This is a genomic window from Pseudomonas sp. UYIF39 (assembly GCF_029963765.1).
Taxonomy (GTDB): Bacteria; Pseudomonadota; Gammaproteobacteria; order Pseudomonadales; family Pseudomonadaceae; genus Aquipseudomonas.
Genome location: NZ_JALBYU010000006.1, coordinates 173,015 through 285,576, shown reverse-complemented (window position 1 = coordinate 285,576; position 112,562 = coordinate 173,015). Strand labels below are relative to the sequence as shown.

The following is a 112,562-nucleotide window of genomic DNA, read 5'->3' as shown; positions in this document are numbered from 1 at the left end:
AAAATGTTGTCGTTTTCAGTAAAGACTCGCTGGACGTGCAGATCGAGCCACACATAAATGCCTTCGTCTTTCAGGCACTTGATCCACCAGTCGATTTTTTTCAGCGATTCCGGGCTCAATTGCTGGGTGGTGCTGCGCGTGACCCTGCCGTCGCCAAAGATGTTCGGGAAGACCCATGGCGAGTCATGGTGGTGCAGTCGTACAAGATTGAAGCCCAGTGCCGACAGGCGTTTGGCCTGCAGCTTGATTGCATCGTCTGATGTGAGGAACAGCGTGTAGGCCGAAAGGTTGGTGCCCCAGAAACGCGCCGCTGTGTTGTCGGCAAATAGCAATTGCTCGCCGGAGGCTTTGATGAAGCCACGCTTGCCTGCAGGTTTTTCCTGAGCGTTGAGAAAGGACAGGTCGACCGGCGAGGTTTTCCAGTCGAGCTTGTCAGTCGGCCAGCTCTTTGGGTCCGACAGCCCGAAGCGCTCGGTTGTGGTCGGGCCGACCGCCACATCGCCAGAAACGCTCAAGGTGGCTGTGAAGTCCTGGCGGCCAGGTTTGATCGTGTTCTTGTAGAAAAAAGCACGCACCTCGGATTTACTGCCCGGTTCAAAGTACACACCCGCCAGTGCGGGCTCGAAGCGCATTTCGATGCGTCGCCCTTGTGCATTGCCCCAGGTCCAGCCGCGGTTGTCGGGTAGCAAAGTGGGCTCGCCCATTTCTCCAGCGAAAAGAGCGGGGTCGAATTCGAAGACGATGCCACCACCTGAAACGCCAGACTTCCCGCTGTGTGCATCCAGGACAAAGTTCCAGGTCAGCTTTTGCTCGTCTTGCTTCTGAATCTGCGCAGTCAAGTCGAAATCCAGCGCTTTGTTTTTACCTGCAAGGGAGTATCGATAAGGGGTATTTACCTTGAATTCGGTCTGCAAATACGTCCAGTCCCAATTGCGCCCAAAGAACGAGAATGTCGTAGCAATTACCGGACTGCCACCACGCGCCAGCATTGGCAGGCCATTGCGCTCATCCACACTGACGACCCAGTCCGACGCCCAGGTACGAAACGGCCAAATAGCAAAAAACAGCAGTGGCAGGAGCAGTATCCGGGGGCGACGAAACAACTGGATCATGGGTTCTACCTGAGTTGGAGGTGGGCGCTCGCCGTGACGGCCGTCGAGGTGTGCTTGAGCCTGCGTGCCATCTGAGCGTAGGCGACGCCCAGTCCAGCCACCGACCAATACACCACGGGGATTACCGTGATACTGCTAACGGTAACGATGGTGATCAGGATCCCGGCCAGTGTCGCCAGAAGTGCACGTCCGAGTCGGCGTGCCTCATCGTCTTCGTTGGGGAACGAACGCATCCCCTTGCGGATGCCCTGCAGAACACTGACGAAAAAAACCACGAAAAGCGTCAAACCAATCAAACCGAACGACAGCGCTATGCCGATATAGGTGTTCACGATATCGATGATCCCCTGGCCCTGAATCATGGACTGCATTTCCGGTGTGCTGCGGAAATTGAAAGAACCCAGCCAAGGGTTGCGCTGGATAACGATCACGGCGTTATCAATCAAGCGCTGCCGGTAGGTGATATTTTCCACTTCCACCGTGCCGATAAACGGTAGCAGATCAAGCACTTTTTGCCCGCCCGGTACGACGGCCAGCAAGGGAAGGGCGAGCCCCCCGGCGGCGACCAGCAGCATCAGGCGTTTGATCGCTTTACGGCCGGTGCCGATGAACACGACGATGATGACGGCTGCACCGATCCAGGGGCCACGCGACAGCGGTGCGAACAGACCACCGGCGAGCAACAGTGCGCCGAGGCTGCGCTGCAATTTGCTACGTACCTCCTCCTGCATGTACAGGTAAAAGCCGATGGCCACGCTGATGACGAAGCCCAGCGCAATGGCCTGGCCGGTAGTGGCGCTGGCGCGTAATGAGCCACCACGGCTCAAGTAGCCGGGATCCCATTGCATGCCCATGGCGTTGACAACCGCGCTGTACAGCTGCCAGCGCTTGGAATATTCGAAGAGACCTATAAGCGACAGCACCATGGCGGCGAGTACAAAACCGAACAGAGCGTCCTTGAAGTCGCTGAGGTTCTTCAGCGCCCGGCTGGCAACGTAGTAAGGCAAAAAAACTTCGAGAAACAGGTAGAGCATTTGGCGCAAGGTGTCGGTGACGGTGGTTTCGCGCAGCAAAAGCAGACTCGTCAGCAGGAGGTAGGCGGCTAACAGTTTGTCAGGCCCGGTGCGCCCGAAAGGGACCGTGTCGGCGCGCTTGCGCAGAGCCAAAAAAGCCGGAAGCAACACACACAGTGCCAGCAGACGAATATGGTTAAGGACAACAAAATAGTTGATCAGGCCGAAGCCGGGAATCTCCGCCGGGGACGGCGGGATGAGAAACAGCAGCAGGAAAAACAACGCCACGGGATTGCGTTCGTTTTTTCGTGCGAAGGTCAGAATGATCGTGGCAATGCCCGCGTACACCCAGAAACTGTGCGAAACAAATGCCAGTAGCGTCAATACGAACCACAGATTGCGCCGCCGAGTGAAATTACGGTCGGGAATCAGGTCTGCTGCTGGTCGACGTGCCATGGCAAAAACGATGCCAGCAAGGACCAGAATGACGATTAACGCGCGGAAGTGCTCAGGCATGGATGATTGGACTTATTGATTGATGAGCGACGACTAGTGGAATGGCCAGACGCGACTATAGTTCCTTTTGAGCCATTGAGTCCGGGGATGATGTTATGTCGTTAGTTGATTTGTCGCCAACGTTGGGCCTTCGTAAGCGAGCGATTTCTGCCGGGGCATGGAATCTGGGGGCGCTGGTTACGTCTCAAGCCTTTCGCTTGGGCGGCAACCTGATAATGGCCCGTCTGCTGATGCCGGAGATGTTCGGCATCATGATGATCGCCATCACCGTTTCTCTGGTTCTGCACATGCTTTCCGATGTCGGCTTGCGCCAGAACATCATCCAGTCCCCGCGTGGCGACGATCCGGTGTTTCTCAATACCATCTGGACCGTGCAGATCGTGCGCGGCTTTATCCTTTGTGCTTCGACACTTCTCCTTGCGGCCCTCGCCTGGTATGCACAGACCATTAATCTGTGGTCGCCCAATTCCACCTACGCCGCACCCGAGTTGCCACTGGTGTTAGCCGTGACCGGTTTCTCGGCAATCATCGTTGGCTTTCAGTCGACGAAAATCGACCTGGCAGTGCGCGCTTTCCAGCAAAAGAAAGTGGTGCTCACCGAGTTTGGGTCTCAGGTCGTGGGGCTGGTGGTCATGCTGGGCATCGGTTACTTCACCAGGTCCATCTGGTCGCTGGTGATTGCAGGTCTGATCCAATCGATGGTCAACACGCTGTTGGGGCATTTCTGGTTTGAGGGCCCTTCCAACCGTCTACAGTGGGAGCGTTCTGCGCTCGATGAATTAGTCGGCTTCGGCCGTTGGATACTGTTGTCGTCGGCAGTGGGCGTATTGGCCATGTACGGTGATCGTGTCTGGTTCGGCGGCAGCATGACGGCCAGCGAATTGGGCGTTTACTCCATTGCCGTGCTGATTTTGGGAGCTGTTCAGCTTGCGTTGCAAAAGGTAGTCGGGGCCGTGGCCTTGCCGGCCTTCAGTGAGGCCTCAAGAACTAATGACACCGTACGGCTCCACGCTTTGTACTACCGCTTGAAATTGATGCTCGATCTTGCCTGCCTGTTTCTCTGTGGACTGTTCCTGACCGGCAGTCCACTGCTCATCAGCATCTTGTACGATGAGCGTTACGCTCAGGCCGGCAACATGATGGCCATTCTTTCGCTCTCTTTTTTCACAATGCGCTACCTGCTGGCGAATCAGGTCTGGATTGCCTTGGGACTCACCAAGTACCAGGCCATTGATAACATTATTCGCGTGGTCTCGTTGTGGGTGCTGCTGCCTCTGCTGCTGGCGATTGGCGGGGTCAAATATGCGATTTGGGGCGCTGCCCTGTACACGTTTCCTACGCTTATCCTGGTTTTTTATGTCAATTGTCGTCTGGGGATGTTCAGTCTCAAGCGTGAGCTGGTAGTGCTGCCAATGCTGGCGGTGGGGGCTTTGTGTGGGGAGTTATTGACGGATCTTGCTAAATGGCTTTGATTTGATCTGTTTCTCTTGATGTTTCCAAAACTAAGGCACAGCGTCGCCATTGAGGTGTTGATGGCGGTTGCCAAAAAAATGTGGCCTTGATGTGTAGTTGAAATTTCCAACGTAATCTCGATGTCGTGGAGTTTTGAATCATGAGAGAAACTGATTTGAGTACCTCTGTGATGGGGCGCAGAGGCTTCCTCCAGGCTTCTGCTCTATTGAGTCTTGGGGGGCTCATGTTCGGATTTTCCAAAGCCGTTGCCCGGCCTTCTGCTGCTAAATCCGAGTTTGTTGTCATCAACGGATGGGTGCTGCCTGCCCGGCATTTTCGGCAAACACAAGCATGATCAAAGACTACCAATCGCAGAAAGAACTCCGCGACCACTATGACATCTGCATCATAGGCGGTGGGCCGGCCGGCATTACGCTGGCCTTGCGTTTAGCCGGTAATGGTCGGCGTGTGGTGCTTGTCGAGGGCGGCGGGCACGAGTATTCGCCGGCTTCGCAGAACCTCTACACGGTCTCATCGTCAGGCCTCGAGATGTACCCTCATGAAACACGCCTGCGTTATCTTGGCGGGACCTCCAATCACTGGGCCGGGCGATGCCGTCCATTCGAACGGTCGGACTTTACCGTAGGCCCTCCGGTGCCCGTGCCCGGTTGGCCCATCGCGTTTTCCGAGATCGAGCGCAATCTGTCGGCGGCCATGGATATTGTCGATCTTCCGCCGCACTCTGGATTCAAGGCTATCAATGCGAGTTTGGACGGCACCGACTTTGATGCCGATCGTTTCCTGCTAAGCCCGCCGACGCGATTTGCACAAAAATATGCCAGGGAACTTAATGAGACCGAGGGGCTGGATGTCTTCATCCATTGCAATTGCGTCGATCTTGAGTTCGACAGCAAGACCGGCCGCATAGCAACGATAGTCGTCTCGGACTACGAGTTGCATCGAGAGCGAATCACGGCAAAACAATTCATTCTGGCGACAGGCGCGATCGAGAATGCCAGGCACCTGCTTAATAGCGAGTCCCTGGCAGCTGGCGGTATCGTAAGCAAGGATGGTTTCGTCGGTAGATGCTTCATGGAGCACCTGAACGTCGAAATGGGAAACTTCATCCTGAAAGACGGGCAGGGTACAGATGCTCGGCAGGAGTACTTCACGACCGATGCATTCGTGATGGAGCACAAGTCAGGTAAAGGGAATGTGACGGCCACGCTTGTAGCTGAAGTGAAATCATATGGGCGAATGGCTTCCATCAAGAGCTTTTTCGAGAACCTCATTTGCGAAGCGGGTGCGGAGCGCAAGGTTGAATTTATTGCCAAGTTCGATTGCCCTGGAGATGGGGTGCTCGGCACGCTGATCGAGCAGTTTCCCAACCCTAATAGCCGCATCTCATTGCTCGACGAGCGAGATGCGTTGGGGATGAGGAAGGCAAATGTTCATTGGGAACTGACCCCGGCAGACAGAAATACCGTCAAGTCCATAGGGCTCGAAGTGGCAAAGTGTTTTGCCGAGACAGGGTTGGGCTTTGTCAAGCTGGAAGAATACGTTTATGACGTCGATTTGCCACTGAGGCTCAATCCCCATGCTCATCATATGGGGACCACACGCATGGCGACGTCGCCTGAGTTTGGCGTTGTCGACGAGAACTGCAAAGTGTTCGGTGTCGAGAATCTATACGTTGCGGGCAGCAGTGTTTTCGCTACAGGCGGTGCCTGTAACCCCACGATGCCTCTTTTGCAAATTGTTCTTAGGCTGGCGGAACATCTTAACTATCAGATGGGGACCGGGGTGGGCAGATATTCATGAAGGGGGGAGCATGTGTGGATTATTTGAGTGTTGGATTTTAGGGAAGCGTCTACGCTTAGGGTAGTGGTAATGAAGAATCAGGGTGTATCTAACCTTGGCACAGGTGTCTATCGCTGAATTATTGAGGCTGACAGGATGATTGGTCTACTAAAGCGTACTATTGCTTATATTGCAAAAACAACGGGGCATGGGACCTCGCTCTATAAAAAATTCTGTAAACCGGACGGGTATGAATGGGCTAAACATATGGTTCGGTGGGGGGGGCTGCACTCCATCGGTAAAGGCGTATGGATCAATCCTGCTGCCAATATAACTGACCCTTCGCTAGTGCGACTCGGAAATAATGTGGGTTTATCTTGTTGCACGCTATTCGGCCACGATGGAATAGTTGGCTTGCTCGAGGTGCGCTATGGTAAAAAACTTGACTCTGTCGGCGCTATCGATATACGTGATAATTGTTTTATCGGCTATGGTTCTATTATCATGCCGCGTGTGACTATTGGTCCTGATTCGATTGTTGCAGCCGGTGCTGTAGTCGTAAAAGATGTTCCGCCTGGAGTAGTGGTTGCGGGTAATCCAGCCAAGGTCATTTGTACAATGGAAGAGGTGTTGGCGAAAGTCGAAGAGCGTAGCGCCACTTATCCGTGGATTGACCTTATCAGGCAGCGCAGTGGTGTATACGACCCGGCACTTGAACCGAAGCTTATAAAAATGAGAGCGCAACACTTTTTTGGCGAGCAACCCAATGGTTAGCGCTCCCCTTGACGTGTTGGTGGTTAATTACAATACAGCGGAGTTGTTGCAACCGATGTTTAATGCGTTACGCCAGTCAAGTAGCGTGGATCGCACGCGCTATTTGGTGGTGGATAATGCCTCTGTCGATAATTCGCTGGAATGTCTGGCAACTATTTGTCCAGAGGCATTGCAACTTGCCAATGAAAATAATGTTGGCTTTGGGCGTGCCAATAATCAATTGGTTGAACACCTGCAGGGCAAGTATGCGTTGCTCCTCAATACCGATGCCTTTGTTGCTGCGGATACCCTGAGCAAGACCCTCGACTATATGGAGACTCATCCTGATTGCGGTGTCCTCGGCGTTCGGTTGGTTGGACGAGAGGGTGATTTACAGCCCTCCTGTCGCTATTTTCCAACGCCGTTAAATGTCTTCCTTTCGCATACGGGGCTTGAACGTTTTTTCCCTGTGGTGAAAAAAGTCGACGACATGGCCTGGGATCATGCTTCGGTGCGTGAGTGCGACTGGGTGCCCGGGTGCTATTACCTGATCCGCCGTGAAGTCATCGATCAGGTTGGCTTGTTCGATCCGCGCTACTTCCTTTATTTCGAGGAGATAGATCACTGCAAACGCGTTAAACAGGCAGGCTGGAAGGTGGTTTATTACCCGCATACCACGGTGGTGCATATCGGCGGTGAAAGTGCCAAGTCTGTTGACAAACTCAATACGGTTAGTCGTCAACTACCCACGTTACAAATCGAAAGCGAGCTTTTGTACTTCCGCAAGCACCACGGTCTGCCTGGTTTGGCCTCACATATGCTACTGGTGAGTCTGGGTGATTTGATTGTGGCGCTCAAGGCGCTATTGAAAGGCCGCGGCCGCGCCGCTTTAGGGATGTGTTGGCAGCATACTCGTGTGACCTGGGCGTTGCTGCGTGATACCAAATTCGCTAGCCAACCAACACGGTAGAGCCATTTATGTTCGAAAACATACGTGCGGACTTGCGTGCATACGCCGGAGATTGGGGGGCTCAGGGGTTTTGGGTGATGGTGGTTTATCGCTTTGGGCGCTGGCGTTACGGTGTGAGACCGGCACTGTTACGTAAGTTGTTCTCCTTCATATACAAAGTGCTCTTCAAACTGGTGCAGATCGTCACGGGTATCGAGCTGCCGTGTGAGGTGGTGGTCGGGCGCAACTTCGTCATCGATCATTTCGGCGGAATCGTGATCAGCGGCTATGCGCAGTTCGGCGATGATTGTCGTATTCGCAATGGTGTCGTCGTGGGCCTCAAGAATGTGAGTGAGCCGATCGCTCCGGTGATGGGTAACAATGTTGATATCGGTGCAGGGGCCAAGGTGCTGGGCAATATCCGCATTGGTAACAATGTCGTGATTGGTGCCAATGCCGTGGTGCTGATCGATGTACCGGACGACTCGATGGCAGTGGGCGTGCCTGCGACTATCAAGAAAAGGAAGTACGCAGAATCGAGGGAATTCTCATGAATCATTCGATGGATTACTTCAATTGCGTCGCTGAGTGAGCGCCATGGCTATGGGTATTGGTGTCGTTGTTATCGGTCGCAACGAAGGCCTACGGCTTGAGCGTTGTCTGATTTCTCTCGTCGGTTCGGCGGAGAAGGTTGTTTATGTCGACTCTGGATCAACGGACGGTTCAGTGCAGATGGCACTGAGGCTTGGGGTCGAGGTGGTCGAGTTGGATATGACGATTCCCTTTACGGCTGCGCGTGCGCGCAACGAAGGGTTTGCCTGCATGCAACGCTTATTGCCGGCGATGCGTTATGTGCAGTTCGTCGACGGTGATTGTGAGGTTATTGGCGGTTGGCTGCCCCATGCGCAGGCTTTTCTTGATACACATCCTGACTTCGCGGTGGTCTGTGGACGGCGCCGTGAACGTTTTCCGCAGCACTCTGTTTACAACTTACTGTGTGATTTCGAATGGGATACGCCGGTAGGTGAGGCCAAGGCGTGTGGTGGCGATGCGCTGATGCGGGCTGACGCTTTCGCCGAAGCGTCCGGGTTTCGACCGGACCTAATTGCCGGGGAAGAGCCTGAATTGTGCGTGCGTCTGCGCGGGAATGGTTGGAAGGTCTGGCGTCTGGGCGAGGAAATGACCTTGCACGATGCAACCATGACCCGGTTCGGCCAATGGTGGCAGCGTACCCTGCGCGGTGGTTATGCCTTTGCCGAGGGCGCATTTTTACATGGGGCTGCACCGGAGCAACATTGGTTGCGTGAGTCGCGCCGTGTCTGGTTCTGGGGATTAGGTGTCCCGCTGGCGACTGTTATCGCGAGTTTGGTGTTGGGATGGTTTGGGCTGCTTGTGCTGCTGGTCTATCCATTGCAGGTCGTGCGCCTCGCCCGTGGGGGCGACAGATCCACGCGCGAAAACTGGCTGCGGGCTTTCTTTCTCGTGCTGGGGAAGTTTCCCGAGATGCTGGGGCAAGTCAAGTTTCTACTGAACAGATTCGGTGCCGGCAAGACGGCGTTGATCGAATACAAGTGAGACTTATATGAATAATTGGGTGATATTAAAAAGCGTGTTTTTTTTGCATGCAGGATATTCCTTAAGGGCATTGAATAATAAGTTTAAAATGCTGGTTTTAGTTGCAAAAAACTGGTCCGAGCTAAAGTTGTTTTGCGGGCGTATGTCGAACGCCCTGGGTAAGTCCGGTGTTGAGAAATTAGGCGGGGATTGTGTGGGCGTTGTTCATTGGCCATACATCAGTAGAAGCTGGAGCCCCAAGAATAAACTTAGTGTTTTAGCCTCGCATTACGAAGTGGTTACCAAAAGCTGCCCGCAGCTATTGCTGTTGGGGCGAAGTGACAGTTTGATGCTGAGTGATTTGTCGGAGTTTGCTGCTGGCTGTTCCCTGGTGCTGGATCGTCCCTTCTGGTTTATGCGTGAAGGGGAATTGGTGCTGAACTTGTTTCAGGGGGATCTGCGGATTGCATCAATAGCCTTCACCTTGTGTCGCACGGACACTGAGTTATGTATTTTTATCGGCGCCGTTCAAGGGATACATAAAGGCGTCGAGAGTGAACTGTCGTTGAGTATCTACAGGGACCTGACAAAAGACTTTGAAGGCCTTCGGCCGAGAAGCTTTCTGATCGAAGTTACTAAATACATTGCCATCAATATCGGTGTTGAAAAAATTTATGCGGTAGGGGATGGGTATCGCCACCATCGTCATCCGTATTTTGGCGCTCACAAAGCTCTAGAACTGGCGGCAAATTACGATGTGATCTGGTTAGAGCATGGAGCGACTCCATCAGAGCGCGAAGATTTTTTCGAGATTCCCATGATTCTGTCCAGGAAGCCGCTCGACAGTATTGCTTCAAAAAAACGTGCCATGTACCGCAGGCGCTATGAGCTGCTGGACGACACCTTTAAAAAGATAGATGGCGTGTTGATAGGCAGTTATAGCAGCAGCCGTGTGGCTAGTTGACGTTCCTGATACCTGTACTACTGTGGGATTACTTGCAGTAATAATCCACCGCAACGACAACTAAGTCTGGTTCCTATGCGTATCGCTTATTTCATCAATCAATACCCCAAAGTCAGCCATAGCTTCATTCGTCGCGAGATTTTGGCGTTGGAGCGTCAGGGGTTTGTGGTGCAGCGCATTGCTCTGCGTGGCTGGGATGCCGAATTGGTGGATGCCGAGGACGTGTCCGAACGCGATAAAACCCGGTATGTGCTGCAGGGCGGAGTCAAAGAGCTGTTAGTGCCTGTGCTTCAGGTGTTGCGCGCCCAGCCGCGACGTTTTTTTTCGGCGCTTTGGCTGGCGCTACGCATGGGCCAGCGTGCCGATCGCCCCTGGCCATACCATTTGGTTTATTTGTCGGAGGCGTGTCGCGTGCTGACCTGGTTACAGGCGTTTGGGGCCGAGCATGTGCATGCGCATTTCGGCACCAACTCAACCGAGGTGGTGATGCTGGCCAATGTACTCGGTGGGCCGGCGTACAGTTTTACTGTGCACGGGCCGGAAGAGTTCGACAAACCGCAGTTTATTCATTTGGGCGAGAAAGTCCGGCGCGCAGCTTTTGTCGCGGCGATAAGTTCTTATGGGCGTAGCCAGCTGTTTCGCTGGGTGGCTCATGTGCACTGGCCAAGGGTAAAAGTGGTGCACTGTGGGCTGGAGCGGGCGTTTCACGACGTGCCGGCCGTTGCCGTGCCATCCGCGCCGCGGTTGGTTTGTGTAGGTCGTTTGTGTGAGCAGAAGGGACAACTGTTGTTGCTTGAGGCTGCCCGCATCCTGGCAGCGCAAAACGTGGAGTTCGAGATTGTACTGGCTGGCGATGGAGAAATGCGCGCGGAAATCGAAGCCCTTATTGCACGGCATGGCTTGCAGGCGCGGGTGCGAATTACCGGCTGGATCAGCAGCGAACAGGTGCGGGCGGAGATTCTTGCGGCGCGGGCCTTGGTGTTGCCGAGCTTCGCCGAGGGGTTGCCGGTGGTCATCATGGAAGCCATGGCGTTGCGCCGACCCGTACTGACGAGCTATGTGGCGGGCATTCCCGAGTTAGTGCAACAGGGTGTGAACGGTTGGTTGTTTCCCGCTGGAGCTGTGGATGAGTTGGCAGCGGCGCTGGCGGATTGCCTCGCGCAACCTGTCGAGGTGTTGCAGCGGATGGGCGAGGCGGCTTATCAGAGAGTGCTGGAGCGACACGACATCGATACCGAAGCGGCCAAGTTGGCTAATTTGTTTAGGGCGCAAGCATGATCACATTACTTAGTTGGCTGTTCAGCTCACTGCTGATACTCATCCTCCTGCCGGTGTTGGTGCTGTTTGTGCAGGTGCTGATGGCCTGCCTGCCTGCACGATCGCGCTCGTCGGCGCATGGATCGCGACCGCGGTTGGCGGTGCTGATACCGGCAAACAATGAATCCTCGATCATCGTCGCGACGTTAAATAGCATTCGGCCGCAGTTGCTTTCGGGTGATCGCCTATTGGTGGTGGCGGATAACTGTTCTGACGACACGGCCGCGCTGGCCCGCACGGCCGGCGCCGAGGTGGTGGAGCGCAGCAATGTTCAGCAGCGTGGCAAGGGTTTTGCGCTGGACTGGGGGGTGCGTCATTTGGCGAGCGATGCGCCGGACGTCATGATTGTTATCGATGCGGATTGCCAGGTGGCTGAGGGTTCTATTGAGCGCTTGGCAATCTGTTGCATCAACTCAGGGCGACCAGCGCAAGCACTTAATTTAATGCGTGCTCCAGCAGGTTCCGGGCTAAAAGTGCGGCTTGCCGAGTTTGCCTGGTGTGTGAAGAATCGGGTACGGCCGCAGGGTTGGACCCGGCTTGGTTTGCCATGTCAGTTAATGGGCACGGGAATGGCTTTTGTCTGGCGGGATCTGGCATTGACCAATTTGGCCAGTGGCCACATTGTTGAAGATTTGAAGATGGGCCTGGATTTATGCCGAAGCGGCAAGCCGCCTTTGTTCTGCCCCGATGCTCTTGTGACCAGTTATTTTCCGCGCAGCGATGAAGGTTTAACTACCCAGCGTACGCGCTGGGAACATGGTCATCTAGGGGTGATCCTTGGGGATACGCCAAAGTTGCTTGTGGAGTCGATTGGCCAGGGTAACTGGCGTCTGCTGGCTATGACGCTGGATTTGCTGGTCCCTCCTTTGGCCCTATTGACGTTGGTCTTGGCGGCGGCATTTGGTCTGTCATGGTTGGTATTTATGCTGTCGGGCGCTTTGGCGCCAGCATTGATAGCTTCCTCCGGGGTGGCAATATTGGGTGTGACTATCTTGCTGGCATGGAGCCAATTTGGCCGCGGTATTATTTCTTTTTCAGCCTTGTTGTATGCGCCGTTCTACGCGCTGAAGAAAATCCCTTTGTATCTCGGATTTTTGATTAAGCGCCAGGTTGAATGGGTGCGTTCGAAGCGAGATGACAGCTAATGCGTGCTTTATCCTGGCAGCACAGCTGGCAAACGATTACCCGGAAACTCAGGGTGGTCAGCGATGTTGATGACGAGCAAGCATTGATTGATGCGTTATCCAGACCTGACGTGACGACAGTGCTCGGGTTCGCGAATGCCCATGCCATGAATCTGGTGGTGGCCAATACCGAGTACTTTAACGCGCTGTTGGCTGCGGACGTGTTATTACGGGATGGCTCCGGCATGGCCATCCTGTTTCGTCGCCTCGGCCTGGAGCCGGGGCTGAATATGAATGGCACCGATTTCATTCCCAAATTGCTGGCCGCGTTCAAGGGCCGGCGCGTGGCTTTCTGGGGTACTGAAGAGCCCTTTCTAGCCCACGCGGTGCAGCGTAGCGAAGCGCTCTTTGCGGTCAATGTAGTCTCTGCTCACCATGGTTTTGCGCCGGTGGATACCTACATCAACCTTGCCCGGCAGTTTCAGCCGGAATTGGTTGTGCTGGGTATGGGCATGCCGAAGCAAGAAGCCGTCGCTGCCAGGTTAGCCGTCAGCGGTGCGCCATGTCTGGTCGTGTGCGGAGGGGCGATCCTGGATTTTCTCGGCGGCAAGGTGACTCGTGCTCCGCAATGGGTGCGTCGACTCGGTTGTGAGTGGGTGTTCAGGCTGATAGGTGAACCAAAGCGATTATTCAGACGTTATGTGGTGGGTAATCCGATGTTCTTGTTGCGCACGTTGATCTACAGGGATTCCTGACGTTACAAGAATTTGACGCCTGGCCGGCGCCATAAAAAACACGGCTGAAATATCTTGCAAAACCCCGACGTAGCACCTTTACTCAGGTTGGAATTATCGACTTGACGGGTATGTTCGGGGTCGTTTTCATCATTAAGATTGGCGTCAACAAAATGTTGTCAGACGCCGCAAATTTTGAAAAAAAGTGCTCGACTGTCGAGGCGCTCATTTCTAGTAGTTAGCTTATTGATTTGTAAGTTCAAATGGGCATTCCTTGAAGTGTGCTAATAACCAAATGAAAAAATACATAGCCGAATTAATACGTAAGTTAATTTCTCCTTCAATGCGATTTGAGCTGCGGAAAGCGCTCGCCTGGCTGCAAGATATATGGGGGAGGGCATGTTTTTGGCGCTGGGAAATTGCCAGGTTCAAACTGCGCGAAGACAGCACCTATGACATTCTCTATGTGGGCAGGAAAACACAGCGGGAATTTGTAAAGGTTCTACTGGGCGCTGAATCTCAAACAGTTAATAGCCAATTGAAGTTGGATAATTCAGAGCGGACAGTGTGGGTCAGTGAAATGCCGACCTTGGGGGCATTATATGTGCCTCAATATTTAAGTGCTGTCGTTCCACTGAGCAGGTCAATTGAGGATATTACGGCCAGGTACAATACCGAGTTGCGTCGAAATCTGCGCAAGAACCGGTTGCGCTATCGTATGAAACAGGCCTTGAACGATGACGAAATTGAAATCGCAGATCGGGAAATGCTGAAGCCCTATGCCAGCGCAAGGCATGGAGCAGCCGCCTCTCAAATTGAATCCCGTGAAGTTCAACGGGTGGCAAAAAGCGCCGGGCGGCTCGATCTAGTACTGCTGGAGGATGAAATTGTTGCATGCCATCTTGGGTGCGTGATTACCCGGGCAGGAAAGCGCTACTGGAGCACCGTCCGTTTCGGCTACCCCGATGGTGTATTTTCAGATGCTAAGAAATTACGTGAAATTAACTCGATTACCACGTTCATGGCGCTTGAATGGGCGATAGAAAATGGTTTTGACTATTATGATATCGGAACTTGCCTGGCACGCCCGGACGATGGACTTCTCGAATGGAAAAGACGGCGTGGTGGTGATGTCGATACGCTGGGTAACTACGGCTATTTATTTGTTCGACTGCCTAAGGTGGGCGCGGCGCAATTTCTTTGGGAGACGCCTCTATTTGCTGTCGAAGGCAAAAAGCTGACACTTCATCTTGGGTTGCCAGACGGACCAAGTGATGAGGAAGTCGCGGGTCGATATCGTGAAATGGGTTTTGGTGGACTGTTCAAAATATATCTTCATTGTTCTAGAAAGCCGGAAGAGGCGCTTCTCGACACCTTGCGCGGCCGCTACGCTCATCTGGCATTACCCCCTATACTGGAAACTATTGTATCCACCTGAATAGGTTGCTTTAAAGAAGTAGGGTTTACGTGTTTGGCCATAAACGCTGTTTCGGTTTAACCACATTGCGATGGGGGGCATATGTCGAAGTTTAACGCATTGACGAGTGGCGGCCAATCAAAGTGGAGCCTTGCTGCGTATAAACACATTTTTGAAACGCGACTTATACGGAAGCCGTCGTTAACGCTGCAAAGCCTAGCGGTGAAAACGTGGGAAATTGCTCCAGGCGAAATCTCAATTGCTCCGCCCGCTTTTTTCCTTCCCAATCAACTCGAACGTGTGACGGGATGGGCAGGGGAGCTTTTTTATCCTTACGAGCATCCCCGTCGCACAATGGAAGGAGTGGGCAGTGTTGAACATGGGTCAACACGAGGCTACCTGCTTAAAGATGTCTGGTTAATTGATGGCACTCTTTACAAAGGTAATGCCAAGTCTTCGTTGTCGCCTAGATCTGGATGGTTGCCAAAGATTCGCGTAAAAAACGAAATTGATCGCGGTGCGATGTTTTGTACGGCTGGAGGGAATAAATGGTTTGGCTCGTGGTTAATGGATGATTGTATAACCTATCCAATAGCATGCGAGGAAGGCGTTCCGGTGACCACGGCAGTGTCTGCCAACCTTGTGTCCACCGTTACGACCTGCATACTTCACGCCCCCGGCTATGAGGACTGGCTTGGTATGACGCCGGTTCGTTTACGCGATGCATTTTTTCGTGAGCTCGTTATCTTTGACGACCTAAGTCAAAATCGACATAAGCACCTGCGTTTTCGGGCGATGGGTGAAAAGTTACTCTCGCACGTAAAAGTTTGCGATCACCCAGGCGTGTTCGTTCTGCGAGGTGGCACGGGAGAATTGCGATTGTTACGCAATGAATTGGAACTTGCCGAGCGTCTGCGTGACCGCAGGGGGTTTCGGATTATCGATCCTGCAAAATCCGATGTTCCGACTATCGTGGCGGCCTGTGCCGGTGCAAGAACAGTGGTAGGGATTGAAGGGAGTCATCTAATACACGGCGTTAATGTGCTCCAGCCGGGTGGTTCGCTGCTGGTTTTGCAGCCCCCTAATCGCTTCCTCTGTTTTTTCAAATATCTAACGGATCGTGATCACCAAAACTTTGGCTTTGTGGTCGGTACGCAAGAGGGCAATGGCTTTAGGATCGATCCCGATGAGGTTGAGCGTACGCTGGATCTATTTCCGGCATAACAGCTTCTTCAGGTTTCCGGATATCTGAATTCATGCCGGGGCAGGAAGCCACCCCGGTATTCTGGGTAATGTCAGCTTAGTAGGCATGCTTGCCGGAGAAGGCAAACACGGTTCGTACAAGGATGACGAAATCGAGCCAAAGCGACCAGTTGTTGATGTACTCGATGTCCGAGTCAACGCGTCGGATCATCTGATCTATATCCTTCGTTTCACCACGATAGCCACGTACCTGAGCCAGGCCTGTGATGCCCGGCTTAATGTTGTGACGCGCAAAGTAGCCCGAGACGTCGGGCGAGTACTGCACATCGTGTTGAATCGCGTGCGGGCGAGGCCCCACCAGAGACATTTCCCCCATCAAAACGTTGAACAGCTGCGGTAGCTCATCCAGGCTGGTCCGCCGAATAAAGGCGCCAACCCTGGTCATGCGCGGGTCATTCTTTTGCGCCTGCTTGACGATGCCGTCTTCAGGCTGATGGACGACCATGCTTCTGAACTTCCAGATCCGAAAAGCTTCTCCACTCCACCCCATACGCTGCTGACGAAAGAATATGGGGCCGGGGTTATCGAGCTTGATGGCAATGGCGACGGCTACCAGGACTGGCGCTGCAAGAACCAAAATGAGAAAGGCCAGGACTTTGTCTTCAAGATTCTTCAGAAACAGACGCATCCCCATCAGCGGAGTTTCAGACAAGGTCAGCACGGGAATGCCGGCAATTTCGCGAACGCTGTGGTTGATCAAGCGCAACGAGAAAATATCAGGCACCCAGTTAACAGAGATGTGTTTATCGAACAGCCTTAAATAAACATCCTGGATGACCTCTGAACCACCCAGAGGGGTCACGAAATAGACGGTACGAATGGCATGTTTAACAACTAACTCATCAAGGTCGGAGATATCGCCCAGTATCGACAGACGTTGCGCTCCTTCCAGACTTTCCCTTCCTCGATCATCGTCCGCGCCAATCAACACACAGCCGACTATGCGTTCACCGAGCCAGGGATTATTGCTGATTTTCTTGTGAAGATAGCTGGCCAGTTCGCCCGAGCCAATGATGAGCGAGTTTTCCAATTGAGTCGGGTGGGTCAAAAATTTCTTTTGCATCTCGCGTGTCGCGAGGTGCAAAAGCAACTGAGCAAAATATCCAACAACAAATAACTGCCCGACCAATAAGCGCGAATACTGTTCGCTTTGCTTGGTAAGAAAGGCCATGGCAACGAGAAAGCCAAATGTGGCAGTCCACGCTTTCAAAAGCTTGAAGGCTTTGACGGTAAAACCAACGTTGCTGCGGTAAATAGCATAGTGGTCGTACACGACGGCCAACGCCCCCAGCAGCAACAGGAGCAGGATGACATAGGACTGCGTTATGAAGCCGATATGATAATTGATCAAAAACCATGCAACACCGGTCACCGCAACACAATCGAGACCAGCCTGAATAACGATACTGGTACTGCTTCTTCGCTGGAGAACGGAACGGGTACTGTTGGGCTCAAATATCATATTTAGACCTCATGTCTGCTGCCCCTCGCGCTCGATGATGACGCGATTCAGTTCATGCTGCCCTCGCTTGAGAGCGTTGGCATCACCGTGATTAGCCACCCACCTTCGAAAATTATAGACTTTGGGAGCATGTGGCGACGCGTGCTTTCACTTTAGCAGTACTGTGAAATCATTCACTGAATCTACGTAGTTCTGAGTAGTTTAGTAGAACCTTCGGGCCTGAAAGAATGAAGCCCATCGAGATACCTACTGGCCTGCAGCGGGGTCGTCCGCGGTGTGGGTGTCGGGGCGGTTGGGCATGGGCCAAGCGAGTTTGGGCGTGCGGTCATTGAGGCTTGCACCGAGCTGAAATCGATGTGCATTGCGCACTGATTCCATCGCGGTAAAACGAGACGGCGCCCGCAATGGGCGTCGTCTTCGCTTGGGTCGATCAGACGCGTTCGAACAACACAGCGATGCCTTGGCCGCCGCCGATGCACATGGTTGCCAGGGCATAACGACCCTGAACACGGTGCAGTTCGTGAATCGCCTTGGTGGCGATAATCGCACCGGTCGCGCCCACCGGGTGGCCCAGAGAAATCCCCGAACCGTTCGGGTTGACCTTCTCCGGGTCGAAGCCCAGTTCCTGCGCCACGGCACACGCCTGGGCAGCGAATGCTTCGTTGGACTCGATGACATCCAGGTCGGCAACGGTCAGGCCGGCGCGTTTGAGGACCAGGCGGGTGGCGGGAATCGGTCCCAACCCCATCAACTCTGGCTCCACGCCGGCATGGGCGTAACCGACCAGTCGGGCGATGGGCTTGAGGCCTTGGTCAAGAACCATCTGACCTGTGGCCATGATCAGTGCTCCGGCACCATCATTGAGGCCGGACGCGTTGCCGGCGGTGACGCTGCCGTCTTTTTTGAACGCCGGTTTCATCTTGCCCAATTGCTCGGCATTAACTTCGGCGCGGACATGCTCGTCCGTGGCAAACGTCACGGTACCTTTGCGGGACGCCACTTCGATCGGCACGATCTGGTCGGTGAATCGCCCTTCGGCAATCGCCCGGGCTGCCCGTTGCTGGCTGAGCAGCGCCAACTCATCTTGAGCCTGACGAGTGATGCCATAGCGCTCGGCGATGTTTTCCGCAGTAATGCCCATGTGGAAACCGCCAAACGGGTCTTGCAGAGCGCCAAGCACGTAGTCGATGGCTTGCATATCACCCATGCGTGCGCCCCAACGCGCCTGCGGCAACAGATAGGCCCCGCGGCTCATGGACTCGACGCCGCCCGCCAGCGCAGCCCCGGCATCCCCCAGCATCAAACTTTGTGCTGCACTGACAATGGCCTGCAAACCAGAACCGCAGAGGCGATTGACGTTGAAGGCGGGCGTCTCTTTCGGCAGGCCGGCATTCATCGCCACGGCACGAGAGATGTAGGCGTCACGTGCTTCCGTCGGGATCACATGCCCCATCACCACGTGACCGATGTGTTCAGGTGCCAGCCCCGAACGTTCAATGGCTGCGCGGCAAACGTCAGTGGCCAATTGAATGGGCGGCACATCTTTGAGCGAGCCGCCAAAGGTGCCGATGGCCGAGCGGACGGCGCTGATAACAAAAATGTCGGATGGGTTCATGCGGGCTCCCCTGGAACAGTCCTGGATTCAAATGTGCTTTTGCACTGTTATATGGGGGTGAGTCTAGACACAGCGATGATTTTGGCCTATGCCAAAACTGCTCAAGGGGGGTGGCGTTTTTGGCCATTTCAGTGGAAGTCGCGTTTTGATCCGTCTGATCCGGTCAAAAGCGCAGAAAAGAAAATGAAAAAAACTGGTACACGTCCGGGCTTGATCGATCCCACGCTCCGCGTGCCGGGACCTTATTCATCCAATTGCCGCGCTGGAAAAAACAGCTCAAAGCACGTGATGCCCTCGCTGCTGCTAACGCTGTAAGCCCCATTGTGCAGCTGCATGATCGTCGCGACGATCGACAACCCCAGGCCGTTGGAGTGCGCCGAGCGTTCGCGGGATTCGTCGATGCGGTAGAAGCGCTCGAACAGTCTGGGCAAGTGTTCGGCGGGGATGGTCTGGCCATGGTTGCGCACTTGCAGGTGGATGCCGGCGGCCGCGGGTGTGGCGCGGATGAGCAGCTCGGAGTCAGGCGCGCCGTATTTGATCGCGTTGGCGCAAAGGTTGGCCAGGGCACGGCGCAGCAACATCGGTTCGGCCCAGATCACTCCGCTGCCCTGGGCATCGATGCTGATCCCGACATCCGCCGCCAGCCCTTCGAAATAGTCGGCCATGCGTTCCATTTCATCGGCCGCATTCAGTTCCTGCCGTTGGCGCAAAGCACTGGCCGGGTCGGTGCGGGCCAGAAACAGCATGTTGTCGAGCATCCGGGCCAGGCGCTCCAGCTCTTCGACATTGGAGGCGAGCAGTTGTTGATAGGCCTCAATACTGCGGTTTTGCTGCAGGGCGACCTGGGTTTCGCCGAGCAGGTTGTTGATCGGCGTGCGCAGTTCGTGGGCCATGTCGGTCGACACCTGACCCAGTTGCACGAAGCCCTTGCCGAGACGGTCGAGCATTGCGTTGAACGCTTCAATCATTGGCAGCAGTTCTCGCGGTGCACCCTGGCTGTCGAGACGCTCGGTGAGGTTGCCGACGCCGATGCCTTGGGCGTGTCGGGCCAGGCGTCGCACAGGCAAGAGCCCGCGATGTACCAGCAGGTAACCGGACAGCGCTAGCAAAATCGCCGCCACGCTGGCGAAGAGGTACACGTTGAGGCGGTAGCGGGCGAGGACCGCGGTGCGCTCGGTCATCAGGCGCCCGGTGACCACTTGCAGGCTGCTCAGGTCGCCGGAGTCGATGGTCGCCGCCAGCGCCGCGAAGGGCACGCCGTCCACGCTCGGGTAGTGCTGCACGTCGGCCAGCGCCAACGGATGGTCCATGGCCACCGGTGCCAGCGACGGTACGGCGAGGTTTCCGGGGTTGACCACCAGTAACGGTTTTTGTCCGGGGGCGCCGATGGTCAGCAGCGCCTCGCGATTGCCGAGCATGTTCTGGAACAGTGCCGGTTTGGTCTTGATCAGGTCCAGCGTGTTGCTGTCGTTGAGGAAGGTGCGCAGTTGATCGATGCGGTTGACCAACGCGGCGTCGTCGCGTCGAATCAGCTCGCGTTCCAGACCCCGGTACAACGCCACGCCCAGGAGGGTCAGTGAGACAAAGGCGAGCAGGGCAAACATCAGTGCCAGGCGCAGCGTTAATGAGTGGCGAAGGCGGGAGGTCATGCTTGCGTATCGAAGCGGTAGCCGATACCGCGCACGCTGTGAATTAATCTGAGTTGGAACGGGTCGTCGATTTTCAGTCGCAGGCGCCGCACCGCGACATCCACGACGTTGGTGTCACTGTCGAAATTCATGTCCCAGACTCGCGAAGCGATCAATGAGCGCGACAGAACCTGGCCCTGGTGCGTGGCGAACAGATGCAGCAGGGCGAACTCCTTGTTGGTCAGGGTGATTCGCACGCCGGCACGGGTGATGCGGCGTTTGAGCACGTCGATTTGCAGGTCGGCGACTTGCAACTGTTCTTCTTCTCGGGTGGGACCGCGCCGTGTCAAGGTGCGCAGGCGTGCCACCAGTTCGGCGAAGGCAAACGGTTTGATCAGGTAATCGTCGGCGCCCAGTTCCAGGCCCTTGATGCGGTCGGCGATGTCGTCGCGGGCCGTCAGAAACAGCACCGGGGTGTCGGCTTCCTTGCGCAAGCGGCGCAGGACTTCCCAGCCATCCATTTTCGGCATCATGACGTCCAGCACAATGACGTCGAAATCGTGCTCCAGAGCCAGGTGCAAGCCATCGACGCCATCGCGGGCCAGGCTGACGGAGTAGCCGAGTTCCTGCAGGCCGTTGAGTAGGTAAGTGCCTGCTTTGGGTTCGTCTTCGACTACGAGGATGTTCATGGGATCTGCCTGGTTCGGTGTCGGCAACATACATGTTGCGGCGGCGGGCTACAGAGGTCAGCCAGTGGCGCCAGTGTAGCCCGATCCTTTGTGAGCACCGGCGTCTGATCAATTATCACCAATGCAACCCATGCCCTGGGCCTGGTAATCCAGCACGTGCTTGCGACCCTGATGGTCGAGGTAAATCAGCTGCGCGGGGACGATGCCGCATTCTTGCGTGATGATATTGCTGGACAGGTCTTTGGCGATATCCAGGTGGACGAAGAAACCGGTCTTGTCGTGGATGACAGGTTCGGCGGTCTGGGTATCGGCAAACGCCGAACCGGTGGCGAGAAGAGCAGCAAAACCGAGGATTAACATTTTCATGATGATTCCCTCTATTAAGGGGCGGGTTGGCTGCCGATGGGTTACCTGACAGTGAATTCAGGTTAACCAGGCGATCCGCACAGCCGACCCACATTTGAATGACAATTTTGTAATGAAACGGCGCCGACGTTACGGTTGGCGACCGGCGGCTTCGAGGATCAGGTCAGCGATTTCTTTGGAGTGAGAGACCAAAGACAAGTGGCTCGACGGCAGCTCGATGGTGGTCGCGTTCATGCGTTTGGCGAGGAAGCGTTCCAAGTCCGGGTTGATGGTTTGGTCGAGGCTGGAGACCGCGTACCTGGACGGTTTGGTGTGCCAGGCGGCAGCGGTGGTGCGGTCGGTGAACAGGGTTTTGGCGATCGGTTGCAGTTCCATCGCCTTGTCACCCGCGGAGGGTGACTGACGACGCCACGGTATGAAGTGAGGGTGCTGGTTACGCTGACAACTCAATGACAAGTTTGTAATGCACCGCGCGCCTGTCTTTATGCCTGCCGTATGTCGGGAGCGATGAACGCCACCCATGAAAAAACTTCAAAGCGAAGAGTGTCTTTGGGAGTTTGAGCATGAGTGATGATCAAAAGAGCGAAGCCCTGGCGGCCTGGTATCAGCTCCTGAACGTGCCTGAAATCCGGATGGGTGCGGAAGAGCAATATGACGAGTTGCTCAAGGCTGCCGATGAGATGGAGCGCACCGGACTCATCAACAGCGTTGAATGGCGCAAGCTGGTTCAAGAGGCGAGCGCTGCTTTTGCCAATGCGACACAAGGGTTGGGGCGCGGAACGTAGTGTTCAAACCTGGTGGTCAAACTTCGCCTGCCGGCTATTCGGCCTGTTGGGCAAACCACTGCATGATCAGCGAACAGGCTGGATGAGCGGCGGCGGAAGGTTGCAGGTTCAAGGCGTAAATGCCGCGGGTCTTCAAGGGGTGGCCGAACGGAACGACGAGCACGCCTCGCTCGAGTGATTCGCCTGCCAGGGTCAGGTCAGTCATGGCAACCCCCAGCCCTCGCGCCGCCGCATCGAGCGCCAACTCGTCGAGGTTGAAGGGGATATGGCGGTAGTCCTCGAGTGATTGACCGCCATTGGCGTGCAGCCACCGAAACCAGTCATGCTTGTCCGCCGAGCGATGCAGCAGCGGGAAGCGCACGAGATCGGCCACCGATTCCAACGGCTGGGTCGTGCTCCCCAGGCCCGGGGCACACACCGGCACCAGCGCCTCCTCGAACAACGTCAGGCAGTCAGGATTGCGGGACGGCTCGGGCAGATAGAGAATGTAGGCGTCGCTGTCGATGGCCGGTTCCACCACTTCCGTGGCCACGGTTTCGATCGACAGCGAAACCTGCGGATGACTTCGATAGAACTCGCTCAACTTTGGCAGCAACCATCGAACCGCCAGCGACACATGCATGCGTATGCGGAAGGGTCGTTTTTGCGGTGTCAGCCGATCTTCAAGGGTTTTCAGTTGCGCCAGGATACTTCGGGCGGTCGCAAGCACCTGTTCGCCTTCCGGTGTCAGTCGAACACTGCGGCTATTCCTCACGAACATCGGCAAGTCGAAGTGGCTCTCCAACTGCTGGATTTTTCGGCTCACTGCGCTTTGGGTCAGGCACAGCTTTTGCGCCGCTTGCGTGAAGCTGCCCGAGCCTGCGACCTCGACCAGCGCCTGCAAGGCCTGGAGAGAAGGAACGTGGTGAATTTTATCCATGCGTTTTCTGAATGGCTCGATGATTTTATAACGTTGGTTGTATCACTACAGGCCTTATAGATTCTAGCTCTAGCCAGCACCGGCCGGAAATACTCATGCGATGACGTCATGTGTGGTGCTTGCAGAACGACAGGCAGATGAGGTGATGCATGACCAATGTATGTGGCTGGATTGCGCAGGCGGGGAGTTCACCCGCTCGCGTTGCTCTCAAAGGCACGCAAAAAGCCGATTGGCTGATTGTCGGTGCCGGTATCACCGGGCTGTGCGCCGCTCACACACTCGCTGGAATGCACCCTCAGGCGCGGATCGTGATTGTCGACAGACAACGGGCCGCACAGGGCGCCTCGGCGCGTAATTCAGGTTTCGTGGTGGGTCACGAACATCCGGCCAAGGATGAGCTGATCGGCAACCCGGGGTTCGCCGGTTTTGAAGTAGATACCTCGATTTCCCGTGCCGCCAGTGACGAAGTGCGCCAGCGCATTGCTCGTCTCGGTATCGAATGTGAGTTCAGGGAGTCGGGCTACTACTTCGCCGTCAACGATCCCGGCAAGTTGACCGATGTCGCAGCCAAACTGGCAACGCTACGCGCTGTCGACGCCTCTGCGCATTTTCTGGAAGGTGAACCGCTGAGCAAACAACTGGGCACCGCGCATTACCAGGCCGCGATCTGGTGCGGTAATGGCAACGCACTGCTGCAGCCCGCGAAATACGTGAAGGGCCTGCTGGAAACGCTGCCGGACACGGTGACCCTGTTTGAGAACACCGATATCACCGGCCTGGAGCGTTTGGGCAAAGGGCGTATTCGCGCCAATGGCACCGATGGAAGCATCGAGGCCAGGCAAGTCCTGGTGTGCCTGAACGCGTTCATCCCGCGCTCAGGGATAGAAGACAGCGGGACGTTCCCGATGGAACTCAGCGCGAGCCTGACACGACCACTCAGCGACGCCGAGTTCAAGTCCATCGGCGCGGTTGAGCCTTGGGGCGTGCTGTCCACTCGGCCACTGGGCGCCACGGTGCGACTGACTCCGGACCGCCGCGTGATGATCCGCAATACGGCGGAATACCGTTCTCGGGATTTATCCAACAGCGAGCTGCTGCACCGTCGTAAACACCATGTGCTCGGCTTGCAACGACGCTTCCCGTTCTTGAACGAGCAGGACATTCAATACACCTGGACCGGACACTTGAGTGCTTCGCGCACCGGGCAACCGTATTTTTCCAAGGTCGACGAAGGTGTGTTTGCGGTGGCCGGCTGCAATGGTTCGGGCGTTGCACGCGGCACCCTTTGGGGACGCTTGCTCGCCGAACTGGCATCGGGTGACAGCTCGCCCATCCTCGAATCAGTGATGCGCAGGGCCCAGCCAGGCTGGCTGCCGCCGCGGCCCTTGCTCGATATCGGTGCCATGCTTCGAATGCGCGTGGAGGCGATCAGGGCCAAAACAGAAATCTAGAAAACCCGGCGATCGAAGAATAAAAACTCATCAAACACACGGTGATTGAAAATGCGCGTCAATAACATTTCCCTGATGGTTGTGCTGACGACGTTGTCGGCAGCCACTTACGCTGACGAAGTCGTCAATATTTCAAACTGGAACGGCTACATCGCCGACGACACCTTGACCACGTTCACCAAGGAAACGGGAATCAAGGCAACGTACGACATTCACGACAGCAACGAAGTGCTGGAATCCAAACTGATGACCGGCAACACCGGCTATGACGTGGTGAGCCCTTCGAACCATTTTCTGTCCCGATTGATCAAAGCCGGGGCGGTGCAGAAACTCGACAAAAGCCAACTCCCCAACTGGAAAAACCTTGACCCGGCGCTGATGAAAAAACTCGAGGTCAATGATCCGGGCAACCAGTACGGTTATCCGTACATGTGGGGCACCGCGGGTATTGGCTACAACGTCGAGAAGATCAAGGCGATCTTCGGCAACACCGATGTCACCCATTCCTGGAATCTGTTTTTTGATGAAAACAACATTAAAAAGCTCAGCCAGTGCGGCGTCGCGATTATCGATAACCCTACGCAAATCCTGCCGATCACTCTGAATTACCTAGGGCTGCCGCCCCATAGCCATGAGCCGGCAGATTACAAGAAAGCCGAGCAGGCGCTGCTCAAAATCAGACCTTACGTCCAGTATTTCCATGCCTCCAAGTACATCAGCGACCTGGCGAACGGCAATGTCTGCGCGGTGATCGGTTTCAATGGCGACATCGTGCAGGCGGCTGCCAGCGCCAAGGAAGCCAACAACGGCATCGACATCGCCTATTCGATCCCTGACGAAGGTTCCACCTTGTGGTTCGACATGGTGGTCATGCCCAAGAGCGCGCCGCACGAGAAGAATGGCTACGCCTACATGAACTACCTGCTGACACCGCAGGTCATTGCCAACATCAGCAACAGCATCCATTACGCCAACCCCAACCTTGCGGCGGATCAGTATGTTGTTCCGGCCGTGAAGCAGGACTTGGCGATTTATCCGCCGACACGTGTGCTGGACAAGCTGTTCACCGTAGAGGAACTTCCCGCGGCCATTGCACGGTTGACTACCCGTCTTTGGACGAAGCTGAAAACCAACACATAACAACATCGACTCGGGCACTCAGGCAGTCGGTGAGAGTTCGCGGAATGTGTCCAGGTTTTATTCCAAGAGATTCTTCGTTGCATGTCATCGCCCTAACCATGGCCTACGCTTATCCCGAGATGGATATTCATCGATCAGGGTTTACTCCTGATCGACGTTCAACGGGTGCCCATAAAAAAGTCTGGGGAGAAAACGCATGTCCGCTTTGTTCCGTCGATTCAGCCGCTGCATCGCAACCGCCGTTACCGCTGCTGCGCTTGCGACGCCGGCCTTTGCGCTGGACACCGTCAAGTTCATGGCCCCGGGTTCTGTGGGGGGTGGCTATGACCAGACCGCGAGGGTTCTGGGCAAAGCCTTGATCGAGGCCAACGCGGCCAAATCCACCACCTTCGAGAACAAGGGTGGAGCAGGGGGGACGTTGGGGCTGGCGCAGTTCGCCAACAGCACCAAGGGTGATCCGAATGCGCTGCTGGTTGTCGGTGCGATCATGGTCACCGCCATTGAACAGAACAAACCGCAAATCACCTTGAAGGACGTGACGCCGATTGCTCGTCTGTTTACCGAATACAACGTGATTGCCGTTCGCAAGGAGTCTGAATTCAAAACCCTGGAGGACTTGCTGAAAGTCTTCAAGGACAAGCCGACCAGTATTTCCTGGGGCGGTGGCTCCAAGGGGTCGATCGATCACATCGGCATTGCCGAGTTGGCCGCGAAAATGGGTGTCCCGGTCAACAAGGTGAATTACGTCGCCTTCGCGGGTGGGGGGGAAGTCGTTGCTCAAGCATTGGGCGGGCAGATCAAGGTGATCACCGGTGGTTATGCCGAGCTTGGCCAATACATCAGGAACGGCCAGTTCCGAGTACTCGCCATCGGCGCGCCAGAACGCATTGAAGGCATCGATGCGCCGACCCTCAAGGAGAAAGGCTACGACGTGACCATCGGCAATTGGCGCGGTGTTTACGGTGCGGCGAATCTCACGCCCGAGCAGCGCAAAGAAGTAACCGAAGCCGTCGTGGCCGCCACTAACAGCAAAGTCTGGAAAGAAAATATCGACACCAACAAATGGTCACCCAACGTCCTGACCGGCGATGAGTTCGGCACATTCGTCGACGAAGAACATGTGCGGTTGCGTGCGATGCTGGTCGAGGTCGGGCTGGTTTCGAAATGACTCAGCCTCGCGCAATAGTCCCGGTACAACTGGCGATCGGCGCCGGAGTGATTGCCATCAGTGCCGTGTTGGCGGTCGGCGCATTCCGGTTTCCTCCCGAGATGGGGTTCGTCATCCTGGGAGCCCACGTCTATCCGTACGCTGTCGCGGTGTTCCTGGGCGTGGTCGGTCTGTTGCTGTGTTATCAGGCCGTCACCGGTGGTTTTCGCGAGCTGGCAGACCACAGCGACGAAGCTGACCAAGCACTGCCCGGCGGCAAATCCGGCGCAGCCTGGGTGACGGCGGGACTGGTGGGGGTGGCCGTGCTGATTAACCTCACCGGCTTCGTCTTAGCCGCAGGGCTGCTGTTTGCCTGTTCGGCGCGGGGGTTTGGCAGTCGTCGTCCAGTGAAGGACCTCGCTATCGGCATTGCCTTGACCCTGCCGATTTACTGGCTGTTCAACGCTGGGCTAGGGGTTTCCCTGCCGCCCCTTGTCAACGCCTGGATCTGACCCGGGCCGTAGGAGGCAAACAAGGTGGAAACTCTCGCGAACCTGGCCATTGGTTTTTCCGCTGCGCTGACACCGATCAATTTGATGTGGGGCTTTATCGGCTGTTTGCTCGGCACCGCCATTGGTGTCTTGCCGGGTATTGGACCGGCGCTGACCGTTGCGCTGCTGCTGCCGATCACCGCCAAGGTCGATCCCACGGGCGCCCTGATCATGTTCGCCGGTATCTATTACGGCGCGCAGTTTGGTGGCTCGACCACCTCTATCCTGCTCAATACGCCCGGCGAATCGTCCTCCATGGTCACGGCCCTGGAAGGCAATCTCATGGCACGCAACGGCCGGGCAGGACCGGCCCTGGCCACCGCCGCGATAGGCTCATTTGTTGCCGGCACCATCGCGACGGTGTTGCTGACGTTGTTTGCCCCTGTTGTTGCCACGCTGGCGCTCAAGTTTGGTCCTGCCGAGTATTTCGCGATTCTGGTGTTGTCCTTCACGACGGTGTCTGCGGTACTCGGCGCTTCAATGCTGCGCGGTTTTGCCTCGCTCGGGATTGGGTTGACCATCGGCTTGATCGGCCTGGACTCGACCTCGGGCATTGCCCGTTACACCTTGGCGGTGCCGGAGTTGGTGGATGGCATCGAAGTCGTGCTGGTGGCGGTCGGGTTGTTTGCCGTGGGCGAGGCCTTGTACAGCCTGCTTTATCAGAAAGAAGAAGCGTCCGGCCGGCACCGCCTGACCTCGTTGTGGATGACGCGTGCTGACTGGAAACGCTCGGTCCCGGCCTGGCTACGGGGCACGTTGATTGGTTTTCCATTCGGGTCGATTCCGGCAGGAGGCGCCGAAATTCCGACGTTCCTGTCCTATTCGGCTGAACGCAAACTGAGTAAGTACCCGAAAGAGTTTGCGGGCAGCAAGGGCGAGGGGGCGATCGAGGGGGTTGCCGGTCCCGAGGCGGCCAACAACGCAAGCGCGACGGGTTCGTTGGTGCCACTTCTGACGCTCGGCATACCGACGTCCGCCACCGCGGCAATTCTGTTGGCCGCGTTCCAGAACTACAACCTGCAACCGGGGCCGATGCTGTTCCAGACCTCAGGGGAACTGGTCTGGACCCTGGTGGCCTCGCTGTATGTCGGCAACGTGATCCTATTGGTGTTGAATCTTCCGTTGGTGGGCCTGTGGGTCAAGCTCCTGCAGATTCCCCGGCCGTATCTGAACGCCGGCATTCTGGTGTTTGCCACCATCGGCGTGTACGGCATGCGCCATTCTTCCTTCGATCTTTTGCTGATGCTGGCGATCGGTTGGGGCGGGGTGCTGATGCGTCGTTTCGATTTTCCCGTCGCCCCCGTGATCGTCGGCATGTTGCTGGGACCGATGGCTGAAAAGCAGCTGCGCAACGCCTTGTCCATCAGCGAGGGAGACTGGCTGGTGTTTGTCACGCAACCGATATCGGCCGCGTTCCTCGCGCTGACGTTGCTGGTGCTGGTAGTCCCGCACCTGCTTCACGCCCGCGGTATCAAGTTGCATGAGGACGATTGAGCGGATTGGCCAGCGCAGCCTGTCGGGAAGGCAGGCTGCACGGGTAATGCTGTTCACTTAAGCAATTTCAGGCGCGACGCATTCTTTGTAGCAGCTGCCGAAGGCTGCGTGCGGCTGCGCAGCAGTCGTGAGTCCGGCTGCCGTGGTGTACCTGACGCATCGCAATTGCTGATTTTACGACTGCTTCGCAGCCGAACGCAGGCTTCGCCAGCTGCTACAGATCGCGTTACGGCTTAAGTGAACAGCATTAGGCTGCACGGGGTGCTTTGGTTAAACCAGATTGATCGTGACGTCGATGTTGCCACGGGTCGCTTTGGAGTACGGGCACCGCTGGTGGGCGCCATCCACCACCGCCCGAGCGACAACAGGGTCCAGGCCCGGAAGGCTGACATTGAGGCGCGCCTGGAGGAAAAAGGCGTCTTCGGTCTTGCCCAGGTCCACTTCGGCATCGACGGCGACGTCGCTCGGCAGGGTCACCTTCAATGCGACAGCCGCCTTACCCATTGCACCGATGAAACAGGCCGACCAACCTGCCGCCAGAAGCTGTTCGGGATTGGTGCCACTCCCTGACGAGCCAGGCGCGGAAAGCTTGACGTCCAAACGTCCATCGTCGCTTCGCGACTCGCCGTTACGGCCTCCGGTCGTGTGGGTCTTGCCGGTGTAAAGCACGGTATCGATTTCATTGATCATGAGGTGGCTCCTGCTGGGGTATTGGGCTCTTTAGCCTGGGTTCGTCGGAGAACGCCAGGAGTGCGACGCCACCCACTTTTGCACCTTCATGTACTGCGTATGTGTCCTGATCCGGCGATTGTGTATCGCTGTGTAAAATCGCGAGGGGAAATACACGGCGATACAAATCTTCCGACCACCTGTCTGTGGTTGCAGTGAAGGGCAGGGCTTTTCCAGCGGGAGAGCACGGTTATTCGGCGTGGAAGCACACGGACTCGGTCTCGCCAACAGCCGTCGGCGAGACTGTTTTTTGGCAGCACCATCACCCTCGTTTAGGCAGCTTCCAGCCTGGCCGAATGAAATGGCAGGTGTAACCGTTGGGGTAGTGTTCGAGGTAATCCTGATGTTCCGGTTCTGCTTCCCAGAACGGGCCTGCGGGCACGATTTCAGTGACGACCTTGTCGGGCCAGAGGCCGGATGCATCAGCGTCGGCCACCGTATCCTCGGCCACCTGCTTCTGTTCATCGTTGAGATAGAAGAGTGCCGAGCGGTAGCTCATACCCACATCGTTGCCCTGACGATTCTTCGTCGTCGGGTCGTGGATCTGGAAGAAAAACTCGAGGATCTGGCGATAGCTGATCTGGTCCGGATCGAACACGATCTCGATCGCTTCCGCGTGCGTGCCATGGTTGCGGTAAGTCGCATTGGGCACATCGCCGCCCGAGTATCCCACCCGCGTGGACACTACGCCGGGGTAGCGTCTCAGCAGATCCTGCATGCCCCAGAAGCAGCCGCCGGCCAGGATAGCCGTTTCAGTTCGCGTCGTCATAGTACGGTCCCTCCCATCAGTGAATTTTGGATCAGGTATCAATGTACCTCATGTGCTTTCGCTTTTTGGCCGACAAGCGCTCACTCGGTCCGTGGCCACCGATCGGCGGAACACTTCTGGTGCGTGACAGGCTAATGGCAAATCGAAAGCAAGCGGGTGTGCTATCACCTAATTCTTATAGTGATGCCCTGATCACCAATGGACAATCAACTGGCTGGGCTCCCGATTCCTCGAGGGTCTCGATCAGGTGCTGGGCAGCCTTACGACCGATCTCGTAGTACGGCAGTTGCACCGTCGTCAACGGCGGGATGAACAGCTCAGCGATACCGATCATATTGTCGTAGCCGAGCACGGCGACATCGTCGGGGATTTTCAGGCCTCGGCCCAACAACAGCTGATAGGCACAAAACGCAATGCGGTCGTTGCCACAGATCAGAATGTCGAATTGGGGGCGACCATCAATGATGTGCCGGTCGAGGATGGCTGCGGTTTCACCATAGGCATCATGATCGGAAAGGTCGTATTGCAGGAGTGCGTCAGGCGCAAGACCGAATGCCTGACAGGCACGCAGCAAGCCTTTTTGTCGCAGGTCCCAGGCCAGGCTCTGTTTTGGTAGATTGATAAACAGAGGGCGCCGATAGCCTTGGCTCAACGCGTGATGTACGGCTCGATACTGCCCCGTTTCGTCGTCGGGCACATAACTCACCAGGCGACTGTCATCCGCCAGGCAATTGGCGAGTACCAGGGGGTTGTTCTTCAAGCGCTCGGGAATGCACACCTGGCGAAATCCCATGGCGCTGAAGATCAACCCGTCGGGACGGTGTGACAACATCAGGTCGATGTTCTGGTCGGTGGGCGGGTTGCTCAACAGGTTAAGGATGAACACATTCCAGCCCGCCTGCTGTGCGGTCTGTTCGATGGACAGCAGCAACTCGACCGCGAACGGTGTGGTCGCAGTGTCCAGCGCGAACACACCGATGGTGCGCGACTGGAGGTTGTCGCCGCGCATCCTGCGCGCCGACAGGCTCGGTACGAATTGCAGTTCATCAATGGCGCGACGTACCCGCTGAAGGGTTTCGGGGCTCAGTTTTTCCGGGTTGTTGAGCGCTCTAGAAACCGTCATCAGGGACACGCCGGCCAGCTGTGCAACGTCTTTCACTGAAGTCATGCGTGGCGAGGCCGGTCAGGTTTACGCAGAATCATGACACAGGGCCCGGGCTTCTCGCGACTCGAATGACGCTGCTCATAGCCATCCCGAGGCCAGAGGCCATGCCTTGGGAATGGAGACACGCCCGCCACTCCCGCTGGCCAGCAGCTTCACGCCCAGACTGTCGGGTCGCGGATAGAGGCGACTGCTGAGGCTGAAGCGTCCGTTTTCGTCGAACACCTCGATGGACGAGCGATCGAGGAACACACGCAATTCCAGCCGCCCTTGTGTCGGGTCTATCGCCACGCTGCGTTGACCTGTGACTTGCGCACCCGAGCGGCTGCGGTCAAGCACCAGGCGCTGCAGCAATGCATCGTAGTAAAGCAGGGTTTCTTCATGACCATCATCGCTGCAACGCAAGGCGACTCCGAGGTGGCCGTCGGTGCAGCCGAGCAGATCCAGATGCACATGGATTTCGAGCATGTCGCCATTCACTTCCGGCACCCGCCGGGTTCCCGACTCGTCCCACCAAGACGTGCCCGGCAATGGCGCTTTGCGCAGTGCGGTGAGCTCCCGTGCCGGATACACGCAAAGGCGATCGGCGCACAGTTCAAGTTCGCGCGGCAAACTGAGCATGCCGCACCAGTGATGGGCCTGGGTCGGCATCGGGCTTTCCCACATGTCGAGCCACGCCCACACAAGGCGTCGACCATCGGCGGCCAGTAGGGTTTGCGCTGCATAGAAATCATGACCGTTATCCAGCTCGATAAAAGGCCCGCCCGTGAAGTGCCATTCGCTGTCGAGTCGGCCCACTTGGTAACCAGTCTGGTACTTGTTGAGCCGATCGTAACCCTGAGGTTGCATGCCCTGGGGGGAGTACAGCAGCACATCGCGTCCATTCAGTCGGAACAGATCCGGGCACTCCCACATATAGCCATCGCCTGCGCTGCCGCTGGACACATAGTCGAGGAACTCCCAGCTATGCAGATCCGTGGAACGGTACAGCGGGACCAACGGCACATCACCCTGACGTGCGCCGGCAATCAGGTACCAGCAGTCATCCTCCTGCCATACCTTGGGGTCACGAAAGTGCATGATCGTGTCTTGCGGCGCGGTCTCGATGACGGCGCCATGCTTGACGAACCGGATGCCGTCGACACTGGTGGCCAGGCACTGGACCTGACGGATGTGGCGTTCGTCACCCACGTCCGCCAACCAGGTGTGCCCGGTGTAGATCAGGGCCAGGGTATCTCCACACACCACCGCGCTACCGGAAAAACAACCGTCACGGTCGAATTCATCGCCAGGCGCCAACGCAATGGGCAGATGCTGCCAATGGACCAGATCGGCACTCTTGGCATGCCCCCAATACATCGGGCCCCATTTCGCTTCAAAGGGGTAGTGTTGATAAAAAACGTGATATTCGCCACGAAAGTACACCACCCCGTTAGGGTCGTTCATCCAGCCCGCGGGAGGGGCAAGATGATAGCCGGGCCGATAATCGTCGATGATGCGAGACAGACCATCACTCAGCGCACACTGCGCAAGGTCAAGGGCGCAAGACATTGGTTCGTTCATAGGATTCAAATACACAGTCATAGGGCGCTTGCTCGTGCCGAGCGCAGAGAGACGCTGTCCGGAAGGGTTTCAATGGCTTGTGGGTGGCGCCTCAAGGCCGCGCCGTCGGCGTCGAACAGGTGCAGGTTGTCGATGTCCAGCTGCAGCTCAACCCGATCGCCCGCTTGCCATCCGGCGCTGACTTCGCAACGACAGATCAGTGGCTCGTCTTGACCTGTATCGAGATGCACATAGGTTTCGCTGCCCAGGTATTCGACCGCGGTAACGACGACACCAGCGGCACCATCCGCCGCCTTGAGCGACACATGCTCCGGGCGAATCCCCAGGCTAAGTTGCGTGCCCGTCGCCAGGTTCGAGCTGTCGAAGGGCAGGGGCGTGATACCCCATACGAGGGTATCGACCAGGCTGGTTTCGCCTGGTGTCTGCAGGCGCGCCGGCAGAAAATTCATTCTGGGCGAACCGAGAAAACCGGCGACAAAGCGACTGGCCGGGCGCTCATAGAGTTCGCGTGGTGAGCCGACCTGTTCTACGCGCCCGCCGTTGAGCACGACAATTTTGTCGGCCAGGGTCATCGCTTCAACCTGATCGTGGGTGACGTAGATCATGGTCGAGCCCAGCCGAGCATGCAGCCGGGCGATTTCGTTGCGCATCTGCACCCGCAGCGATGCATCCAGGTTGGAGAGCGGCTCATCGAACAACAAAATGTCCGGTTCCCGCGCCATGGCTCTGCCCATGGCCACACGCTGACGCTGCCCACCGGACAGTTCCTTTGGCTTGCGTTGCAGCAGTTTGTCCAATTGCAGGATCTGCGCAGTTTTCAGCACGCGCTCGCGCAGGCTGGTCTTTTCAGTCTTGGCCAGTTTGAGACCAAAACTGATGTTGTCGTAGACGCTCATGTGCGGGTATAGCGCATAAGACTGAAACACCATGCCGACGCCACGCTCGCGCGGTTCCAGGTCGTTGACCCGACGCCCGTCGATCACCAAGTTACCGCCGCAGATCGAATCCAGTCCGGCGATCAGTCGCAGCAGGGTCGACTTTCCGCAGCCCGAAGGGCCGACGAACACCACGAATTCACCCGCCGCGATTTCCAGGTTGACGTCGCGAAGAATCCGCATGCCGCCCAGTTGTTTGTTCACATTGTCCAGTTTCAATTTGATCACGATGCTGTTCCTTGTCTTTGTTGGGCATCAACCCTTTAACGCGCCGGCAGTGAGACCGGAAACGATTCGGCGCTGGAAGATCAGCACCAGAATCACCAGTGGGACGGTGACCACCACCGAGGCGGCCATCAACAACCCCCAAGGCAACTCATGAGGGCTGCCGCCGGAAATCAAGGCGATGGCGACCGGCACCGTGCGTTGGGTGTCGGTGAGGGTGAAGGTCAGGGCAAACAGGAACTCGTTCCATGCTGCGATAAAGGCCAATAAGCCAGTGGTGACCAGTGCGGGCCAGAGCAGCGGCAACAGCACTCGGGTCAGCGTGACCCAGGGCGAGGCGCCATCCATGATTGCCGCTTCTTCCAGTTCATGGGGCAGTTGCCCCATGAACGTGGTCAGCACCCAGACGGTGAAGGGCAGGGTGAAAATCGTGTAGCTCAGGATCAATGCCCAGGACGTGTTGTACAGGCCCAGGGCGCGGATCACTTCGAACAGCCCCGACAGCACCGCGACCTGAGGAAACATCGACACGCCAAGGACCATCATCAAGACCGTGCCACGCCCACGGAACTTCACCCGGCCCAAGGCATAGGCGGCAGTCAGACTGAGGAATAGCGCCAGCGTCACCACGCACAGTGCAACCACCAGCGAGTTGCCGATCGCCCGCAGGAATGAGGCTTGATTGAGCACCGCCGCGTAATTGGAGAAGTCGGGGTTTTCGATCCAGTAGCTCACCTCGAACAAGGCGCTGGACGGCTTCAGCGAAGTCACGATGGCGTAGTAGAAGGGGAAAACCGCATACAGCAGCAACACTCCGATCAGACACCAGAATCCGAGGCGCAACAGCGCTTTTTTCAGTAGGCGTAGGTTCATGACCGGACCTCCAGTTGACGGCGTCCGAGGTAGAGATAAAGCATGGCGATTACCGCAACCACTAAAAACAACAACGTCGAGGCCGCACTGCCGTAACCAACGTCCTGGAACTCCACCAGGTGCTGGCGGGCATACACCGACATGCTCATGGTGCTCGATGAGTTCGAGGTCAGCACATAGATGACGTCGAAAACCCGCAGGGAGTCGAGGATGCGGAAGATCGCCGCCACCAGCAGTGCGGGCATGAGCAGGGGAAGCGTGACACGCCAGAACACCTTCAGCGGATGAATGCCATCGACCCTGGCGGCTTCGTAGCAATCACTCGGCAACATCTGCAAGGCCGCCAGCATCAGCAGCGTGACAAAAGGGACGGTCTTCCAGACGTCGACGATGATCACTGCCCACATCGACAGATACGCATCTGCCGTCCAGGCCAGAGGGGTGTCAATCAGGCCGAGGCTCAGCATCAGGTGATTGATGATGCCGAACTGGTCGTTAAGCATCCATGACCAGATCTTCGCCGAGACAATGGTCGGAATCGCCCACGGAATCAGAATCAACGCACGCACCAGAGAACGGCCGGTGAACTTGATGTTTAGCAGCAACGCCACCAGCAGTCCCAGTACGACTTCCAGTCCCACCGACACCACGGTGAAATGCAAGGTGTTGCGCACGGCGTTCCACCATTGAGGATCGACCAGGATGCCCGACCAGCTGGAACCGTTGTGGAACAGATAATTGCTCAAACCTATGAAGGTTCCGCCACCGGTGTCTGCCAGGTTGGCGTCGGTCAGGCTGAACCAGAATGTTCGCAGTAGCGGCCAGGCCGCCACCAGGGCCAGACACAGCAACATCGGTGTCAGAAACAGCCAGGCAGCGCGTACTCGACGACGTTGTACGAGCGTTTCCCTGGTGAGCAGGAGCTCGTCACAGGGGGCATGGGTAGTAGAGACAGACATGGTGATTTCCTTCCTTGTGGCTTACCAGTTCCGGCGTTTGATGCGCGTGAGTTCGCTTTCCAGTTCGGCCAGCGCCTGATCGACAGGCAACTCGCCCGCCAGCACGCCATGCACTCGATCGAAGAACGCATTGGAGACCCGTGGATAGCGATCGGCGGTTATTGATGCGGGGCGCATGACCCCATCGTTGAGAATGCTGTGCAGCTGACTGTAATAAGGCATTGCCGCAAGCAGTTCGGGATCTTGATAGAGCGACTCGATAACCGGGTTATAGGCACCTATCAGGGCACGATGTTTTTGCTCTTGGGCACTGCTCAGATAGCTCACCAGCTCTGCGGCAAGTTTTGGATGGGCGCTGTAACGCGACACCGCCAGACCCCAGCCACCGAGGGTGGATGCATGGGTGCCGGTCTTGCCGCCACGGGGCAGGGGAGCAACCCCAACCTTGTCTTTTACGGCACTGTCCTGGCTTTGCACCAGGGCCCAGACATAAGGCCAGTTACGCATGAACAGCGCATTTCCCGATTGGAATACGCCACGGCCTTCTTCCTCGGTGTAATTGAGTACGCCACGCGGGGAGATGTCTCCTACCCAGCTTTTCGCCAGGGCCAAAGCCGTTCTTGAGGCCTGACTGTTGACCACGATGTCACCTCGTGGATTGACCAGTCCGCCTTCCGGTTGGCTGCTGATCCACTCCAGCGCATTACACGTCAGACCCTCGTAGGCGCGCCCCTGAAAGATGTAACCCCACGCATTGGGGTTCCCGGCAGTGCGCTCGGCCTGTTGTACATCTTTGGCGGTAGCGGTCATTTCCTCCCAAGTCTGGGGGACTTGCTTGTTGTATTTCTCGAGCAAGTCCTTGCGGTAATACAGCAAGCCCGAGTCGGTGAACCACGGCATCGACACCAGCCGTCCGTTCACCGTGGCGTTATCCACCTGTGCCTGGAAATAGCCTTGGGTCGCGTTGGCGGGAAGCACCTCGCGCAGGTCCATCAGGTGTTTGGCGAGCATCCCTGGCCACACCATATCGATTTGAATGATGTCGATGTCGGCGGACTGCGCACTGAGGATCTGTTGGTAGAACGACAACCGCTCGGTCGCCGAGTTAGGCGTGGAAACCACCTCGACGTTGTTGCCGGTTTGTTTCGACCACGCCTCGACTGCCTCCTTGCAGAGTTGTAACTCCGCACCCACCGCACCACACGAGATCGTCAAATTGGCTGCGCTCGAGAGGGATGGAAGCCCGGCACAGAGGGTGAGCAGTGCTGCTGGAAGGAGAGATTTCAGCTGTTTCATAGAGCCCCCTTTATTTTTGTTTTTAGAAAAGTTAACGTTAACACCGCCAAATGTAGCAGCGTATTTGCGATGAGGCATCCTTTTTTTCGTTGATTACGACAATTCATAACTCACGAAAAATGGCCGGTCGCGGAAACAAAACAATAAAAACAGAACAGGGAAATCCACATGCAGAAAGCACCAGGCTGGCTACTCGCAGGCGTGCTCGGCACATCGGCGGCAACCTCTCAGGCCGCGACTCTGGAAGAACGCATGGCCGCGTTTGAAGCCCGTACTAGCGCAGCGGAAAAGCGTGCAGCCGCAGCCGAACAGCAAACCCAGGCACTCGCCAGGGAATTGCAGCAAATCAAACTCGCAGCTCCCGCCTTGCAGCCCGCTGCGTCTACTGCCGCAGCCATTTCGGCGCCTGCTTTGGACACCCGACTGGCAAAACTCGAAGCCCGTCAGCAAAGCATGGAAAAACAGGGCAGCAGCGGACACCTCACTGACGGCTTCAGCTTCAAGGGTTATGCCCGTTCCGGATTGCTGATTAACGATGGACTGGGTGGCGGTCGTGGCGGCCCGTATACAACCCCTGCAGGTTCAGTCGGTGGTGCAGTCGGGCGACTCGGCAACGAAGACGACACCTACATGCGCATAGATCTGTCGAAAGAAACCTATGCGCAGAATGGCACCCGTTCCAAATTCACGGTGTCCATCGCCGATGGTGTGGAAAGCTCCAATGACTGGACGGCCGACGAGAGCAACCTGAACGTGCGTCAGGTCTTTACCGAACTCGATCATCTCGCCGCCTTCAAGGGCAACTCAGTGTTCGAGAACTCCACCTTGTGGGCAGGCAAACGATTCGATAGGGATAACTTCGATATCCACTGGCTGGACTCCGACGTGGTCTATCTGGCCGGCACCGGAGGTGGTATCTATGATGTGCAGATGAACAAGAACTGGCGCTCGAATTACTCTTTGATCGGTCGTAACTACGGGGATTTCAGTGAGGGCGGTATCAACGCCGATGTGGAAAGCTACATCCTGACCTCAAACCAGTTCTTCGACGGTGGTCAATGGCAGTGGATGTTCAACGCCATTGGCTCAAAGAAAAACGACATTGGCACTCGCCGCAATGAAGCAGGGCTGACGCCTGCGGACTCCGGCTTGCACAGCATGATCGCCAATCATCAGAAAAACTTTTTCGGCAGGGAAGGCTTCTTCAAGACGGCGCTGCTCTACGGGCAAGGGCTGGGGGCAGAGGTCAAGAATGTCGGCTCGGATGGTGAGCTGATTGACGATGCCCGCGCTCTACGTCTGGCACTTTACGGCGAGACCCCCATTGCGCCTGGTTGGCGCATCGGCCCAAGCTTGTTGGCCGAACAAAGCAAGGATAGATACGTCAAGGGTGACAATTACCGCTGGATGACCCTGAACATGCGTTTGGCCAATGCAATCAACAGCAATTTCGAGATGGCCTACGAAATGAGCTGGCAAACCATGAATCTCGACCCCAAGGGCTATCTACAACGTAATGCGGTTGACGGTAACTTTTGGAAATTCACTGTCGCCCCAACATTCAAGCCTGACGTTGGAGACCTTCTCACACGTCCCGAATTACGAGTGTTCGCAAGTTTCATGAACTGGTCTTCGGATCTGGACAGATACAGTTCCACAGACAACTTCGGCAAGACAGACTTCAGCGACGGAGGTGTGTGGCAATACGGGATACAAATGGAAACCTGGTTTTAATACTTGAACGCGTCCGGCCAACCCGCCTTCAGCGCGTTTGCCGGCGGTAGGGACACCGTAGCCTGGCTAACCGGCGTCCCCTTCGTTAAACAAAAATCAGAACTTGAACGCTTGTCGGCCTACCAGCAACCAGTGGCCTTTCTGTTTTTGCCAAATCTGGAAGTTCTCGATTTCCGTCGGAACCACTTCGGTGCCTTTGAGCGCTTGTGCCGAGAAGTGATGGCGGACCAACGCTACATCACCCGATACGGTGATGGTCTGGTTCTGCATCTCTAACGTTTTGAACGCGCTTTTGCCTGTTTCGATATCGGCGATGAAATCTTTTTTGTCCTGGATCTTCCCGCTGGAATGCCCGTAGGTCAGGTTCTCGGCGGTCAGCGCTTTCAGATCAGCAATGTTCTTGTGCAACATGGCCTGCGTCAGATGATCGACAGCTTGCGCAACATCTTTGTCCGCGGAAACAGGAGCGGCGGCTACGTAGCCACTGAAGAGGCACAAGAATCCAATCAGCAGTTTCACTTTTTTCATAGGTGTTTCCTTGTTGTTGTGGGTCGTCGGAGCGAAAGTGAAAATATCACTTATCGGTCGTCGTACAACCTAGCATACGGCCGAGAAAAAAACGAACGTGCGTTGAGGGCTTGTCTCGAGGTTTAAGGGCGTAACGGTGTTCAAAAAAAATCGATAACACCGCCAACGGTTTTGCATATTGCGGGGTGTGGTCAGCGCGACTCGCCACTACAATGCGATCTGTAGTAACTCATCATTTATAGGGATATTGGCCAGTGGATGACAACAGAAGACCCATCAAGACGCGCTCTGCGGGCTGGGCAAAACACATCACCGACATTCTGGTGAAAAGAGACATTTCCCCCAATCAGATCTCCGTCGCCAGCATTGCCTTCGCGTTCGCCGGCGTCGTGGCGCTCAATATCGATAGTGGTGTCATTGGATCGATCTGCTGCGCGATCGGCATTCAGTTGCGCCTGCTGTGCAATCTCTTCGATGGGATGGTGGCGATAGAAGGCGGCAAGAAGTCCGATATCGGCAGTCTCTACAACGAATTCCCGGACCGGATAGCCGACAGCTTGCTGATCGTTGGGCTGGGGTATGCCATTGGGCAATCCGACCTCGGATGGTTTGCTGCCCTGGCCGCTGCCCTTACTGCTTATGTCAGGGTGTTCGGCGGCTCGATTGGCCTCAAGCAGACCTTCATCGGCCCTATGGCCAAGCAGCATCGAATGGCCGTGATGACCGCAGGACTGCTGCTGAATGCCGTCGAAGCATCCGTTTACGGCACTCACTACGGACTGTTGATCGCGCTGGCTGTCATCGCCATTGGCTCAATCGCAACCTGCGTCACGCGAACGCTGGCGATCGCCAAGCAGCTGAAGGGGGCCGACCATGTGGATCAGTAATGCGCTGATTTCTGTTCTTCGACTGGTTATTGGCGTCACGGCCAGATGGGAGAGCCCACCGGACCTCTCGCGTCAGCGAATCTATTTCGCCAATCACACCAGTCACATGGACACCTTGGCCATCATTGCGGCCCTGCCGCCCGAGGCCAGGTTAAATGTGAAGCCGATCGCCGCTGCCGATTACTGGGGAAAGAACCGTTTTCTGTCGTACATCTCCCAGAAAGGTCTGAATGCCGTATTGATTGACCGTAAACCGGCGCCTGGTAAAAACGCGCTGGAGCCCATTTTCGATGTGGTGCAGGCAGGTCATTCGATCATCTTCTTTCCGGAAGGCACTCGCTCATCCGAGGCACTGCCCGGGGAATTCAAATCAGGTCTTTTCCGGCTGGCCGAGACCTTCCCCGATGTCGATCTGGTGCCGATCTACCTGGAAAACCTTCATCGCTCCATGCCCAAAGGCAAACACGTCCCTCTGCCGATCATCTGCACGATCCGTATCGGCAATCCGATGCAAAGGATTGCTGGCGAGGACAAACAGGTGTTTCTGGAACGCGCGCGTAACGCCATTGTGGGGCTGTCGAAATGAGTCTTGAAGCAAAGTTTTTGTGGTTCTTTTTTGGATTGGCCTGCTTGCTGGCGATTGCGTCGCTCGCCGGTCGATTGCTGGCCCGGCGGGCCAAAACGGAAGGCGCTGTCTCGACCATCGAAAACCTCAATCAGCGCGTGAATGCCTGGTGGGGAATGGTCATCATCTTCTTCGTTTCCTACCTGCTGGGCGGCAATGCAACGGTCGTCCTGTTCGGATTCATCTCACTGTTCGCGCTCAGGGAGTTCATCACCCTGACGCCGACCAGACGGGGTGACCATAACGCCCTGTTCTCGGCGTTTTTCATCCTGATCCCGCTGCAATACATTCTGATCGGTACTCACTGGTATTCGATGTTTACGCTGCTGATTCCGGTGTATTCATTCCTGCTGTTGCCGGCGATTGCGGTGCTGAGTCAGGACACTGACGGCTTCCTGGAAAGGACGGCAAAAATCCAGTGGGGCGTGATGATCTGCATTTATTGCATCAGCCATGCGCCCGCGCTTTTGCTTTTGGATCTGGAAGGATTCACGGGCCAAAACGCGCTGCTGCTGTTCTATCTGGTGTTCGTCGTTCAGTTGAGTGACGTGTTGCAGTACGTGTTCGGCAAGCTCTTCGGCAAACACAAGGTCGCGCCGCTGGTGAGTCCGTCAAAAACGGTGGAAGGTCTGGTCGGTGGCGGCCTGTCCGCAACGCTGATTGGCGGCTGCATGTTCTGGATGACCCCCTTCAGCTTCTGGCAGTCACTGATGATGTCGTTCGTCATCGTGGTGATGGGCTTCCTCGGTGGCCTGGTCATGTCGGCGATCAAGCGCAGTTTGAGCGCCAAGGACTGGGGCACCATGATCAAAGGTCACGGCGGCATGCTCGACCGGATGGACTCGATTTGCTTCGCAGCGCCGATCTTCTTTCACCTGACGCGATACTTCTTCTCTGCTGCCTGATTCGGGCGCCCTCAAAACCGAAAAAACATACCGCATGTCGTAAAGACATGCGCGTATGGGTACTTCGCTTCATTAACCACTCGTGCCAGCCGATAACCTTTTCAGCAAACCAATCCGCAGTTGGCTTCACGCCACTGACAAACGTGCTAAGAGAGGATCCACAGAGTGTCCATAAAATTACGTTTGATTCTGCTGATTGGCACCGGGCTGATTACCGCGTTGATCATGAGTCTGGTCAGTTACCTGGGAAACACCCAGATGGCTGAGGCGGTGAATGACAACGAGGTCAGTATGGCCGTGCTGCGCAATCACCTCGAAGCCGACATGATGCACGACGCGTTACGCGCCGACGTGCTGTCCGCGATGCTGGTCGGGTTGGGCAAAAGCACCAGCAGCAAAGCCGAGGTGCGCACCTCCATCGAGGAACATGCGGCGCATTTTCGTGAAATGCTCGGTGAAAACCTCAAGCTGCCGGTCAACGACACCCTTAAAGCGGGCCTGAACAAGATCAAGCCCAGCCTCGATACCTACATCAGCGTAGCCGAACGCATCGTCGCACTGGCGCTGGAAAATCCGGAGGCCGCGCAGCAACAACTGGGCAGTTTCAGTAGCGTATTCAGCCAGCTGGAAGATCAGATGGCCGCCCTCAGCGAACTGATCGAAACCAACACCCAACAGACCAGTGTCGGCACTCAGAAAGTCATCAGTAACGCCAACTTCACCCTCGGCGGCGTCCTGATCGCCAGCCTGTTATTGCTGCTGGCCCAGGGGCGCTCGGTGATGCTGAGCATCATGGGGCCGTTGCAGACCGCCAGCCGCATCGCCGACAGGATCGCCCATGGCAACCTGAGCGAATCGATTGTCGAGCCCACTCACAACGACGAAGCGAGCGCCCTGATTCGCAGCCTCGCGACCATGCAACGTGACCTGCGCGGCATGATCGAAGTCGTGCGCAGCAACGCCCACGGCGTGAGCGGCATGAGTGAGCAATTGAGTAGTGGCTGCCACGAAGTGGCCGGCAGCAGCCAGCAGCAAAGCGTAGCCGCCAGCACCATGGCAGCGGCGGCCAGCGAAATGACCGCGAGCATCGAGGAAATTACCCGGCACGCCGAGCGTGCGCTGAACATGGCCAATCAGGCCGAGGCACTGGCCAAGGATGGCGGTCGTGTGATCCATCAGGTGGTCAACGACATGGACGGTATTGCGCGTTCGGCGCAGCAATCGGCCCAGGTGATCCGCACGCTGGACAAGGAGTCCGAAGGGATTTTCAGCATCATCCAGGTGATCAAGGGCATCGCCGATCAAACCAACCTGCTGGCGCTCAACGCCGCGATCGAAGCCGCTCGCGCCGGTGAGCAGGGACGTGGATTTGCCGTGGTGGCCGACGAGGTGCGCAGCCTGGCGGGACGGACCAGTGCCTCCACCCAGGAAATTGCCACGATGGTGTCGCGCATCCAGCAAAGCACCCGCGAGGCGGTGACCAGCATGGAGGCGGGCGTGGCGCAGGTCGACAAAGGCATGGCCGTGACCGCTGACGTCGAGCGCGCCATCCGCGAAATCCTCGACGCCACGTTGAACACCACTCAGCTAGTCAACGACATCACCCGCACCATCGGTGAGCAGAGCCTGGCCAGCAATGAAATCGCCCATCAGGTCGAAATGATTGCCGGCATGTCCGAAGGCAACAGCAAGGTCATTGGCCGGACTGCTTCGACCACCGATGAACTGTCCACCCTGGCAGGCAAGCTGTCGCAGTCGGTGGATCGGTTTCGGCTTTGATGCTTTAGAGGTACTTATCCGTCACGGCGCCTTCCGAGGCGCTGGACACCGTCTTCGCGTACTTGGCCAACACCCCGCGTTTGTACTTGGATTCCGGGCGCACCCAGCGGGTTTTACGCTCGGCCAGTTCGGCGTCGGAAACATCGACCGTAATCTGCCGTGTTTCGGCGTCGATGGTGATCTTGTCGCCGTCTTCAATCAGCGCGATCGGCCCGCCATCAAACGCTTCGGGCGTGATATGGCCCACCACAAAACCGTGTGAACCGCCGGAGAAGCGGCCGTCGGTGATGAGCGCAACGTCCTTGCCCAGCCCTTTGCCCATCACCGCCGAAGTCGGCGAGAGCATTTCGCGCATGCCCGGGCCGCCCTTGGGGCCTTCGTAGCGAATCACGATCACGTCGCCGGCTTTCACTTCGCCGTTGAGGATACCGGCCAGCGCGCCTTCCTCGCCGTGATACACACGAGCCGTGCCTTCAAAGCGCAAGCCTTCCTTGCCGGTGATCTTGGCCACAGCGCCAGTGGGCGAAAGGTTGCCGCGCAGCACCACTAAATGGGAGTCCTTTTTGATGGGGTGGTCGAAGGGCAGGATCACGTCCTGACCTTCGGGGTAATCGGGTACGTTTTCCAGGTTTTCGGCCAGGGTTTTGCCGGTGACCGTCAGCGCATCGCCATGCAGCATGCCGGCGGCGAGCATGCGCTTCATCAGTGGCTGGATGCCGCCGATGGCCACCAGTTCACTCATCATGTATTGACCGCTGGGGCGCAGGTCGGCCACCACCGGAGACACCTTGCCCAACTCGACGAAATCATCCAGCGTGAGTTCGACATCCACGGCATGCGCCATGGCCAGGAGGTGCAGCACGGCATTGGTCGAACCGGCGAGGGCGATCACCACCCGAATCGCATTTTCAAAGGCCTTGCGGGTCATGATGTCGCGCGGTTTGATGTCTTGTTTGAGCAGCTCCATGACCTGCTGACCAGCGCGAAAACTGTCCGAAGCCTTGTCGCTACCGACGGCGTCCTGAGAGCTGGAACCGGGCAAGCTCATGCCCAGCGCCTCAATCGCGGATGCCATGGTGTTGGCCGTGTACATACCGCCGCAGGAGCCTGGGCCTGGAATCGCCACTTCCTCGATTTGCTTGACCTGAATCTCGCTGATATCCCCCCGCGCGTGCTGACCCACGGCCTCGAACACAGAGATGATATCGGTGTGGCCAGCGCCCGGCCGGATGGTGCCGCCATACACGAAAATGGAAGGGCGATTCAGCCGCGCCATGCCGATCAGGCAGCCCGGCATGTTCTTGTCACAACCACCCACGGTGACCAGACCGTCAAAGCCTTCGCAGCCGGCCACCACTTCAATGGAATCGGCGATCACTTCCCGCGACACCAGCGAATACTTCATACCTTCAGTGCCGTTGGCGATGCCGTCGGAAATGGTGATGGTGTTGAAAATGACACCCTTGGCGCCGGCGGCATTCGCGCCTTTTTCGGCTTCAATCGCAAGCTTGTCGATGTGCATGTTGCAGGGCGTGACCATCGCCCACGTGGAGGCGATGCCGATCTGCGGTTTCTTGAAGTCCTCGTCCGTGAAACCCACTGCGCGCAGCATGGATCGTCCCGGCGCGCGTTCCACGCCGTCGACCACTTGGGAGGAATATTTGCGCAAATCGTCTTTGTCGCTCATGACTGCTCCTCACAGGCTCGTCTATAAAATCACGATGAGTATAGTGGGCTCAGCGCCCGTGCCCGGACTATCAAGTCGGGAACAGACGCGCGGGTTTGCCGTGTCGTGATATTCTTCGCCCCAACTTGCTACGACCTATTCAGTTTGTGCGTCCTTGAGACGCGCCAACAGAATCACTGTCGCTCAAGTAGCTGAAGCCAATAATGATAAAAAGTCAGTTCAGTAGGGACATATAAACTGAGGTCGATGCATAAATCGGCCTTGTGTGCCCACCCTCCAATCCTGATCAGTGCGCAACCCACAGCATGCTGCCTGCATGCCGTGAACCAGGGGGCCTCATGCATGAGGATGGAAGGGCGGATGGCGTTTTATCATAGGTGCTACACATGTTTAAAAAAATGAACACGGCCCTGCTGGGGCTGGCTTTGTCGATGGGGATCGCGTCCGCGCATGCGGAAGAGGCGAAGAAAGTCGATGTGCTGCTCATTGGCGGCGGCATCATGAGCGCGACCCTCGGTGTCTGGCTCAATGAGCTGGAACCGGGTATGTCGATGGAAATGGTCGAGCGCCTCGACGGCGTCGCCCTGGAAAGCTCCAACGGCTGGAACAACGCCGGTACCGGTCACTCCGCCCTGGCCGAGTTGAACTACACCCCGGAAGACGATAAAGGCAACGTTCAGATCCCGAAAGCCGTTGAAATCAACGAAGCCTTTCAGATCTCCCGTCAGTTCTGGGCCTGGCAGGTCCAGCAAGGCGTGCTGAAGAACCCGCGTTCGTTCATCAACTCCACGCCGCACATGAGCTTTGTGTGGGGCGATGACAACATCAAGTTCCTGAAGAAGCGCTACGAAGCCCTGCAAGCGAGCCCGCTGTTCGCCGGCATGCAGTACTCCGAAGACCCGGCTGTGATCAAGAAGTGGGTTCCGCTGATGATGGAAGGGCGTGACCCGAACCAAAAAGTCGCGGCCACCTGGAGCCCGATCGGTACCGATATGAACTTTGGCGAGATCACCCGCCAGTTCGTCGCGCACCTGCAAACCACGCCGAAGTTCGACTTGAAGCTGTCTAGCGAAGTGCAAGACATCACCAAGAACGCAGACGGCAGCTGGCGCGTCAGCTACAAAAACCTGAAAGACGGCACCAAAACCGAAACCGACGCCAAGTTCGTGTTCATTGGCGCGGGCGGCGGTGCACTGCACCTGCTGCAGAAGTCCGGCATTCCTGAAGCCAAGGAATACGCAGGCTTCCCGGTTGGCGGCTCGTTCCTCGTGACCGAAAACCCGACCATCGCCGAGCAACACCTGGCCAAGGCCTACGGCAAAGCCTCCGTTGGCGCACCGCCAATGTCGGTTCCGCACCTGGACACCCGTGTTCTGGACGGCAAGCGCGTCATTCTGTTTGGCCCATTCGCGACCTTCAGCACCAAGTTCCTGAAAGAAGGCTCGTACCTGGACCTGCTGACCACCACCACCACGCACAACGTGTGGCCAATGACCAAAGTCGGCATCAAGGAATACCCGCTGGTCGAGTACCTCGCCGGCCAACTGATGCTGTCTGACGAAGACCGCCTCAACGCCCTGAAAGAATACTTCCCGAACGCCAAAGCCGAAGACTGGCGCCTGTGGCAAGCCGGCCAGCGCGTGCAAATCATCAAGCGTGATGAAGCCGCTGGCGGCGTGCTGAAGTTGGGTACCGAGATCGTTGCCTCGCAAGACGGCACCATCGCGGGTCTGCTGGGCGCATCGCCGGGCGCTTCGACGGCTGCGCCGATCATGCTGACCGTGCTGCAGAAAGTGTTCAAGGACAAGGTTGCTTCCCCAGCCTGGCAGGAGAAGCTGCACCAGATCGTGCCGAGCTATGGCACTCAGTTGAATGGCAGCCCTGAGAAGGTGGCTGAGGAGTGGGCTTACACCGCCAAGGTGTTGCAACTGACTCCGCCGCCGGTGATGGGTCAGGTGGTGGCTCCGGCTGCTCCGGCTGCTCCGGCTGCTCCGGCTAAGGCGCCAAAAGCTAATGCTGCTACTGATATGGCTCTGTAACTAGACGCCCAATCAAAAGCCCACTGAACCGGTGACGGTCAGTGGGCTTTTTTGTGTCCGGAATTCGATCTTGCAGATTACGAAATGCTAAGGCTGACGAGTTTTTTTGTGGCGAGGGGGCTTGCCCCCGTTGGGCTGCGAAGCGGCCCCAGAAACGTAAACGATCACTCAACGTCGTACATTAATTTCAAGCTTTTTATCCAATCATTCGGAGCGCTGTATCTTGCGTAATAAATTTCCCTTTCTGCTGCGCTTAAATTTGTGAAAAACGGTGAGAAGTAGCTCTCGTTATAGTATCCCTGAGCGCCTTGCATATCGCCTCCCCACCAAGAAGGGTTGTACCCCTCAAACGCTATCCAGGGTGGCGGAACGGCCAGTTTCTCAAGCTTAATGATGTTTAGAAATTCCACGCTGTTCGTAACCATCTGGATTGTTGTGGTGTTAAATTCACCGTCGGATCTGAAATAGATCAGGTGGTTGTTTTCTCGGATGTCGGAATAACGTTTTACGGGAAGGTCGTTGAATAGTTTTTCAGTCTTGAACCTGAAATTCGATTCGACAAGTGCCGAAAACTTATGAGCGTCTTCATTGCCGATTAAGAAAGCAGAGTAATAGGCCGAGATACCGATATCGTCCAAATATACCACTTGCGGATAGTCGGTCAGAGACCGAGGGAGACGGGATAGAGGCTCAGCAAAAACCGATTTCAACTCTGGTATGGAGTAGCCGGCAACTTGCTCTTCCTGGCCACGTCTTACGAAAGTTTTTATTCGACTGAAAATACTCATTCCCTATCCTCGATCCATTTTTGAGCGTTGACAACTAGGCGTGGTGCTCTGCTACCCAAGCATCCGGGTAGGGTTCCGAGTCCTCTGGACCGCCTCTGTTTATCACGATATAGCAGCTATAAAGCTTGCAATAAACCATCCATGATCATTCCCGAAAATGTTGTCTCTACCGGTCCGATAAGAAACACAGGTCCCAGGCCCTCCCATTGAACCGTTACCGTTCCGCCATCACATTCAACCTCAACGGAGTTGTCTAACAAACCACGACGAATTCCGTTAACAGCGGCGCCACAAGAGCAGGAACCTGAACCGAGTGGAATACCACCCCAGCGCTCCCAGATGCGCAACCGAATGTGCTTTCGGTTAATGATCTGGACGAAATGCACGTTCGTCCTGAGGGGGAATAGGGGATTGGTTTCGATTGTCGGTCCGATTGTCGCTATATCAATGGCCGTTAGATCGTCCACAAAATAGGTGCAGTGCGGATTTCCCATGCTGCAAGCTATTGGGCTACCAGCAAGTGGCAAAACAGCAGTGTCCCGTTCCAGCGACAGAGGAATGTCCGACCAGCCGAAAAGTGGCTCCCCCATGTTGACGGAAATTGCGCCGGTTGAAGCTCGTTCGCAAGTGAGTAGGCCGCGGTTGGTTCGGAGTGCTATCGAAGTAATATTTGATTCGCGCATCAGCATATCCGCGGCGCCCCGCGTTGCACTGCCACAAGCATCCAGCGTGGAGCCATCTGCATTCCAAAACATCAAACGCGCATCTGCATCATCGCAATCGAGCACCACCGCGAGTTGATTGAACCCGACGCCTCGGTTCCGATCACCCATTCGCCGAGCCAGGGTACTTGTCATTGGATTGGCCGCGTTTCGCGAGTCCACAATGACGAAGTCATCGCCATTGGCGTGCATCTTATGAAAACTCAGCGGCATAAATAGATCCTGGCGGAATTGATGTTTAAAGGCGATCTAGCCCCAGTTCGGTGTTCTGATCCGTATTTTCCCGCGCTATCTGCATCTGTAATGCACACAGCCGCCGGCTCACAATAACGGCACGCTCCGCAGTCGCGGCAACCGCTGCACCGCAAACTCATAATGTAGGAGGCCCAATGGGCAAGATGGCGATTTTCCTGGGTGGATTTCTGGTGTTGACCATTTTGATTGGTGCCCTGGCCACGATCTCTCCCACTTAATCCTTCCTGCGATCAGACATCCTCCCGCCAGCGCCGCGCCTGAACGACCAACGCCGGCGCGAAGTGCAGCACCACCATCCGCACCAGGTGATGGGTCAGGATGAACACCACGTTCAGCCCGCCACTGAAGGAGACGAGGGCGATGGTTTCGATGGCGCCAGGCATGTACGCCAGCCACAGCGACAAGGGATCGCTGCCCAGTACCCGTCCGGCCACTGCGGCAAACGCCGCTGCGATCAGCAGCATCAGGGCGACGGCCATCAGTCCGGCCCGTCCGTGGCGGATAAGGTCTGCGAGGCTGATGTCTTTGAATTTCGAGCCGATCAGCACGCCGAGGAGGACCACGGCGGTGTCGACACTCCATGACGGCAGGTGGAAGGCCTGGAGATAGCCCAGCTTGAGGTAGACGCCGGTGACGACGATCGCGGTGAGCATGAACGGTGCTGGAACGCCGACACGCAACAGCAAGCGGCCGAGCAACAGGCACAAGGCGATCAGTAACAGCAGGGTCAGCGCGGTACTCGTAAGCAGCGGGCTGCTCTCGGCAAGTGCCACGTCGGTCTGTCCGGGAATGCAAAAGCTGACCAGCACGGTGATCGATAACAGTCGCACCAAGTGCACGACGATCACCTTGCTGGAAGCGCGCTCGGACTCGAGCAAATCGAACACGGCGGCGAGTGCGCCCGGATACACGGCTAACAGGGAGTCCTTCGGGTTCCATCCCGAGACTCTGAGCAGCCACAAACCGGCCACGGCGCTCTGGACCGTCAGGCCCAGCAGCATGAAGCCCAGGCTCGGCAACATGGCGGCCGCCGTTTGGCTATTCCACGACGTGAACATCAGACCGGTCGCGATCCCCAATACGATTTGCACGTAGCCAAGGCTGAAGGGCAGCGTGGGGGAAAAACGCAAGTTGCTGGCGATCAACGCGGTGGCGAGTATCGAACCGAGCAACAGGCCATGGGGGATACCAGCGTATTGCAGCGCGGTGCCGACGCCGGTGGCGATCAGCAAACACAGTAGGGTTTTCATGGTTTGATGAGTCTTCCTTGATTCGTGTTGAATCCAACGCTTGCATCCGGGCCACGCACGTTTTCCCATCTGACGGTGTGAGGCGTCAAGTGACAAAAAGCACAACGCCTCCACAGTGGGAGGCGTTGCAGTTTCAGCGATACCGCTCGTGTTACTTAACGTCGAAGCGATCCAGGTCCATCACTTTGGCCCAGGCGGCTACGAAGTCTTTAACGAACTTTTCCTGCGCATCAGCGGTTGCATAGACTTCCGCCAACGCTCGCAACTGCGCATTCGAGCCGAAGACGAGGTCGACGCGAGTGCCTGTCCACTTCACTTCGCCGGTTTTGCGATCGCGCCCTTCAAACTCCTCGTTAGCCTCCGACACCGGTTTCCATTCCACGCCCATATCCAGCAGGTTCTTGAAGAAGTCGTTGGTCAACGCCTCCGGCTGCTTGGTGAATACACCGTGCTTGGTTTGTCCGACGTTGGTGTTCAGCACGCGCATGCCGCCAATGAGCGCGGTCATTTCTGGCGCGGTGAGGCTCAGCAGTTGCGCCTTGTCGATCAACAGCTGCTCGGCCGCTACGCTGTATCTGCCTTTGAGGTAGTTGCGGAAGCCATCGGCGATGGGTTCGAGGAAGCCGAAAGACTCCACGTCCGTTTGCTCTTGGGAGGCGTCCATCCGTCCTGGTGTGAACGGTACCGTCACGGGTTGACCGGCATTTTTCGCCGCCTGTTCGACGCCCGCGTTACCGGCCAGCACGATCAGGTCTGCCAGCGAGATCTTCTTGCCGCTGCTGTTGAACTCGCTCTGGATACCCTCGAGTTTCGCCAGCACGCTCGCCAGTTGGTCAGGCTGGTTGGCCTGCCAGAACTTCTGCGGGGCCAGACGCAAACGCCCACCGTTGGCGCCGCCGCGTTTGTCGGAGCCCCGGAAAGTCGAAGCCGCCGCCCAAGCCGTTGATACCAGCTGCGAGACGGTCAGGCCCGAGGCCAGGAGTTTGCTCTTGAGTGCGGCGACATCACTGTCGTTGACCAAAGGATGGTCGACCTCTGGAATCGGATCTTGCCAAATCAGCTCTTCGCTCGGCATTTCCGGGCCGAGGTAACGGGAGAGGGGACCCATGTCGCGGTGGATCAGCTTGAACCAGGCGCGGGCGAACGCGTCGGCCAACTGGTCGGGATTGGCCAGGAAGCGCCGGGAAATCGGTTCGTAGATCGGGTCGAATCGCAGCGACAGGTCGGTGGTCAGCATGGTCGGATTACGACGTTTGGACGGGTCGTGGGCATCCGGAATGATGCCGGCACCGGCGTTGTTTTTCGGTATCCATTGGTTCGCACCGGCCGGGCTTTTACTCAGCTCCCACTCGAAGCCGAACAGATTTTCCAGATAGTTGTTGCTCCACCGGGTAGGCGTGGTGGTCCAGGTCACCTCCAGGCCGCTGGTGATGGTGTCCGGGCCTTTGCCGGTGCCGAAGCTGTTCTTCCAGCCAAAGCCCTGCGCTTCGAGGCCAGCGGCTTCGGGCTCGGCGCCGACATTGTCGGCAGGTCCGGCGCCGTGGGTCTTGCCGAAGGCGTGGCCGCCGGCGATCAGCGCCACGGTTTCTTCATCATTCATCGCCATGCGCGCGAAGGTTTCGCGGATGTCCTTCCCTGCAGCGACCGGGTCGGGGTTACCTTCCGGGCCTTCCGGGTTCACGTAGATCAGGCCCATTTGCACGGCGGCGAGCGGGTTCTCCAGGAAGCGCCCCTGGTCGGTGCGGCTCTCCTCATTTTCCCCCGGCTCAGCAACGAGTGGGCCTTCGCCGGGCTCTTGCATGGGCTCGTTTTTTTTGCCGTAGCGGGTGTCGCCGCCCAGCCACTTGTTTTCCGAGCCCCAGTAGACGTCTTCATCTGGTTCCCAAACGTCCGGACGACCGCCGGAAAAGCCGAAAGTCTTGAAGCCCATGGACTCCAGCGCGACGTTGCCGGTAAGGACGATCAGATCTGCCCAGGAAATTTTGCGGCCATATTTTTGCTTGATCGGCCAGAGCAGCCGGCGTGCCTTGTCGAGGCTGACGTTGTCTGGCCAACTGTTGAGCGGCGCGAAGCGTTGCTGGCCGGAACCGGCGCCACCACGACCGTCACCGGTGCGGTACGTACCGGCGGCGTGCCAGGCCATGCGAATGAAAAGTGGCCCGTAGTGACCGAAGTCCGCCGGCCACCAGTCCTGGGAATCGGTCATCAACGCAGTCAGGTCTCTTTTGACCGCTTCAAAGTCCAGGCTTTTGAAGGCTTCGGCGTAGTTGAAGTCCTCGTCCATGGGGTCGGACAGGGACGAGTGCTGATGGAGGATTTTCAGATTCAGTTGGTTCGGCCACCAGTCGCGGTTTGTCGTGCCACCGCCAGCGGCGCCAATGAACGGGCATTTCGATTCGTTTGACATGTGTGAGCTACCTTTGGTCGTATTCATCCGGCTATCCGGCCCAACGTGGGCGTTAAACAGCAACGGGCGAAACCAATGACACAGGCTGCAGGGCCAGCAGTTTGATCAACTGATTGTTTTGATCACAGGGGAATTCTGAACAGCGGCAATCGAGTTGCCTGCACGGTGGCCTACGGCAGGTTTAGTCAGGTTTCTGACCCATTCCTATCTCCTTATCAGCTCTTGACCGGCCAGCTTATGGTGCCGGCGCTCGAACAAGGTTAGACCCCAGTTGGGAAGTCAGCTAATAGGGGGAGTATTGGGTCGTGATAGGCTGAGTCTTTTACTAGTATCCGAGAAGGCTCCGCGTCTATTTGAAGCATAGACGCGGGAAAGCCGTTACTTACGCACATTCTTGGATGGATCCAAACCATGCACCTCACCTACCGTCCCGTCAGCGCTGAAGATGTCCTGACGATTTGCGACTTTCCCCAAAATCCCCAAGAGCTGTTTTTTATGTTCCCGAAGGCGCAGTACCCGCTGACGGTGGATCAACTGCAGGCATCGATTGCTCAACGTTCCGACTCAACGGTGGTTGAGGCGGACGGTTCTGTTATGGGCTTTGCTAACTTTTACAGGTTTGAGCGCGACGGCGTTTGCGCGATAGGCAATGTGATCGTGTCGCCCAAGGCTCGGGGGAAAGGGGTCGCGAAGTTTTTGCTGCAGACGATGGTGGGGCTCGCGTTTGAACGTCATCGGGCACGCGAGGTGCAGCTGTCGTGCTTCAACGAGAACACGGCGGGGTTGCTTCTGTATCCGCAGCTCGGGTTTGTGCCGTATGGGGTTGAGGAGCGGTTGGCGCCGGACGGGCGTCGTGTGGCGCTGATAAACATGCGGTTGCTCACCGAAGTCAAAAGCATGGGAATCCCATGTGCATAGATAATGCTTGTCCTGTCGTGCTGCGAAACAAGAGTTACGAGCGCTTCTGGAAGAGCCTGGTGGAGGATCGTGAATTAGACTAAACACCGGACGTCCAACGGTGGGAGTGACAACGGTGGCGGGACTCCGATGGACTCGCTGATCACGGCCGCAGCGCAGGCGCTGGCGGCGGGTGATCCGCTCGGCGCGCTGAACCGGGTCGCGTTGCGCGACGATGCGCCGGCGCTGGCGTTGCGCGGGATTGCGATGGCGCAACTCGGCGATCTGGTGCGAGCCAAGGCGCTGGTGCAGAGGGCGGCGCGGGCCTTCGGGCCGAAGGAGGTCTTGGCTCGAGCGCGCTGTGTGGTTGCCGAGGCCGAGATCGCGCTGGCCTCCCGGGAGTTGGGCTGGCCGGTGAAGGCACTCGAGTCGGCGCGGGTGACGCTTGAGGCGCACGGCGATCGAGTGAACGCCGCTCATGCGCGGTATTTGCAGATTCGGCGTTTGCTGCTGATCGGGCATCTCGAAGAGGCCGACGTGCTGCTCGCCGAGCTTGACCCTGCGCCATTGCCGCCGGCATTGCGTGCCGCCCACGAACTGGTCGTGGCCGGGATCGCGATGCGACGACTCGAGACGAACAAGGCGCGGTCTGCACTCACAAGAGCCGAGCACGCCGCGCGCGACGCCGATATTCCTGCGCTGACGGCCGAGGTGGAAAACGCTGCCCTTGTCCTGAACACGCCCGTCGCGCGTTTGATTGCCCATGGCGAAGAACGGCCGCTGTTGCTAGATGAGGTTGAAGCGTTGCTGGCGTCCACGTCGCTGGTCGTGGACGCCTGTCGCTACGTCGTGCGTGGCGCCGGCATGTCGGTTTCCCTCGCCACACGCCCGGTCTTGTTCGCCCTCGCACGGGCACTGGCCGAAGCGTGGCCGGGCGACGTGTCGAGGGAAACGCTGATTACCCAGGCCTTTCGTTTGAAGCACGCCGATGAGTCCCTTCGCGCGCGGTTGAGAGTCGAAGTCGGGCGACTGCGCGCGGCGCTGAAACCCTTGGCCGGCGTCACTGCAACCCAACGTGGTTTTGCGCTGGTGTCGCTGGTTGCCTCTGACGTCGTGGTGCTGGCGCAACACGTCGAAGAGAAGCACGCGGGGGTGTTCGCTTTCCTCGTCGACGGTGAGTCGTGGTCGAGCTCGGCCCTGGCACTGGCCCTCGGTGCCAGCCAGCGGACGGTGCAACGGGCACTCGAAGAACTGGCCCGCGCGGGCAAAGTGCAGTCGTTCGGTCGCGGCCGGGCACGTCGCTGGATGACCCCGCCGGTGCCGGGTTTCGCGACGACCTTGTTACTCCCGGTGCCGCTGCCGGGTGACTAGGATGAACGCCACACCCCCGTAACGAGGAATGCCAACATGAAACAGTCAGCAGCCAAAATCGTTCGTGAATATGGACCCTTTGCCGGTGTCGACAAGGTGCATGGCGTCACCTGGGACGGCCAGCACGTGTGGTTTGCCACCGGCGACAAACTCAACGCGCTGGACCCTGCGAGCGGCAAGACACTGCGTTCAATCGATGTCGCCGCCCATGCCGGAACCGCCTTCGACGGCCAGCACCTGTTCCAGATCGCCGAGGATCGCATCCAGAAAATTGACCCGGAGACCGGCCGTGTACTCGCGACTATTCCAGCGCCTGGCGGCAGTGACTCAGGGCTGACGTGGGCGGAAGGGACGCTGTGGGTCGGCGAGTATCGGGATCGCAAGATCCATCAGATCGATCCCGAGACCGGCGCGATTCTGCGCACCCTTGAATCCAACCGCTTTGTCACCGGGGTGACCTGGGTCGAGGGACAGCTGTGGCATGGCACCTGGGAAGAAGACGAGAGTGAGTTACGCCATATCGATTCGACCACCGGTGAGGTGCTGGAGAGTGTGAAACTGCCGGCCGGCGTCGGGGTGTCGGGGCTTGAATCGGACGGCGCCGAGCAGTTTTTCTGCGGCGGCGGTGGCAGTGGAAAGGTGAGGGCGGTGCGGCGCCCTAAATAAGGCGCCTCTCAATCACTTACTGCGCGCCAAACAACATCGTCCAATAAACCCCCTCATCACTGCGCGCGTCCGCCGCATAGGCCGCACCCACCTGGGTAAACACCGGGTTCATCAGGTTGGCGCAATGCCCGGGGCTGGCCAGCCAGCCCGACATGGCCTTGCTCGGTGAGCCCTGGCCGGCAGCGATGTTCTCGCCGATCTGCCGGCCACGGAAACCAGCTGCTCTGGCCCGGTCTGCGGGCATTTCACCGTCGGGGTCCTGGTGGGCGAAGTAGTTGCCGTAGGCCATCGCTTTGCTGTGTCCTTGCGCCGCAGCGCCCAAGGCTGCATTCCAGGCCAATGGCCGTGCGGCAGCGAAGCGCTGACGACCGCAGAGGCGCGACTTTGAGCGGGCCACATTGACCTGTGCCAGTAATGCTTTGCTGACGGCTCGCGAATCACCTATGCGACTGTCAAGCACAGGCTGCGCCAGCACCACCTGCCACTCACTCCGGGCGCGACTGACGCCAATGTCGGCATATTGGGTATCGAGCAACGCCCCGCAGTAATCGCTCTGGAGCATGTCGAAGGCCTCATCGGCATCCTGCGCACCGACCACACGAATAGTGCGCACGCTCACCGCCTGATAGCCGGACGCTTTCAATCGATCGCGCACACCGCCGCCATAGCCGATCGGCAAGGCCAGGTTCGATTTCAATGCCAGCGGCGATAACGCTCGACCCGCGCGCCCCGAGCAGCGATCGGGGTGAGCGCGGTAGTCGTTGATGGCTTCCACCAACTGCCTTTCGGCACCGGCATGGGCGGGGTTGGCGAACAGGGAAAACAGAGGAATGAAACAGAGCGAGGCAACGCGAACGGACAGGAGGGTTTGGCGCATGGATAGACAGCTCTGAGCGGGCAAGTGGGTTTCTTAGCTCCGCTAAGACTGGCGCTTCAACACATGGTTCACGGGCCAAATAGACATATTTGCGCTGGGCGCAGTGCGTCTGCCAAAGAGGACATGGAGGTGTCGTATGATGGGTTCTTTTTACCCGTCACAAGGATTCACCCATGCCGTTAAGCAAACGCGATCAGGCGCACATCGAGCGTCGTCTGATTGCCACCCTGACCGAGGCGTGTGAGACGGCCAAAGTGGAAATCGTCGGGTTCTGCTGGCTGACCCACGAGATCGATTACGACCTATTTCCCTCCAGTCTGCGGGTCATCTGGGTCTTCGATACGCAGGCCAATAAGGAACAGGCGCTGGCCAGTGGGCAGGGCGAGCGCATGGTCGAGTTGACCGCCAATGCGTTAAACGAAGCGGATGTTCCCGTCAGCCCGGTATCGGCCCATGTGCAGTTCGATTCTGAAGAAGAATGTCAGCGCACCCATGCCGGGAACTGGCAGCAACGCTTGTCGCGCCCGCTTACTTCGAAAACTTCCTCGCCCCGGCCACGCAAAGGATCACCGCGACGGTAACCCCCAGCATGCCGATGCTGACGTGCTCGTGAAGCAGCGTGGCCGCCAGCGCCAAGCCAAAAAACGGCTGCAGCAGTTGCAGCTGGCCGACGGCGGCAATCCCCCCTTGGGCCAGCCCTCGGTACCAGAATACGAAACCGATCAGCATGCTGAAGATCGATACGTACGCCAGGCTGAGCCACGCGGATGGGGTGATTCCCGAGAACGAAGCAGGGGCCATGAACCAGGTCAACGGGATCATAACGGGCAGCGACAGCAGCAATGCCCACGAGATGACCTGCCAGCCTCCCAGTGTTCTTGAAAGCTTTGCGCCTTCTGCATACCCCAGCCCGCAGGCGAGGATGGCCAGCAGCATGAGCATGTCGCCGGTCGGGGAAGCGGTCAGGCCTTGCGAGACGGCAAATCCCACGACCAACGCGCTGCCCAGTACCGAGAAGAACCAGAACACCGGCCGTGGACGCTCCCCGCCGCGCAGCACGCCGAACACCGCTGTAGCAAGCGGCAACAGGCCAACGAAGACGATGGAATGCGCCGACGTCACGTACTGCAGCGCCAGCGCCGTCAATAGCGGAAACCCTACTACAACGCCCATTGCCACGATCGCCAAGGGTAGAAGCTGACGCTTGGCGGGACGTTGTTCTTTAAACAGCACCAGCATGCAAAGCGCCAGGAGCCCGGCAATCGTCGCTCGGGCAACGGTCAGGAAAACCGGGTCGAATTCCAGCACGGCCAACCGTGTCGCCGGCAGCGAGCCGCTGAAAATCAGCACGCCGATAAATCCGTTGAGCCATCCGCTCGCGGTCTTTTCCGTCATTGGGTTTTGCAGGGTCCGTTCCATTTGAGGGCACTCTGAATTTGCAGAGATCCATCGTATGATCGACGATCACTACAATCAAAAAATTGTCATGGATACATCTCGACATGCCTCGCTCACGGTACAAGTCATTAGTGGATGCTTTTGCGGCTGACATCCGGTCAGGCCGATTGTTGCCGGGCACGCGCTTGCCGACGCATCGCCAACTGGCGGCAACCGAAGGGCTGGCGCTGGTGACCGCCAGTCGGGTCTACGCTGAGCTCGAAGCCATGGGTCTGGTCAGCGGCGAGACGGGGCGCGGCACGTTCGTGCGGGAGACGTCGTTGCCGCCGGGTTTGGGTATCGACCAGAAAAAAGTTGCCGTGGGCATGACCGACCTCAACTTCAACTATCCCTCGCTGCCAGGGCAGGCAGAACTCTTGCGAAATGCACTGCGCCAGCTCGCCTCCGGCGGTGATCTGGAATCCTTGTTGCGCTACCAGCCACACGCCGGGCGCCTGCATGAGCGCGCCTCGGTGGCGCGGCATTTGCTCGCCCGAGGGCTGACAGTGGATGCCGAGCAAGTGTTAATGGTCAGTGGTGCTCAGCATGGGCTGGCCGTGACGATGATGGCGCTGCTGCAACCCGGTGATGTGATAGCAGCGGATGCGCTGACCTATTCAGGATTCATCGTGCTGGCCGAAGCCTTGCACCTTGAAATCGTGCCCATTCCCGTGACCGAACAAGGGCCTGATCTGGAGGCGCTGGACAGTCTGTGCCGGAGTCGCCGCGTGCGGGCGGTGTACTCGATGCCGACGCTGCACAATCCGCTGGGATGGGTGATGAGTTCCGGTCAGCGCGATTCGCTGGTGACAATTGCGCGCAGGCATGACTTGCTCATCATCGAGGACGCCGCGTATGCCTTCCTTGCCGAGGATCCGCCTGCACCGATAGCGCAACTCGCACCCGAGCGAACCGTTTACGTTTCAGGGCTCTCCAAGAGTGTGGCCACTGGGCTGCGCGTAGGTTTCGTCGCCGCCCCGGCCGAAAAAGTGCCCGCGCTTGAGCGAACGATCAGGGCGACCACCTGGAATACCCCCGGCGTGCTGACGGCGATCGCGAGCACGTGGCTCGACGATGGCACCGTCATGCAACTGGAAGCTGAAAAACGTCAGGATGCGCAGGCCAGACAAACCATGGCCGTAGAAGTGCTGGCGGGCCTTCCGTGTATTCGCCACCCGGCGTCCTATTTTCTTTGGCTGCCTTTGTCTGAAGATGCAAGGGCTGATCAGATCGTCGCGGCGCTGCTGCGTGAAAAAGTGGCGGTTTCAACCGCTGAGCCTTTTGCGACTTCTGCTCATGTACCGCATGCGATTCGCTTGGCGCTGGGGTCGGCGGAGATGGGCGCACTGCGTGAGGCGCTGGAAAAAGTGAAGTGGGTGATTGGTGCTTATTCATAGTTCGAAGTCGCCCACCGCCATCTATATTGAAAGATCCAGTCCGCTGCAGGTGATGCAAGCGCCCTGACGGATGGCGAATTCATCGAGCAAAAAGGACTGGTCAATACGCTCACGGAGGGCAATCTTTTTAATCCAGCATTTTCAATCAGGAGATCATCATGACCCAGATCGAAAAAGTACTGTACACCGCCAAAGTCCACACCACGGGTGGGCGGGACGGCGCATCACGCAGTGATGATGGACGTCTCGAAGTCAAGCTTTCGTCCCCTGGCACCAAGGGCGACGGCACCAATCCGGAGCAGTTGTTCGCCACCGGGTGGTCAGCCTGCTTCATCGGTGCGATGCAGGTCGCTGCCGGCAAAATGAAGGTCACGCTCCCGCCTGACCTGGCCATTGACGCCGAAGTTGACCTGGGCACCAACACAGGCGGTTACCTTCTGCAGGCTCGCCTCAACATCAGCCTGCCAGGGATGGATCGCGAAACGGCCCGGGCGCTGGTGGATGAAGGGCACAAGCTGTGTCCGTATTCCAAAGCGACGCGGGGCAACATCAACGTCGAAATCAACCTGGTCTGAGCCGGACCGGTTACGCAATTTGGGCAAGGCATCGCAAGGGTGAAACTTAGGTTTCGCCCTTGCGATTTGGCTTACGTGCCCAATGCTTTCTCTGACCGGCTGGTAAAGCGTCTTCGGTGACCGATAAGCGCAAACTCATCACTCATCGTGACCCTCAACTGAGGTAATGAAGATGAAGCACCTATTCGCGGTCGCTTTAGCGACCCTCGCGCTTTGCGTCTCGGCCCTCGCCAGCGCCGCTCCCGCCGCCAATCCCCAGGCCATTCAACCCTTCCACGTCAATGTTGCGGACAAGGACCTCACCGATCTGCGCAACCGTATCGCCGCGACCCGCTGGCCGGACAAAGAGACGGTTTCCGATCGATCACAGGGCGCACAGCTGGAACAACTACAGGCGCTGGTTCGCTACTGGGGCACGGACTACGACTGGCGCAAGGCCGAGGCGCAGCTCAATAATCTGGCGCAGTACGTGACCACCCTCGACGGGGTCGAGATCCACTTTATCTGGGTGCGTTCCCCCCACCCGAACGCGCTGCCGATGATCATGACCCATGGTTGGCCAGGCTCGGTGTTCGAGTTCATCAAGGTCGTCGGTCCGCTCACCGATCCGCCCGCCCACGGGGGCAATGCGGCAGATGCCTTCGATGTGGTAATTCCGTCCATTCCTGGCTACGGCTTCTCCGGCAAACCGAGTGGTATCGGTTGGGATCCGGACCACATCGCGCGGGTCTGGGCCCAGCTGATGCAGCGCCTCGAGTACAGCCATTACGTGGCCCAGGGTGGCGACTGGGGCGCGCCCATTACCAGCGCGATGGCGCGCCAGGCGCCGGCCGGGTTGCGCGGCATTCACCTTAACCTGCCCGCCACGATACCGGCGGAAGCGAGCGCGGCGCTCGCTGTCGGCGGACCGGCACCGGAGGGATTTTCCGAGAAGGAACGCGCGACCTACGACGCCGTCGCCACGCTAGTCAAACAGGGAAACCTGGCGTACAGCACGATGATGGCCGCGCGGCCGCAGATGATCGGTTACGGCGCGACGGATTCACCGGCCTTCCTCGCCGCGCTCATGCTCGTGCATCCAGGCTTTGCCCGTTGGACATACGGCGCCGACCCCCAACAGTCGCCGACAAAGGATGAAGTGCTGGATGACATCACGCTCTACTGGCTGACGAATAGCGCCGCCTCGGCAGCCAGGCTCTATTGGGAAAATATGGGGCGAAGCCCTCTGTCTTCGGCCGCACAGAAGACCACCGAGATTTCGTTGCCGGTGGCCGTTACGGTGTTTCCAGAGGATGTCTACTGCCCGCCAGAAACATGGGCCCGGCGCGCCTATCGCAACCTGATCTACTTTCACCAGGCCGACAAGGGCGGCCACTTCGCGGCTTGGGAACAGCCACAACTTTTTACCGAGGAACTTCGCGCGGCGTTCCGATCGCTGCGCTAAGTCGCGAGACGCGCACTTCGCAGAAGCATTTGTCTTCTCGGCGTGGCGGGCACCGCCACTTACAAACCATCGCCCAACACCTTGAGGTACTCGGGGCTCTCGGATATTGAGTTGTGCCCCGTACCCGGTATGACCTTCAGCGACGCCACCCCATCGGCGAAATGCGTGAATAGCCGCTCGGTGCTGGAGCGCGGTATCACTTCGTCGTGCTCCGCTGCGATCAAGAGCGTCGGCACCGTGATGTGGGCGGCGTACTTCCAGGATTCAAAGGTGTCCTTGAGCAACCACTTCACGGGGAAGATGGGGAACTGCCGGGCGGCGAGTTCTTCAACACTGTTGTAAGGCGTGATCAGCACCAGACGCGCCGCCGGACGTTGGCTGGCGAGGCGCACGGCGACGCCCGAGCCCAGGCTGCGACCGACCACCGTAATGTGTGGATGGGTGGCGTAGACCAGGTCAAACAAGGTCATGGCGTCGCGCGAGATCATCTCCTCGGAGGGCGACCCGGAACTGCCACCGTAGCCTCGGTAGTGCAGCAAGTAGAGGGCGTGATCGGCAAAGGCTGCAGAAAACGAAGGCAGGCTCCGGGAGACGTCCTCGGCATTTCCACCGAAATAGATCAACGCGTTCGGCCCCTCGTGCGGCCTGACGGATACCAGCACCTGCGCGTCGTCGACGGACAGCGTGAGCAGCGTTTCCGAGGTGCCGACAGCGCGGGGTTGCGGGAAGTAGATGAGGGCGCGCTGGAACACAAACAGCGCAGCGCACAGCGCCAGATACACAACGGCGACGATGACGACTATTGACCCCAGGATTCGTGGCATTCGGCTAACTTTAGTGGGCGGCATTGACGGCTCTGGCCTGAAGACAGCTATCGCTTGATCGCTGTCAGAGTGTAGTAGACCGATCGCGGACAATTCCATGAGCCACACTGATGGGTACACGCGTCGAAAAATACTCACGCTGGCGGCCGGTGTTTCGGCGGTTTTCACCTTCGATCCGGCATTTGCAGCATCCACGCCGTCGACCGAAACAGGAGGCAAGAACATGCTGACCCGGGCCATTCCATCCAGCGCCGAACTCTTACCGATCGTTGGGCTGGGCACGTATCGCGGTTTTGATGTCGAGCCTTCAAGCCCCGCCTACAAGCAGCTGCCTGCTGTGCTGCGCGCGTTGTTCGAGAAGGGCGGGAAGGTGATCGACAGTTCGCCGATGTACGGTCGCGCCGAACTGACGACCGGTGAATTGCTGTCGATTCATGAACCGCGCTCGCCAGCCTTTCTGGCCACCAAGGTGTGGACCCGTGGCCGCGAAGAAGGCATCGCGCAGATGGAACAGTCCTTCAAACTGCTGCAGACCGACCAGATCGACCTGATGCAGATTCACAACTTGCTGGACTGGAAAACCCATTTGCCCACGCTGCGTAAATGGAAGGAAGAAGGGCGCATCCGCTACATCGGCATCACCCATTACACGGCGTCGGCGTATGACGAGGTGGAAGCGGTACTCAAGGCCGAACCGTTGGACTTTTTGCAGATCAACTATGCCCTGGACGATCGCGGCGTCGAGAAACGCATCCTGCCGCTGTGTCGCGAGCGAGGCGTGGCGGTGATCTGCAATCGGCCCTTCGGCGGCGGCGATTTGCTCGCCCGCTTGAAGGACAAACCGTTACCGCGCTGGGCTGCGGATGTGAGGGTCAATAGCTGGGCGCAACTGGCGCTCAAGTTCCTGTTGACGCATTCGGCGGTGACCTGCGTCATCCCCGGCACTGGCAACCCGCGTTACATGGCGGAAAACGCCGGTGCCGGTTTCGGTCCGATGCTGACGGGGGCGCAGCGCGAGCAGTTGATCGACGTGGTGGGGTAGGCGAGCTTTCGAGGCCTGTCAGGTGTTGTCCGGCGTCTGGCGAAACCGCTCCGGGATGGCCTCCGCAAACGGATAAAACGAAAACCAGGGCCTGGCTTCGTCGATGACCCGCTGGACGGACGGTCTGTTCATCAACCTTTCGAAATAGGCTTTCAAGTGACCGTAGTCGTTGGGAAACGGCTCGAGCGTACTGGCATAGAAAAGTGCCGGGGCCGCGGCGCAATCGGCCAGGCTGAAATCTGCACTGGCGAGCCAGATTCTGGAGGCCAATTGGTGGTCGAGCATGCCGTACGTCGTCTGCAGTGTGGAACGTTCTCTGCTCAAATCGCCGTGAGCGCCGCGTAGGCGATCAAGCACAATCTGTTGCAGCGGCGCCTGTAGATAGTGGTCGCAGACACGGTCCCACAGACGGACCTCCAGCGCGGTGTCCCAATCGCTGGGAACGAGTGGATGTTCACCGGCATAAAATCGGTCCAGGTATTCGATGATGATCGTGGTCTCTGCCACGTTGCGCTGGCCAGCGTGGTCGCGGATGACCGGGAACTTGCCGAGCGGCCACAGCGCTTGCAGTTCTGCTCTGTCTGCATCGTTGGCGAGATCGATGATCCGCTTCTCGAATTCGACAGCGTTTTCGTAGAGCGCGATGAGCACTTTGTGGCAGAACGACGACAGCGGATGGTAGTAAAGAGTCAGCGACATCTCTCAGCTCCTCGAAAGGCAAGTGACCCCCATCATCATAGTCGTCGTCCGGGACTGTTAAGTACGCGGTGCTAGACTTTCAGGGTGGGATGGATGATCGAACAACCTGATCCGGCGGTGCGATGGTGAGAACGCTGGAGGTATGACATGACGACTCAACTGCTGGCTAAAGAACACATCAACGTGGTGGTCCGCAATTATGTAGAAGGCATGGTGTTCGCTGATGAAGCCTTGCTGCGACAGGCCTTTCATCCTTCTTGCCGCATCATTGGCCATTACGAAGAAAAGCTTGAATGGGCATCCCTGGAGGAATTTATCAGCGCGATCAAGGCGGAGGGGCCGGCAGCCAAAGAGGTCAAACCGTTTTGGGAAGTACTCAGCGTCGATGTCACGGGCGATGCCGCCGCGGTAAAAGTTACTGATGAATATCTCGGCATGCGATTTACCGATTACCTGTCGCTACTAAACATCAATTACCGCTGGATGATTGTGAACAAGCTGTATTACCTGAACGAATAGCGCGTGAGCCCGGGAGCCAAAAAGCTCCCGGGCATCGTTATGCAATCAGCGCCGATCCAGCCACACCGTCTGGGCATTGCAGAATTCGCGCACGCCAAAATGCGAGAGCTCACGGCCAAACCCGCTTTTCTTCACGCCGCCGAAGGTGACACGCGGATCGGAGGCGCAATAACCATTGATGAACACACCACCGGTTTCCAATTCTCCGGCCATCTGTTCGGCAAGCTCGACGTTGCGTGTGTAAATGGTTGAGGCGAGGCCGAACTCACTGTCATTCGCCAGTTCCAGTGCATGCGCCGCATCGCGCGCCGTGATGATCGAGGCCACCGGGCCGAACAGCTCCTGTTTGAACGAGGTCATCTGGTCGGTGACATCACCGAAGACCGTGGGCTCATAAAAATTGCCAGGGCCTTCAGCCTTCTTGCCGCCCATCAGCAACGTCGCGCCTTCTTCCAGGGTGTCGCGCACCTGTTGATCCAGTTCATCACGCAGATCAAAGCGGGCCATCGGACCGATGTAGGTGTTGGCGGCCAGTGGATCACCGACCACCAGTTTTTGCGTGGCTTCGACGAACTTGCGCGTGAATTCCTCGACGATGCCTTGCTCGACGATGAAGCGTTTGGCCGCCGCGCAAACTTGCCCGGTGTTCTGATATCGGCCAATCACGGCGGCTTTGACCGCTTCGTCGAGATCGGCATCGTTGAGCACGATGAAGGGATCGGAGCCGCCCAGTTCCAGCACGCACTTCTTCAATGCCGCACCGGCTTGAGCGCCGATGGCCATACCGGCTCGCACGCTGCCGGTGAGGGTGACTGCCGCGATGCGTGGATCGGCGATTGCGGTGGAGACGCCGTCCGGCGTGACATTGATAACCTCGAAGACACCTTCGGGGAAGTCGGCTTGCTTGAAGGCCTCCCGCAACAGATAGGCACTGCCCATCACGTTGGGCGCATGTTTGAGCACGTAGGTGTTGCCGGCGATCAACGCTGGAACGGCGCCGCGCAGGACCTGCCAGATCGGGAAGTTCCACGGCATTACCGCGAGAATCGGGCCGAGCGGGCGATATTCAATGCGAGCCTTGCCGCCTTCAACCAGCGTCGGTTCAGCGCTCAACATCGCCGGGCCGTGTTCGGCGTACCACTCGCAGAGCTGCGCGCACTTTTCGATTTCGCCGCGCGCCTGAGTGATCGGCTTGCCCATTTCCAGGGTGATCATGTTCGCCATCGCGGCGGCGTTGTCGCGCAATGCCTGAGCCAAGGCGATCAACAACGGCGAGCGTTGATCAACCGGTTTGTTGCGCCAGACGCGAAACCCGGCAGCGGCGCGGGACAGGGCGGCATCCAGTACCGATGCGGATTCGAAAGGGTAGTGGCCGATCTGCTCGCCGGTGGCGGGATTGATCGAAATGGCATGGGTGAGGCTGGAGACTTGGGTCATGGCACCGTCCTGCGAGGTGGGGATGCGCTCAGGTTACGGTGGCGTTTGTTTTCTGGAAACTGAATAATACTGAGCATATCGTTCACGTTTGGAGAATGACTTGGATCTGGTTCAGCTGGAAATTTTCAAAGCCGTCGCCGAACACGGCAGCATCAGCGCGGCGGCTCAGCACATCCACCGGGTGCCGTCGAACCTGACGACGCGGATCAAACAGCTGGAGCTGGATCTGGGCGTGGACCTGTTTATCCGCGAGAAGAGCCGTTTGCGCTTGTCGCCGGCCGGCTGGAGTTTCCTCGACTATGCCCGGCGCATTCTCGACCTGGTTCAGGAGGCCCGCGCCACCGTGGCGGGCGAAGAACCGCAGGGTTCGTTTCCGCTGGGGTCACTGGAGAGTACCGCTGCGGTGCGTATCCCTGAGCTGCTGGCCGCGTACAACCAGAAGCACTCCAAGGTTGAGCTGGATCTGTCCACCGGACCTTCGGGGACCATGATCGACGGGGTGTTATCGGGACGATTGGCGGCAGCGTTTGTCGATGGACCGGTGCTGCACCCGGCACTGGAAGGCGTGCCGGCGTTTGAGGAAGAGATGGTGGTGATCGCGCCGCTCAACCATTCCCCCATCCATCGTGCGCGGGATGTTAATGGCGAAAACATCTATGCCTTCCGCTCCAATTGCTCCTACCGCCATCACTTTGAAAGCTGGTTCGCCAAGGACGCGGCGGTGCCCGGCAAGATTTTTGAAATGGAGTCCTATCACGGCATGCTGGCGTGCGTCAGCGCCGGTGCAGGCCTGGCGCTGATGCCCCGCAGCATGCTCAACAGCATGCCCGGATGCACCACTGTGAGCGTCTGGCCGTTATCGGAATCGTTCCGCTATTTGCGCACCTGGCTGGTGTGGCGCCGGGGCACGGTGTCGCAAAGTCTGACCATGTTTGTGCGCTTGCTGGAGGAGCGCGGGGTGGTGCGGGATGAGGCGGTGCGCTAGTTCGCGCACGAAAATGTCCAGATCGACTGGCCGGGCTCATTCCCCGGCTTTCGTCGACTTGATCAGATTGCCGCGCAACTTCACGATCGCCTTCTGCATGGTCGTGAATTCGTCGAGCGTCAGGCCCGTCGCGTCGGCGAGGCCCATTTCCGGCTGGCTTTCGCGCAACTGTCGACCGTTCTTCGTCAGGCTGATCCGTACCTGGCGCTCGTCCTCGGGGTCGCGCTGCCTTTGCAAAAAGCCCATCGCTTCCAGCTTCTTCAGGATCGGGGTCAGGGTGTTCGATTCCAGAAACAGCTTTTCGCCCAGGCTGCCGACGGTCTGATTGTCTTCCTCCCACAGCGCGACGATGGTGATGTATTGCGTATAGGTCAGCCCAAGCTGTTCGAGTATCGGCTTGTAAGCCTTGCCGAAGGCCAGGTTGGTGGAATAGACGGCAAAACACAGGAATTCGGAAAGCTTCAGGTTGTCGGGGGCGGCGTTGTCGGTGGATTTCATGTGCATCCTCGTTGGCCAAAGACGGATGGCTCGCAAAAAAGTGAAATATACCTCGTATGCGATTGTGTCGGAACGACTCTAACTGACGGTGGCGACCGGTTCGACGGCGAAAGTCGAACCGGTCGTACGGTGCATCATGCGGTCAGGGCGTTGATGACCACGTCGATATTGCCTCGCGTCGCCTTCGAGTACGGGCAGATTTGGTCTGCGGCATGCGCCAGCTCCGTCGCGACGTCTTGCGTCAAGCCTGGCACGCGAAGAGTCAGCCGGGCCTGGAGGAAGTAGGCCGGACCGGTTTGGCCCAGATCGACTTCAATATCAATGGCCAGATTGGGCGGCAGTGTCACCTTCATGTTTTTCGCTGCCAGCTCGACGGCAGCGGTGTAGCAGGCCGACCATGCGCCGGCGAAAAACTGCTCTGCCGTTGGGTGCGGCACAATGGCTGCGAACTCGTGTGCCAGTCTAGGGTTTCCAGGCGACGAGAGCTGGATGGAGAGGCCGCGGGAAGAGTTGTCACCGTCGCTGAAGGTCGTGTGGGTTTTGCCTGTGGCCAGGACTTTTTCGATCTTGTTCATGGTTGAGTCCTCAACGTTTTGTTGGGTCTGTGATTCGTATGCGCTTAAAGCGCATACGATATAAATGGCGTATCGACCATTCCAATCGATAGCAACGCCGCGCGGTGCGTCAAGCCGTGAGGACGTTCAGGGCCACGTCAATGTTACCCCGCGTCGCTTTCGAGTACGGGCAGATTTGATCGGCGGTGTGTGCCAGTGTCGTTGCGATATCGTGCGACAAACCCGGTACACGCAGGGTCAATCGAGCCTGAAGGAAGTAGGCCGGACCGGTCTGACCCAGATCGACTTCGATATCGACGGACAGATCCGACGGCAGCACCACGTTCATCTCACCGGCCACCAGCCCGACGGCGGCGGTGTAGCAGGCCGACCAGGCGCCGGCGAACAATTGCTCGGCAGTCGGGTGCGGCTGGGTGGCGGCGAACACGTGGGCGGGCTTGGCATTTCCAGGCGTCGACAGGGTGATGTCGAGGCTGCCGTCATGGCCGCGCGAGGTAGTGCCAGTGTTGCTGACGGTGGTGTGGGTTTTGCCGGTGACCAGTACTTTTTCGATCTTGCTCATGATGATTTCCTAAGTTTCTACTGTTTTCGTATGCGCTTATATCGCATACGATATAATTAATGGATTAAAGCGATCTTCACGCCGTCAGGACGTTCACCGCTACGTCGATGTTGCCCAGCGTCGCTTTCGAGTAAGGGCAGAGTTCGTGTGCGGCGTGCGCCAGCGCTGTTGCGACGTCGTGTGCCACGCCCGGCAAGCGGACAAAGAATCGAGCCTGAAGGAAGTAAGCCTGACCGGTCTGGCCCAGGTCGACCTCGATGTCGACGGACACATCGGCTGGCAGCACCACTTTTTTCGCCTTGGCTATGTGTTCGATGGCGGAGATGTAGCAGGCCGACCATGCACCGGCGAACAGTTGCTCGGCGGTCGGGTGCGCTTGGGTGGCTTCGAACACATGGGCCGGCTTTGCGTCACCTGGCGACGACAGGGTGATGTCGAGGTTGCCGTGGGCACGGGTCGCGTCGCTGAACGTGGTGTGGGTTTTGCCGGTGACCAGTACTTTTTCGATCTTGCTCATGGAATGAATCCTCAACGTTTCAATAGGTGGTATTTATCTGTCGTATACGTTCGTATCGTATGCGATTTAAATAATATTCGCGCAGAGCTCAATCGGTGTCAAGAGGTGGTATGAGGTCCAGCCGACGAATGGTCGGGTTGCGGTGGTATGCCGAATTCGTCGTCGACCGAGCCTAAAGCGATCAAGCCGTGGTGTCTGGAATGGGCCAGTCTGGGCGGTCTGTCCAAGGAGTTGATGATGAAACGACTGTCCCTGGCCGAAGCTCGCGAGCTGGCCGAATCGATCTTGCTGCATAACGGTTTCAACCTTGCCCACGCTCAGGCGGTTGCCGCCACGGTGATTGCCGGCGAGCGCGATGGCTGCGCTTCCCACGGTTTGTATCGGGTATTGGGGTGCGTGAATTCGCTCAGGGCCGGCAAGGTGGTGGCCGATGCCGAGCCACGGGTGATCGACCAGGCCCCCTCGATCGTGCGGGTCGATGCGGCGGGTGGTTTCTCCCAGTTGGCGTTCCAGGCGGGTCTGCCATTACTGGAGGAGAAAACCCGGGCAAACGGGATTGCGGCCTTGGCGATCAATCGCTGTGTGCATTTTTCCGCGCTGTGGGTCGAGATCGAGCAACTGACCGGTGCCGGCCTGGTGGCGCTGGCGTGTAATCCCAGCCATGCCTGGGTCGCGCCGGCGGGGGGCAGTCAACCGGTGTTCGGCACCAATCCCATTGCGTTTGGCTGGCCGCGTTCGGGCAAGGATCCGTTTGTGTTCGACTTCGCCACCAGTGCGATTGCCCGTGGCGAGATCGAGTTGCACAGGCGTGCCGGCAAAGCGATCCCCGAAGGCTGGGGCGTCGATGCAGACGGGCAACCGAGCACCGATGCGAACGTGGTACTCGATGCCGGCGCGATGCTGACGTTCGGTGGGCACAAGGGCTCGGCGCTGGCCGCCATGGTGGAGTTGATCGCCGGGCCGTTGATTGGTGACCTGACCAGTGCCGAATCGTTGGCGTACGACGCGGGCAGCAAGTCGTCGCCGTACCACGGCGAGCTGATCATCGCCCTCGATCCGCGACGCTTTCTCGGCGAGGCCACTGAGCAGCACCTGGCCCGTGCCGAAGTCATGTTCCAAAGCATACAAGGGCAGGGCGCACGCTTGCCGTCGCAACGACGTTATGAGGCGCGAGCACGCAGTTTGGTGGAGGGCGTGCAGATACCCGAAGCCTTATACAACGACTTGAAGGCACTGCTGGGCTGAGTGAAAGCCGGACCTGTGGGAGCTTGCTCGCGATGGCGTCACGTCAGTCAACGAAGATGTTGAATCTGATGGCCTCATCGTCGGAACGCCGCCCGGAGCAAGCTCGCTCCCATAGGATTTCGCTGCACATTTGAGTGTTTTTAAATCGGTTCGCGATGACTGTTGCCGTCGACCAGACGGGCGATGCCCAGTGGATTGGCGTTTTTCAGCGCCTCGGGCAAGAGTACATCCGGGCAGTTCTGGTAACACACCGGACGCAGAAAACGCTCGATGGCCAGGCTGCCGACCGAGGTGCCACGGGCATCGGAGGTGGCCGGGTAGGGCCCGCCATGCACCATCGCATCACAGACTTCGACGCCGGTCGGGTAGCCGTTGAACAGTACCCGGCCGACTTTCTGTTCAAGCAGCGGCAACAGTTCGCTATGGGTTTGCAGGTCCCCGGCTTCGGCAATCAGGGTGGCCGTAAGTTGACCGTGCAAACTCTGCAACGCCCGTTGCAGTTCGGCCTTGTCGGCCACTTCTACCAGCACCGTGGTCGGGCCGAAGACTTCTTCCTGCAGCAGCGGGTCGCCGTTGAGCAGCACGCTCACGTCTGCCTTGAACAGCTGCGGTTGGGCCTGCTTGCCCTGTTGTTCGCGACCGGCCAGGTGGGTGATGTGCGGATGCACCCGCAGCGCCTGCACGCCCTTGGCGTAGCTGGTTAACGTGCCGGCGTTGAGCATGGTTTGCCCCGGCTGGTCGGCCATTACCGCGCTGAGCGATTCAATAAATGCGCTGAATTCAGGGGCGCGAATGCCGATCACCAATCCGGGGTTGGTGCAGAACTGGCCGCAGCCGAGCACCACTGACGCGGCGAGTTCACTGGCGATTTTTTCGCCGCGACGTTGCAGGGCTTCGGGCAGTACCAGCACCGGATTGATGCTGCTCATTTCGGCGAACACCGGAATCGGCTGAGGCCGTGCGGCAGCCATGTCGCAGAGGGCGCGACCGCCCTTGAGCGAGCCGGTGAAGCCGACCGCCTGGATCGCCGGATGCTTGACCAACGCTTCGCCGACACCCGCGCCGTAGATCATGTTGAACACACCCTCGGGCATGCCAGTTTGCTCGGCGGCGCGGATGATTGCATCGGCCACGAGTTCGGCAGTCGCCATATGCCCACTGTGGGCCTTGAACACCACCGGGCAACCGGCGGCCAGGGCAGCAGCGGTGTCGCCACCGGCGGTGGAGAGCGCCAGCGGGAAATTGCTCGCACCGAACACCGCGACCGGGCCGACGCCGATCCGGTACTGGCGCAAATCCACACGTGGCAGCGGCTGACGCTCGGGCAAGGCGCGGTCGATGCGCGCGCCATAGAAATCGCCACGGCGCAGGACCTGAGCGAACAGCCGCATTTGGCCGCTGGTGCGACCGCGCTCACCCTGAATGCGCCCGGTCGGCAGCGCCGTCTCGCGGGTGACCAGGGCAACGAACTCATCATCCAGGGCATCCAGTTGCGCGGCGATGGCCTCGAGAAACTCCGCACGCCGGCTCGCCGGCAAGTTGCGAAAGGCCGGGTAGGCGGCAGCCGCTGCCTGGGCAGCGGCGTCGACTTCCTCGATGGTGGCTTGCATGAACGAGTAGGGCAGCGCTTCACCGGTGCTGGCGTCATGGCTTTGCACGGTGATGTTGCCGGCGGCACTGCGAGCACCGCCGATGTAGTTGTGGCCGATGATGTGGGGCATGAAAAACTCCTGTCAGGAAGGTGGGCTCAAGCCAACGAATCGCCCCGGCGAGTGGCAGCCGGTTCAGCAGTGTCCAGCGCGGCGATCCGCGCGGCGGATTCGCTATCCACCAGATGCAGCGACTTGCCACGGGTTTCCCGGGTCAGGCCGACGGCGACGATAGAGATCAGCGCGGCGCCGACCAGGTACCAGGCGATCGGTGTCGAGCTGTGGTACTTGTTGAGCAGGGTGAGGGCAATCAGCGGCGCCAATGAGCCGGCGAAAATCGGTGCCACCTGGTAGCACAGGGACAACGCGGTGTAGCGCACGTGGGTCGGGAACATTTCGGCCATCAGCGCCGAGTAGGGCGCGTAGGTCATCGACTCGATCGCCAGACCCAGAGTAATAGCGCCGATGATCAGCCAGTTGTTGCCGGTGTCCATCATCGGGAAGCCGATGAAACCCCAGAATGCGGTGAGGATCGCACCTGTCAGGTACACCGGTTTGCGCCCGACCAGGTCGGACAGATAACCCATCAGCGGGATCATGAAGAAATGCAGCAGGTGCGCGCCGAACATCAGAAACAGAATCTCTGAGGTGTCCTTGTGCACCACCAGCTTCAGGTAGGTAATCGAAAAGGTCACGACGGTGTAGTAAAGGATGTTCTCGGCAAACCGCGCGCCGATACCGACCAACACCGCACGCCAGTGATGACGCAGCACTTCGACCACACCCAGCTGTTGTTGCTTGTTTTGCGCTTGACGGGCCTGGGCTTCCTTGAAGATCGGCGCGTCATCGACGCTGGTGCGAATCCAGTAGCCGATCAGCACCACCACCGCCGAGAACCAGAACGCGACACGCCAGCCCCACGCGAGGAATTGCGCCTCCGACAGGTTCGACGACAACAGCAGCAACGCAACGGTCGCCACCAGGTTACCGGCCGGGACACCGGCTTGCGGCCAGCTGGCCCAGAAGCCTCGGCGATTGTCCGGACAGTGTTCGGACACCAGCAGAATCGCACCGCCCCATTCACCACCGAAGGCGAAACCCTGGATCAGCCGCAGCAGCACCAGTAACACGGGCGCGGCGTAGCCGATCTGGTCGAAACCGGGCAGACAACCCATCAGGAACGTGGTGATGCCGACCACCACCAGGCTCAATTGCAGCAGGCGTTTGCGGCCGAATTTGTCACCGTAGTGACCGAACACCAAGCCACCCAGCGGGCGTGCAAGAAAGCCGACCGCATACAGGGCGAAGGCGGCGAGGATGCCATCGATCGGGCTGTCGGTCTGGCGGAAGAACAGCTGGCCGAAGACCAGTGCCGAGGCGGTGCCATAGAGAAAGAATTCATACCATTCCGCGACCGTGCCGGCCATGGCCGCGGCCACGACACGTTTGAGCCCCGAGGGCGTGGTTGCGCGGGCGGTGCTGTGAGGATTGGGCATGCTGACGTTTCCTGTAGAGGAGCAAAGACAGGCAGCCGGGCCGGGTCCTCAAGGACCCGCCCGGCAATCACTCAGAGACCGACGTCCGGCAGTTCCGGACGGTTGGCGAGGGCCTTGGCCATGATCCGCTCGACGAAAACCCGATCGGCTTCCGGCAGGGCCAGGCGTGGCGGACGGGTCAGGGCGCTGCCGCGACCGGCGATGGCTTCGCACAGCTTGATGCACTGCACCAGGTCGGCACGGGCGTCGAGGTGCAGGATCGGCATCAGCCATTCGTAGATCGGCATGGCTTCGGCGAAGCGACCGGCCTTGGCCAGACGGAAGATGGTTTCGCCTTCTTTCGGGAACACGTTGGACATGCCCGAGACCCAGCCTTCGGCCCCCACTGCGATGCTTTCCAGCACCACGTCATCAAGGCCGGCGAACAGCACAAAACGGTCGCCCACTTCATTGCGTACGTCGATGAAACGACGGGTGTCGCCGGAGGAATCCTTGAAGCACACCACGTTGTCGCAGTCGGCCAGGGAAATCAGGATGTCCGGGGTGACGTCGTTTTTGTAGATCGGCGGGTTGTTGTAAACCATCAGCGGGACATCGGCATTCTTGGCCACGTAGCGGTAGTGCTCGGCGGTCTCGAACGGCTTGGAGCCGTAAACCAGCGCCGGCATCAGCATGACCCCGTCAACACCAACCCGGCGCACGGCATTGGCGACCTTGGCCGCTTGCACGCTGGTGAACTCGGCCACACCGCAGATCACCGGCACGCGGCCGCGGGAAGCGTCGACCGCGACTTCAGTCACGGCGATTTTTTCTTCGGCGGTCAGCGAGGTGTTTTCCCCCACCGAACCGCACACCACCAGGCCCGACACGCCGTCACGGATCACGTTGGAAATCACCTGGTGAGTTTTTTCCAGGTTAATGGTGAAGTCATCGTTGAATTGAGTGGTCACCGCGGGGAAGACGCCACTCCAGTTAATGCGCTTGCTCATTGTTGCCTCCGGTTCGTTAATTGTATTTCGTATACGATATTGCAAGTGAAAAGGCTCGGCCAGCGCTTTTTTCAGTTACGAGGGTTTTTTTGCTAGCCGTTGGTCAGAGATTTGGGTGAGGGTTTGTAAGGCTGTGCTCAGGCCCCAGGCCAGGTGTCGGACAGTCGATAGCCTTGGGGCCACGGATCACTCGGATCGAGCAACAATTGGTGGGTGCCGGTGATCCAGGCCCGGCCGGAAATACACGGGTAGATCGCCGGACGTCCGGCCACTTCCGTCAGCGAATCAATGCGGCAATGGAACTCGGAACCGATGATCGAACGGCCGATAAAACGCTCGCCGACCTGCATCAAGCCCTTGGCCTGCAGCACCGCCATACGCGCCGAGCAGCCGGTGCCGGTGGGCGAACGGTCGATCTTGCCGGGTTGAATCACCACCGCATTGGCGCCGGTAGCGATGCCATTTTCAACGACGATGGGCGCAGCGATCTGGCAGAAGGAAATATGCGACCACTCGGGGTTCAGCGGATGGACGAAGCCCAGTTGTTCATTGGCCGCGCGGGTGATTTTCAGCCCGACCTCGACCAGTTCGGCCGCTTCATCAGGACGAATGGAAAAGCCCAGGCGCTTGGCATCGGCGATCACAAAACTGTCGCCGCCGTACGCGGTGTCGACCTGCAATGAGCCGAGGCCTTCGACTTCGATCCAGGCGTCGAGGCGGTCAGCGAAGGAGGGCACGTTTTTTATTTCCACCCGTTCGACCTTGCCGTCCCGGCACTCAGCCACCGCCTCGATCAACCCGCCTGGCGCTTCGAGCACCAGCCGGGTTTGCGGTTCGGTCATCGGCAGGATGCCGCTGTCGAGCAACACGGTGGCCACGCACAGCGAGTTGGAACCGGACATTGGCGGCGTGTCGGCCGGTTCCATGATGATCCAGGCCATCTGCGCCCGAGGATCCTTGGCCGGCACCAGCAGGTTGACGTGACGGAACACGCCACCGCGAGGTTCGTTAAGCACGAAGTTGCGCAGGGTTTGATCCTTGGCAATCCAGCGCGACTGTTCCCACACGGTGGCCCCAGGTGGTGGTGCGACACCGCCGACGATCACGTCGCCGACTTCGCCTTCGGCGTGGCAGCTGACTACATGGATGACTTTTGATGAGCGCATGGTTTGCTCCTTGTTTTGTCTGTTAGGGCCTCATCGTCGGAACGCCGCCCGGAGCAAGCTCGCTCCCACAGAGTTTGGGGTGTTCACCGGGCCAATGTGGGAGCGAGCTTGCTCGCGATGGGGCCATTAGTTATTTCACCGATTTCAGGAAGGCCGCGGTTTCCGCATGCACCGGGTTGCCAATAACTTGATCAGGCGAGCCGATCTCGTGCACCAGGCCATTGCGAAAGAACGCCACACGGTCGGACACATCGCGGGCGAAGCGGATTTCATGAGTCACCAAGACCATGGTCATGCCGTCTTCGGCGAGCATGCGCATGGTGTCGAGCACCTCGCCCACCAGCTGCGGATCGAGGGCCGAAGTGGCTTCGTCGAACAGCATGTAGTCCGGCGACATGGCCAGGGCGCGTGCGATGGCCATGCGCTGCTGCTGGCCGCCGGAAAGCTTGCCGGGAAAGGCTTTGAGCTTGTCGCCCAGACCGACGTGAGTCAGTTGCTTAACGGCCAATTCCTCGGCTTCGGCCTTGCTCTTGCCCAGCACTTTGCGCGGCGCCAGCATCACGTTTTCCAGCACGGTCAGGTGCGGGAACGCGTTCCATTGCTGGAAGACGATGCCGATCTTCTGTCGCAGGCGGTTGAGGTCCGTGGCGCTGTGATGGACCTCGACACCGTCGACGCGGATGTTGCCTTTCTGGATCGGCTCCAGGCCGTTGATGCACATCAGCAGGGTCGATTTGCCCGAGCCGGAGCCGCCGATGATCGACACCACCTCGCCCTTGTTCACCGTCAGGTTCACGCCCTTGACCACTTCGAGGTCGCCGAAGGATTTGTGTACGTTGTCGATCTCAATCATTTTCTTGCCACCTTCTTTCCAGACGAGCGCCGAGGCGAGCGACCACCAGGCTCATGACGTAGTAGATGAGGCCCGCGATGCACAGCACCAGCAGCGGTTCCTGAATGCGGGTCACGATGGTTTGCGAAGCGCGCAGCAGTTCGACGATGCCGATCCACATCACCAGCGCGGTGTCTTTCATCACGCTGAGCACCAGGTTCAGCCAGCCGGGGAAAGCCACCCGTGTGGCCATCGGCAGGACAATCCAGCGCAGGTCCTGCAGGAAACTCAGCCCCAGGGAACGACTGGCCCGGCGCACGGTGAACGGCACCGACAGCACGCCGCTGCGCACGATCTCGGTGAAGTACGCGGCGGCGTAGACCCCGAGCACAATGCAGCCGACGCTGAAGGCGCTGATGTTCAAGCCGACGATGCTTTTCAGCGAGTTGAACAACACAAACTGGATCAGCAACGGCACGCTGCGAAACACGTCCAGCACCCAGGCCAGTGGCAGGCTGGCGCGCGGCAACAGCGCCCGCAGCAAGCCGAAACACAGCCCGGCGAAAGAGCCGAGGATGATCGACCAGAACGTGAGTTTCAGAGTGACCCAGGCGCCATCAAGCAAGAACAACAGGTCATTCCAGGAAAAACTGGTGGTCAACATGCTCACCTCCTCAGTAGCGGAACAGTCGCCAGGCCATCAGCCGGGCGACGGCGACGATCGCCTTGGCAATCAGGTAATACAGCGCCGCGGCGATGGCGAAGTATTCGAAGGTACGGAACGTCTTGACGTTGTAATCCTGGGTCACGCCGGTGAGGTCATTGTTCAGCCCGACGATCACCCCCAGCGACGTCATCAGCACCGCCCAGACCATCTGGTTACTCAACGGGTAGAACACGATCCGCAGTAGCTGCGGGACGATGATCATCCGGTAAGCCTGAAAGGCACTCATGCCCAGCGAACGCGCAGCGCGCACTTGCGTGCCCGGTACAGCCTTGAGGCCGCCGCGAAAGTTTTCCGCCAGGTAGCCGGCGTTGTTAAAGGTGATCCCGGCCAGCAGCGCGAACCATGAACTGACATGCAAGTCGAGCGAGCCCAGGCCGAAGTAGAGGACGTAGATCTGGAACAGCGACGGGGTGTTGCGGGCGATCGACACCCAGCCGTTGCCGATGCCGCGCAACAACGGTTGTTTGGTTTCGCGCATCACCGTCAGGGCCAGGGCGATCAGCACGCCGAAGATCATCGACAGCGCGGCGGTCTCGAAGGTGACCCAGGCGCCGGCGAGCATGTCCGGCAGGGCGCGCAGGGTTGCGCGCCATTGGAAGGTGTAATCAAACATGCGCTTGGCTCTCCAGAGAGGCGGCCGATTGCAGCCAGGCCGGCAAACGACCGCTGGCCGTGGCGCTGCAAGCGGCGTCGACACATTCGGCGAGGTTGGCGAAGTGCACCTTGCGGCCCACCAGGCCGGGTGCGTAATGGGCGTACTTGCCTGAGTTGGTCATCAAGGTTTTGGCGGCCAGCGGGATCACCGGCTCACCGAGCATGCACCAGCAGGTATCGGTGACCAAGGTGGCGCCGAAGGCTTCGATCACCGCGATATGTCCAGCCTCACGCGCCTGTTCCAGCACCGCGCGACCGCAGGTGATGGCGAGCACCACCTCGGGATGTTTATGCCGACCCCGACACAGCCGCGCCAGATGCGCGAATTCGCTGAGGGAGAAATGCGGGTTGCCCAGCGAGACCACATCTACCCGGTTGTCGCGGGCACTGTTGAGTTCGCGCCAGCTGAGCAGCAAATCCTTCAGGCAGATTTTTTCCACCGGCACAGGGGCATCCGCCTCCAGCACCTGCGTCGGGTCGAGTGCCTCCGGGGTCACCCCGGCGATATGAAACAGCGGCGCGGCGGAGGTGGTGGCGAAAGCGGCACCGAAGGCTTTCAAATCGTCCAGGCTTGGCTTGCTCTGTTCTAGCCCCAACACCAGCGGAATCCGGCTGCCGGCCAAAGCACCGATGTGGTAACCGAGCAGGGGGTAGAAGGCATCGTCCAGCTCGCGCAAAACCGGCAATTCGATTTGCAGTCTCGCTTTACGTTGCGCGTCCAGATGGCAACCGATCAGGGGCGCGCGGCCGGTCAGGGCGATGCAGATATCCAGGTAGTCCGGGTATTTCAGGGTGCGTGCGCCGAGCACGCTGTTGGCATACACCACCGCATTGGATTCGGCCCAGACGATTTGCTCGCCGGCCTTCGGCGCGCTGTCGAGCAGGTAGGGCGCGCAGGTAAAACTCAGCTGTGCGCCCATCGCCATGTACGCATCGCCCAAAGCACTGGCTGGCACGCCGAGTGCCGGATCAATGCCCAACTCACGCCAACGACGCTGGTCGACGGAAATCGAATTGAGGGTGGTCGGCACCCGCACGTTTGCTCCCCACTGCACCAGTTGTTCAGCAAAGCGCAGGCTAGCAGGTCCGGTATAAATGCAGCCGTCGATGTGCGCCTGGGTGACATCCACCAGGTGCCGGGCGCCTTGCAGTTCCGCCATGCGCAAGACGATTTGCATCGCCACTTGGGCCGCCTTGCCGTGCTCGCCGTCGAGCAGCGCCTGATCATGTTCGGTGAGTTCGATAGCGGTGCTTTTTTCTGCTGTCGGCAACGGACTGTCGAGTGCCTGCCAGGCATCGCCCGGCAGGTGTTCGAACAGAGTCACCGTTGACTCTTCGACCCGAGCAAAGGCCTTGCCGCGCAAGGCGGCGAAGGCCTCCCTGCCGATGCACAGCACCGGCAGGGAACGCTCGAAAATGGTCTGTGCCACGAGCACGCCCAGGGTCAGGATCTCATCGGGTTCGGCCAGCACCAGTGCGGAGGGCGCATGACCATTGCTGATCAGTTCCATCAGCACACTGCTGCCGGTGCACGAGCCGCGGCCACTGGGAATCGCCAGCACGCGGCCGGCCAGGTATTCGCCGCTGAGCGGGTGGTGACGGTCGATGACCTCGCCACTATACGGCTCGACCCCGCCCCAGAAACTCAGCCCGACATCGGCAAACAGCAGGGCGCCTTGTGCGGCGCCGGCGACCAGGCTGCGACCGGTCAGAGAGGTTGGCCTAGGCATGCCGGACACCTCAGTAATAGACCTTGGGCACGGTCAGGTCGGCGGGTGAAATCTCGGTGCCGACCCATTTGGTGAACAGCTCGTTGTATCGGCCGCTGCGCACCTGCTGATTGACGAACAGGTTGAGGTAGTTGAGCAGGCCATACTCGTTGCGCTTGGCGCCCAGGGACACGTAGTCGATGGTGTACGGCGCGTTACCGGCGATTTTCAGGTTCTTGTATTTGCCCGACTTGATCGTGGCGGCGGCGACGGTGTTGGTGACCACGGTAGCGTCGATGTGACCCTGGGCGACCGCCAGCAGCGTGTCGTTCTGCGACTGATAGGCGCGGAAGGTGCCGGTGCCCCAATTCTTCACGTCTTTTTCCAGGGCGATGGCTTCATAGGTGCCGCTGGTGTTGCCCAAGGCCTTGCCCTTGATATCGGCGAAGCTGTTGATGCCGGTGTTGTCGCGGGTCAGCACCACCATCTGGAAGGCGAAGTACGGCACGGTGAGGCCGACGGTCTTGGCCCGTTCGAGGGTGTCGGACGTGGACGCAACGATCACGTCGGCACGCCCGGAGACCAGCGCCGGAATTCGATCCGGGAAGGGCGTTTCAACCACTTCGGCATCGACCCCGAGGATTTTCGCCAGGTCGCGGCAGTAGTCCACGTCGAAACCAGCCGGGTTGTTGCCTTCATCGCGAAAACCCATGGGCGGGAAGTCCAGGGTCACGGCGCAGCGCAGCTTGCCCGAGCCAATAATGTCGTCCAGCTTGTCAGCCTGGGCGGTGGCGATGAAGGACGTACTGAGAACAGCGCTGAGGGCTACGGCAAATGCGGGGTTTTTCATAGAGGCCTCGTTGTCGGAAAGTGCTGTTGGATATCGTATTGTGAATTTCGTATACGATATGTGATTAGCAATGAGCGTGCCTGTTTCCGAACTAAGGCGAGAATTAATCGCCGAGCCTTGAGTTAAAGGTCTTACAAGATTGTGGGAATAGAGCGTAGGAGAAGAGCGCCTCGATGGGCTGTATCAGGCGGTGTTACAGAAGGGAGCAGTGGGTACGCTGGGCGCCCCTTAAAGGAACACTCGCCCGGGTTCAGCGACGGCTTTCGCGATACTGACTCGGCGCCAGACTGGTCAAGGCGCGGAACTGCCGGCTGAACGCGCTGTGATCGGTGTAACCGCAGCGCAGGGCGATCTCGGTGATGGGCAAGTCGGTGTGCAGCAAGAGTCGGGAGCCTTCTTCCAGGCGCGCCTTGTGAATCATCTGCCGTGGGGTGAGCTGGAACACCCGTTTGCAATGGCGCTCCAGTTGCGCCACGGAAAACCCGGCGATCGCGGTCAGTTCGGCGAGGCTGATCGGCCGGGCGAAATGGCTGCGGATGTGCGCGTCCACCGCCGCGAGTTTCTGGAACGCCGGATGACTGGACTGTGGCGCTTGCAGGTCGCGGGAGATGCCGGCCAGGCCGACGATCTGACCTTGCAGGTCGCGCAATGCGAGTTTGTGGGTCAGGCACCAGACCGGTTGGTTACCGTAATACAGGTGCAGTTCGAGTTGGTCGGCCAGTTCGCGGCCGGTGGACAGCACCCGCCGATCCTGCTCGGTGTACAGCGGGCCGAAGCGCTCGGGAAAGACCATGTCGGCGGTGCGCCCGAGCAGCTCGTCACTGTGTTTGAAGCCGCAGCGCCGGGCGAGGGTCTGGTTGACGAAGGCGTAGCGGGCCTCGCTGTCCTTGATGAAAAACACCACGTCCGACAGGGTGTCGAGCAGCGCCGCGATCGGCTGCAGGCTGCTCAGCAGGGTGGGCAGGTCGCAGGGTTTGAAGGTAGTGAGCGAGGCATACATGGCGCTGGGCGTCTGGAGGCAATGCCCGGGATCATAAAGACTCGGCGACGGAGCCGAAAGCCCCGGACCGGCATTCAGGCCGGCGGGGTGTCGTCCAGGCACAGCAAGGTCTCGATCCGCGCCGGACTGAAGGGTGGTCGTGGTGCCGAAGGTTGCCAGCCGAACAGGTGCTGCAACGCGCCGCCACACACCCGGCCCTGGCAGGCGCCCATGCCGCAGCGGCTGGCCAGTTTGGCGTCGCTCCAGTCAGTGTGCCCGGCAAGCAACCCGTAAGGCACGTCTTCGCAACGGCACACCAAGGTGTCGGGTTGCGCCAGCGATTTGAGTTGCGGGTCGAGGGTGAAGGCCTTGTTCAGGGCGTCGGCGAAACCCTGCCAGCGCGCACGCCGCGGCCACAATGCTCGGGCTGAATCAAGGTTGCCGACGGCGGCGTGGCCAGCGATGGCGCCTTCGACCAATGCCAGTTCACTGCCGCCGAAACCGGTGCATTCACCCGCCGCGAAGTGGTCGGCGCGGCGAGTGGCCTGCCAGGCATCGACGGCGATTGCCTGGCCATCGAGTTCGCAGCCAAGGGCTTGGCCGAGTTGGGTGTTGGGGATCAGGCCGAAACCGCAGGCCAGGCGATCACATTCCAGTTCGACGATTTTCCCTTGCTGTTGCAGGCGCACACCTTCCAGCCGCTCATTGCCCAGGGCGGCCATTACATAGGTCCCGGTGCGGTAGTGGCGGTCGAACAACGTGACCGACTGCATCAGCTTGTTGGGCCAGCGTGGCAGTTGTGCGGCGAAACCGGCGACCGCGGCCGCGCTGGCCTGCTCGGCAATGCGCAGCACCCGGGCGCCGTTGTGTTTTGCGGTGGCGGCGCTGGCCAGCAATAACGGTCCGCTGCCGGCAATCACAATGCGTTCGTCCTGAACCGGCAACCCGCCCTTGATCAATGCCTGGAGGCCGCCAACTCCCGTCACGCCGGGCAGCGTCCAGCCGGGGAAGGGCAGGAGCAACTCGCGGGCGCCGGTACACAGAATCAGTTTGTCGTAACCGATCAACCAGCCTCGATCGGCGTCTTCGACCAGCAGTTGTTTCGGCCCGGCGCAGGCAATCACCCGCGTGCCGGAGTGGCGGTGGATGTTGCTGCACGCCTCCAGTCGCTCGCGCATCTGGCGCGCCAGGTTCGGCAGGTGGGCCTGAGGTCCGTCACGCCAGATTTGCCCGCCCGGAAGCGGGTTGTCGTCGAGCAGGACGATGCGCGCACCGCTTGGCGCCGCAGCGAGCGCAGCGGCCATGCCGGCGGGGCCGGCACCGATGATCAGCAGGTCGGCATATTCGCTCATGCTTGAGTCTCCACGTGCATGCCGTCACGGCACAGCGTCTGGCAGGCCAGGCGCCGGCGACCGTCGATGGTCACCCGGCATTCCTGGCAAATGCCCATGCCGCACAGCGGTGCGCGGCGTTGGCCACTGACCGATGTGCGCGTGCAGCCGTCGCCGCACAGGGCCAGTGCCGCGGCGACGCTGGTGCCTTCGGCAACCCGCAGGGCACGTCCGTCCAGCATCAATTCAGGCATAAATGGGCTCTCCGAGAAAACGTTGCGGCAGATACGGTTGCGCGGCCAGTGGCGGCGTTTCGTCGAACAGCTGCGCGACCAGCAGGTCGGCGGTGCCCGGGGCGGTCGTCACGCCGAGGCCCTCGTGACCGACCGCCAGCCATAAACCTTTGCGTTGTGGATGCTGACCCACCAGCGGCAAGCCGTCGGGGCTGGCAGCGCGAAAACCGGTCCAGGCGCGGATGCCGTTGAGCTGAGCCAGCCCCGGCATGTAGTCGGTGGCACGCCGGAGCATTTTCGCCAGCATCCAGCCCTCGACTTGCGGGTCGGTGGTGCCGAATTGTCGCGAAGCACCGATGAACAATTGCCCGGTCGGCCGAGGCTGGATATTGCACGCCGTCGAGGGACCGCTGGCGTTGTGGGCACTGGTGACGTAGCCAAGTTCCACCAAGGTGTGGGTGACCTTGCCGGGGTAGCGGTCGGTGATCAGCAAGTGGCCTTTCTTTGGTTCGATCGGCAGCTCGGGGCAAAGCGCGTTGGCCTGGATGCCGTTGGCCAGAATCACCGCTTCGGCGCTTAGCCAGTGGCCGTCGTCGAGTCGCACACGGTTGCCATCGACTTCGCTGACCCGCGCCCGGCGTTGGCTGATGTTCGCTGTGTCGAGCATCCAGTTGGCGGTCGCCGGGGCATAAAGAATGCCGTCGCCATCAATCAGCAGGCCGCCTTCCAGGCCCTCGCGCAATTCGGGTTCGCGCTGGTGCAAGGCACTGCGGGAGATCAATTTGCAGGCCACGCCTTGGGCCTGCAAGTTCAGGTATTTGCTGTGGGCGACGGCCATTTCTTCGGCATTGGCCGCCAGCCAGAGGGTGCCATTGCAACGGTAGGCGCAGCCGTCGGGCAGGGCCGGCGCCAGTTCGCGCCAGCGTTGCAGGGAATATTGACTGAGGGCCAGTTCGGCCGGGTTGTCGTCGAGGACCAGCAAGTGGCCCATGCCCGCGGCCGTAGCGCCGGGCAGGCCAGCGTCCAGCACCAGCACGCGCAAGCCGCGACCTGCCAACGCCTGGGCACAAGCGGCGCCGATGATGCCGGCGCCGATCACGATCACATCGGCCACCAGGCCCTCGTTCACGGGCGAATGCCCCAGGCGAACGGGTCGTCCTGCTCGATGATCAGGCTGGCTTCGGCGCTGATAAAGGCGCGGCCGCGAATGGTCGGCACGATGCGCTCGCCCTGAAGTTCGTAGGAACCCTCGAACTCGCTGCCGATGACACTGGCCTGACGCCAGATCTGTCCCGGCTGCAATTTGTCGTCGGCTGCCAGGCACGCCAGTTTGGCACTGGTGCCGGTGCCGCAGGGCGAGCGGTCGTAGGCCTTGCCGGGGCAGAGGACGAAGTTGCGGCTGTCGGCCTGCTCGTCATCGGCGAACAGCTCGACATGGTCGATCAAGCCGCCGTCTTCGCCTCGGATCCCCTGAGCCTCCAGTGCTTGCTGCACGGCGAAGGTGTAGGCGGTCAGCGTATCGAGGTTATCGCCCGCAATGCGCAGGCCATGCTCGGCAATCAGGAAAAACCAGTTCCCACCCCAGGCAACATCACCGGTCACTTGACCGATACCGGGCACCTGCAGCGACAGCGCTTTGCGGTAACGGTAGGCCGGCACGTTGCGCACGCTGACCGAATGGTCTTCATGCAGCGTCGCTTGCACCGTGCCCACCGGGGTTTCGATGCTGTGCACCCCAGGGCCGATCTTGCCCAGATGCGCCAGCGAGGCCACCAGGCCGATGGTGCCGTGGCCACACATGCCGAGGTAACCGCTGTTGTTGAAGAAAATCACACCGGCACAGGCGCTCGGGTCCACCGGCTCACAGAGCAGGGCGCCGACCAGCACGTCACTGCCCCGTGGTTCCAGCACGCAAGCGGCTCGCCATTGATCATGCTGTTCGGCCAGCCGCTGTCGACGCTCGGCCATGCTGCCACTGCCCAGGTCAGGAAAACCGGCGGTCACCAGGCGAGTCGGTTCGCCGCCGGTATGGGAGTCGATCACGGTGATGCGTTTCATGGGATGGCCACGTCCGTTCAGATGAGTGAACGAAAGAGTGGCCTGTGCGGGGGCTTGGCGGCTTGATGGTTTTATCCAGTGCCGATGACGAAATCGGCACAGTGCGGCGAGGTGTCAGTGGCTGTGAGGCAGGTGCTCGAACAGGGTCTTGCAGACGCCAGCAATGTGCTCGTCGAGCAACTTCACCGCCAGGTCCACGTCACCGGCGCGGCAGGCCGCAAGGATTCCCCGGTGTTCGTGATCGGCGCGATCCTTGCCGGCCGACAGGCTCATCTGCATGCGCAGGTAGCGCTCCAGCTTGTCGTTGACCGAGCGGATCAGGCCGACCAGAAACGGTCGTTGCGCCGGTTCGTAGAGGCAGGCGTGCAGTTCCCAGTTGAGCTCGGCCCAGCGCCCCACGTCATCTTCGCCGATGAACTCCTGGCAGATGCGTTCGGCACGGGCGAAGGTTTCTTCGGTCATGTTGGGAATGGCCAGGCGCAGCACCTTGTCTTCGAGCAGCATGCGCACTTCGAACATCTGCGCCAGTTCCGCATCGGAAACCCGCGTGACCATCGCCCCTCGATTACGCTGGAACATCACCAGGCCTTCGGCCTCCAGGCGCTTGAGGGCTTCGCGCACCGGAATCTTGCTGACGTTGAACTGGCGGGCGATATCGTCCTGGCGAATCGGCTCGTCCTCGGCGAAATGCCCGGCGACGATGGCGTCACGCAGATGACGGGTGATGATTTCCGACGTCGAAGGCGAATTGCCAAGGTCGGGAGCGTTGAGTTTGGTCAGGGCCACGGTCGTGATCGTTAGGATTGAATTGCAGATATGGTATACGAATTTCCCCTGGGTGTTCCTTCGGCGATGGCCTGGACTTCCAGACACCGTCTGCCAATGCTGACGCTATCAACGTTCGGGAAGGTCCCAGCTTTCTCGGATTTGCTCATATTCCGCCTCGGGCATTTGAACCAGCAGAGGGGACCGGCGAGGGTCCAGCCAATTGAACAAACGAGCAATATCCGCTGGATCCATGGCGGTGCAGCCCAGCGTCGGAGAGGTGGGGCCACGCCAGATGTGAAAGAAAATGCACGAGCCCGAGGCGGGGGACGCTGGCGTATTGTGCTCGATGAAAATGCCTTTTCGATACATGTCGTCATCGCGACGCATACGTTCGGAGCTGTTCCAGTCTTTCGAAACAGTCGCTCCATCAACCAGCTCGTTATAGCGTGCGGAGTGGCTGTCATCCACGCATTCGATGGTCGAGGTCAACGCAAGGTAAGGCAGTTTGGTGTCGGCCGTACCGTCGTAGCCAAAAGCCGTTCCCAGTTTGAATACCCCGGCAGGCGCTTTTCCATCGCCTTCACGTTTGACCGGACCTTCGCGTTGCTCAACGCTGCTCAGACCCTTGCCCCACGCCAGCCCGCTCTTGCCGACCACCACCGGAAACGGCGATTCGTATTTACGAAAGGTCTTTCCCTGCCGTTCATAGCGCTGGGCCGTCCCCTGGATGTCAGTCCAGTTTTTTGTGGTGACCACAATCAGCTGATTGGCGGTGTCGAGAGCATCGCGCGTACCCAGCGGCGTGATGGGGAAGTCCATGACGTTTTTCGGCGAACCTTCACCGCTGTAGGTGAAGTGCCACCATTCCTTGGAGTACCCGGAAAACCCTTCTTTCTCCATGGCCCTGCTGAGCTTCTGGCGATTGTCCCTGGCGGCAGCGCTGATCGTCGGGTTGTCGGTATGCGCTCGCTCATCAAAGCAATCGAACCCCGTGCCCATGTCGAGCGCGCCGTCGCGCCAACGCTGGCCATAGGCGGCCGTGCAATCGACTTGCCCGGCTGAAGGCGTCCAGCTATCGACGGACAGGGCATCCGGACCGGTCAGTGTCAGATCCACGGTTGAGCCTTTGGAGTGGTTCGATACCCGGGCCACGTAACCCAGGCGCCAGAAGTCCTGCTTGTCTACGCGCGGATAGAACTCGGCCTTGCGCGGGTCACCCGGCACCAAAGCGAAGCGCCCCATATCGGTAACGGCACGGCTGGGCCGATAACAGTCAAACACCTTCAAACCGTAGCCCTGCGCCCGCAAGGCTGTTTGTACCCGAGCGAGGGCCTTGGCGGCGTCCAGTGATAACAGGCACTCCCCAGCGGCGTAACCGTCGAGTGGGTGCCCGGTGAAGTTGTGAGCGCTGGCATAGCGAATGTCTTGCTCGATGCCCTGATCAATCGTACGCAGATAAACCATGTTCTCGGGGCGTGTCTCTGCGCCGGCGATGCAGGGCACGACAATGCTCAGGCATAAAATCCATCGCAGACAGGTCCGCGTGAGCCTGTTTGGCAGACGGACTGGAAATGGCGTCGAGAAGGACGGAGGTTTGATTGGGCACAAAGGGCGCATGCGATGCCTCCAAAGATTCTGGTTTCTAAACCAGATCATAAAACGTGCGGCTGCGATTATGAGTTTGATCCAGTCGGCACGGCTTAAAGGGCATGATCCGTATGCCTATCTAAAAGATGTGCTGACACGGCTGCCGACACAGCGGGCGAGTGAGATCGGGCAACTGCTACCGCATCAGTGGGTGCCGGACCTTAGGGGCAGGTAGCCAGAGGCCAACCGACGCGCGCTGCACGGAGGAGGTTGGCCTTAACAACCAAGCGGTGAAATGGGGCAATAACGAAGATGTAGGCCCGGCCTAGACGGTTGTGGCACTGGACCACGGTTGAAAAAACGAGTTGGCGACTGCCTTCTGGCTCTGCCTCTCCAGAACATAGGATCGATATCCGGAAGTCGAGGTGCTTGTCGTCCTCTCCCAACACGATTTCAGTCTGGTTCGTGCTGTAGACCTTGAAGGCTCCAATCCGATTAGCGAGTGATGCCAAATGTTTGGCTGTCTTGAGACCAAAACAGGCAACGATAGTGTCTCGGACTTTCAAGAGCCATCCGATCCAGGATGGCTGGTGGGAAAGGATGAATCGAGCTAGCAAATCTGGATTGCTAGATGTGCCCGCAGGGAGCCGAATCGCAAAAGCGTCCGCTAGGTGCATCGACTTGTAAAGGTGGGTGATGCCGGACCTCGAGGGGACTGGCACGGACATAATGAGCTCAAATTCTCGGGGCATCGGGGATCTCTCCTGAGTTCTAACTACTAATTAGACGACATGCCATGTCGCGTTTCTTGTTGCGATGGTTTTGTCGTATAACGCTCCTTGTCGCCCTGTAAGTGCTTGTCTAGCTTAGAAGTGACGGTTACCGACTTTCAAGCCGGACAGGGACAACCGCGCTCACTGCTCATTCCCAAGCACACGAGGTATCTGCATAGTGGAGGAATCTCGCTGTACAAGCGGCTCTTTTTCCATATTGCGGCGTGCCTACTTAGGCTATCAGGTACGTATTCAAGTGTGGGGTTCACGGCAACTTCAGGTTCCAGGCGCAGTAGCGCACCAGGAGCGGAGCTCGCATGGGTCGTGGCGATGCCGTCCGGATAACCAATGTCCACGCCTTGATGAGGTCCAGAGCCTCGCTGAGCGAGCATGGATTAACTGGATGTTGTTGAGGCGCCAACTTCTCCTTGTCGGATACTGAGCCCGATCAAGGCATCATAGAGCTCTTGCTGCCCAGCTGGCAGAACAGGGAGCAACGTCGCACGGCGCTTGTCGACATCGAACCAGGATTCAACCAACCATCCCACCAGATAGAGCGCCGCAAGGCATCCGCCAGCGGTTGCAACGTTCCCCTGGCATACAAGAGGCTGGTCCATGGGCTCAAGTCCCAGAGCTTGCAAGCTTGATCGTGCATCCGGGTGTGTAGTTGCTTGGCCGCTGAGCAGCCCAAGCCGTTCGAGAATGAAAGCTCCGGCGCATATGGAGCCGATTCGCTGGCGTCTGGAGTCAAGTTCAAACGACGGCAGGAAATCTGGGGCGGCAAGTGCAGCGGGTATCCCTTCCTTGCCGCTGACGAACAATACCGCGTCGGCACTATTGGCCGCGGAAAGCGGACCATGCACCCAAACAGGCAGGCCGTGCGCCGATCGCACGATAGAGCTAGAACCCAATATTCGGACGTGCCAGTCCTCAGTGTTGCGGCCTAAAATGTCCCACATCAGGAATAGGTCGATATCAGTGAATTGGTCGAAAGCAACCAGAACGATTTTCTTCAAGGCGAGCTCCATGAAAAGTGCTGGCGTGCAAAACGCAACGGCCATCTTTGCTGGTGTTCGCAGCGTATCAATCGGTTGCGCACCATACACAGTCTGTATGGCGCTAAATATGGAGCGAAATAACTGGTGAGAAAACTAACTCGTAACCATTGGATCGCGGCTGGTTTTGAGGCTCTCGATCAAATAGGGCATATTGGCGTTTCGGCCGAGAGTCTATCGCGCCGATTGAATGTGACCCGCGGATCGTTCTATCACCATTTCCGCAATCGCGAAGACTTTGTCCGCACCTTGCTGGCCGCTTGGGAAGAAGACTACACGGACCGCATGCTCGCTTATGCGGCGCAGGGTCGTAGCGCGGGCGAAACCTTGAAACGCTACTTGAGTATTGCCGCTGAGAAACAACCTGGGCGGGAAGTTTCCATCCGAGCCTGGTCGCTGCACGATCCGTTGGTAGGCGAGTTTCAGCAGCGTGTTGACACAAGACGACTGGACTTCGCGATACGGACGTGCCGCCGCTTGGTCCATATGCCAGGCGAAGCAGAAGTGATTGGTAAGGTGGCCCATCTGTGCCTGATTGGTGGTCAACAGGCAGGGCTGCGGCGTGATGCCGCTCGCTTCAACAGTTTCCTGCATCGAGCCTTTTCACTTTTCGAAGAGGCTCTTCCACCGTGGCGGACCTAAGTCATGAACTAAATTGGGTAACTGAATAAGGCAAGCCGCCGAGCTAACGCGATCTACCAATCTCCAGCTCTAGTGCACGCCATTGGTCTCCTAGGGCTAACGTCCATGTCACTGGCCCACGGCACTAATTTGAGTACGGCCTTCACCACACGCATACCCTGCACAAGGCGTATTCCCCGTACGCTTACGGTCATTCCACGGCGGCAATGGGATTTCACTTCATCTGCGGTCAGGAGGTTCTGGGGTGTGAGTAGGTCGTGGAAGCGATGCGATCATTTGATCAAAGGCCGCTACCGCATATCTTCCATCAAGGCTTTTCAAGGTCGGCATTTCTGAAGGAAAACTGAATCGAACTCTGCCGGGAAGCACTTCATCCATAGCTGAGTACCAGGTCCGCAGAGCTTGTTGGAGGCGCACGTGTAGTTCGAATCTACTCCGTCGGCGTGTGGTGTCTGCTTTGGCTCGTTCTCGCGCGAGTTGAGGATCCATGCGGCCAACAATGTAACAGTCAGCAAAGCCAATACGTCCTTGTAGGATCGTTTCTCTTGTGGCGTCCAACTCTATGCGCGTTTTTAGGCCTACCAGCCATACCCTGCCGCGATGATCAGCGGAGAAACCAGCAGCGTTGCCCAGAACCCCGATTTTGGAACTGCAATGACGCAAATGATCGAGATCATAAGCACATAGATGCCAACCATTTTAAGTAGCGCGAGATCGCTAACGGCTACGGCGTGAATCGCTGTCTGCCCTGCGAGCATAAAAAGCGGCCCCAGCATGGTAAACCAGAGAGCAGTGCGCCGATCTTCGTGCGCTTTGAATTGGTCAACGAAGCCAGAGCCTACGGCGGCGGCGAATGCTGTTTTGAACTTGATAATACCGAATGGAATATGGAGGACGCCCAGGGCGAACAGGGTCCATGCGACGATGTTTGACATGTCTTATATGCTCCGTACGGTAAGGTTGGATAAGTGCCTAACGTTTGTTTAAGGGCGCCGGCCCGGTCCCAGCTTTATCGCGCAGCGTCCAGCAACCGAGGAGAGCGACATTGAGTGCGTAGATCAGCTCTCAGGGGAAATGATCGAGTCTGCACTGGGTTCAGCTGCTAGTTTCAATCGGTCAGCTTTACTAATGTATTTAGACTTGCTTGACGGTGCCAATTTGGCGCTGGCCTTTTTTGCGTGAGCCTTCAATAACTGCTGTATTTTTTTACGACGATTCATGTTTTCTGCTCGGCTTGTCAGTTCTTGGATGATGGTACCAGCAGCACCTACTTCAGCCCAAAGCATACATTCACCGCAGCAACACTCAGGCAAACGCAGCCTCGACAAATGCCTCCAGCGCCTTGTCTTCCAGGATTTCGATAGAGAAGTGCCTGAAGCGCTTGGGCAACCTCGATGTCCGGTGTCGAGTAGCAGTGGCGATAAATCATCCCCTCGCCCGAGGAGTCCAATAGCTCTCTCAGGTTCCCCGCCAATGGGGAAGCATCTATGTTCAAAGTAACGCCCAATCCACCGGACACCGATCCGGTGTCCCCGTACGAACCCGATTCGAACAAACTCAACGAGGCCGCCGAACGGGCCCTCGACTTTCACTTCCCGTCGACTGCCGACATCAAAGCCACCGGGCGTACCCACCGCACTCTGTTTTCCGTGGACCCAGGGGCTACTACCGAAACCCTGGCCGTTTATTTGGTCGAGACGCTGGCTTCGGTCGATGTGATGGTCCATCAGCTGGTGGATCATCTGGACGGTGGGTCGCGCTATGCCCTGTGGGGCATTTCAAACAGCATCAAGGTGGCGGAGATCACGGCGAACCGGTTGCTGGATAAAATCGATCTACCTGCGTAGGCGCGGCTCGCTGTGGCAAGGGAGCTGGCTCCCTCGCCACCGTTTGCTCATGACTGCAGCAATCAACTTCCACCCCGGTTATTCAACGCCTCTTCCGCCGCCGCAATTTCAGCCTGACGCTTGACGATCATATCGCCAATCGGCGGACCCTGAAAACGTCGGGCCTCAAAACCGAACCAGACGATGGCCGTCAGCACCAGAAAGCCGAGGGTGATGTACAGCGCCCAATCGTTCGGTGGCTGGATGCCGATGACGAAAATGATCACCATCGAGAGGATCGAGAGGATGGCGAACACCGAGTACCAGAAACGTCCCATGTTCCACGGCCCCATGGCCGGCCACTTCGATGTCCCGTAGGTAAACAGGCCCAGCACGATAGGGATGATGAAGGAGAAGAACAGGAAGATCACCGTGCAGGACACCACGATGGTATAGACCGGGGTTGCGCCGACCGATATCACGGACGATCCCCAGTCGAACAATACCGCCAGGGTGGCACCCGTCCAGATCGCCGCCACCGGGCTGCGATAGGTCGGCGAAACCGAGGCCAGTGCTTTCGAGCAGGGTAGGCCACCGTCACGGGAAAACGCGAAGATCATGCGTGAGACCGAGGTCACGGTTGCCAGCCCGCAGAGGAACTGTGAGATGAAAATCGCCACGTACAGCGCGAGCTTTACGGTTGGGTTGACCTGTGTGTTCATGGCCCAGAAAAACACGTTCCAGCCTTGCTTCGCCGCCTCGTCCATGTTCGGCAGCATCAGCACAAACGAGCAGAGCATGACCCAGCCAAACAACAGCGACCAGACCACCGACATGACCATGCCGCGCGGCACCGACATGGCCGCATTTCGGGTCTCTTCCGAGGTATGCGCAGAGGCGTCATAGCCCGTGATGGTATAGATCGGCAACAGCAGGCCGAGCATGAAGATCCAGCCGTTCGAAACCTGTGGCCAAACGCTGCCGCCAGCCTCGCCGGAATAGTTGCTGAAGGTCCATAACCGGGTGAACTCATAACTGGGTGCAGAGATCAGGCAGACGATGGTCAGCGCGAGCGCCGTGGCGAAAATCAGGTAACCCGAGAAGTCGGTGAGCTTCGCGGTCAGGCCGATACCCAGGTGGTTACACAAGGCCTGGAGGCCGGTCAGGATCGCCAGGAAAATCACCCGGGTCGTGGTGGTGTCTTCCATTCCCAGGGCCGGTCCGAAGGCGCCGAAAAAGAAGTAATAGGTACCGACGTTGATCGCACCGAGCACGGTGACCAGCCCGAGCAGGTTGAACCACGCGGTCAGCCAGCCGGTGAAGCGGTTACCGAGAATCGAGCCCCAGTGATAGAGGCCGCCAGCGGTGGGGTAGGCCGAGGAAATCTGCGCCATGGCCATGGCGAAAACCCCGGAGATCAGGCAACCGATCGGCCAGCCGATGCCGATCGACGCACCGCCCGCCCCCGAGGTGCCCTGAGCGAGTGAGTTGATGCCACCCGAGAGGATGCAGATGATCGAAAAGGAAATGGCAAAATTGGAGAAAACGCCCATGCGTCGTGAGAGCTGCTGGGCATAGCCCATGCTGTGCAGCACCTTGACGTCATCGTCTTGCGGCGCGCTCGTGCCGGGCTGGCTTGCTGGATTCATGTTGTGTGCCCCTTAGGTTTTGATACGCATCCACCCGGGTTTACGTTACCGGATGGGCTGGCCTTCAACCCCTTGTCGTACTGCTCCTGTTTCTTACGGATAAACCCTTTCCATGCTGCGCGTTCGCACCTTGGCCATGGACAGACAACTGCTCTACAGACGGCCGTGGTAGGCCGCTTCGAAAATTTCTGCCGCGCCATTTCGGGTCAATGGCAACGGGTTGCCGCCGGCGCAAGGGTCGACAATCGCCATGTCCGCGATCAGGTCGGCCTGCCGGTCATCCACCCCTAGCTCAACCAGCGTATGGGGCACGCCGATGTCCTTGCGCAACTTGAGGACGAAGGCCAGAAAACTGTCGAAGCCGGGTGAGGGCAGACGCAAATAAGCCGCGAGGCGGGTGATGCGTTCCTCGATGGCCGGGCGATTGAATTTCAGGACATAGGGCATGAACGTGGCGTTGGTCATGCCGTGATGGGTGTCGTACAGGGCGCCCACCGGATGTGAGAGGGCGTGCATCCCGCCCAGGCCTTTCTGGAAAGCGGTAGCGCCCATCGCGGCGGCCGCGAGCATTTCCGCGCGCGCCTCCAGGTCCGAGGGTGTGTGTACGGCTCGCACCAGGGCATTGGCGACCAGGCGCATGCCTTCCACCGCAATCCCTTCGGCCATGGGGTGAAAACCGGGGGCGCAATACGATTCCAGGCAATGCGCAAACGCATCCATGCCGGTGCCTGCGGTGACCTTGGCCGGCATGCCGACGGTGAGGGCCGGATCGCTGATGACCACGCGCGGCATCATCTTCGGGTGGAAGATGATGCGTTTGGTGTGCGTACGCTCATCGATGATCACCGCGGCACGGCCCACCTCGGAGCCGGTACCCGCCGTGGTCGGCACCGCAATGATCGGGGCGATGCTGCCTTCGTCGGCGCGGGTCCAGTAGTCGCCGATGTCTTCGAAATCCCACACCGGTCGGGTTTGGCCACTCATGAAGGCGATGAGCTTGCCCATGTCCAGGCCGCTGCCACCGCCGAAGGCGACCACGCCATCGTGTTTGCCAGCGCGCCAGGCATCGAGCCCGCCCGCCAGGTTGGCTTCGACCGGGTTGGGTTTAAGGTCGCAAAACAGCGCGACGCCAAGGCCGGCAGCGCGCAAGGCGTCCAGCGCTGCGGTGGTAATCGGGGCACGCGCCAAACCACTGTCGGTGACCAGCAACGGTCGCTGGATTCCTTGACTGCGGCAGATCTCGGCAAGCTCGGCGATGCGGCCGACACCGAAGTGGATGCTTGTGGGGTAGTTCCAGTTCGCGGTCAGGCTCATGGCTCAGATCTCGTGGCGCAAATGGAAGGATTTCGCGCGGGTCAGATTTTCATAACCCAGGCGCGACAGCGTGACGCCGCGCCCGCTGTTCTTGATACCGGTCCAGGCCAGTGCCGGGTCCAGGTAATCGCAGCGGTTCATGAACACGGTGCCGGTGTCGATCTGGTCGCCCAGGTATTCGGCGGCGGCAAGGTCTTGCGTCCAGATGGAAGCGCTGAGCCCGAACTCACTGTCGTTCATCAAGGCAATGGCTTCGTCGTCGTCGGCCACCGGCATGACGCCGACCACGGGACCAAAGCTTTCCTCGCGCATCACCGACATTTGATGGGTGACGTCGACTAATACTTGCGGGGCGAGGTATGCGCTGCCCGGCGCGTCGGCAGGAAAATCCTTTGGGTCGATCAGCGCCCGAGCGCCATGGGTCAGTGCATCGGCGATCTGCCCGCGAACGAATTCAGCGGCACTCGGTGTCACCAGCGGACCGAGTGTGGTGGCTTCGTCCAGCGGGTTGCCCAGCACGTATTGGCGAGTCAAGGCGGCGAAGCGTTCGATAAACGCCGGGTAGATTTTTTCATCGACATAAATTCGCTCGACGGCGCAGCAACTCTGCCCGGAGTTGAAGAAGCTGCCATCCACCAGATTTTCCACCGCGTGTTCGAGGTTGGCGTCTGCCCGGACGTAGGCCGGGTCTTTGCCACCGAGCTCCAGGCCCACGCCGAGGAAACGTCCGACGGCCGCGTGTTCCATGGCCTTACCCGCGTCCACCGAACCGGTGAAGTTCACCTGCTGCACGCGTCCAGAGGCAATGATCGCTCCGGTATAGAGATGACTCAGCAGCAGGTTTTGGAACAATCCTTCGGGCAGATTGGCACGGCGAAAGGCCTCGGCGAAACGCTCGCCGACCAGCAGCGTTTGTGAAGCGTGTTTGAGGATCACGCTGTTGCCGGCCATCAGTGCCGGGATAATCGTATTCACCGCCGTCAGGTAGGGGTAATTCCAGGGGGCGACAACCAGCACCGTACCCAGCGGCTCGCGTTTGATACAGCGTCGAAAACCGGCGACGGGCGTGGGCTCAAGCGCTGCCAGGGCGTCAGGCGCAATGGCGATCATATGCCGGGCACGCTCTTCGAAACCGCGCAGTTCGCCAGCGCCAAAGCGCACCGGACGGCCCATTTGCCAGGCCAGTTCCGGCACGATGTCAGCTTTCATGGCCAACATCGCGTCCACCGCGGCGCTACAGAAGGCGGCGCGCTCGCTCAGTGGCCGGCGTTTCCATTGCGCCTGGGCAGCTTCGGCCGCTGCCAGCGCCTGGTCGATTTGCGCCGCATCGGCGCAGCGGCGTTCGGCATAGACCCGGCCATCGACCGGGGAGATGAGTTGAATCGTTGAAGTCATGATGGACGTCTCAATAGCGCTCAAACCCGCGCTGCAGTTCCCAGTCGGTGATCCGCCGGTCGTACTCTTTCTGTTCCCATTCGGCGGTGTGCACGTAGTGGTCGATCACTTCATCGCCGAACGCTTCGCGCAACATGGTCGAGCCCTGGAGCGCGGCGCAGGCTTCGCGCAGGGTTTTCGAGACTTCAGGCAAGTGTTCGTCGACGTAGGCATCGCCCTCGAAGGGCGGCGCGAGGCTGAGCTTCTCGTCGATACCGGCCAGTCCCGCAGCGATCAAGGCGGCGAAGGCCAGATATGGGTTGAGGTCGGCTCCGCCAATGCGACATTCGATGCGGATGGCTTTGCTGCCTTCTGCGCACAAACGGAAACCTGCGGTGCGATTGTCCCGACTCCACACCGCCCGGGTCGGTGCAAAGGTACCGGCCTGAAAGCGCTTGTACGAGTTGATGTAGGGCGCGAGAAAACAGGTGATGTCGTTGGCGTATTTGAGCTGCCCGGCCACCCAGGAACGCATGAGTTTCGACATGCCGAACTCAGCCTTGGCATCGAAGAACAGCGGCTTTTTACCGTTCTTGTCCCACAGCGAATTGTGGATGTGGCTGCTGGAACCGGCGGCGTCGTAGCGCCACTTGGCCATGAACGTGATCGCCTTGCCCTGCAGTTGCGCGATCTCTTTGCAGGCGTGCTTGATGATGACGTGGTGGTCGGCCATGGTCAGCGCATCGGCATAACGGATGTTGATCTCTTCCTGGCCCGGCCCCCATTCACCCTTGGAGTTTTCCACGGGAATGCCGCTGGCCTGCAGATGCTTGCGAATCGCCCGCAGCACCGGCTCTTCGCGGGTGGTCTGCAGGATGTTGTAGTCCTCGATGTAGTGACCGGCCGTTTTCGGCTTGTGGTAGTTGCGCTCGTGGATCGCCTCGTAGCTCTCGTCGAACAGATAGAACTCCAGTTCCGAGGCGAACATGCCGGTGTAACCGCGTTCGCGCAGTCGCTCGACCTGCTTTTTCAGGATCGCCCGCGGGCTGTGCGGCAGGTCGCGCCGATGGTGATGATCGAGCACGTCGCAGAGCACCAGCGCCGTGCACTCCAGCCAGGGCACCTTTCGCAATGTGGCCATGTCGGGTTTGAGCACGAAGTCGCCATAGCCTTTGCTCCAGCTGGCCGCGGCGTAACCCGGCACCGGTTCCATGTCGATGTCGTCGGCCAGCAGGTAATTGCAGCAGTGGGTTTCTTCATGGCCGCTGTCGATGAAAAACTCGACCTGGAATCGCTTGCCGACCAGTCGGCCTTGCATGTCGACCATGCAAACAAGAACGGTATCGATCTCGCCGGAGGCGGCGGCACGCTTGAGTTGATCAAAACTGAGGAGGGGCTCGGTCATCACGTAGTCCTGCGTGAATTGTTTGGGCCTGTCTGAAATAGCTGTTGCAGACGCTCTCCAGAACAAACCAAAACCTGCAGACGCGAGCATCGTGTGCAATGAGCTGCTGTAAGAGTAGCCTACTGTTGCAGTGTGCAAGTTTCGCAAATCGCAGCCTGATGACTCGGGCGCAAAGGCGAGAACTGATCGCCGTCCAACGCGAGGAAACCAACATGACAAAGAAGAAAGCGCACAACACCTACCAACGTCTCGAACAGCAGTATCCGGATTACCTGGCCGCCGTGGAGGCCTTGGGTACGGCGGTGCGTCATACCGGCCCACTGGAAGAAATCGTTGTCCAGCTGATCCAGCTCGGGGCCGCGGCGGCCATCCGTTCTGAGGGCGCGGTGCACAGCCATACCCGACGGGCACTGGAGGCGGGCGCTACACCAGAGCAGATCCGTCACACGCTGATCTCACTGACCAGCACGATCGGTTTTCCCACTGTCGTTGCGGCTATCAGTTGGGCGGATGATGTGATTGAGACGTGAATGAGTTCGCAGAAAGACAGGGCAACGCTCGCCTTGACCCCAAGTAACGGGGTGGACTCCTTTACGCTTCGGCAGTCTTTTTTTAGCTATTTGCTATGGCCCAGGGTTTCTCCAACAATCCGCGCGGCATCTCGTGAGGGCGGCAAGCCGAACACCCGTGCGTAATCGCGGCTGAATTGCGTAGCGCTTTCATAACCGACCTCGAACGCTGCATTCGTGACACTTTTGGCGTGGGCCACCAGCAGCGTCCGGGCCTGAAGCAAGCGAACCCTTTTTTGATACTGCAACGGGCTCAGCGCCGTGACGGCTTTGAAGTGCCGGTGAAAGGCCGACACGCTCATCGCCGCTTGTTGCGCCAGTGTCTCCACACGGATGGGCTTGGCGAAGTCCCGACGAATGTACTGGATGGCCAGGCTGACCCGAGCCATGGCGCTATCGGGTGCCGCAATATCACGCAGCATCCAGCCGTGGGGGCCTTGCAAAACGCGGTACAGAATCTCCCGTTCGTAGGCAGGTGCCAGGGCCGCAATTTCTTCAGGTCGGCCCATCAATCGCAGCAAGCGCACCCAGGCGTCCAGCAGGTCGGGCGTGACAGCGGCTACCGAAAAACCTGCTTCCTTGTCGTAATGCCCGATGGGCTTTGGCAGGTCGGCCAGCAGCGTCGCCAGGACCGTCGGGTCGAGTGTCAGGCTGACCGCCAGATAAGGCTCACCGGAAGCAGCAGGGTGTACTTGGCCGACCGCAGGCAACTCGATGGACATGACGAAATAGGTCGCCGGGTCATAGCGAAGTGTGCGGTCTCCGATGGTCATTGATTTACTGCCTTGCAGGATCAGGTTGATCATCGGCTCGTAAACCGCGGCCAGCAGGTGCTCAGGGATTTCGCCCTGGACCATGGCGACGCGGGGGATGCCTGTCTCCGTGCGGCGGTTTTCGGCCCGGGCAGCCAGCACGCGAAGTTCATTCAGTTGGTTTGTCATGGGGAGTATCTGAACCCAGGCTGATACGCCCAGGCAAGCAAAAAGCAGAAACAGGCAGGATTGGAGCAGGAACGGCTGCGCTCGTGACAACGGCGATGGTTACTGTGGTGACTCATCCCAGTGATCTTGGAGCAGCAAATGAGCGTTATCGTCATTACCGGAGGCAGCCGAGGCATCGGCGCCAGCACCGCCGAACACTGCGCCCGGCGCGGAATGGGGGTCATCCTGACCTACAAGAGCAATGCTGATTCAGCAAACGCTGTCGTCCAGCGTATCCAGGCATCGGGTGGAAAAGCTGTGGCGCTTGAGCTGGATGTCGCTGATGTGAAGCGGTTCGACAGCTTCAGAGAAACGGTGCAACTGACTTTGCAGGCAACCTGGGGCGTGGCAACCCTCGGCGGGCTGGTGAACAACGCGGGCCATGGTTTGTTCAATCGCCTGGAATTGGTCACCGAGGCGCAGTTTGACGACTTGCTGAACGTACACCTCAAAGGCCCGTTTTTCCTGACTCAAGCGTTGCTGCCACTGATGGGAGAGGGCGCCAGCATCGTCAACCTGACCAGCGCCACGACCCGCGTGGCCACTGCGGGTGTCGCGCCTTATGCGGCTTTCAAGGGCGGACTCGACGTGCTGACCCGTTACATGGCCAAAGAGTTCGGCCCTCGGCGTATCCGGGCCAATGCCGTCTCACCGGGGGCGATCCGCACCGAACTGGGCGGCGGTTTGAATGACGAATTCGAGGCTCTGCTCGCGTCGCAAACCGCCCTTGGTCGGGTGGGCGAGCCGGAGGATGTCGCTCGCGTTATCACCCTGCTGCTATCCGAAGAAGGAGGCTGGATCAATGCTCAGACGATCGAAGTCGCGGGCGGGTATTTCATCTGAATCAGCATCTGAAAAGCGAGGTGACCGCAATGCTTGATCATATTTTTATCTCGGTAAGCGACGTTGAGAGTTCCATCCGTTTCTACACCGCGACTCTGACCCCGCTGGGCATTACCGGCCGGCTTGATTACGACGGTAAGGACGGCCCGCCAGGCCACCCGGACCTCAAGGGCTTCGGTGCCAATGGCCGGGTGTTTTTCTGGTTGCGCGAGGGTGTTGTGGAGGGGCGGGCGGTTCATGTCGGCTTCGTGGCGAACAGTAAGGCCGAGGTCGACGCAGCTTACGCCGCGGCTATTGAGAATGGCGCTATCGACAATGGTGCGCCTGGCGCACGCCTGCATTACGACCCCGATTACTACGCCGCCAATGTCCTTGACCCGGACGGTTACAGCCTCGAATTCGTCTACAAAAACTGGCAGCACGCCCAATGAAGAAATTAATGATCTACGGGGCGACGGGCTATACCGGTCGCATGGCAGCCGAGCACGCCAAAGCACGGGGGCTGGACGTTGTGATCGCTGGCCGCAATGGAGCAAGGCTGGCGTCTCTCGCTGCGCAACTGGGCGTGCCTTTTCGAGTGTTCACCCCTGATGCCCAGGCCGTCGAATCCCTGGACGGCATCGGCGTGTTGCTGAATTTCGCCGGGCCTTTTGCTCAGACCGCAGACGCCTTGATGCAGGCCTGTATCAAGGCCGAGGTCGACTATCTAGACATCACGGCCGAGATCAATGTCTATCGGCTGGCGGAACAGCTTGGCGCTCAGGCGGCCGAGGCGGGTGTCATGCTCCTGCCCGGGGTCGGCTGGGACGTGGTGCCGACAGACTGCCTGGCGATGCATGTTGCTCGCCGTGTGCGGGAGCCGAAGTCGCTCAGCGTTGCGCTCCAAGTCGCTGGCGCAATGTCGCGGGGATCGGCCTTAAGCGTCAGCGAGATCATTGGCGCGGGCCTCTTGGCGCGGGTTGATGGGCTACTGGTTGCAACACCCGATGCGCAGCCCCGGCACTTCGATTTTGGCGATGGTCCGGCACTGTGCGCGCCGCTGTCCTTCGGTGACCTGGTCACCGGCTGGCACTCCACCGGCATTCCCAATATCGCCATGTTCGTGAACATTACCGGCGACGCTTTCCCTGAAGGCGAACTGTCACAACTTCCCGACGGCCCAAGTGCTGAACAGCGAGAGGCTCATCGCGCCCGTGCTGTGGCTGAAGTCATTGGCGCTGATGGCACACGTGCGCGTTCAGTGATCGAGACCGTAAACGGCTACACTTACACACCGTTGGCTGCTGTGGAGGCCGCGCGCCGGGTGCTGAACGGTGATCGGCGACCAGGTTTCGAAACGCCTGCGCGGGTGTTTGGCGTCGGATTCGCGCAGACGATTGCAGGGACGACAATCATAGATTCTTAGGGCGCGACAACGCTCGGTTTCGCGCTGACATGAGCAAGGCTGCCAACGTGACGCTGCTGGGTCCATCGGGCAGCATCACCAACATCAGGTCCATTCAGGGTGAGCCTTGTGGGCTGGCTTCGTCGCCCGGCTCAATGGCGACATTGAGTGGCTGTTAAAGCGCGATGATCCGCTCGAAATGAAGGCGAGGGCAGGTCAAAGCGAGGCTATTTCCCCGGGCCTTTCTGTTTGATATCTCCGCAAAAAATATCGATGTTGCCACTGTCCGGTGCACTTCGCACGACGATGGAGTACTCACCGGAAAGCAGGACCGGCATTGCGACCGGTGCGCTTCTTGAGAACGCCCAGCCGCGTATGGCCTGGCGTTCGGTGGTGACATGATCATTCATGGCGTAAGCGACTGGCCCGGGTTGCTGGCAGCTGCCTTTATTGATGAAGGTGAAGAGGCGCAAGGGCAGAGACGCTCCGCTTGGAGCACCACTGATGAAGAAACTGAACCCGGTTTCTTTGCCCCAGTCGGACAACGTTACATTGCCGATTTGACCGGTGTTCTGCCGCGTGGCAACCAAAGTAACGTTCACGCCATGGTTTGATGAAGTGGTGCAGCCGAAAAGGCTTGCGGTGACCATTAGCGCTGCAAGTGAAAGTCTGCGATTCATTGCCAACCTCCTGCGTTGAAGAACTGCAAAGGGAGATTAGCGGGTATAGCTCATTAATCGCCTCCCTGGCGTTGCCTGTTCGAAATCCCCCATTCATGCGGAATCTGGCAACAGTGTTTGTCCAGTGGGTCGCTGTTTGAGGGAGGGGTACACACCTAGCATCGTCTCTACCGAGTGAGCAAACAGAGTCGGGGTCAACCCGCTCACGAGGTTAACTTTCGACGATACGGTGAATACGATGAAAATTTCAAAACTTGCGATGTTTCTTGCGCTTGGCGTTTTAGGTACACAGGCCTTTGCAGGCGAAAGCCATTCAACTGCCGCGGACAGCAAGACGCCTGTTGAAACGTACACTTACGATACGAAGCTGGATATCCAGAAAGTCATTGCAGTGTCAGATATTCCTGACCTGTGCGGGCCAGTCCCGGCGCAAATGACGTACGAAGACTCTCACGGTCAACGGCATATCCTGCAGTATCAAGTCATGGGAACTGGCTGTTCAAATGGTTGAGTCGTGTGTGGACGATGGAGGGTCGACACTCCATACCTGCAGCACTCGTGATTTCAAATGTTGTTATCGTTTCCTGGGTGAGCCTGTGATTGTTTCATCGGATGCCAACAAGCCCGGAATGTAACTTTTAAGAAACTCCACCCATGTCTTGATCTTTGCATCCACGAACTTCCGTGATGGATAGATTGCAAACAAATTCAACGCTTCAAGATGAAAGTCAGGTAGTACCCGCACTAACGTACCCGCCCTGAGTCCGTCGACTGCCGACGCAATAGGCTGAATGCCGATGCCCATTCCATTGGTAATCGCGATGGTCATGCCATCGGCGGTGTTGATGTGCAAGGGAGACAGCGGGATGTTGACGGTTTCCATGCCTTCGGGTCCCTCAAATGCCCAGTTTTCAGCGGGCATGACGGTATTCACAATTCTCAGACAATCATGTGAGCCAAGCGCACTCGGGGACTCCGGGTGTCCGCGTTTCTTCAGGTACGCAGGCGAGGCGCAGAGGATGCTGTAAGTCATGCCGAGCCGCTGAGCGACAAACCCTGAATCGGGTAAATCCCGCGCCAAGACAATCGACATGTCATAGCCTTCTTCCAGCAAATCCGGGAGCCGGTTGGTCAGGGTCAGATCAAACATCACCGAGGGATGCGTCTCCCTGTAACGGGCGATGGCATCGATCACGTAATGATTGCCAATGGCTGACATCGCGTGAATTTTCAGCCTGCCAACGGGCAGGGTGTGAGCGGTGCCTGCTTCTTCGTCCGCTTCACGCACCTCTTCAAGAATTTTCTCGCAGCGTTGCAAATAGCGCAGACCGGCTTCGGTCAACGCCAGACGTCGGGTTGTGCGGTTGATCAGGCGGGTTTGAAGCCTGGCCTCCAGGCTGGAGACCGCTTTGGAAACGTTGGTTGTGGTGGTGTCCAACACCTCAGCTGCCGCGGTAAAGCTACCGCTTTGAGCGACCGCCACAAAAAAACGCATGGTTTGGAAAACGTCCATCGTTTCCACCTCAGGGGTATGGATAAAAAGGGCGTCCCTGCAAACAGCCGCCCCCTTGTGGTTAATGCCAATCAGTTAAGGTGCAAAACCTGTGGGAGCGAGCTTGCTCGCGATGGCGGCGCAACAATCAAAATCAATGCTGACTGACCCGCCGCTATCGCGAGCAAGCTCGCTCCCACAGAGGTTGTGGTGTTCACTCCTTTAATTGATCGGCATTAGCCCTCGTGGTGTATTACTTTTTCTGCGGAATAAATCCAGGTACACCCGTTTCCACGACTGAGTTAAATCGAATCCTGATCGTAATATCGTCCTGAATTTCACGCATGGCCCTGTGTGGCAGGGTAGAAATATCAAAATTTTCCCGGATATGACTCGGTGTAGCAGACGTGGTCAGAAAAGCGACTCCCCGCTGTACAGACCAGGCCAATGCCACTTGAGCCGGGGTCTTGCGAATGTGTTTAGCAATCCCTGTAATCACCGTGTCTTCCAGTACGTTCGGCTCCATGCCATGGCCGAGTGGCGCAAACGCAAGAACGATAATTCCATGTTGCTGACAATATTCAAGCAGGTCCCATTCGGGCAGATAGGGGTGGGACTCGACCTGCACGACGGCGGGTTTTATCCGGGCCACTGCCACAATCTCTTGTAAACGCTCCAGCGTGATATCAGATAAGCCGATGGACTTGCAGCGGCCTTCATCCACCAGGCGCTCTAGCGCCCGCCAAGTCTCTATTAACGTCACGCCTGAATCGTAGATGACTCGACCGTGCTCGTCTCTTGGGTCCTGATCATCACCGGGCTGAAAGGCAAAAGGCGTATGGATCAGGTAGCAATCGATGTAATCAACCTGAAGCCGTCGGCAACTGGCCTCAAACGCAGGTTCAACTCGCTCGGGACGATGGTTGGTATTCCACAGTTTCGTGGTAATGAACACGTCCTCGCGCTGGACCTTACCCGCCTCGATAACTTCCTGTAGTGCAACGCCGACCTTTTCTTCATTTCGATAACGTTCTGCACAATCGAAATGGCGAAATCCTGCTTCCAGCGCATCCTTGACCGCTTGCGTTGTGACGCTGAGATCCTTGAACAGCGTGCCAAAGCCAACGGCCGGCATCTCACCTGAGCCGTGTATTAAAGGGAATCGGGTATCGCGAAGTGCATCGTGAAAGGACTCGTATGGCATATCTTTTACTCCAATGTCTGGCGCTACTGATAGGAAGGTTTCTGGTCTTCGCGACTGGCCACTCGTTGCTCAAACACACCGACGGAGTTACCGCCAAGTGCCACGTACAGCCGCACCGTGTCGAGGTACTGCGCGGTCTTCACTCTGATTTGACCCAGCAACGCTTGCTCATAAGCACGTTCCGCCTCCAGCACCTGGAGAATGCTGTTCTCGCCTTGCGCGTAGGCTTGTTGGTTCAACCGAAAGCTCGTTTCTGCCGCTCGCAACGCGTCCTCCTGGGCCAGGTTTTCCTCGGTGTCATGATTGATGGCTTGCAGCGTGTCAGCGACCTGACCGAACGAATTAATGACGGTTTGCTGGTAGCCGGCGAGAGTTGCCTTGTAGCCGTCGACGGCGGCCTGACGTTCAGCCTTCAGCGTTCCGCCATTGAAGATGGGTGCCGTGAGCCCGGCAGCGAAACCCCAGAGTGCGGCGCCGCCATTGCCTGAAGCCGCCTGAGCGAGAGACGCAGACAGCTCGACATGCGGATAAAGGTTGGCTGTCGCCACGCCAACCGCGGCGCTGGCCATGTGCAGTTCTGCCTCCGCTTGCCGTACGTCCGGCCGGTCGTGGGCCATCTCAGAGGGCAGACTGACGGGCACGTTTGCCGGCAAGGCAAACTCGGCGAGCGTGAAGTCAGGTGCGATCCAGTCTCCCGGGCCTTTGCCCGTCAGTATCGAGAGCGCGTGACGTGCCGAATCACGCTGCTGGGCGAGGGGCGGCAACTGCGTGCGGTCCTGAGCGAGCCGCGTTTGGGCCAGCGAAACATCGATCTGCGTGGTGCTGCCATTGGCGTGCGCCATGCGCACCAAGTCGAGGTTCTTTGCGTCATTGGCGAGCAGCTTCTCGACGGCTGCCATCTGCGCGTTGGCCGAGGCCAGCAACAACGCCTGGCTCGCGACATCGCCCGTCAGGGTCAGGTACGCCGCTTCGTAGCGATGCGTCTGTAGATCGGTAAACGCTTCCTGTTGTTCGACCTGCCGCTTGTTTCCGCCGAAAACGTCAAGGTCGAAGCCAACCCGTGGTCCGATTGCATAGAAGTTTGAGATGGAAGGTTCTTTCGCGTTGTGCACCCGTTGGCGGCCAGCCTGGGCGCCAAAGTCGACCTGCGGATACATCGCACCTTCCGCCGCAGCGACAAAGGAAGCCGCTTGCCGGATCGTCGCGTCTGCCGCTACGAGCTCAAGATTGCCGTCAATGGCGCGACGTACAAGCTTGTCGAGCTTCGGCGAACGAAACGCAGACCACCAGTCACCGTTGACCTTCTTGCCCAGGTCAATGCGTTGTTCACCGGGTTTGTTGCCGCCTTGGCCAAGACGCTGCTCGGCCTGTTGATCGTAGTGCTGCGACAGGCTCGGTGGCGGCATTTGATAGTCAGGGCCGACGGTACAGGCGGTCAGGAACGCAAGCGCCGACACCGCACCGAAGGTGGTTTTGAACATCTGTCTGTTGATGAAGCGTGCATGGGATTTCATTTGGCAAACTCCACGAAAACTAGTTGGTCGGAACGGGCTTGCGAAGAAAGACAACCAGTGGGCTCACCACCAGCATCGCGAACATCAAAATCTTGAACTGGTCGATCACCGCGATAAAAGCTGCCTGGCCGGTGATCATTTCGTTGAGCCCCGCCAGTGCTTGCAGGGACGTCGGCGCGGAGTGTGCAGCGGCGCGATACGGCGTCAGGTTACTGGCCAGCGCCATGTGCATCGCTTGCGTATTGTTGAAGAAAAACAACTGCACAATCGCAACGCCCAGGGTGCTGCCGTACACCCGTGACAGGTTGAACAGACCGGTGCCTTCCGGGCGTAACGTCGGGTCGAGGGTGCTGAACGCGACCTTGGTCAGCGACGGCATCAGCATGCCGATGCCAATCCCCTGGATCGCACCCGCCACCGCCACGGGCGACCAGTCCATCAACGGCGAATAGGCGAGCATCATCCAATTGGCATAAATCACCACGGCAACGCCGGCCGCCACGAACAATCGACGGTCGAAACGCTCGGGAACACGGCCCATCAGCAGGAACGCACCTATAAGCCCGATACCTCTCGGTATCGTCAGGGAACCCGTGGTGTCAGGCGGGTAGCCGAGAATCTCGTCCAGCATCGGCGAGGTCAGCGCCATGGTCGACAAGAGCACGAAACCCACGGCGAAAAAGATGACCGTCGAGAGCACGAAGTTGCGGTCGTTGAACAAACGCTTGTTGAGGAAATGCACCTTCGTGGTCAGCACATGCACCGCGAACAGATAGAGCCCCAGTGCACAGCCCAGCGCTTCCAGCCAGATCTCGGTCGAAGAGAACCAGTCCAGGCGTTCACCTCGGTCGAGCAACATTTGCAGGCTGATCAAACCCAACGTGAAGCTGCCGAAGCCAAAGAAGTCGAACGACGGACGTTTCTCGGCCTTTTTCTCGGCCAGCAACAGCGCCATTACGAGGAAGATAAAGGCCGACAGCGGAAGGCTGATGTAGAAGATCGGGCGCCATCCGAAATGTTCGCCGACCCAACCACCGATGCTCGGGCCGCTGACGATGCCGAAGAGCACGATGGCCGTCCACGTTGCGCCAAATTTCGCACGCTTCTCGAGTGGCAATGTCTCCAGCGAAATCGCCATCGACAGCGATGCAAGCACGCCACTCGCCAGGCCTTGAATAATGCGCGCGCCAACGAATTCCAGCGGCGTCGTTGCCTGCGTAGCGAGCAGCAAGCCAAGGACGAAGAAGGCCAGCGCGGCTTGATAAACCCGCTTCAAGCCATAGCGCCCGGCAAGCCATTGCGCAATCGGTATCGTGATGGCGCTCGCTGCGAGGTACGAGGTGAATATCCAGCCAGCCTGGTCGTCGGTCATCGACAGGCTGCCCTGAATCAACCTGAGTACCGCATTCGGAAGCGGCAGGTTCGCCGACTGCATGTAGGTGGCGAGCAGCGCGGCGAACCTTAATGCCCCCGCACCTTGAGGTCCGGCAAGATTGGCGTTCATCAGAAGTTACCTGCGGTTAACAGCGCTTTGAGCGGATGCCACCAAGGCGTGCGATACCCGGTATCGACCTTGACCGTAGCGCTGGTGCCCGAGAAAAGGGGCAGGGCAGGGTCCGCCTCATCGAGTTCGAGTCGGACCGGTACCCGCTGGACTACCTTGACCCAGTTGCCGGTCGCATTTTCCGGTGGCAGCAGGGCGAAGTCCGACCCGGCACCGGGGCTCATGCTAGTCACGTGGGCTTTGAAGAGGTGATCAGGGTACGTATCGATGCGGATGGTGGCTTCCTGGCCTGCACGCATATGGGTGACCTCCGTTTCGCGGAAGTTGGCCTCAACCCAAATCTCGCGACCGGACAGCAGGGCAAAGGCTGGCGCGCCGTTGTTCACATAGTTGCCAACCTGCAAATCGTCGACCTTGGCCACGATGCCATCGTCCGGCGCATACACCGTCGCGTACGAGAGATACAGCTGCGCCTCGTCGAGCTGAGCCTTGGCCTCGCGTACCGACGGGTGACTATCGGCTTCGATGTTTGGATTACCGTTCAAGGCAACGACTGTGCTGGCGAGCTGTTGTTCTACCGACGCGATTCGTTGCCGGGCAACTTTCAGGTCGGTGTCGGCGCGCTCATAAATGGCGCGCGAGACGAACTCGGTCGCGACCAGCGCCTTCTTGCGGGCAAATTCCCGCTGGTCGAAATCGGCAGACTCTTTGGCCGATTGCAGTTCGGCCTGCTGCTGGCGGTAGCTGGCCTTGAGGCCATCGATGCGCAGCCGCGCGACGCTCAGTTGTGCATCTGCACGGTCAACGGCGATCTGCAGCGGATTCGGGTCGATTCGAAACAGAATCTGGCCCTTGCGAACAGGCTGATTGTCCTCGACGGCGATCTCGACGACTTGCCCTGAAATGCGCGCGTTGATCGATGCCTTCGCCACTCGGGCGTAAGCGTTGTCGGTCGAAACAAAGGGCTCGCCCGCCACATAGTGGGCGTACCCCACCGCAGCGAGGAGGACGGGGAAACCGATCATCAGGAATGGCCGTAATTTCTCTTTAAACGGCTTCTTGATGGGCGAGTCAGACGGGTTCGGCCCAGGGCGCTCGAAGGTCTGTGTAGCTGGGATGTCAAACTGTTTAGTCATGATCGGATACACCTATAACCGGGAAATAGGGCTAACACCCAAAAAAACAGCCATACCGTGCGCGGTCAGGAGGATCGCTCCACCGCATCAATTTCGTCGCAGCAACACCCAGTTCGAGCTCCGCTTCAACAAACCTGAAAGCCTAGGAATTTTTGGTTCCTTAATTTTGTGCGGTGGTGTAAGAATATCCACGACCCCATCCATCTTCAAGGATTTTGTACGACATGGCACAAAAAAAGATCGCAGAGGCGAAAGGCCGCGGCCGCCCTCGTGCGTATGACCCGCAAACAGCGCTGTTGCAGGCGCTTGATGTTTTTTGGAGTACCGGATATTCCGGCGCTTCTCTGGACAGCATCGCCACGGCCGCCGGTATGAATCGCCCAAGCCTCTATGCGGCATTCGGTGACAAGCACGCGCTCTATATCAAAGCGCTGGAGCAGTATTGGGAGTTTGCCGCTGCGGCCATGCAGGAGGCGCTGACGGACAACGAACTGACCTTGAGCCAGGCGTTGATGCGGTTCTATGAAGGGCAGTTGTCGATCTACTTCTCGGGTGACGGCCAACCGCGTGGTTGCTTTGCGATCGGTACGGCGACGACCGAAGCCGTCGAAGATTCTGAAATACGCGAGGTGCTTTCGGACCGGCTCAGCAGGCTCGATGCCGATCTCGAAACGCGTCTGCGAGCGGCCATCAGTTCCGGCGAGTTGAAAAGCGATGTCGACCCGGCCGCCCTTGCCGTACTCGCGTCATCCCTGCTGCATAGCATTTCTATACGTGCGCGGGCGGGAAAATCCCGCGCTGAATTGACCGAGCTTGCACGCAGTGCGGTCAAGGTGATCTGCGGTGAGTGAGGTTTACGGTGAGTGAAGGACTCGACGATATTCTTGCCGAACAGCTAGCCGTGATTTTTTGTGGCATCAACCCAGGCGTGACTGCCGCTGCCCAAGGCCACCATTTTGCGGGCAGGGGCAATCGCTTCTGGCGCACGCTGCATCTCGCGGGGTTTACGTCTGAGGAGGTGCGCCCGGAAAACGATCGGACGATCTTGCAGTATCAGTGTGGATTAACCGCCGTGGTGGAACGGCCGACGGCGCGAGCGGATCAGCTGTCTGCCCATGAATTCATCGCTGCCGCTGCGGACTTTGAACAAAAAATCGAGCGCTATGCGCCACGCTTTGTGGCGTTTCTCGGTAAAGCGGCGTATTGCGCGCTGTCCGGCCAACGAGACATTGCATGGGGGCTTCAGCCAAAGACCTTCGGCAATGCCTCGGTATGGATCCTGCCCAATCCTAGCGGGCGAAATCGCGCGTTCACCCTTGATCAACTGGTGGGTGCGTACCGCCAACTCTATTTAGCAACAGGCGAGCAACCTCACCCTTAAGCCAGGTACCGCCGAAACCACCCCAGCGTCCGGTCCCAGGCCAGCTTGGCCGCGGCCTCGTCGTATCGAGGCGTGGAGTCGTTATGGAAACCGTGGTTGGCGCCGGGATAGATGTACGCCTCATAGGTCTTGCCCGCAGCTTTCAGTGCCTTCTCATAGGCGGGCCAGCCTTCGTTGATGCGGGTATCCAATTCGCCGTAGTGAAGCATCACCGGCGCCTTGATTCGGGCGACATCCTTGGACTCTGGCTGGCGGCCATAAAAGGCCACGGCAGCCCCCAGTTCCGGATAGGCGACGGCCGCCGCATTGACGACGCCACCGCCGTAACAGAACCCGGTGATGCCGACTTTTCCGCTGGTCGCGTCATGCTTCATCAGCCACTCGATGGCGGCGAAAAAATCATTCATGAGCTTTTCCGGGTCGACGGTCGCCTGCAACTCCCGGCCTTTGTCATCGTTGCCGGGATAGCCGCCCACTGACGTCAGGCCATCTGGGGCGAGGGCGATGAAGCCTGCCTTGGCCACACGCCGTGCGACGTCTTCGATGTACGGGTTGAGCCCGCGATTTTCATGCACGACCACCACCGCCGGCACCTTGCCGGTGGCTTTCGCCGGGCGCACCAGATAGCCACGGACCTGCCCGTGGCCCTTGGGAGAGGGATAGGTGATGTATTCGGGAACAATGTCCGGGTCAGTAAATTCAACCTGCTGGGCGAGCGCGTAATTCGGACTCAGGGCGGCGAGGAGAGCGCTGGCGGTCAAACCACCCAAGGTGAACAACGCCGCCCGATCCAGAAACTCTCGCCGGTTGATCTTGCCGTGGGCGTAGTAGTCGTACAGTTCGAGCAGTTCCGGGGCAAAGTCTTTCGCAGTAAGACGGGGCATCTGTGCGCTTCCTCTTGGGCGGGTCGATTGCTCTGTCGGTTGGACAGGGTGGGCGATACCTGTCGAGCGTAGTCGTTCACAAAAAAGAGGCCGGAGCCTCTTCTTTTGTTCCCTCTGTTTACCTCCTCGACTGCTTGTACGCGCGCCGGAATTTATGCAGGAGCGGTTCTGTATAGCCATTGGGTTGTGCGCATCCCTCGAACACCAGTGCGCAGGCCGCTTGAAATGCAACCGACTGCTCGAAGTCTGGCGCCATTGGCGTGTAGATCGGATCACTGGCGTTTTGCTGATCAACGACCCGCGCCATGCGCTGCAATATCTCGACGGTTTGATCCTTGGTGATCACCCCGTGTCGCAGCCAGTTGGCCATGTGCTGGCTGGATATGCGCAAGGTCGCGCGATCTTCCATCAACCCCACGTTATGGATGTCGGGCACCTTCGAGCAGCCGATGCCTTGTTCGACCCAACGCACCACATACCCCAGCAAACCTTGCGCGTTATTTTCGACTTCTTGTCGAATCTCATCGGCCGACCAGGACGGGGCGGTGACGACCGGCACGCTGAGCAAACCGTCTAGTAGTGCCGGGCTGGCGCCACCGAAGTCAGTTGTTTCAAGGGACTCCTGCACCGAGCGCACGTTGCCCTGATGGTAATGCAGCGCGTGCAATGTGGCGGCGGTCGGCGAGGGCACCCAAGCGGTATTCGCGCCCGCTTTGGGGTGGACGATTTTTTGCTTGAGCATATCGGCCATCCGATCCGGCATGGCCCACATGCCTTTGCCGATTTGCGCCCGCCCACGCAATCCACAGTCCAGACCGGCAAGCACGTTATTGCGCTCATAGGCCCTGATCCACGAGGTGTTTTTCATGTCGCCCTTGCGCAACATCGCGCCCGCTTCCATGGCGGTGTGCATCTCGTCGCCGGTGCGATCCAGGAAGCCGGTGTTGATGAACGCGACCCGTGCGGAGGCTGCGGCGATGCAGGCCTTGAGGTTGACGCTGGTGCGCCGTTCCTCGTCCATGATGC

General features: G+C 58.6%; 109 protein-coding genes and 5 pseudogenes (2 of these 114 running past the window's edge). 46 read left to right on the top strand and 68 right to left on the bottom strand.

Annotation, left to right across the window (positions count from 1 at the left end):
* Positions 1-1,112 carry the 5' end (the start) of a glycosyl hydrolase family 5 gene (locus tag MO767_RS11110; protein ID WP_282480511.1) on the bottom strand. The gene continues 1,516 nt to the left of window position 1, outside the view, so the window shows 1,112 of its 2,628 coding nt (coding positions 1-1,112); its start codon is at positions 1,110-1,112; its stop codon lies beyond the left edge, outside the window.
* A 5-nt stretch (positions 1,113-1,117) separates the two neighbouring features.
* The gene (locus MO767_RS11105; protein WP_282480510.1) at positions 1,118-2,641 is read right to left on the bottom strand and encodes an O-antigen ligase family protein; all 1,524 of its coding nucleotides are present in this window, start codon (positions 2,639-2,641) and stop codon (positions 1,118-1,120) included.
* Between the two features lie 95 nt (positions 2,642-2,736).
* Here MO767_RS11105 and MO767_RS11100 point away from each other — a divergent pair, with 95 nt between their 5' ends.
* The 13 genes from MO767_RS11100 (at position 2,737) to MO767_RS11040 (ending at position 15,929) form a co-directional block, all read left to right on the top strand.
* Complete coding sequence (locus MO767_RS11100) at positions 2,737-4,113, top strand: oligosaccharide flippase family protein (protein WP_282480509.1); 1,377 nt, start codon at positions 2,737-2,739, stop codon at positions 4,111-4,113.
* 140 nt (positions 4,114-4,253) lie between these two features.
* Positions 4,254-4,448, top strand: a complete 195-nt coding sequence (locus MO767_RS11095; RefSeq protein ID WP_282480508.1) for a hypothetical protein — start codon at positions 4,254-4,256, stop codon at positions 4,446-4,448.
* The gene (locus MO767_RS11090) at positions 4,445-5,914 is read left to right on the top strand and encodes a GMC family oxidoreductase (protein WP_282480507.1); all 1,470 of its coding nucleotides are present in this window, start codon (positions 4,445-4,447) and stop codon (positions 5,912-5,914) included. Before MO767_RS11095 ends, MO767_RS11090 begins: the two co-directional genes overlap by 4 nt.
* A gap of 135 nt (positions 5,915-6,049) precedes the next feature.
* Positions 6,050-6,667, top strand: a complete 618-nt coding sequence (locus MO767_RS11085; RefSeq protein WP_282480506.1) for an acyltransferase — start codon at positions 6,050-6,052, stop codon at positions 6,665-6,667.
* Positions 6,660-7,616 carry a glycosyltransferase family 2 protein gene (locus MO767_RS11080; protein WP_282480505.1) on the top strand — a complete coding sequence of 319 codons (957 nt, stop codon included), beginning with the start codon at positions 6,660-6,662 and terminating at the stop codon, positions 7,614-7,616. Before MO767_RS11085 ends, MO767_RS11080 begins: the two co-directional genes overlap by 8 nt.
* Before the next feature lie 8 nt (positions 7,617-7,624).
* Positions 7,625-8,149: a serine acetyltransferase gene (locus MO767_RS11075; RefSeq protein WP_282480504.1), complete on the top strand. Its 525-nt coding sequence runs from the start codon at positions 7,625-7,627 to the stop codon at positions 8,147-8,149.
* A 43-nt stretch (positions 8,150-8,192) separates the two neighbouring features.
* Positions 8,193-9,170, top strand: coding sequence for a glycosyltransferase (locus MO767_RS11070; RefSeq protein WP_282480503.1), 978 nt, complete (start codon positions 8,193-8,195; stop codon positions 9,168-9,170).
* Positions 9,171-9,177: 7 nt separating this feature from the next.
* Positions 9,178-10,113, top strand: a complete 936-nt coding sequence (locus tag MO767_RS11065) for a DUF535 family protein (RefSeq protein WP_282480502.1) — start codon at positions 9,178-9,180, stop codon at positions 10,111-10,113.
* 75 nt (positions 10,114-10,188) lie between these two features.
* On the top strand, positions 10,189-11,391 hold the full coding sequence (locus MO767_RS11060) for a glycosyltransferase (RefSeq protein WP_282480501.1): 1,203 nt from the start codon (positions 10,189-10,191) through the stop codon (positions 11,389-11,391).
* Positions 11,388-12,575, top strand: a complete 1,188-nt coding sequence (locus tag MO767_RS11055; protein ID WP_282480500.1) for a glycosyltransferase family 2 protein — start codon at positions 11,388-11,390, stop codon at positions 12,573-12,575. Before MO767_RS11060 ends, MO767_RS11055 begins: the two co-directional genes overlap by 4 nt.
* Entirely contained in the window at positions 12,575-13,309 is a 735-nt protein-coding gene (locus MO767_RS11050) for a WecB/TagA/CpsF family glycosyltransferase (RefSeq protein WP_282480499.1), read from the top strand. The genes MO767_RS11055 and MO767_RS11050 overlap by 1 nt, the downstream gene beginning before the upstream one ends.
* 274 nt (positions 13,310-13,583) lie before the next feature.
* Positions 13,584-14,726: a hypothetical protein gene (locus MO767_RS11045; protein WP_282480498.1), complete on the top strand. Its 1,143-nt coding sequence runs from the start codon at positions 13,584-13,586 to the stop codon at positions 14,724-14,726.
* A gap of 81 nt (positions 14,727-14,807) precedes the next feature.
* Complete coding sequence (locus MO767_RS11040; RefSeq protein ID WP_282480497.1) at positions 14,808-15,929, top strand: glycosyltransferase 61 family protein; 1,122 nt, start codon at positions 14,808-14,810, stop codon at positions 15,927-15,929.
* Positions 15,930-16,005: 76 nt separating this feature from the next.
* On the opposite strand, the gene MO767_RS11035 is transcribed toward MO767_RS11040, so the two are convergent.
* From MO767_RS11035 to MO767_RS11010, 6 genes and pseudogenes are all read right to left on the bottom strand, one after another.
* Positions 16,006-17,430: an undecaprenyl-phosphate glucose phosphotransferase gene (locus MO767_RS11035; protein ID WP_282480496.1), complete on the bottom strand. Its 1,425-nt coding sequence runs from the start codon at positions 17,428-17,430 to the stop codon at positions 16,006-16,008.
* Between the two features lie 430 nt (positions 17,431-17,860).
* Entirely contained in the window at positions 17,861-19,045 is a 1,185-nt protein-coding gene (locus MO767_RS11030; RefSeq protein ID WP_282480495.1) for an acetyl-CoA C-acyltransferase family protein, read from the bottom strand.
* 242 nt (positions 19,046-19,287) lie between these two features.
* Positions 19,288-20,694 (bottom strand): heavy metal sensor histidine kinase, encoded by a 1,407-nt coding sequence (locus MO767_RS11025; RefSeq protein ID WP_282480494.1) that lies wholly within the window; start codon positions 20,692-20,694, stop codon positions 19,288-19,290.
* Positions 20,691-21,362, bottom strand: a complete 672-nt coding sequence (locus MO767_RS11020) for a heavy metal response regulator transcription factor (RefSeq protein WP_282480493.1) — start codon at positions 21,360-21,362, stop codon at positions 20,691-20,693. The genes MO767_RS11025 and MO767_RS11020 overlap by 4 nt, the downstream gene beginning before the upstream one ends.
* 108 nt (positions 21,363-21,470) lie before the next feature.
* Positions 21,471-21,728, bottom strand: a complete 258-nt coding sequence (locus tag MO767_RS11015; protein WP_282480492.1) for a DUF2790 domain-containing protein — start codon at positions 21,726-21,728, stop codon at positions 21,471-21,473.
* A gap of 129 nt (positions 21,729-21,857) precedes the next feature.
* Positions 21,858-22,109: pseudogene (locus MO767_RS11010) on the bottom strand (alpha/beta hydrolase); the annotation flags it as partial.
* A 182-nt stretch (positions 22,110-22,291) separates the two neighbouring features.
* On the opposite strand from MO767_RS11010, the gene MO767_RS11005 reads away from it, so the two are divergent.
* On the top strand, positions 22,292-22,513 hold the full coding sequence (locus MO767_RS11005) for a hypothetical protein (protein ID WP_282480491.1): 222 nt from the start codon (positions 22,292-22,294) through the stop codon (positions 22,511-22,513).
* Between the two features lie 34 nt (positions 22,514-22,547).
* Here the strand turns inward: MO767_RS11005 and MO767_RS11000 are convergent, their stop codons facing one another.
* On the bottom strand, positions 22,548-23,432 hold the full coding sequence (locus MO767_RS11000; protein WP_282480490.1) for a LysR substrate-binding domain-containing protein: 885 nt from the start codon (positions 23,430-23,432) through the stop codon (positions 22,548-22,550).
* Between the two features lie 149 nt (positions 23,433-23,581).
* Here MO767_RS11000 and MO767_RS10995 point away from each other — a divergent pair, with 149 nt between their 5' ends.
* The 5 genes from MO767_RS10995 (at position 23,582) to MO767_RS10975 (ending at position 29,215) form a co-directional block, all read left to right on the top strand.
* The gene (locus MO767_RS10995; RefSeq protein ID WP_282480489.1) at positions 23,582-24,883 is read left to right on the top strand and encodes an FAD-binding oxidoreductase; all 1,302 of its coding nucleotides are present in this window, start codon (positions 23,582-23,584) and stop codon (positions 24,881-24,883) included.
* A 51-nt stretch (positions 24,884-24,934) separates the two neighbouring features.
* Complete coding sequence (locus MO767_RS10990) at positions 24,935-26,023, top strand: polyamine ABC transporter substrate-binding protein (protein WP_282480488.1); 1,089 nt, start codon at positions 24,935-24,937, stop codon at positions 26,021-26,023.
* A 196-nt stretch (positions 26,024-26,219) separates the two neighbouring features.
* Positions 26,220-27,191 carry a tripartite tricarboxylate transporter substrate-binding protein gene (locus tag MO767_RS10985; protein ID WP_282480487.1) on the top strand — a complete coding sequence of 324 codons (972 nt, stop codon included), beginning with the start codon at positions 26,220-26,222 and terminating at the stop codon, positions 27,189-27,191.
* On the top strand, positions 27,188-27,682 hold the full coding sequence (locus MO767_RS10980) for a tripartite tricarboxylate transporter TctB family protein (protein WP_282480486.1): 495 nt from the start codon (positions 27,188-27,190) through the stop codon (positions 27,680-27,682). The genes MO767_RS10985 and MO767_RS10980 overlap by 4 nt, the downstream gene beginning before the upstream one ends.
* A gap of 24 nt (positions 27,683-27,706) precedes the next feature.
* Positions 27,707-29,215: a tripartite tricarboxylate transporter permease gene (locus MO767_RS10975; protein WP_056743448.1), complete on the top strand. Its 1,509-nt coding sequence runs from the start codon at positions 27,707-27,709 to the stop codon at positions 29,213-29,215.
* 270 nt (positions 29,216-29,485) lie between these two features.
* On the opposite strand, the gene MO767_RS10970 is transcribed toward MO767_RS10975, so the two are convergent.
* The 8 genes from MO767_RS10970 to MO767_RS10935 form a co-directional block, all read right to left on the bottom strand.
* Positions 29,486-29,905 (bottom strand): organic hydroperoxide resistance protein, encoded by a 420-nt coding sequence (locus tag MO767_RS10970; protein WP_282480485.1) that lies wholly within the window; start codon positions 29,903-29,905, stop codon positions 29,486-29,488.
* A 301-nt stretch (positions 29,906-30,206) separates the two neighbouring features.
* Positions 30,207-30,713 carry a peptide-methionine (S)-S-oxide reductase MsrA gene (gene msrA / locus MO767_RS10965; RefSeq protein WP_282480484.1) on the bottom strand — a complete coding sequence of 169 codons (507 nt, stop codon included), beginning with the start codon at positions 30,711-30,713 and terminating at the stop codon, positions 30,207-30,209.
* Between the two features lie 175 nt (positions 30,714-30,888).
* Positions 30,889-31,881: a LacI family DNA-binding transcriptional regulator gene (locus MO767_RS10960; RefSeq protein WP_282480483.1), complete on the bottom strand. Its 993-nt coding sequence runs from the start codon at positions 31,879-31,881 to the stop codon at positions 30,889-30,891.
* Positions 31,882-31,956: 75 nt separating this feature from the next.
* Positions 31,957-33,459 (bottom strand): glycoside hydrolase family 32 protein, encoded by a 1,503-nt coding sequence (locus tag MO767_RS10955; RefSeq protein ID WP_282480482.1) that lies wholly within the window; start codon positions 33,457-33,459, stop codon positions 31,957-31,959.
* On the bottom strand, positions 33,456-34,601 hold the full coding sequence (gene ugpC, locus MO767_RS10950; protein WP_282480481.1) for a sn-glycerol-3-phosphate ABC transporter ATP-binding protein UgpC: 1,146 nt from the start codon (positions 34,599-34,601) through the stop codon (positions 33,456-33,458). Before ugpC ends, MO767_RS10955 begins: the two co-directional genes overlap by 4 nt.
* Positions 34,602-34,628: 27 nt before the next feature.
* Positions 34,629-35,471, bottom strand: coding sequence for a carbohydrate ABC transporter permease (locus MO767_RS10945; RefSeq protein ID WP_008074255.1), 843 nt, complete (start codon positions 35,469-35,471; stop codon positions 34,629-34,631).
* The gene (locus tag MO767_RS10940) at positions 35,468-36,430 is read right to left on the bottom strand and encodes a sugar ABC transporter permease (RefSeq protein ID WP_282480480.1); all 963 of its coding nucleotides are present in this window, start codon (positions 36,428-36,430) and stop codon (positions 35,468-35,470) included. The genes MO767_RS10945 and MO767_RS10940 overlap by 4 nt, the downstream gene beginning before the upstream one ends.
* A 21-nt stretch (positions 36,431-36,451) precedes the next feature.
* Positions 36,452-37,726: an ABC transporter substrate-binding protein gene (locus tag MO767_RS10935; protein WP_282480479.1), complete on the bottom strand. Its 1,275-nt coding sequence runs from the start codon at positions 37,724-37,726 to the stop codon at positions 36,452-36,454.
* A 168-nt stretch (positions 37,727-37,894) separates the two neighbouring features.
* Between MO767_RS10935 and MO767_RS10930 the strand changes: the two genes are divergently transcribed.
* Complete coding sequence (locus tag MO767_RS10930; RefSeq protein ID WP_282480478.1) at positions 37,895-39,460, top strand: carbohydrate porin; 1,566 nt, start codon at positions 37,895-37,897, stop codon at positions 39,458-39,460.
* 96 nt (positions 39,461-39,556) lie between these two features.
* Here the strand turns inward: MO767_RS10930 and MO767_RS10925 are convergent, their stop codons facing one another.
* Complete coding sequence (locus MO767_RS10925) at positions 39,557-39,988, bottom strand: nuclear transport factor 2 family protein (protein ID WP_282480477.1); 432 nt, start codon at positions 39,986-39,988, stop codon at positions 39,557-39,559.
* Positions 39,989-40,242: 254 nt separating this feature from the next.
* Between MO767_RS10925 and MO767_RS10920 the strand changes: the two genes are divergently transcribed.
* The 4 genes from MO767_RS10920 (at position 40,243) to MO767_RS10905 (ending at position 44,184) form a co-directional block, all read left to right on the top strand.
* Positions 40,243-40,875 carry a CDP-alcohol phosphatidyltransferase family protein gene (locus MO767_RS10920; protein ID WP_282480476.1) on the top strand — a complete coding sequence of 211 codons (633 nt, stop codon included), beginning with the start codon at positions 40,243-40,245 and terminating at the stop codon, positions 40,873-40,875.
* The gene (locus MO767_RS10915) at positions 40,862-41,461 is read left to right on the top strand and encodes a lysophospholipid acyltransferase family protein (protein WP_282480475.1); all 600 of its coding nucleotides are present in this window, start codon (positions 40,862-40,864) and stop codon (positions 41,459-41,461) included. The genes MO767_RS10920 and MO767_RS10915 overlap by 14 nt, the downstream gene beginning before the upstream one ends.
* Entirely contained in the window at positions 41,458-42,405 is a 948-nt protein-coding gene (locus MO767_RS10910) for a phosphatidate cytidylyltransferase (RefSeq protein WP_056745391.1), read from the top strand. Before MO767_RS10915 ends, MO767_RS10910 begins: the two co-directional genes overlap by 4 nt.
* Before the next feature lie 165 nt (positions 42,406-42,570).
* The gene (locus MO767_RS10905; protein WP_282480474.1) at positions 42,571-44,184 is read left to right on the top strand and encodes a methyl-accepting chemotaxis protein; all 1,614 of its coding nucleotides are present in this window, start codon (positions 42,571-42,573) and stop codon (positions 44,182-44,184) included.
* Between the two features lie 4 nt (positions 44,185-44,188).
* Here MO767_RS10905 and ilvD read toward each other — a convergent pair whose 3' ends face one another.
* A complete protein-coding gene (gene ilvD / locus MO767_RS10900) occupies positions 44,189-45,871 on the bottom strand; it encodes a dihydroxy-acid dehydratase (RefSeq protein WP_282480473.1) in 1,683 nt (560 codons plus the stop codon).
* 386 nt (positions 45,872-46,257) lie between these two features.
* Here ilvD and mqo point away from each other — a divergent pair, with 386 nt between their 5' ends.
* Positions 46,258-47,910 carry a malate dehydrogenase (quinone) gene (mqo, locus tag MO767_RS10895; RefSeq protein WP_282480472.1) on the top strand — a complete coding sequence of 551 codons (1,653 nt, stop codon included), beginning with the start codon at positions 46,258-46,260 and terminating at the stop codon, positions 47,908-47,910.
* Positions 47,911-48,074: 164 nt separating this feature from the next.
* Here mqo and MO767_RS10890 read toward each other — a convergent pair whose 3' ends face one another.
* The 4 genes from MO767_RS10890 to katG all read right to left on the bottom strand — a co-directional run bounded on the left by MO767_RS10890 (position 48,075) and on the right by katG (position 53,332).
* A complete protein-coding gene (locus MO767_RS10890) occupies positions 48,075-48,698 on the bottom strand; it encodes a hypothetical protein (RefSeq protein ID WP_282480471.1) in 624 nt (207 codons plus the stop codon).
* Positions 48,699-48,814: 116 nt separating this feature from the next.
* Complete coding sequence (gene dapF / locus MO767_RS10885) at positions 48,815-49,633, bottom strand: diaminopimelate epimerase (protein ID WP_282480470.1); 819 nt, start codon at positions 49,631-49,633, stop codon at positions 48,815-48,817.
* A gap of 272 nt (positions 49,634-49,905) precedes the next feature.
* Complete coding sequence (locus MO767_RS10880; protein WP_282480469.1) at positions 49,906-50,925, bottom strand: AbrB family transcriptional regulator; 1,020 nt, start codon at positions 50,923-50,925, stop codon at positions 49,906-49,908.
* 151 nt (positions 50,926-51,076) lie between these two features.
* The gene (katG, locus tag MO767_RS10875) at positions 51,077-53,332 is read right to left on the bottom strand and encodes a catalase/peroxidase HPI (RefSeq protein ID WP_282480468.1); all 2,256 of its coding nucleotides are present in this window, start codon (positions 53,330-53,332) and stop codon (positions 51,077-51,079) included.
* A gap of 411 nt (positions 53,333-53,743) precedes the next feature.
* Between katG and MO767_RS10870 the strand changes: the two genes are divergently transcribed.
* From MO767_RS10870 to MO767_RS10860, 3 genes are all read left to right on the top strand, one after another.
* Positions 53,744-54,250, top strand: coding sequence for a GNAT family N-acetyltransferase (locus MO767_RS10870; RefSeq protein ID WP_282480467.1), 507 nt, complete (start codon positions 53,744-53,746; stop codon positions 54,248-54,250).
* A gap of 129 nt (positions 54,251-54,379) precedes the next feature.
* Complete coding sequence (locus tag MO767_RS10865; RefSeq protein WP_282480466.1) at positions 54,380-55,600, top strand: helix-turn-helix domain-containing protein; 1,221 nt, start codon at positions 54,380-54,382, stop codon at positions 55,598-55,600.
* A 36-nt stretch (positions 55,601-55,636) separates the two neighbouring features.
* Positions 55,637-56,266 carry a PQQ-binding-like beta-propeller repeat protein gene (locus MO767_RS10860; protein WP_282480465.1) on the top strand — a complete coding sequence of 210 codons (630 nt, stop codon included), beginning with the start codon at positions 55,637-55,639 and terminating at the stop codon, positions 56,264-56,266.
* Between the two features lie 16 nt (positions 56,267-56,282).
* Here the strand turns inward: MO767_RS10860 and MO767_RS10855 are convergent, their stop codons facing one another.
* Complete coding sequence (locus MO767_RS10855) at positions 56,283-57,143, bottom strand: CAP domain-containing protein (protein WP_282480464.1); 861 nt, start codon at positions 57,141-57,143, stop codon at positions 56,283-56,285.
* A 173-nt stretch (positions 57,144-57,316) separates the two neighbouring features.
* Here MO767_RS10855 and MO767_RS10850 point away from each other — a divergent pair, with 173 nt between their 5' ends.
* On the top strand, positions 57,317-57,724 hold the full coding sequence (locus tag MO767_RS10850; protein WP_282480463.1) for a hypothetical protein: 408 nt from the start codon (positions 57,317-57,319) through the stop codon (positions 57,722-57,724).
* Here the strand turns inward: MO767_RS10850 and MO767_RS10845 are convergent.
* Positions 57,672-58,562, bottom strand: a complete 891-nt coding sequence (locus tag MO767_RS10845) for a DMT family transporter (RefSeq protein WP_282480462.1) — start codon at positions 58,560-58,562, stop codon at positions 57,672-57,674. The genes MO767_RS10850 and MO767_RS10845 overlap by 53 nt on opposite strands.
* Positions 58,563-58,645: 83 nt before the next feature.
* Here MO767_RS10845 and MO767_RS10840 point away from each other — a divergent pair, with 83 nt between their 5' ends.
* The 3 genes from MO767_RS10840 (at position 58,646) to MO767_RS10830 (ending at position 61,996) form a co-directional block, all read left to right on the top strand.
* The gene (locus tag MO767_RS10840) at positions 58,646-59,977 is read left to right on the top strand and encodes a PLP-dependent aminotransferase family protein (protein WP_282480461.1); all 1,332 of its coding nucleotides are present in this window, start codon (positions 58,646-58,648) and stop codon (positions 59,975-59,977) included.
* Positions 59,978-60,135: 158 nt separating this feature from the next.
* Positions 60,136-60,552: an organic hydroperoxide resistance protein gene (locus MO767_RS10835; protein WP_282480460.1), complete on the top strand. Its 417-nt coding sequence runs from the start codon at positions 60,136-60,138 to the stop codon at positions 60,550-60,552.
* A gap of 172 nt (positions 60,553-60,724) precedes the next feature.
* Complete coding sequence (locus MO767_RS10830; protein WP_282480459.1) at positions 60,725-61,996, top strand: epoxide hydrolase family protein; 1,272 nt, start codon at positions 60,725-60,727, stop codon at positions 61,994-61,996.
* Between the two features lie 59 nt (positions 61,997-62,055).
* Here MO767_RS10830 and MO767_RS10825 read toward each other — a convergent pair whose 3' ends face one another.
* Entirely contained in the window at positions 62,056-62,844 is a 789-nt protein-coding gene (locus MO767_RS10825; protein WP_282480458.1) for an alpha/beta fold hydrolase, read from the bottom strand.
* A 73-nt stretch (positions 62,845-62,917) separates the two neighbouring features.
* On the opposite strand from MO767_RS10825, the gene MO767_RS10820 reads away from it, so the two are divergent.
* A complete protein-coding gene (locus tag MO767_RS10820; protein WP_282480457.1) occupies positions 62,918-63,862 on the top strand; it encodes an aldo/keto reductase in 945 nt (314 codons plus the stop codon).
* A gap of 18 nt (positions 63,863-63,880) precedes the next feature.
* On the opposite strand, the gene MO767_RS10815 is transcribed toward MO767_RS10820, so the two are convergent.
* On the bottom strand, positions 63,881-64,561 hold the full coding sequence (locus MO767_RS10815; RefSeq protein WP_282480456.1) for a glutathione S-transferase family protein: 681 nt from the start codon (positions 64,559-64,561) through the stop codon (positions 63,881-63,883).
* A 147-nt stretch (positions 64,562-64,708) separates the two neighbouring features.
* On the opposite strand from MO767_RS10815, the gene MO767_RS10810 reads away from it, so the two are divergent.
* Entirely contained in the window at positions 64,709-65,080 is a 372-nt protein-coding gene (locus MO767_RS10810; protein ID WP_178082689.1) for a nuclear transport factor 2 family protein, read from the top strand.
* A 45-nt stretch (positions 65,081-65,125) separates the two neighbouring features.
* Here MO767_RS10810 and MO767_RS10805 read toward each other — a convergent pair whose 3' ends face one another.
* Positions 65,126-66,517: an aldehyde dehydrogenase family protein gene (locus MO767_RS10805; RefSeq protein ID WP_282480455.1), complete on the bottom strand. Its 1,392-nt coding sequence runs from the start codon at positions 66,515-66,517 to the stop codon at positions 65,126-65,128.
* A 100-nt stretch (positions 66,518-66,617) separates the two neighbouring features.
* On the opposite strand from MO767_RS10805, the gene MO767_RS10800 reads away from it, so the two are divergent.
* Positions 66,618-67,502 carry a LysR family transcriptional regulator gene (locus MO767_RS10800; protein ID WP_282480454.1) on the top strand — a complete coding sequence of 295 codons (885 nt, stop codon included), beginning with the start codon at positions 66,618-66,620 and terminating at the stop codon, positions 67,500-67,502.
* 36 nt (positions 67,503-67,538) lie between these two features.
* Here MO767_RS10800 and MO767_RS10795 read toward each other — a convergent pair whose 3' ends face one another.
* From MO767_RS10795 to MO767_RS10780, 4 genes are all read right to left on the bottom strand, one after another.
* Positions 67,539-68,000: a MarR family transcriptional regulator gene (locus MO767_RS10795; RefSeq protein WP_282480453.1), complete on the bottom strand. Its 462-nt coding sequence runs from the start codon at positions 67,998-68,000 to the stop codon at positions 67,539-67,541.
* A gap of 134 nt (positions 68,001-68,134) precedes the next feature.
* Positions 68,135-68,575 carry an Ohr family peroxiredoxin gene (locus tag MO767_RS10790; protein WP_056745304.1) on the bottom strand — a complete coding sequence of 147 codons (441 nt, stop codon included), beginning with the start codon at positions 68,573-68,575 and terminating at the stop codon, positions 68,135-68,137.
* Positions 68,576-68,684: 109 nt separating this feature from the next.
* Positions 68,685-69,137 (bottom strand): Ohr family peroxiredoxin, encoded by a 453-nt coding sequence (locus MO767_RS10785; protein ID WP_282480452.1) that lies wholly within the window; start codon positions 69,135-69,137, stop codon positions 68,685-68,687.
* Between the two features lie 76 nt (positions 69,138-69,213).
* On the bottom strand, positions 69,214-69,654 hold the full coding sequence (locus tag MO767_RS10780) for an Ohr family peroxiredoxin (protein ID WP_282480451.1): 441 nt from the start codon (positions 69,652-69,654) through the stop codon (positions 69,214-69,216).
* A 237-nt stretch (positions 69,655-69,891) separates the two neighbouring features.
* On the opposite strand from MO767_RS10780, the gene MO767_RS10775 reads away from it, so the two are divergent.
* Positions 69,892-70,899, top strand: coding sequence for an Ldh family oxidoreductase (locus MO767_RS10775; RefSeq protein ID WP_282480530.1), 1,008 nt, complete (start codon positions 69,892-69,894; stop codon positions 70,897-70,899).
* 140 nt (positions 70,900-71,039) lie between these two features.
* Here MO767_RS10775 and MO767_RS10770 read toward each other — a convergent pair whose 3' ends face one another.
* The 16 genes from MO767_RS10770 to MO767_RS10695 all read right to left on the bottom strand — a co-directional run bounded on the left by MO767_RS10770 (position 71,040) and on the right by MO767_RS10695 (position 87,843).
* Positions 71,040-72,620 (bottom strand): aldehyde dehydrogenase (NADP(+)), encoded by a 1,581-nt coding sequence (locus tag MO767_RS10770; RefSeq protein ID WP_282480450.1) that lies wholly within the window; start codon positions 72,618-72,620, stop codon positions 71,040-71,042.
* A 26-nt stretch (positions 72,621-72,646) separates the two neighbouring features.
* Positions 72,647-74,044 carry a fosfomycin efflux MFS transporter AbaF gene (gene abaF / locus MO767_RS10765; protein ID WP_282480449.1) on the bottom strand — a complete coding sequence of 466 codons (1,398 nt, stop codon included), beginning with the start codon at positions 74,042-74,044 and terminating at the stop codon, positions 72,647-72,649.
* 71 nt (positions 74,045-74,115) lie between these two features.
* Entirely contained in the window at positions 74,116-75,033 is a 918-nt protein-coding gene (locus tag MO767_RS10760; RefSeq protein ID WP_282480448.1) for a dihydrodipicolinate synthase family protein, read from the bottom strand.
* Positions 75,034-75,170: 137 nt separating this feature from the next.
* Entirely contained in the window at positions 75,171-76,199 is a 1,029-nt protein-coding gene (locus tag MO767_RS10755; protein ID WP_282480447.1) for a proline racemase family protein, read from the bottom strand.
* A 130-nt stretch (positions 76,200-76,329) separates the two neighbouring features.
* Positions 76,330-77,052 (bottom strand): amino acid ABC transporter ATP-binding protein, encoded by a 723-nt coding sequence (locus MO767_RS10750; RefSeq protein WP_129445004.1) that lies wholly within the window; start codon positions 77,050-77,052, stop codon positions 76,330-76,332.
* Complete coding sequence (locus MO767_RS10745) at positions 77,045-77,695, bottom strand: amino acid ABC transporter permease (RefSeq protein ID WP_282480446.1); 651 nt, start codon at positions 77,693-77,695, stop codon at positions 77,045-77,047. Before MO767_RS10745 ends, MO767_RS10750 begins: the two co-directional genes overlap by 8 nt.
* Positions 77,696-77,705: 10 nt before the next feature.
* The gene (locus tag MO767_RS10740; RefSeq protein WP_008157202.1) at positions 77,706-78,371 is read right to left on the bottom strand and encodes an amino acid ABC transporter permease; all 666 of its coding nucleotides are present in this window, start codon (positions 78,369-78,371) and stop codon (positions 77,706-77,708) included.
* Entirely contained in the window at positions 78,364-80,142 is a 1,779-nt protein-coding gene (locus MO767_RS10735) for an aconitase family protein (RefSeq protein ID WP_282480445.1), read from the bottom strand. Before MO767_RS10735 ends, MO767_RS10740 begins: the two co-directional genes overlap by 8 nt.
* A 10-nt stretch (positions 80,143-80,152) precedes the next feature.
* Entirely contained in the window at positions 80,153-80,971 is an 819-nt protein-coding gene (locus MO767_RS10730) for a transporter substrate-binding domain-containing protein (RefSeq protein WP_149629624.1), read from the bottom strand.
* 250 nt (positions 80,972-81,221) lie between these two features.
* Entirely contained in the window at positions 81,222-81,971 is a 750-nt protein-coding gene (locus MO767_RS10725) for an AraC family transcriptional regulator (RefSeq protein ID WP_074877194.1), read from the bottom strand.
* A gap of 74 nt (positions 81,972-82,045) precedes the next feature.
* Positions 82,046-83,302: an FAD/NAD(P)-binding oxidoreductase gene (locus tag MO767_RS10720; protein WP_282480444.1), complete on the bottom strand. Its 1,257-nt coding sequence runs from the start codon at positions 83,300-83,302 to the stop codon at positions 82,046-82,048.
* Positions 83,299-83,535: a (2Fe-2S)-binding protein gene (locus MO767_RS10715; protein WP_282480443.1), complete on the bottom strand. Its 237-nt coding sequence runs from the start codon at positions 83,533-83,535 to the stop codon at positions 83,299-83,301. Before MO767_RS10715 ends, MO767_RS10720 begins: the two co-directional genes overlap by 4 nt.
* Positions 83,528-84,643 carry an FAD-dependent oxidoreductase gene (locus tag MO767_RS10710; protein ID WP_282480442.1) on the bottom strand — a complete coding sequence of 372 codons (1,116 nt, stop codon included), beginning with the start codon at positions 84,641-84,643 and terminating at the stop codon, positions 83,528-83,530. The genes MO767_RS10715 and MO767_RS10710 overlap by 8 nt, the downstream gene beginning before the upstream one ends.
* On the bottom strand, positions 84,640-85,572 hold the full coding sequence (locus MO767_RS10705) for a 4-hydroxyproline epimerase (protein WP_282480441.1): 933 nt from the start codon (positions 85,570-85,572) through the stop codon (positions 84,640-84,642). The genes MO767_RS10710 and MO767_RS10705 overlap by 4 nt, the downstream gene beginning before the upstream one ends.
* Positions 85,573-85,686: 114 nt before the next feature.
* Positions 85,687-86,358 carry a GntR family transcriptional regulator gene (locus MO767_RS10700; protein WP_282480440.1) on the bottom strand — a complete coding sequence of 224 codons (672 nt, stop codon included), beginning with the start codon at positions 86,356-86,358 and terminating at the stop codon, positions 85,687-85,689.
* Positions 86,359-86,466: 108 nt separating this feature from the next.
* Positions 86,467-87,843 (bottom strand): M15 family metallopeptidase, encoded by a 1,377-nt coding sequence (locus MO767_RS10695; protein WP_282480439.1) that lies wholly within the window; start codon positions 87,841-87,843, stop codon positions 86,467-86,469.
* Positions 87,844-87,997: 154 nt separating this feature from the next.
* On the opposite strand from MO767_RS10695, the pseudogene MO767_RS10690 reads away from it, so the two are divergent.
* Positions 87,998-88,162, top strand: a pseudogene (locus MO767_RS10690) (transposase domain-containing protein); the annotation flags it as partial.
* On the opposite strand, the gene MO767_RS10685 reads toward MO767_RS10690, so the two are convergent.
* The 3 genes and pseudogenes from MO767_RS10685 to MO767_RS10675 all read right to left on the bottom strand — a co-directional run bounded on the left by MO767_RS10685 (position 88,149) and on the right by MO767_RS10675 (position 89,716).
* A complete protein-coding gene (locus MO767_RS10685; protein ID WP_129444998.1) occupies positions 88,149-88,679 on the bottom strand; it encodes a DUF2867 domain-containing protein in 531 nt (176 codons plus the stop codon). The pseudogene MO767_RS10690 and the gene MO767_RS10685 sit on opposite strands and share 14 nt — an antisense overlap.
* 251 nt (positions 88,680-88,930) lie before the next feature.
* Positions 88,931-89,082 (bottom strand): annotated as a pseudogene (locus MO767_RS10680) (P-type conjugative transfer ATPase TrbB); the annotation flags it as partial.
* 13 nt (positions 89,083-89,095) lie between these two features.
* Complete coding sequence (locus tag MO767_RS10675; protein WP_282480438.1) at positions 89,096-89,716, bottom strand: DJ-1/PfpI family protein; 621 nt, start codon at positions 89,714-89,716, stop codon at positions 89,096-89,098.
* Between the two features lie 126 nt (positions 89,717-89,842).
* Between MO767_RS10675 and MO767_RS10670 the strand changes: the two genes are divergently transcribed.
* Positions 89,843-90,397: a TetR/AcrR family transcriptional regulator gene (locus tag MO767_RS10670; RefSeq protein ID WP_282480437.1), complete on the top strand. Its 555-nt coding sequence runs from the start codon at positions 89,843-89,845 to the stop codon at positions 90,395-90,397.
* A 219-nt stretch (positions 90,398-90,616) separates the two neighbouring features.
* On the opposite strand, the pseudogene MO767_RS10665 reads toward MO767_RS10670, so the two are convergent.
* The 4 genes and pseudogenes from MO767_RS10665 to MO767_RS10650 form a co-directional block, all read right to left on the bottom strand.
* Positions 90,617-90,964: pseudogene (locus MO767_RS10665) on the bottom strand (hypothetical protein); the annotation flags it as partial.
* 11 nt (positions 90,965-90,975) lie between these two features.
* Entirely contained in the window at positions 90,976-91,332 is a 357-nt protein-coding gene (locus tag MO767_RS10660) for a DUF6463 family protein (protein WP_149629618.1), read from the bottom strand.
* 123 nt (positions 91,333-91,455) lie between these two features.
* Positions 91,456-91,617, bottom strand: coding sequence for a DUF2986 domain-containing protein (locus tag MO767_RS10655; protein WP_129445197.1), 162 nt, complete (start codon positions 91,615-91,617; stop codon positions 91,456-91,458).
* Positions 91,618-91,702: 85 nt separating this feature from the next.
* Positions 91,703-91,874: pseudogene (locus MO767_RS10650) on the bottom strand (methylmalonyl-CoA epimerase); the annotation flags it as partial.
* A gap of 10 nt (positions 91,875-91,884) precedes the next feature.
* Here MO767_RS10650 and MO767_RS10645 point away from each other — a divergent pair.
* Positions 91,885-92,244 (top strand): hypothetical protein, encoded by a 360-nt coding sequence (locus MO767_RS10645; protein ID WP_282480436.1) that lies wholly within the window; start codon positions 91,885-91,887, stop codon positions 92,242-92,244.
* A gap of 62 nt (positions 92,245-92,306) precedes the next feature.
* Here MO767_RS10645 and MO767_RS10640 read toward each other — a convergent pair whose 3' ends face one another.
* The 4 genes from MO767_RS10640 to MO767_RS10625 all read right to left on the bottom strand — a co-directional run bounded on the left by MO767_RS10640 (position 92,307) and on the right by MO767_RS10625 (position 97,965).
* A complete protein-coding gene (locus tag MO767_RS10640) occupies positions 92,307-93,872 on the bottom strand; it encodes an amino acid permease (protein ID WP_282480435.1) in 1,566 nt (521 codons plus the stop codon).
* 153 nt (positions 93,873-94,025) lie between these two features.
* Positions 94,026-95,186 (bottom strand): iron-containing alcohol dehydrogenase, encoded by a 1,161-nt coding sequence (locus MO767_RS10635; RefSeq protein WP_282480434.1) that lies wholly within the window; start codon positions 95,184-95,186, stop codon positions 94,026-94,028.
* A 3-nt stretch (positions 95,187-95,189) separates the two neighbouring features.
* Positions 95,190-96,581: an aldehyde dehydrogenase family protein gene (locus MO767_RS10630; protein WP_282480433.1), complete on the bottom strand. Its 1,392-nt coding sequence runs from the start codon at positions 96,579-96,581 to the stop codon at positions 95,190-95,192.
* Positions 96,582-96,591: 10 nt separating this feature from the next.
* Positions 96,592-97,965, bottom strand: coding sequence for a glutamine synthetase family protein (locus MO767_RS10625; protein ID WP_134422878.1), 1,374 nt, complete (start codon positions 97,963-97,965; stop codon positions 96,592-96,594).
* Between the two features lie 212 nt (positions 97,966-98,177).
* Here MO767_RS10625 and MO767_RS10620 point away from each other — a divergent pair, with 212 nt between their 5' ends.
* Positions 98,178-98,495: a carboxymuconolactone decarboxylase family protein gene (locus MO767_RS10620; RefSeq protein WP_008157167.1), complete on the top strand. Its 318-nt coding sequence runs from the start codon at positions 98,178-98,180 to the stop codon at positions 98,493-98,495.
* A gap of 86 nt (positions 98,496-98,581) precedes the next feature.
* On the opposite strand, the gene MO767_RS10615 is transcribed toward MO767_RS10620, so the two are convergent.
* Positions 98,582-99,475 carry an AraC family transcriptional regulator gene (locus tag MO767_RS10615; protein ID WP_282480432.1) on the bottom strand — a complete coding sequence of 298 codons (894 nt, stop codon included), beginning with the start codon at positions 99,473-99,475 and terminating at the stop codon, positions 98,582-98,584.
* A 138-nt stretch (positions 99,476-99,613) separates the two neighbouring features.
* Between MO767_RS10615 and MO767_RS10610 the strand changes: the two genes are divergently transcribed.
* Genes MO767_RS10610 through MO767_RS10600 form a run of 3 tightly spaced genes read left to right on the top strand, consistent with a single transcriptional unit; the run spans position 99,614 to position 101,762 of the window.
* A complete protein-coding gene (locus MO767_RS10610; RefSeq protein WP_282480431.1) occupies positions 99,614-100,357 on the top strand; it encodes an SDR family oxidoreductase in 744 nt (247 codons plus the stop codon).
* A 29-nt stretch (positions 100,358-100,386) separates the two neighbouring features.
* Positions 100,387-100,788, top strand: coding sequence for a VOC family protein (locus MO767_RS10605; protein ID WP_282480430.1), 402 nt, complete (start codon positions 100,387-100,389; stop codon positions 100,786-100,788).
* On the top strand, positions 100,785-101,762 hold the full coding sequence (locus MO767_RS10600) for a saccharopine dehydrogenase NADP-binding domain-containing protein (protein WP_282480429.1): 978 nt from the start codon (positions 100,785-100,787) through the stop codon (positions 101,760-101,762). The genes MO767_RS10605 and MO767_RS10600 overlap by 4 nt, the downstream gene beginning before the upstream one ends.
* Before the next feature lie 206 nt (positions 101,763-101,968).
* Here the strand turns inward: MO767_RS10600 and MO767_RS10595 are convergent, their stop codons facing one another.
* A complete protein-coding gene (locus MO767_RS10595; RefSeq protein ID WP_282480428.1) occupies positions 101,969-102,421 on the bottom strand; it encodes a hypothetical protein in 453 nt (150 codons plus the stop codon).
* A gap of 238 nt (positions 102,422-102,659) precedes the next feature.
* Here MO767_RS10595 and MO767_RS10590 point away from each other — a divergent pair, with 238 nt between their 5' ends.
* Positions 102,660-102,932, top strand: a complete 273-nt coding sequence (locus tag MO767_RS10590; RefSeq protein WP_282480427.1) for a DUF2790 domain-containing protein — start codon at positions 102,660-102,662, stop codon at positions 102,930-102,932.
* A 63-nt stretch (positions 102,933-102,995) separates the two neighbouring features.
* Here the strand turns inward: MO767_RS10590 and MO767_RS10585 are convergent, their stop codons facing one another.
* The 5 genes from MO767_RS10585 to MO767_RS10565 form a co-directional block, all read right to left on the bottom strand.
* Complete coding sequence (locus tag MO767_RS10585) at positions 102,996-103,934, bottom strand: LysR family transcriptional regulator (protein WP_282480426.1); 939 nt, start codon at positions 103,932-103,934, stop codon at positions 102,996-102,998.
* 232 nt (positions 103,935-104,166) lie between these two features.
* Complete coding sequence (locus tag MO767_RS10580; protein WP_282480425.1) at positions 104,167-105,117, bottom strand: aldo/keto reductase; 951 nt, start codon at positions 105,115-105,117, stop codon at positions 104,167-104,169.
* A gap of 23 nt (positions 105,118-105,140) precedes the next feature.
* Positions 105,141-106,631 carry an efflux transporter outer membrane subunit gene (locus tag MO767_RS10575; RefSeq protein ID WP_282480424.1) on the bottom strand — a complete coding sequence of 497 codons (1,491 nt, stop codon included), beginning with the start codon at positions 106,629-106,631 and terminating at the stop codon, positions 105,141-105,143.
* 19 nt (positions 106,632-106,650) lie between these two features.
* A complete protein-coding gene (locus MO767_RS10570; RefSeq protein ID WP_282480423.1) occupies positions 106,651-108,135 on the bottom strand; it encodes a DHA2 family efflux MFS transporter permease subunit in 1,485 nt (494 codons plus the stop codon).
* Positions 108,135-109,271 (bottom strand): HlyD family secretion protein, encoded by a 1,137-nt coding sequence (locus MO767_RS10565; RefSeq protein ID WP_282480422.1) that lies wholly within the window; start codon positions 109,269-109,271, stop codon positions 108,135-108,137. The genes MO767_RS10570 and MO767_RS10565 overlap by 1 nt, the downstream gene beginning before the upstream one ends.
* A gap of 224 nt (positions 109,272-109,495) precedes the next feature.
* On the opposite strand from MO767_RS10565, the gene MO767_RS10560 reads away from it, so the two are divergent.
* Together MO767_RS10560 and mug are read left to right on the top strand one after the other, a co-directional pair.
* On the top strand, positions 109,496-110,122 hold the full coding sequence (locus MO767_RS10560; protein WP_282480529.1) for a TetR/AcrR family transcriptional regulator: 627 nt from the start codon (positions 109,496-109,498) through the stop codon (positions 110,120-110,122).
* 8 nt (positions 110,123-110,130) lie between these two features.
* A complete protein-coding gene (gene mug, locus MO767_RS10555) occupies positions 110,131-110,652 on the top strand; it encodes a G/U mismatch-specific DNA glycosylase (RefSeq protein WP_282480421.1) in 522 nt (173 codons plus the stop codon).
* Here mug and yghX read toward each other — a convergent pair.
* Both yghX and MO767_RS10545 read right to left on the bottom strand, forming a co-directional pair.
* Entirely contained in the window at positions 110,649-111,536 is an 888-nt protein-coding gene (yghX, locus tag MO767_RS10550) for a YghX family hydrolase (RefSeq protein WP_282480420.1), read from the bottom strand. The genes mug and yghX overlap by 4 nt on opposite strands.
* Positions 111,537-111,654: 118 nt before the next feature.
* On the bottom strand, positions 111,655-112,562 hold the 3' end of the coding sequence (locus tag MO767_RS10545; protein WP_282480419.1) for a malate synthase G. 1,273 nt of this gene lie beyond the right edge of the window; only the last 908 of its 2,181 coding nucleotides appear in the window; its start codon lies beyond the right edge, outside the window; it ends in the stop codon at positions 111,655-111,657.

What these genes read in the sequence shown, in the direction of transcription:
- MO767_RS11105 (WP_282480510.1), bottom strand. Translation starts at nt 2,641, where the DNA reads ATGCCTGAGCACTTCCGCGCGTTAATCGTCATTCTGGTCCTTGCTGGC.
- MO767_RS11100 (WP_282480509.1), top strand. Translation starts at nt 2,737, where the DNA reads ATGTCGTTAGTTGATTTGTCGCCAACGTTGGGCCTTCGTAAGCGAGCG.
- MO767_RS11095 (WP_282480508.1), top strand. Translation starts at nt 4,254, where the DNA reads ATGAGAGAAACTGATTTGAGTACCTCTGTGATGGGGCGCAGAGGCTTC.
- MO767_RS11090 (WP_282480507.1), top strand. Translation starts at nt 4,445, where the DNA reads ATGATCAAAGACTACCAATCGCAGAAAGAACTCCGCGACCACTATGAC.
- MO767_RS11085 (WP_282480506.1), top strand. Translation starts at nt 6,050, where the DNA reads ATGATTGGTCTACTAAAGCGTACTATTGCTTATATTGCAAAAACAACG.
- MO767_RS11080 (WP_282480505.1), top strand. Translation starts at nt 6,660, where the DNA reads ATGGTTAGCGCTCCCCTTGACGTGTTGGTGGTTAATTACAATACAGCG.
- MO767_RS11075 (WP_282480504.1), top strand. Translation starts at nt 7,625, where the DNA reads ATGTTCGAAAACATACGTGCGGACTTGCGTGCATACGCCGGAGATTGG.
- MO767_RS11070 (WP_282480503.1), top strand. Translation starts at nt 8,193, where the DNA reads ATGGCTATGGGTATTGGTGTCGTTGTTATCGGTCGCAACGAAGGCCTA.
- MO767_RS11065 (WP_282480502.1), top strand. Translation starts at nt 9,178, where the DNA reads ATGAATAATTGGGTGATATTAAAAAGCGTGTTTTTTTTGCATGCAGGA.
- MO767_RS11060 (WP_282480501.1), top strand. Translation starts at nt 10,189, where the DNA reads ATGCGTATCGCTTATTTCATCAATCAATACCCCAAAGTCAGCCATAGC.
- MO767_RS11055 (WP_282480500.1), top strand. Translation starts at nt 11,388, where the DNA reads ATGATCACATTACTTAGTTGGCTGTTCAGCTCACTGCTGATACTCATC.
- MO767_RS11050 (WP_282480499.1), top strand. Translation starts at nt 12,575, where the DNA reads ATGCGTGCTTTATCCTGGCAGCACAGCTGGCAAACGATTACCCGGAAA.
- MO767_RS11045 (WP_282480498.1), top strand. Translation starts at nt 13,584, where the DNA reads ATGAAAAAATACATAGCCGAATTAATACGTAAGTTAATTTCTCCTTCA.
- MO767_RS11040 (WP_282480497.1), top strand. Translation starts at nt 14,808, where the DNA reads ATGTCGAAGTTTAACGCATTGACGAGTGGCGGCCAATCAAAGTGGAGC.
- MO767_RS11035 (WP_282480496.1), bottom strand. Translation starts at nt 17,430, where the DNA reads ATGATATTTGAGCCCAACAGTACCCGTTCCGTTCTCCAGCGAAGAAGC.
- MO767_RS11030 (WP_282480495.1), bottom strand. Translation starts at nt 19,045, where the DNA reads ATGAACCCATCCGACATTTTTGTTATCAGCGCCGTCCGCTCGGCCATC.
- MO767_RS11025 (WP_282480494.1), bottom strand. Translation starts at nt 20,694, where the DNA reads ATGACCTCCCGCCTTCGCCACTCATTAACGCTGCGCCTGGCACTGATG.
- MO767_RS11020 (WP_282480493.1), bottom strand. Translation starts at nt 21,362, where the DNA reads ATGAACATCCTCGTAGTCGAAGACGAACCCAAAGCAGGCACTTACCTA.
- MO767_RS11015 (WP_282480492.1), bottom strand. Translation starts at nt 21,728, where the DNA reads ATGAAAATGTTAATCCTCGGTTTTGCTGCTCTTCTCGCCACCGGTTCG.
- MO767_RS11005 (WP_282480491.1), top strand. Translation starts at nt 22,292, where the DNA reads ATGAGTGATGATCAAAAGAGCGAAGCCCTGGCGGCCTGGTATCAGCTC.
- MO767_RS11000 (WP_282480490.1), bottom strand. Translation starts at nt 23,432, where the DNA reads ATGGATAAAATTCACCACGTTCCTTCTCTCCAGGCCTTGCAGGCGCTG.
- MO767_RS10995 (WP_282480489.1), top strand. Translation starts at nt 23,582, where the DNA reads ATGACCAATGTATGTGGCTGGATTGCGCAGGCGGGGAGTTCACCCGCT.
- MO767_RS10990 (WP_282480488.1), top strand. Translation starts at nt 24,935, where the DNA reads ATGCGCGTCAATAACATTTCCCTGATGGTTGTGCTGACGACGTTGTCG.
- MO767_RS10985 (WP_282480487.1), top strand. Translation starts at nt 26,220, where the DNA reads ATGTCCGCTTTGTTCCGTCGATTCAGCCGCTGCATCGCAACCGCCGTT.
- MO767_RS10980 (WP_282480486.1), top strand. Translation starts at nt 27,188, where the DNA reads ATGACTCAGCCTCGCGCAATAGTCCCGGTACAACTGGCGATCGGCGCC.
- MO767_RS10970 (WP_282480485.1), bottom strand. Translation starts at nt 29,905, where the DNA reads ATGATCAATGAAATCGATACCGTGCTTTACACCGGCAAGACCCACACG.
- msrA (WP_282480484.1), bottom strand. Translation starts at nt 30,713, where the DNA reads ATGACGACGCGAACTGAAACGGCTATCCTGGCCGGCGGCTGCTTCTGG.
- MO767_RS10960 (WP_282480483.1), bottom strand. Translation starts at nt 31,881, where the DNA reads ATGACTTCAGTGAAAGACGTTGCACAGCTGGCCGGCGTGTCCCTGATG.
- MO767_RS10955 (WP_282480482.1), bottom strand. Translation starts at nt 33,459, where the DNA reads ATGACTGTGTATTTGAATCCTATGAACGAACCAATGTCTTGCGCCCTT.
- MO767_RS10945 (WP_008074255.1), bottom strand. Translation starts at nt 35,471, where the DNA reads ATGAACCTACGCCTACTGAAAAAAGCGCTGTTGCGCCTCGGATTCTGG.
- MO767_RS10940 (WP_282480480.1), bottom strand. Translation starts at nt 36,430, where the DNA reads ATGTCTGTCTCTACTACCCATGCCCCCTGTGACGAGCTCCTGCTCACC.
- MO767_RS10935 (WP_282480479.1), bottom strand. Translation starts at nt 37,726, where the DNA reads ATGAAACAGCTGAAATCTCTCCTTCCAGCAGCACTGCTCACCCTCTGT.
- MO767_RS10930 (WP_282480478.1), top strand. Translation starts at nt 37,895, where the DNA reads ATGCAGAAAGCACCAGGCTGGCTACTCGCAGGCGTGCTCGGCACATCG.
- MO767_RS10925 (WP_282480477.1), bottom strand. Translation starts at nt 39,988, where the DNA reads ATGAAAAAAGTGAAACTGCTGATTGGATTCTTGTGCCTCTTCAGTGGC.
- MO767_RS10915 (WP_282480475.1), top strand. Translation starts at nt 40,862, where the DNA reads ATGTGGATCAGTAATGCGCTGATTTCTGTTCTTCGACTGGTTATTGGC.
- MO767_RS10910 (WP_056745391.1), top strand. Translation starts at nt 41,458, where the DNA reads ATGAGTCTTGAAGCAAAGTTTTTGTGGTTCTTTTTTGGATTGGCCTGC.
- ilvD (WP_282480473.1), bottom strand. Translation starts at nt 45,871, where the DNA reads ATGAGCGACAAAGACGATTTGCGCAAATATTCCTCCCAAGTGGTCGAC.
- mqo (WP_282480472.1), top strand. Translation starts at nt 46,258, where the DNA reads ATGTTTAAAAAAATGAACACGGCCCTGCTGGGGCTGGCTTTGTCGATG.
- MO767_RS10890 (WP_282480471.1), bottom strand. Translation starts at nt 48,698, where the DNA reads ATGAGTATTTTCAGTCGAATAAAAACTTTCGTAAGACGTGGCCAGGAA.
- dapF (WP_282480470.1), bottom strand. Translation starts at nt 49,633, where the DNA reads ATGCCGCTGAGTTTTCATAAGATGCACGCCAATGGCGATGACTTCGTC.
- MO767_RS10880 (WP_282480469.1), bottom strand. Translation starts at nt 50,925, where the DNA reads ATGAAAACCCTACTGTGTTTGCTGATCGCCACCGGCGTCGGCACCGCG.
- katG (WP_282480468.1), bottom strand. Translation starts at nt 53,332, where the DNA reads ATGTCAAACGAATCGAAATGCCCGTTCATTGGCGCCGCTGGCGGTGGC.
- MO767_RS10870 (WP_282480467.1), top strand. Translation starts at nt 53,744, where the DNA reads ATGCACCTCACCTACCGTCCCGTCAGCGCTGAAGATGTCCTGACGATT.
- MO767_RS10865 (WP_282480466.1), top strand. Translation starts at nt 54,380, where the DNA reads ATGGACTCGCTGATCACGGCCGCAGCGCAGGCGCTGGCGGCGGGTGAT.
- MO767_RS10860 (WP_282480465.1), top strand. Translation starts at nt 55,637, where the DNA reads ATGAAACAGTCAGCAGCCAAAATCGTTCGTGAATATGGACCCTTTGCC.
- MO767_RS10855 (WP_282480464.1), bottom strand. Translation starts at nt 57,143, where the DNA reads ATGCGCCAAACCCTCCTGTCCGTTCGCGTTGCCTCGCTCTGTTTCATT.
- MO767_RS10850 (WP_282480463.1), top strand. Translation starts at nt 57,317, where the DNA reads ATGCCGTTAAGCAAACGCGATCAGGCGCACATCGAGCGTCGTCTGATT.
- MO767_RS10845 (WP_282480462.1), bottom strand. Translation starts at nt 58,562, where the DNA reads ATGGAACGGACCCTGCAAAACCCAATGACGGAAAAGACCGCGAGCGGA.
- MO767_RS10840 (WP_282480461.1), top strand. Translation starts at nt 58,646, where the DNA reads ATGCCTCGCTCACGGTACAAGTCATTAGTGGATGCTTTTGCGGCTGAC.
- MO767_RS10835 (WP_282480460.1), top strand. Translation starts at nt 60,136, where the DNA reads ATGACCCAGATCGAAAAAGTACTGTACACCGCCAAAGTCCACACCACG.
- MO767_RS10830 (WP_282480459.1), top strand. Translation starts at nt 60,725, where the DNA reads ATGAAGCACCTATTCGCGGTCGCTTTAGCGACCCTCGCGCTTTGCGTC.
- MO767_RS10825 (WP_282480458.1), bottom strand. Translation starts at nt 62,844, where the DNA reads ATGCCGCCCACTAAAGTTAGCCGAATGCCACGAATCCTGGGGTCAATA.
- MO767_RS10820 (WP_282480457.1), top strand. Translation starts at nt 62,918, where the DNA reads ATGAGCCACACTGATGGGTACACGCGTCGAAAAATACTCACGCTGGCG.
- MO767_RS10815 (WP_282480456.1), bottom strand. Translation starts at nt 64,561, where the DNA reads ATGTCGCTGACTCTTTACTACCATCCGCTGTCGTCGTTCTGCCACAAA.
- MO767_RS10810 (WP_178082689.1), top strand. Translation starts at nt 64,709, where the DNA reads ATGACGACTCAACTGCTGGCTAAAGAACACATCAACGTGGTGGTCCGC.
- MO767_RS10805 (WP_282480455.1), bottom strand. Translation starts at nt 66,517, where the DNA reads ATGACCCAAGTCTCCAGCCTCACCCATGCCATTTCGATCAATCCCGCC.
- MO767_RS10795 (WP_282480453.1), bottom strand. Translation starts at nt 68,000, where the DNA reads ATGAAATCCACCGACAACGCCGCCCCCGACAACCTGAAGCTTTCCGAA.
- MO767_RS10790 (WP_056745304.1), bottom strand. Translation starts at nt 68,575, where the DNA reads ATGAACAAGATCGAAAAAGTCCTGGCCACAGGCAAAACCCACACGACC.
- MO767_RS10785 (WP_282480452.1), bottom strand. Translation starts at nt 69,137, where the DNA reads ATGAGCAAGATCGAAAAAGTACTGGTCACCGGCAAAACCCACACCACC.
- MO767_RS10780 (WP_282480451.1), bottom strand. Translation starts at nt 69,654, where the DNA reads ATGAGCAAGATCGAAAAAGTACTGGTCACCGGCAAAACCCACACCACG.
- MO767_RS10775 (WP_282480530.1), top strand. Translation starts at nt 69,892, where the DNA reads ATGAAACGACTGTCCCTGGCCGAAGCTCGCGAGCTGGCCGAATCGATC.
- MO767_RS10770 (WP_282480450.1), bottom strand. Translation starts at nt 72,620, where the DNA reads ATGCCCCACATCATCGGCCACAACTACATCGGCGGTGCTCGCAGTGCC.
- abaF (WP_282480449.1), bottom strand. Translation starts at nt 74,044, where the DNA reads ATGCCCAATCCTCACAGCACCGCCCGCGCAACCACGCCCTCGGGGCTC.
- MO767_RS10760 (WP_282480448.1), bottom strand. Translation starts at nt 75,033, where the DNA reads ATGAGCAAGCGCATTAACTGGAGTGGCGTCTTCCCCGCGGTGACCACT.
- MO767_RS10755 (WP_282480447.1), bottom strand. Translation starts at nt 76,199, where the DNA reads ATGCGCTCATCAAAAGTCATCCATGTAGTCAGCTGCCACGCCGAAGGC.
- MO767_RS10750 (WP_129445004.1), bottom strand. Translation starts at nt 77,052, where the DNA reads ATGATTGAGATCGACAACGTACACAAATCCTTCGGCGACCTCGAAGTG.
- MO767_RS10745 (WP_282480446.1), bottom strand. Translation starts at nt 77,695, where the DNA reads ATGTTGACCACCAGTTTTTCCTGGAATGACCTGTTGTTCTTGCTTGAT.
- MO767_RS10740 (WP_008157202.1), bottom strand. Translation starts at nt 78,371, where the DNA reads ATGTTTGATTACACCTTCCAATGGCGCGCAACCCTGCGCGCCCTGCCG.
- MO767_RS10735 (WP_282480445.1), bottom strand. Translation starts at nt 80,142, where the DNA reads ATGCCTAGGCCAACCTCTCTGACCGGTCGCAGCCTGGTCGCCGGCGCC.
- MO767_RS10730 (WP_149629624.1), bottom strand. Translation starts at nt 80,971, where the DNA reads ATGAAAAACCCCGCATTTGCCGTAGCCCTCAGCGCTGTTCTCAGTACG.
- MO767_RS10725 (WP_074877194.1), bottom strand. Translation starts at nt 81,971, where the DNA reads ATGTATGCCTCGCTCACTACCTTCAAACCCTGCGACCTGCCCACCCTG.
- MO767_RS10720 (WP_282480444.1), bottom strand. Translation starts at nt 83,302, where the DNA reads ATGAGCGAATATGCCGACCTGCTGATCATCGGTGCCGGCCCCGCCGGC.
- MO767_RS10715 (WP_282480443.1), bottom strand. Translation starts at nt 83,535, where the DNA reads ATGCCTGAATTGATGCTGGACGGACGTGCCCTGCGGGTTGCCGAAGGC.
- MO767_RS10705 (WP_282480441.1), bottom strand. Translation starts at nt 85,572, where the DNA reads ATGAAACGCATCACCGTGATCGACTCCCATACCGGCGGCGAACCGACT.
- MO767_RS10685 (WP_129444998.1), bottom strand. Translation starts at nt 88,679, where the DNA reads ATGCCCCGAGAATTTGAGCTCATTATGTCCGTGCCAGTCCCCTCGAGG.
- MO767_RS10660 (WP_149629618.1), bottom strand. Translation starts at nt 91,332, where the DNA reads ATGTCAAACATCGTCGCATGGACCCTGTTCGCCCTGGGCGTCCTCCAT.
- MO767_RS10655 (WP_129445197.1), bottom strand. Translation starts at nt 91,617, where the DNA reads ATGAATCGTCGTAAAAAAATACAGCAGTTATTGAAGGCTCACGCAAAA.
- MO767_RS10645 (WP_282480436.1), top strand. Translation starts at nt 91,885, where the DNA reads ATGTTCAAAGTAACGCCCAATCCACCGGACACCGATCCGGTGTCCCCG.
- MO767_RS10640 (WP_282480435.1), bottom strand. Translation starts at nt 93,872, where the DNA reads ATGAATCCAGCAAGCCAGCCCGGCACGAGCGCGCCGCAAGACGATGAC.
- MO767_RS10635 (WP_282480434.1), bottom strand. Translation starts at nt 95,186, where the DNA reads ATGAGCCTGACCGCGAACTGGAACTACCCCACAAGCATCCACTTCGGT.
- MO767_RS10630 (WP_282480433.1), bottom strand. Translation starts at nt 96,581, where the DNA reads ATGACTTCAACGATTCAACTCATCTCCCCGGTCGATGGCCGGGTCTAT.
- MO767_RS10625 (WP_134422878.1), bottom strand. Translation starts at nt 97,965, where the DNA reads ATGACCGAGCCCCTCCTCAGTTTTGATCAACTCAAGCGTGCCGCCGCC.
- MO767_RS10620 (WP_008157167.1), top strand. Translation starts at nt 98,178, where the DNA reads ATGACAAAGAAGAAAGCGCACAACACCTACCAACGTCTCGAACAGCAG.
- MO767_RS10615 (WP_282480432.1), bottom strand. Translation starts at nt 99,475, where the DNA reads ATGACAAACCAACTGAATGAACTTCGCGTGCTGGCTGCCCGGGCCGAA.
- MO767_RS10610 (WP_282480431.1), top strand. Translation starts at nt 99,614, where the DNA reads ATGAGCGTTATCGTCATTACCGGAGGCAGCCGAGGCATCGGCGCCAGC.
- MO767_RS10605 (WP_282480430.1), top strand. Translation starts at nt 100,387, where the DNA reads ATGCTTGATCATATTTTTATCTCGGTAAGCGACGTTGAGAGTTCCATC.
- MO767_RS10600 (WP_282480429.1), top strand. Translation starts at nt 100,785, where the DNA reads ATGAAGAAATTAATGATCTACGGGGCGACGGGCTATACCGGTCGCATG.
- MO767_RS10595 (WP_282480428.1), bottom strand. Translation starts at nt 102,421, where the DNA reads ATGAATCGCAGACTTTCACTTGCAGCGCTAATGGTCACCGCAAGCCTT.
- MO767_RS10590 (WP_282480427.1), top strand. Translation starts at nt 102,660, where the DNA reads ATGAAAATTTCAAAACTTGCGATGTTTCTTGCGCTTGGCGTTTTAGGT.
- MO767_RS10585 (WP_282480426.1), bottom strand. Translation starts at nt 103,934, where the DNA reads ATGGACGTTTTCCAAACCATGCGTTTTTTTGTGGCGGTCGCTCAAAGC.
- MO767_RS10580 (WP_282480425.1), bottom strand. Translation starts at nt 105,117, where the DNA reads ATGCCATACGAGTCCTTTCACGATGCACTTCGCGATACCCGATTCCCT.
- MO767_RS10575 (WP_282480424.1), bottom strand. Translation starts at nt 106,631, where the DNA reads ATGAAATCCCATGCACGCTTCATCAACAGACAGATGTTCAAAACCACC.
- MO767_RS10570 (WP_282480423.1), bottom strand. Translation starts at nt 108,135, where the DNA reads ATGAACGCCAATCTTGCCGGACCTCAAGGTGCGGGGGCATTAAGGTTC.
- MO767_RS10565 (WP_282480422.1), bottom strand. Translation starts at nt 109,271, where the DNA reads ATGACTAAACAGTTTGACATCCCAGCTACACAGACCTTCGAGCGCCCT.
- MO767_RS10560 (WP_282480529.1), top strand. Translation starts at nt 109,496, where the DNA reads ATGGCACAAAAAAAGATCGCAGAGGCGAAAGGCCGCGGCCGCCCTCGT.
- yghX (WP_282480420.1), bottom strand. Translation starts at nt 111,536, where the DNA reads ATGCCCCGTCTTACTGCGAAAGACTTTGCCCCGGAACTGCTCGAACTG.